Source organism: Agrobacterium sp. 16-172Ci (genome assembly GCF_053522725.1).
This window is the reverse complement of record NZ_JBNWBW010000016.1, coordinates 1-115,343: the sequence shown is the minus strand read 5'-3', so window position 1 is coordinate 115,343 and position 115,343 is coordinate 1. Positions and strand designations below refer to the sequence as shown.

Sequence of the window (115,343 nt, the reverse complement as noted above, 5' to 3'; positions counted from 1 at the left end):
GAGGAGGTTCACCAAGCTAAGCGGAAAAAGGGAAAACGATCTCACGGGCCAGATCAGGAACATGGAAGATCTTTGGCATGTTGTCGCTGGCTCTCTTAAAGCGTATGGCCTGCATCGTCTTGGCATCCGCGAGAAGCAGGGTGTGCTCTTCACCGAAATTGGCGAAGCGCTACGGTTGATCATGACTGGTCGGTTCACACCGGTTCCGGTCGTCAGCGGCTCACTCGGCGCTTCGATTTATACCGACAGAGTCATTTGCGGCAAGCGAGGACTCGAGATCAGAACGCCAAAAGACAGTTACGTTGGATCCATCTATTCGTTTCGCGAATACCCTGCAAAAACACGGCCGGGCATGCTCAACGCGCTGCTATCCCTCGATTTTCCACTTGTTCTCACGCAGAGTTTTTCGTTCCTGACTCGCCCGCAAGCGCACGCGAAACTTAGCCTCAAATCGAGCCAGATGCTGAGTTCCGGCGATAAAGCCGTGACTCAAATCGGCAAATTATCCGAGGCTGAGGACGCACTTGCGAGCAACGAATTCGTTATGGGCTCACATCATTTGAGCCTTTGCGTCTATGCAGACGATCTCAATAGTCTTGGGGACAGGGGCGCGCGGGCTCGGACACGAATGGCGGATGCAGGTGCCGTGGTTGTCCAAGAAGGTATTGGTATGGAAGCGGCCTATTGGTCCCAATTGCCGGGGAATTTTAAGTGGCGCACACGCCCTGGCGCAATCACTTCACGCAATTTCGCAGGGTTTGTCTCTTTCGAAAACTTTCCAGAGGGCGCCAGCTCAGGCCACTGGGGCAACGCGATTGCCCGATTTCGTACCAATGGCGGAACGCCTTTCGACTATATCCCGCATGAGCACGATGTTGGCATGACGGCAATATTCGGGCCTATCGGGAGGGGTAAGACGACGCTCATGATGTTTGTTCTAGCCATGCTCGAACAGAGCATGGTCGACCGTGCAGGTACGGTCGTGTTCTTTGACAAGGACCGGGGTGGCGAATTGCTGGTTCGCGCCACAGGAGGAACATATTTGGCACTTCACAGAGGCACACCCAGCGGGTTGGCGCCGTTGCGTGGCCTAGAAAACACAGCAGCCTCACACGATTTTCTGCGCGAATGGATCGTGGCTCTCATCGAGAGTGATGGTCGGGGTGGGATTTCTCCGGAAGAGAACCGCCGTCTGGTCCGTGGTATCCATCGTCAGCTCTCGTTTGATCCACAAATGCGTTCAATCGCGGGGTTACGTGAATTTTTGTTGCATGGGCCCGCCGAAGGCGCAGGAGCGCGGCTCCAACGCTGGTGCCGGGGCCATGCGCTTGGCTGGGCATTTGACGGCGAAGTTGACGAAGTAAAGTTAGATCCGTCGATTACCGGCTTCGACATGACGCATCTTCTCGAATACGAGGAAGTATGCGCTCCCGCTGCAGCATATCTCCTGCATCGGATTGGAGCCATGATCGACGGCCGCCGTTTTGTGATGAGCTGCGATGAGTTTCGCGCCTATTTGTTAAACCCTAAATTTTCGACTGTCGTCGACAAATTCCTCCTGACCGTTCGAAAAAACAACGGGATGCTAATACTGGCAACGCAGCAACCAGAGCATGTTCTGGAATCGCCGCTAGGAGCCAGCTTGGTTGCGCAATGTATGACGAAGATTTTCTATCCATCACCAACCGCAGATCGATCGGCTTATGTCGATGGACTGAAATGTACCGAAAAGGAATTTCAGGCGATCCGTGAAGACATGACGGTCGGCAGCCGTAAGTTTCTTCTTAAACGAGAAAGTGGAAGCGTCATCTGCGAATTTGATCTGCGGGATATGCGTGAATATGTCGCCGTGCTTTCGGGGCGTGCCAACACGGTGCGCTTTGCAACTCGACTACGCGAGGCACAAGAAGGCAACTCATCTGGCTGGCTCAGCGAATTCATGGCCCGTCACCACGAGGCAGAAGATTGATAAGGTAGGAAACGATGAAGACGACGCAACTTATTGCAACAGTTTTGACCTGCAGCTTTCTATATATTCAGCCCGCGCGGGCGCAGTTTGTTGTTAGCGACCCGGCAACGGAGGCTGAGACGCTCGCGACTGCGCTCGCGACTGCGGAGAATCTCACTCAGACTATAGCGATGGTTACGATGTTGACGTCGGCCTACGGCGTTACTGGACTACTGACTTCGCTCAACCAGAAAAATCAGTATCCTTCGACGAAGGACCTAGACAATGAAATGTTTTCGCCGCGAATGCCAATGTCGACCACGGCACGTGCGATCACCAGCGATACAGATCGTGCAGTCGTGGGTAGTGATGCTGAAGCGGACCTGTTGCGATCGCAGATCACCGGTTCCGCAAACAGCGCTGGCATTGCGGCTGACAATCTGGAAACGATGGACAAACGCTTGACGGCGAATGCTGATACGTCTGCTCAGCTTTCCCGATCTCGCAATATCATGCAGGCAACCGTGACCAATGGTTTGCTTCTCAAGCAGATCCATGACGCAATGATTCAAAATGTACAGGCGACAAGCCTATTAACGATGACTACCGCGCAGGCCGGCCTTCACGAGGCGGAAGAGGCGGCCGCTCAACGCAAGGAGCATCAAAAGACCGCTGTCATCTTTGGTGCCCTCCCCTAAGGCTGGGCGATTTGTTCATCCGCCCGCATCCTCGCCGAATGCGAGCTCATTTTATCCAACATTATGCGACAAACCAGTCAAGTTCAGGTCCAATCGATGAATTTCACGATTCCGGCGCCGTTTACGGCCATTCATACGATCTTCGATGTAGCCTTCACGACAGGCTTGGACTCGATGCTTGAGACTATCCAGGAGGCGGTGAGTGCGCCATTGATCGCCTGTGTCACTCTTTGGATTATTGTTCAGGGTATTTTAGTCATACGCGGCGAAGTCGATACCCGTAGCGGTATCACTCGGGTGATCACGGTCACCATCGTTGTTGCTCTAATTGTTGGGCAGGCTAACTACCAAGACTATGTGGTTTCCATCTTCGAAAAGACGGTCCCAAACTTTGTTCAGCAGTTTAGTGTAACCGGCTTGCCTCTGCAGACTGTTCCGGCACAGTTGGATACAATGTTCGCCGTGACCCAGGCCGTTTTTCAGAAAATCGCATCCGAAATCGGTCCGATGAACGACCAGGACATCCTTGCTTTCCAAGGGGCACAGTGGGTCCTTTACGGCACGCTCTGGTCTGCCTTCGGAGTTTACGACGCCGTTGGAATTCTCACGAAAGTGCTTCTCGCGATCGGGCCTCTGATCCTCGTCGGATATATTTTTGATCGCACGCGGGACATCGCAGCTAAGTGGATCGGGCAACTTATCACCTACGGTCTCTTGCTTCTCCTCTTAAACCTCGTGGCAACGATCGTCATCCTAACCGAAGCGACTGCGCTCACCCTTATGCTTGGTGTAATCACCTTCGCCGGTACGACCGCGGCCAAGATCATTGGTCTTTACGAACTCGATATGTTTTTTCTGACAGGGGATGCGCTCATTGTCGCTTTGCCGGCGATCGCCGGCAACATTGGAGGCAGTTACTGGAGCGGCGCAACCCAATCTGCCAGCAGCTTGTACCGTCGCTTCGCTCAGGTTGAGCGAGGCTAGGTCGCGCAAAAATTCGCCTCAATGGAGAATTCTATGAAGTATTGCCTGCTGTGCCTAGTTGTCGCTTTGAGCGGCTGCCAGACAAACGACACATTAGCGAGCTGCAAAGGCCCGATCTTCCCGCTGAATGTGGGGCGATGGCAGCCTACTCCGTCAGATCTTCAGCTCGGCAATTCGGGTGGACGCTATGACGGGGCCTGAATATGCCATGCTAGTGGCGCGCGAAAGCCTTGCCGAGCACTATAAGGAAGTAGAAGCCTTTCAAACCGCGCGAGCGAAATCGGCGCGACGTCTCTCCAAACTCATTGCAGCTGTCGCAGCTATCGCGATTTTGGGAAATGTTGCTCAAGCGTTCGCTATAGCCACAATGGTGCCGTTGAGCAGGCTTGTGCCCGTATATCTATGGATACGGCCGGACGGCACCGTTGACAGCGAGGTGTCTGTCTCGCGATTGCCTGCAACTCAAGAGGAGGCCGTCGTTAACGCCTCATTGTGGGAGTATGTTCGCCTGCGCGAGAGTTATGATGCCGATACCGCTCAGTACGCCTACGACCTGGTATCGAACTTCAGTGCCCCAACAGTGCGCCAGGATTACCAGCAATTCTTCAACTATCCCAATCCCGGTTCGCCTCAAGTCATTCTTGGCAAACGCGGCAGGGTGGAGGTCGAGCACATCGCTTCAAATGATGTAACTCCAAGCACGCAGCAAATTCGCTATAAAAGGACCCTCGTCGTTGACGGCAAAATGCCGGTGGTGAGTACGTGGACCGCGACAGTTCGCTACGAAAAGGTGACCAGCTTGCCCGGCAGATTGAGACTGACCAACCCGGCAGGTCTGGTTGTCACCTCCTATCAGACATCGGAAGATACCGTTTCAAACGTAGGCCACAGCGAACCATGATCAGAAAAGCACTTTTCATTTTAGCATGTTTATTTGCCGCTGCGACTGGTGCGGAGGCTGAAGACACTCCAATGGCGGGCAAGCTAGATCCGCGCATGCGTTATTTGGCTTACAATCCCGATCAAGTGGTGCGCCTCTCGACGGCGGTTGGAGCTACTTTGGTCGTCACATTCGCCACGAACGAAACGGTGACAGCGGTTGCCGTTTCAAATAGCAAAGATCTAGCAGCCCTACCGCGGGGAAATTATCTATTTTTCAAGGCAAGCCAGGTCCTCACGCCTCAGCCAGTAATCGTGCTAACCGCAAGCGACTCCGGGATGCGCCGTTATGTTTTCAGTATAAGTTCCAAGACTCTGTCCCACCTCGATAAAGAGCAGCCCGATCTCTATTACAGCGTCCAATTCGCCTACCCCGCCGACGATGCGGCGGCTCGGCGAAGGGAGGCACAACAGAAGGCTGTTGTGGACAGACTACACGCGGAAGCACAATATCAACGGAAAGCTGAGAATTTATTGGATCAGCCTGTCACAGCCCTTGGTGCGGCGGACAGTAATTGGCACTACGTCGCCCAAGGCGATCGTTCGCTGTTGCCACTCGAAGTCTTCGACAATGGATTTACGACGGTATTCCACTTTCCGGGCAATGTACGCATACCCTCCATCTACACCATCAATCCTGATGGCAAGGAAGCTGTTGCCAACTATTCAGTTAAAGGGAGCGATGTCGAGATTTCTTCGGTCTCCCGAGGTTGGCGTCTGAGGGATGGCCACACAGTCCTATGTATCTGGAATACCGCTTACGATCCCGTTGGCCAAAGGCCGCAAACGGGCACGGTGAGGCCCGATGTGAAACGCGTCCTGAAGGGGGCGAAGGGATGAATAACGATAGTCAGCAAGCGGCACATGAGGTTGATGCATCTGGATCCCTGGTCTCCGACAAACATGGCCGGCGTCTTTCGGGGTCTCAGAAATTGATCGTCGGAGGTGTCGTTCTCGCGTTATCATTAAGCCTCATTTGGCTAGGTGGGCGCCAAAAGAAGGTGAATGAGAACGCATCGCCGTCAACTTTGATCGCAACAAACACCAAGCCATTTCATCCAGCTCCGATTGAGGTGCCGCCGGATCCTCCAGCGGTTCAAGAGGCTGTTCAGCCTGCTGCTCCTCTACCGCCGAGGGGCGAACCGGAGCGGCATGAGCCACGGCCGGAAGAAACACCGATTTTTGCATATAGCAGCGGCGATCAAGGGGTCAGCAAACGCGCCATTCAGGGCGACACGGGCCGAAGACAAGAAGGCAAGCGTGACGACAACTCCTTGCCGAATGGCGAAGTGTCCGGCGAGAACGATTTGTCGATACGTATGAAACCCACCGAGCTGCAGCCCAGCAGGGCCACGCTCTTGCCGCACCCCGATTTTATGGTAACGCAAGGGACAATAATTCCGTGCATCTTGCAAACCGCAATCGACACAAATTTGGCAGGCTATGTAAAGTGTGTCTTGCCTCAGGATATTCGTGGAACAACGAACAATATCGTGCTTCTTGATCGTGGCACCACCGTTGTTGGCGAAATACAGCGTGGCTTGCAACAGGGAGATGGGCGCGTTTTTGTGTTGTGGGATCGCGCCGAGACACCTGACCATGCGATGATCTCGTTAACATCGCCAAGCGCGGACGAACTCGGTCGCTCAGGATTGCCGGGCTCGGTCGACAGCCACTTCTGGCAGCGTTTTAGCGGAGCTATGCTCTTGAGTGTTGTTCAAGGCGCCTTCCAGGCAGCTAGCACCTACGCCGGCAGCTCGGGTGGCGGGATGAGCTTCAACAGCTTTCAAAATAACGGTGAGCAGACAACTGAGACAGCCCTTAAGGCAACCATCAACATACCGCCAACCCTGAAGAAGAATCAGGGTGACACCGTTTCCATTTTCGTAGCACGGGACCTCGATTTCTTTGGTGTTTACCAGCTCCGCCTGACTGGCGGCGCCACGCGGGGGAGGAACCGCCGCTCTTAATGAATTCAAATTTCCGCTTAGAGACAGGATACATTGTAAATGGAAGTGGATCCGCAACTACGCTTTCTTCTGAAGCCGATTTTGGAATGGCTCGATGACCCGAAGACTGAAGAAATTGCGATCAATCGACCTGGAGAGGCATTTGTGCGCCAAGCCGGCATTTTTACCAAGATGCCTTTGCCCGTCTCTTATGATGATCTTGAAGATATCGCTATTTTAGCGGGCGCGCTGAGAAAGCAGGATGTCGGACCACGTAACCCCCTCTGCGCCACTGAACTTCCTGGTGGTGAACGACTACAAATCTGTCTGCCGCCGACCGTTCCCTCGGGCACCGTCAGCTTGACCATTCGACGGCCAAGCTCGCGTGTTTCTGCTCTTAAAGAAGTCTCCTCCCGTTATGATGCTTCGAGGTGGAACCAGTGGCAGACACGAAGGAAACGCCAAAATCAGGATGATGAAGCTATCCTTCAGCATTTTGACAACGGGGATTTGGAAGCGTTTCTGCACGCATGCGTCGTCAGCCGACTGACGATGTTGCTATGTGGCCCTACCGGAAGCGGCAAGACAACAATGAGCAAGACCTTGATCAGCGCCATCCCCCCCCAGGAAAGGCTAATCACCATAGAAGATACGCTCGAACTCGTCATTCCACACGATAATCATGTTAGACTACTCTACTCCAAGAACGGTGTTGGGCTGGGTGCTGTGAGCGCCGAGCACTTGCTCCAAGCAAGTCTGCGTATGCGGCCGGACCGGATATTGCTTGGCGAGATGCGCGACGATGCAGCATGGGCTTATATGAGTGAAGTCGTCTCGGGACATCCGGGATCGATTTCAACAATACACGGCGCGAATCCAATCCAAGGATTCAAGAAACTGTTTTCCCTTGTCAAAAGTAGCGCCCAAGGTGCTAGCTTGGAAGATCGCACACTGATTGACATGCTCTCTACGGCGATCGATGTCATCATTCCATTCCGTGCCTATGAGGACGTTTATGAAGTAGGCGAGATCTGGCTCGCGGCGGACGCACGACGCCGGGGCGAGACCATAGGCGATCTCCTTAATCAATAGTAGCTGTAACCTCGAAGCGTTTCACTTGTAACAACGGTTGAGAATTTTTGTCATAAAATTGAAATACTTGGTTCGCATTTTCGTCATCCGCGGTCAGCCGCAATTCTGACGAACTGCCCATTTAGCTGGAGATGATTGTACATCCTTCACGTGAAAATTTCTCAAGCGCTGTGAACAAGGGTTCAGATTTTAGATTGAAAGGTGAGCCGTTGAAACACGTTCTTCTTATCGATGACGATGTCGCTATGCGGCATCTTATTATCGAATACCTTACGATCCACGCCTTCAAAGTGACCGCGGTAGCCGACAGCACCCAGTTCACTAGAGTACTCTCTTCCGCGACGGTCGATGTCGTGGTTGTTGATCTAAATTTAGGTCGTGAAGATGGGCTTGAGATCGTTCGAAATCTGGCGGCAAAGTCTGATATTCCAATCATAATTATCAGTGGCGACCGCCTTGAGGAGACGGATAAAGTTGTTGCACTCGAGCTAGGAGCAAGTGATTTTATCGCTAAGCCGTTTAGTACGAGAGAGTTTCTTGCACGCATTCGGGTTGCCTTGCGCGTGCGCCCCAACGTTGTCCGCTCCAAAGACCGACGGTCTTTTTGTTTTACTGACTGGACACTTAATCTCAGGCAACGTCGCTTGATGTCCGAAGCTGGCGGTGAGGTGAAACTTACGGCAGGTGAGTTCAATCTTCTCCTCGCGTTTTTAGAGAAACCCCGCGACGTTCTATCGCGCGAGCAACTTCTCATTGCCAGTCGAGTACGCGACGAGGAGGTTTACGACAGGAGTATAGATGTTCTCATTTTGCGGCTGCGCCGCAAACTTGAGGCGGATCCGTCAAGCCCTCAACTGATAAAAACAGCAAGAGGTGCCGGTTATTTCTTTGACGCGGACGTGCAGGTTTCGCACGGGGGGACGATGGCAGCCTGAGCCAATTGCATTTGGCTCTTAATTATCTGGCTCAAAGGGTGACTGAGGACGCGGCCAGCGGCCTCAAATCTACACTCAATATTTGGTGAGGGGTTCCGATAGGTCCCTCTTCACCAATTGCTCGATGGCTTCTCTCCAGCAAAGAAGGACGCGAGCGCGGCGGTAGCCAGCTTGTGGCCGAAAGCTCGAGCGGTCTCCAACCCCAACGGATCAAAATGACTTCGAGCGACCTCGAGCAACGCAACCGGGAACATGCGTGAGGTCTGAACGAGAACGGATTTTTCTGTAGTTGAAGGGATCGGATAACTTTTCGGGGCCACGCGAAATGATCCATCTGCCAGCATGCTTTCGAAATCGTCCAACGCGCGCCTTAAAATCATTTGTAGCGACTTCGAGGGACTGTATTGCCGAACGAGGTTGTCATATGTTTTCGACACTTGAGGCGCGGGCGGTCGCGCTGAAAGAAAAACCTGGAGCTTTTTCGGGGACGGAGGTGGACTAAGGGCATCCACAGTTAGCTTAAGTTGTCGATCGGGACTGTAAATGTGATCGGCGACGAGAGGCTCACGTTGCTGGTCTTTCTCGTCGGCTTTTTCAGGCAAGTGCTGGAGGTCCAGCTTCTGGGGAACAAGTGTCGGGTTGGGATGGTGGATCTCGGGTCGAGCACCAGCAAGCCGCCGTGCTTCGCCGACCGACAACGCGGGCTTGCGAATTGCCATCTTCAAGCCTCCAAGATTTTGCTGATCAGTTTCGAAATGACCACGACTTCCTCCATCGCAATCCGAAGATTCCTCTCTATGAGGCGCATCGTCGGATCAGTTCCCGTGTTTAGTAATGTAAGATGCAACATGCCGCGTTCTTTCATCGCGGCAAATGCATCTCTTTCATGCATGGGAGACGGTACAACTGGAAGGCTCTCTAGCGTCTCTGACATCCTGCGTTGCGATGTTGTCAATCGGCCGACCGGGACGCGTTGGCGCAAAACAGCTGTAGGAATTGCCAAATTTTCACTCAACAGCAGCTCGATGACGTAGCGGTAGGTAGATAGTGCCTCATCAATGTCGAGCGGCGTTAGCATGGTGGGGATCAGAAGCAGGTTTGAGCTAGCGATGATTGTGTTGTTGAGCTCGCTCGAGCCGCCACGCGTATCGGCCAACGCATAATCAAATCCTTCGAGCTCGGCATTTTCATAGGCTGCTTCAAGAAGGGGCATTTCGTCGGCGGAATAGACTTCACAGCGAGGATCCCAGGTACTGCTTTGTAAGGCGTTTTCTCTCCATCGCGTCAGAGGCCGGTTTTCGTCGGCATCAAAGAGGGCCACTCGTTTACCGTCATTTGCCAAAGCAGCGCAAAGGCCCATGAGTGCGGTGGTTTTGCCAGCACCCCCTTTGAAAGAACAAAACGTCAAAAGTTGCATATTCTGATCCCGCCTATCCTGTGAAACCGGAGTGCATTTGTATTTTTGTTCGTATAAATGTTTTTGTGATTATCGATGAGTAAAAGCGTTGCTACACTATTTTTATTTCACATTCGTTATAAGACAATTGCAAATGTAGCAAGTATATTCAGTATTGCCTGTAAATGTACTGTTGATTTCATATTGAGCAGGGCTAGACTTCCATCCGTCTACCCGGGCACATTTCGTGCTGGAGTATCCAGACCTTCCGCTTTCTTTGGAGGAAGCTATGTCAAAACACACTAGAGCCACGTCGAGTGAGACTACCATCAACCAGCATCGATCCCTGAAAGTTGAAGGGTTCAAGGTCGTGAGTGCCCGTCTGCGATCGGCCGAGTATGAAACCTTTTGCTATCAAGCGCGCCTGCTGGGACTTTCGGATAGTATGGCAATTCGCGTTGCGGTGCGCCGCATCGGGGGCTTTCTCGAAATAGATGCAGACACACGAGAAAAGATGGAAGCCATACTTCAGTCCATCGGAATACTCTCAAGCAATGTATCCATGCTTCTATCTGCCTACGCCGAAGACCCTCGATCGGATCTGGAGGCTGTGCGAGATGAACGTATTGCTTTTGGCGAGGCTTTCGCCGCCCTCGATGGACTACTGCGCTCCATTTTGTCCGTATCCCGGCGACGGATCGACGGTCGCTCGTTACTGAAAGGTGCCTTGTAGCACTTGACCACGCACCTGACGGGAGAAAATTGGATGCCCGATCGCGCTCAAGTAATCATTCGCATTGTGCCAGGAGGTGGAACCAAGAGCCTTCAGCAGATAATCAATCAGCTGGAGTACCTGTCCCGAAAGGGAAAGCTGGAACTGCAGCGTTCAGCCCGGCATCTCGATATTCCCGTTCCGCCGGATCAAATCCGTGAGCTTGCCCAAAGCTGGGTTACGGAGGCCGGGATTTATGACGAAAGTCAGTCAGACGATGACAGGCAACAAGACTTAACAACACACATTATTGTAAGCTTCCCCGCAGGTACCGACCAAACCGCAGCTTATGAAGCAAGCCGGGAATGGGCAGCCGAGATGTTTGGGTCAGGATACGGGGGTGGCCGCTATAACTATCTGACAGCCTACCACGTCGACCGCGATCATCCACATTTACATGTCGTGGTCAATCGTCGGGAACTTCTGGGGCAGGGGTGGCTGAAAATATCCAGGCGCCATCCCCAGCTGAATTATGACGGCTTACGGAAAAAGATGGCAGAGATTTCACTTCGTCACGGCATAGTCCTGGATGCGACTTCGCGAGCAGAAAGGGGAATAGCAGAGCGACCAATCACATATGCTGAGTATCGACGCCTTGAGCGGATGCAGGCTCAAAAGATTCAACTCGAAGATACAGATTTTGATGAGACCTCGCCTGAGGAAGATCGTCGGGACCTCAGTCAATCGTTCGATCCATTTCGATCGGACGCATCTACCGGCGAACCGGACCGTGCAACCCGACATGACAGACAACCGCTTGAACCGCACGCCCGTTTCCAGGAGCCCGCCGGCTCCAGCATCAAAGCCGACGCACGGATCCGCGTACCATTGGAGAGCGAGCGGAGTGCCCAACCATCCGCGTCCAAAATCCCTGTAATTGGGCATTTCGGGATTGAGACTTCGTATGTCGCTGAAGCCAGCGTGCCCAAACGAAGCGGCAATTCCGATACTTCTCGCCCGGTGACTGACGTTGCCATGCACACAGTCGAGCGCCAGCAGCGGTCAAAACGACGTCATGACGAGGAGGCAGGTCCGAGCGGAGTAAACCGTAAAAGATTGAAGGCTGCGCAAGTTGATTCCGAGGCAAATGTCGGTGAGCCCGACGGTCGCGATGACAGCAACAAGGCGGCTGATCCGGTGTCTGCTTCCATCGGTACCGAGCAACCGGAAGCTTCTCCAACGCGTCCGCGTGACCGTCACGATGGAGAATTGGGTGGACGCAAACGTGCAAGAGGTAATCGTCGCGACGATGGGCGCGGGGGGGACCTAGAGACAGGAAGGACGGAATAATGGCAAATGGTCAGTTCACGATACGCTCTGCTCGCCCGGCCTCCGTCGGGCTGACAGGCGAACGGCGTGGAGCCGCATCCGCCTCTTGCTCTGCACTGTCCAATGTTCAAGGAAATGTTAGGGATAGGCCGATTCCAACTAGCTCATCAAGATTACCAAATGCAGCCATATTGCGTGATTCCTCGGGAAGAGCGTCGACTGGTCTGCGGTACATGGCGGCTACTCTTCATTGGTCTGCGATCGCGCCATTATCGCTAATAAACAGCAATGACCTGGCTCCGGCCGCTTATGACTTTGAGACGCGAAATAACGCAAGAAATGTGACTGCCAAAGTCGGCAGGGCAGTCCCTGTTCCCAAGCAAGGCGGGCTCGGCAAAACGCTCGCATCCGTACCCCTTAGTACACGTATATCAAGGGTCAATTCCGACCGAAGACTGCCCGCTGACGCAGAAGACCGCCCTGAAACGCGCGACCCCCAGAAAGGACGTGGCAGTCATGGTGCGACGCCAACCTTACATGAAAAGATTGGAACCGCGTTTGCTCGAAGATTGCGAAAGCATACGTACTATATTGTTTGCAGTTGCTGCCAGACCCGGAGCGCGTTGACGATGGGTGCAAAGATTTCGGTGAAGTCATGAACTCCAGCAAGACTTCGCCCCAGCGTATGACCCTGAGCATCGTATGTTCGCTGGCAGCCGGTTTTTGTGCGGCCAGCTGCTATGTAACGTTCCGCCGGGGCTTCAACGGCAAAGCGATGATGACGTTCGACGTTTTCGCTTTTTGGTATGAGACCCCGCTTTACTTGGGTTATGCCAGCACCGTCTTCTGGCGTGGTTTATCTGTTGTCATCTTTACCTCGCTGATCGTTCTTTCAAGTCAGCTCATCATATCGCTGCGCAATCAGAAGCATCATGGGACAGCTCGTTGGGCAGAAATTGGCGAAATGCGGCATGCTGGTTATCTGCAGCGTTACAGTCGCATCAAGGGGCCGATCTTTGGAAAGACATGTGGTCCCCTTTGGTTCGGCAGTTATTTGACCAATGGCGAACAGCCACACAGTCTTGTCGTCGCGCCAACGCGTGCTGGCAAAGGCGTCGGCATCGTCATTCCAACGCTGTTGACCTTCAAGGGCTCGGTAATCGCCCTTGACGTCAAGGGAGAATTGTTTGAACTGACGTCCAGAGCACGCAAAGCGAGCGGCGACGCAGTTTTCAAGTTCTCCCCCCTAGATCCTGAGCGGAAGACTCATTGTTACAATCCGGTCCTGGATATTGCCGCACTTCCGCCCGAACGCCAGTTCACTGAAACACGCCGTCTAGCTGCGAACCTTATTACGGCTAAGGGAAAGGGAGCAGAAGGCTTTATTGACGGCGCACGTGACCTGTTCGTCGCGGGAATCCTTACCTGCATTGAGCGTGGCACACCAACGATTGGCGCGGTATATGACCTATTTGCGCAGCCTGGCGAAAAGTATAAGCTTTTTGCGCAACTCGCGGAGGAAAGCCTAAACAAAGAGGCTCAGCGTATCTTCGATAATATGGCGGGCAACGACACGAAAATTCTGACATCGTACACCTCTGTGCTGGGCGACGGTGGACTGAACCTGTGGGCTGATCCGCTTATCAAAGCAGCGACAAGCCGGTCAGACTTTTCCGTTTACGATCTCCGGAGGAAGAAGACCTGCATTTATCTTTGTGTCAGTCCCAACGATCTGGAGGTCTTGGCACCACTTATGCGCCTGATGTTTCAGCAGCTCGTGTCAATCTTGCAGAGATCGCTGCCAGGTGAAGACGAGTGCCATGAAGTTTTATTTCTCCTCGACGAATTCAAACACCTGGGCAAGCTTGAGGCCATAGAGACCGCGATCACAACCATCGCCGGTTACAGAGGCCGCTTTATGTTTATTATTCAAAGTCTTTCGGCCTTGTCGGGCACATACGATGACGCAGGAAAACAAAACTTTCTGAGCAATACTGGCGTACAAGTATTTATGGCCACGGCTGATGACGAAACTCCAACCTACATCTCAAAAGCTATCGGCGAATATACGTTTAAAGCGCGTTCGACCTCTTACAGTCAAGCCAGAATGTTCGACCACAACATCCAGATTTCTGATCAAGGTGCAGCCCTTTTGCGCCCCGAACAAGTGCGCCTGCTAGACGATCAGAGTGAAATCGTTCTCATCAAAGGGCGACCTCCACTCAAATTACGAAAGGTGCAGTATTATTCCGATCGTACGCTGAAAGGCCTTTTCGAACGCCAGATGGGCTCTCTGCCTGAGCCCGCACCCTTGATGCTTTCCGACTATAGCAACGATCAAGTTCAATACCACTTGGCTCCGATAGCAAATTTTAATGAGGATGCTGCACCGCAAAACAGAACTGTGGCCGAGGACCATGGAAGTGTTAAAGTCGGTGCTGATATCCCTGAACGCGTGATGGGAATAAATGGTGACGAGGAACAAGCCGATGCGGGCGAGATACCGCCGGAATCGGTTGTGCCTCCAGAATTGACGCTCGCTCTGACCGCTCAACAGCAATTGTTGGACCAGATTATTGCACTTCAGCAAAGATCGAGGTCCGCACCGGCATAGCCTGCGAAATGATCTTAATGGTGCAATTCGTTTCAGGCGGCATGTTGCGGTTCAACAAAGTGTACGCCAGATCCAAATTGGCCCTTTACGAGGTGTCGGTATGACAGGAAAGTCGAAAGTTCACATAAGAGGTTCGGCTGACGCGCTTCCTGACGTTCCTGGCGGAAGTACTACCGCCCCTTTTTTAACCGAACCTTCTCGGGATCAGGTTGATGCCTCGTTTGAGGTCCAAACCGACTACAGCCAGTCTACTTCCGTGTCGTTTACCTATGATGGTGTTGGACTTGGTCCTGCCGAGCGTGCGGCTTACGAGAACTGGTGCGAACCGGGCCGGCCCACTTGGAAAGATCTTATAATCAAGGCACGTGTCGATCCGATTGACGATGTGACCTGGCTCCGAGATTTAGAAGAGGACACCCCCTCAACCTTCAGATACGAAGGGATGCCTCTGGGCATCGGGGAACGACAGGCCTACGAAAATTGGCAAGAGGACGCTCAGCCGACATGGGAAGACCTTGTTGTCAGCGCACGCTTGACGGAACTTGGCCGTCCACACGGGATTACCGGCGAGTATACATCCCTCGCAGGATCGAAGAATACAAGTTCAATTTCATTGAAGCGAAAGCGGAGCAACTTAATTGATGATGAGAATTCATCCGGATCGTTTTCATATGACGGGATGAAGCTCGGGGAAGCCGAGCGTTCTGCATATGGTGACTGGGCCGAGGCGGAGCCACCCACGTGGAAAGATTTGGTATTGAGGGCACGCGTTTCCTCGATCAATGACTCTGCTTGGCTTTTTGATTCACAAACATCTTCATCATCATTTGAATACAACGGTGTTCCCTTGGGCGAGCCGGAACGGCAGTCTCTCAGACAATGGCAAGGAGACGCTCAGCCTACCTGGGAAGATCTCGTTGTTAACGCGCGTATGGCAGAACTTTGCCATGCTGGTTGGATTGAAGGTCAAAAAGGTTGCTTTGAAGAGCGCGGGGAGGCTCTGCCCGCGTCGGAACGCGGTTCGCAACGCCCCATTGGTCAACGGACAGATTCCTCCGATTCTTTTGTGTATGATGGCACAAGGCTCGGAGCACCTGAGCGAACTGCTTATGAACGCTGGAGTAAGAGGGAACGCCCGACTTGGGAAGATCTCATCTTAGATGCACACCAGGCCAGGACTGAAAGTGACGCTGTTACGACCCAAGCGATTGGTCAGTCGTCCTCACCGGTTTTCTTATATGAAGGAAAGTCGCTCGGAGACAGGGAACGAAAGGCTTACGAAAAATGGCGGCAGCCAGCCCAACCGCGATGGCAAAATCTTGTAGTGAACGCTCGTCTGGCAGAAATCGATCCCTCAGCCTGGATTGCCGATGAGCGCGATCCGCTTGATGATAGCGACGCGCTTGGTCGCCCGTCGTACACAAGCTTGACGGATAGATCAGACGTCCCTTTAGACGATCAATCAATCTATCGTCGTTCCGACCTAGTAAGGGAGCAGGTGCCAGAATCGTCTCAAAGGCAATTCGCAGCATGTTCAGAATCTGAAACGAGGCCTGTGCAATGGTTTACTGCTTCTGGGTCAGATGCAAACAATACGGAAAATATCACCGCCAGCGATCCCGTCGATCGCACGGGTGGAGTTAAGCGGCTAGGCTCCAAAAGCGACAGAACCGTTACAGCTTCTATCCATGACGTGAATTCCAGCACAAGGCGACTGTTGCTTAACGAATTTGGATCGGAGGCTCCGCGCCCTTCGCCAGAAAAGACTGTTCGCTTAAGAAGCGACAATATTGGCACCTATGGGAGCCGGAAAAATGAACGAGCGCGGCTCGCGACCGAAACCGGTGCGTATGAGTCGGAGCATATTTTCGGGTTCAAGGCTGTCCACGATACTGCGAGAGCGACGAAAGAGGGCCGGCGTCTCGAAAGGCCCATGCCCGCCTACCTTGAGGATAAGGGGCTTCATCGCCAACATATTGGCACCGGGAGAGGACGGACCAAACTTGTCGGGCGCGGATGGCCGGATGACACAAGCTATCGCTCGGATCAAAGGGCAACTCTGTCGGACCCCGTTGCGCGCTCGGAAGGCGCGACGGCCTCAAATGGGTATCAATTGAACCAATTGGGTTACGCGCACCAACTCGCTAGCGATGGCCTGCAAAGTGAATCGCCCGATGGTGTTGCCTTGCCAATTCAAGTGGCAACAACGAGCTACAACTATACAGTGAGCCGCGATCCTGTCCTTGTTCCGCCGGATAAAAACGAAGCCCCTCAATTGCTGCATCTTGGTCCCCGTGGTCAAACCGAAGCTGTTCTTGCCCGCGAAACAGCATTGACTGGAAAATGGCCGACTCTCGAGCGTGAGCAGCAAGTGTATCGCGAGTTTTTGGCCTTATATGACGTAAAAAAAGATCTTGAGGCCAAATCAGTCGGCGTAAGACGGAAAAAAAAAGAAGTTATTTCTGCGTTAGACCGAACTGCGCGCTTGATAAGCACGTCGCCTTCGAAAGCTCGATCCAAAGCAGAGACTGAAAAAGCCATTGACGAGCTCGATGATCGACGAGTTTATGATCCGCGTGATCGAGCTCAAGACAAAGCGTTTAAACGCTGATAAGTCGCCAATATAGTGATCATTTGCAGTATTCGCATCGATCGCTGGTTGATATTCTGCCGCTGGTCGACCGGCTGCTCGTCGCCAAAAATGCTCACAGGGATACGATGGCCTCGGTCAGGCCGCGTGCGTCCTGTCTTTCCAGTTCCTCCCTTTTAGCTCGATTGTGGCATCATTTATTGCCTGCTCATTGCAGTTGAAACGCGATATCCGTTTCAAGACCCGGGTATGGATGGTACTTTGGAGATATGAGCACTTGCCAGACTTCCCGGTCGGAGACTTAAAAATTCCGATAAGAGGTTACGGACGACGGACCTTATAAGTGGATCGTCTAGTGGTGGCGCCGATCAAAACAGTTCCGCCCCCGGCTTTGCTCAAAGTAGCAAAGCAGCTTTGTCTCGGGTTGCGGAGGATTTTCTAGAAAACCGCAATTTTGCAGGAGAGAACATATGGCCATCATCAAGCCGCATGTGAACAAAAATAGGACAACCTCGCCGATAGAGAGACCGGAGTCTCTCATAGAGGAAATGAGCGGCAGTCATCCGCCGAGTGGTTTTACCAACCTGGATCTCGCTATGATCGAGCTGGAGGACTTTGTCCATCGGTGCCCGCTCCCAGAAGACAATCTTGCTGGTCAGAAGGAGTGAGACGATGGATCCGTCTAGCAATGAGAATGTCTATGTGGGTCGCGGTCACAACATCGAAAATGATGATGACACTGACCCCAGGCGTTGGAAGAAGGCGAATATCAGTTCCAACACCATCTCCGATATTCAGATGACGAATGGCGAAGACGTACAATCAGGGAGCCCTACCCGAACGGAAGTTGTAAGCCCACGTCTGGATTATGGATCGGTCGACTCCTCCTCCAGCCTTTATTCTGGCAGCGAGCACGGAAATCAAGCTGAGATTCAAAAAGAGCTGTCCGTCTTGTTCTCGAACATGTCTTTGCCAGGCAACGATCGGCGCCCGGACGAATACATTCTCGTGCATCAAACGGGACAAGATGCTTTTACTGGTATTGCCAAAGGCAACCTCGACCAAATGCCCACCAAGGCGGAATTTAACGCGTGCTGCCGTCTCTACAGGGACGGAGCCGGTAATTACTACCCGCCACCTCTCGCATTCGACAAGATTAGCGTTCCAGAGCAACTGGAGGAAAAATGGGGGATGATGGAGGCGAAGGAACGTAACAAACTGCGGTTTCAGTACAAGTTGGACGTATGGAATCATGCGCACGCTGATATGGGGATCACGGGCACAGAGATCTTTTATCAAACAGATAAGAACATAAAGCTCGACCGGAATTATAAACTAAGACCTGAAGACCGATACGTACAAACAGAAAAATACGGGCGCCGGGAAATTCAAAAGCGATATCAACACGAACTCCAGGCTGGTTCGCTGCTGCCCGATATTATGATCAAAACTCCCCAAAATGACATCCACTTCGTGTACAGGTTTGCCGGCGACAATTACGCCAACAAACAGTTCAGCGAGTTTGAACACACCGTCAAGCGCAGGTATGGCGACGAGACTGAGATCAAATTGAAGTCAAAGTCAGGCATTATGCATGACTCGAAATATCTGGAATCCTGGGAACGGGGCAGTGCGGATATTCGCTTCGCGGAATTCGTTGGGGAAAATAGAGCTCACAATCGGCAGTTTCCAACTGCGACAGTAAATATGGGACAGCAGCCAGACGGGCAGGGCGGTTTGACCCGCGACCGTCATGTGAGCGTTGACTTCCTAATGCAAAGCGCACCCAATTCGCCTTGGGCGCAAGCTTTGAAAAAGGGAGAACTGTGGGATCGCGTTCAGTTGCTTGCTCGCGACGGCAACCGCTATCTGTCGCCGCCCAGATTGGAATATTCTGACCCTGCACATTTCACCGAGTTGATGAACCGGGTTGGTTTACCCGCATCGATGGGTCGGCAAAGCCATGCGGCTAGTATCAAATTCGAAAAGTTTGACGCGCAGGCAGCGGTTATTGTCTTAAATGGCCCAGAGTTACGTGACATTCATGACTTGTCTCCTGAAAAACTGCAAAATTTGTCCACCAAAGATGTCATCGTCGCCGATCGCAATGAGAATGGTCAGAGAACTGGCACGTACACCAGCGTCGCGGAATATGAGCGCTTGCAGTTAAGGCTGCCACCCGATGCAGCGGGGGTGCTTGGTGAAGCAACTGACAAATATTCACGTGATTTCGTTCGGCCAGAGCCGGCGTCGCGTCCAATCAGTGACAGCCGCAGGATATACGAAAGTCGACCGCGTAGCCAAAGCGTCAACAGCTTTTGACGTTCCTGCTGCCGCGTCAACGAGGAAGCTCGTTTGACCCGGGTTTGCCAATGAAAGGGCTCAATCATGGTGAACACTACAAAGAAAAGTTTTGCGAAGTCGCTTACGGCAGATATGCGCCGTTCTGCTCAGCGCGTTGTCGAGCAAATGCGAAAAGCATTGATTACCGAAGAAGAGGCGCTCAAGCGGCAAGCCAGACTGGAGAGTCCCGATAGGAAGCGAAAGTATGCTGCTGATATGGCGATAGTCGACAAACTCGACGTAGGGTTTCGAGGCGAAATAGGCTATAAAATTCTTGGAAATAACCGGCTTCGAGTAGACAACCATAAAGAATTAACGCGTGAGCACGGTAGACTTCGCAAAACCAAAACGGTTCTGAAGCGTAACCCGGTGACGCAGGAAGTCTATTTGGGTTTATATGAAAGGAAGTCCTGGTTAAGTGTCAGCAGCCATTTGTATGCTGCGGACGGCACACTCCGCATGAAGCACGTGAAATACAAAGACGGACGTTTTGAGGAAAAATGGGAGCGCGACGAAAATGGCGACCTGATCCGCACAAGGTACGCCAACCGTGGCAGGCTCTTTCAACCTGTATCCGAGAAAATGGGCGCGCCGTATCGGAGCGGCCCTGACGACCGGCTCTATCGCGATCTAACCCGTCGAAACGGTTTCAGACGGGAGACATTCGAACGGGACGATCACGGAAACCTCGAGCGTATCGGCAGCAACCATGTCGGCTTTTCCAAGATTTCAGTGAAGGCACCCAATCGTCAAACCTCCCAGACGAAGATTCAAAAACTTGGTGGCGCTTTCAACAAATCTTTTAGGTCCCTTCTGGACAAGGAGGGCAATGAAATGGGCCGCGATATTTTGAGCCATCGACGGCTCTATAACAAGCGGTCTGCTGTCTACGATGAAGCTACCGGACAATTGAAGAGTGCCAAGCATACCTTCGGCAAGATCTACAGGAGCGAAACCGAATATCTCAGCGCGGGCCTCAAGAAGGTTTCAAAAAAGATACTCGGGGTGACGGTCTACCGGAAATTTGCGGCGCTCAGCGAGCGAGAATCCGAGGCTGAGAGACTGCGTAGTTTTGAATCCGGTGCGCATCGCCAGATCTGGCAGGAGCGGGCAGCGATTCCCGGTTCGCCCCTCCCGGAGACTGATGACATTCATTTCGCACAGCAGTCGCACCTAGCCAAAGCCAACCCTGATCACGTCGAAGCTGACGTCACGCGTGTGACAGATCAACATGTTGATGTTGCTGGACAAACATCATCGTCTCCCCAACGGAACTTGGAAGGATGGTTAGATTCTCAATCACGATACAAGCCAGCAAACATGCTGTTGTCAAATCCAGACCTTCAAGCGAACGGACCTCGCCCATACGAAGGGTTAGCTCATCTCACCCTCCGGCGCGATAATGAATCTGACGGGCACAAGGAGAATGATCAGCGGCTGCGACATTTCTCCCAGCCAGAGCCGTTGGTGTTACCGCATCCCGGGTCGCCGGAAATAACTAAGGTGTTTGGCTCGCGGGGAGAGCCGGCACACCCGAGTGGAAATCTGCACACGGCGGTTGGAGAAACGGCTTGCGAAGGACCGGTGATGTCTTCATCCTCGGACAATCATCAGCCAGCTCCAGGACAGCAAGAACTTTTAAGTTTCCTTCCTAATGCGCCAGCCCCAGTTTCTGTGGCAATACATGATGATCAAGAGCGACTTGCGGGGGAGGCGCCCGGCGGCTCTTTCAGAGGTAGCTCAGGGCGAACGAGTTCAATGTCGGAGAGTATCTTCGACGAAGATGTACAAGGGCATTTGGTACGGGATTATTCGATCAATACTACTAACGGGTTTATTGACCCGCAATCGTTGTTCGGTGAACCGGACTTATCGAGAGGTCCAAAATCGGGGCCAGAAATTCCATCGGAAGATTACCATTTGTCAGCTTCGGAACAGGAAAATTTGCTGAATCAATTGCTTAGTGTGCCACTGCCGGTTCCTTCACCGAAGCCCGAATGCGCGAGGTCTATGATTTTCGAAGGTTCACGTTCAAGAGAGCGTTCCACCTCCAGAGGGTTCTAAGGTGGAACGCGTCTAGGCTTGCCTATCATCACCACCTCATGATGGTCGCGGAGACCTTCGAAGAGATATCCGACATCATTGGAGAAGCTGGGCCGGAAACTGGGCTTCTTCTTGACACCGGACACGCCGCGGCAGCCGGATTCGACTACGCGAAGCTCATCGAGCGGTTCGGCGACCGCATCGTTCATATTCATCTGAAGGACGTTCGCAAGGCAAGCCGCGCCGAGGTCCAGTCAAAGGATCTCCCATCGGTTGACGAAAAGACATGATTTTCGTTAAGCGCGTCGCAGGGCAAGGCCGCAATCGCCCGCAGCAAAGGGCCGGCAATTGAGGTTGGCCCCGCTACCCCCTATCAGATTGTCGCCGACATCATCAGACGAGATTGGCAAAAGCTGCAGCTGGTATGCTGCTATGCGGCAAATCAAGACGGTGGTCGATCGTCTCGAGCGGTTGAGTGCGGCGGCCAGAGCGAGCCAGACCAACTTTTTGTCGAACTGTTCGCAGAAGATGGGCCGCCCGCAGGGAACTGCATCGCACCAGAACCGACGCGACCATCAAGTCTGCTCGCGGACCGCTGAGGTGCAGGTCAGCGGGCCGACGCAGATATCGGCTTTGAACGTTGGCTCCCGCAGACGGGGCTCGCCGCGGCGGGCCAATCGTTCGCTGACTCCTCGACGTCTTCAGCCGGATCGGGTCACGGTCGTAAGCCAAGCGATGTTTTGCAATGACGTCTTGGAGCGTTTCGATCACCGTGACCGTTCGATGGCCCTCATTCGCAAACCGGTCGATAATCTCGGCGACAAGATCATCCAGACGCTTGAACAGTAGTTCGGCATTGTCGGGTCCATTTGTCACGATCTTCGCTCCTCAGATATCGATCCGCCGCTGCTGCCAGTCCTTATATGGCACCAATAGCTGTCCGGGAAATCGCTCTTCGATCGTGATCTCAACCATGGCGATCCTGACAAAGACCTCGCTGCTGTCACGGTCTTTGGAGGGGGTATTTTCGCTTTCGTCTTCGAGCTTTTGCATCAGCGCAAACAGTTCTTCGTCGGTCATCGCGGAAAGTTGGTCTGCAAACTCCGCATCATCAAACTCTTGTCCCTCTGCCATTGTCTGTCTGCTCCTCTGTCATCGATGGGTTTGGCGACAACGGACTAATCATCATCCAGTTCAATCCAGACCGGGGCATGGTCGCTGGTGTGCTCCCAGGCACGCACATGTTTGTCGACACCGCAGGTCTGCAGTCGCTCCCGTAGTGACGGACTGAGAAGAAAATGGTCGATGCGCAGACCGGCATCACGCGCGAAGGCTTTCCGGAAATACTTCCAGAACGTATAGATCCGTTGTTCGGGATGCAGCAGCCTGACGGCGTCCGTCCAGCCTATGGCAATAAACTCGGCATAGGCGGCCCGTACTTACGGCCGAAACAGGGCATCGTCTCGCCAGCGCTCGGGTTTGTAGACGTCGAGATCGGTCGGCATCACATTAAAAGCGCCGACAAGGGCGACGGGCACATCAAGCTCCAACAGCCCCGCGGCATAGGAATGTAGCCGCTCGAACCAGCGGAGTTTGTAGTCAAACTTTGGCCCTGGTGCTGGATTGCCGTTCGGAAGATAAAGGCAGCCGACGATCAGGCCATTGATGGCAGCCTCGATTTAACGGCTGTGACTGTCGTCGGGGTCGCCCGGGAGGCCGCGGCTTGTCTCGCGCGGCTCCTATCCCGGACAAGGACCGCAACGCCCTTCCAGCTCTTCTGACCATGCCAGATGGCGCCGTAGCCGGCACGCTCGATTTCCCGGCGGGGAAACTTCTCGTCCGGCGCCTTGAGTTCCTGCAGACAGACGACATCAGGCTGCGCTTCGGCCAGCCACCGCAGCTGCGCTCGCATTCCGGAAGCGGACATTTCCGCCCGAGTTGGTGACGATGGAGCGGACAAGCGAGCTATGGGCGAAAAAGAAAGCTGCGCCCGAGGCGCCGCTGCTGCTTTGATGGCGGCTTCTTCCTGTCGATACCGGAATTCATGCGATGCCAATCACCGAGGCGCGTACGAGACCTTTCGATTAATCACCGAGTAACAGGATAACCAGCACGACGAGGTCGAGATCTACCCCTATGCCACGCAAGGCTCACTCGACGCCACCATGTGGCAGAACAACGAACGCAAGGCGAGGTTCATTGCCGCGGCCCTTTCGGGTGATACCTCGATCCGCCGGCTGGAGGACCTGAACGAGGGGCAGGCCAACCAGTTCGCCATGGCCAAGGCGATTGCAAGTGGTGACGAGCGCCTGATGCAAAAGGCGGGGCTGGAGGCCGACATTGCGCGGCTGGAACGGCTGCGTGCCGCCCATGACGACGATCTCTTTGCCGTGCAACGGCAGGTCCGCGACGCCGAGCGCGAGATCGAAACCGCCGGCCGTCGCCTTGGCGATATCGCAGTTGATATCGAGCGGCTTGTGCCGACCTCAGGTGATGCTTTTGCGATCAACGTCAAGGGCGAGACCTATAGAGAGCGTAAGGAGGCGGGGAGGGCGCTGATGAAGGAAATCCTCACCCTCGTCCAGTTGCGGCATGAAGGGGAGATTCACATTGCTTCCATCGGTGGCTTCGATCTCGTCTACGATGCCGAAACGTTCGGGCGTGGTGACAATTACCACTATCAGACCCTGCTTCAACGCACCGGCGCGGATTATGAAATTGAGTTGCCGGTGACCGTCGCGCCGCTTGGAGCTATCTCTCGTCTCGAACATGCGCTCGACGGGTTCGGGGAGGAGCGGGAGCGCTATCGCCAGCGGCTGGAGGAATACAAACGCCGGCTGATCTCCTACCAGTCACGGCAGGGTGGCGCCTTTGCATTCGCGGATGAACTGGCGGAAAAGCGCCATGCGTTGCGAAAGGTTGAGGAGGCGCTGGGAAAATCGGCGCGCGGTGATGTGGAGACGAACGAACTCGCCGCATGAGATCACCTCCATGAGGCGCGGTCCGCTGCGGCGAACACCACGGTAACGAGGCCTAGCCGAACCGCGCACGGTTTGTCGTTGAGAAGGCCCTACAGGCTTCCCAAATGCCTCGTTTTCGCTAAAAAGTCTGTCATGATTAAATCCGAGCTTGTTGATCTCCTTGCCGCGAGAAATCCATACCTCCATCGTCGCGATGCGGAGAATGCCGTCGATTCCGTTCTCGATGAAATCACCGGCGCCCTCGAACGGGGAGAGCGCGTCGAAATCCGGGGTTTTGGCACCTTTGTCGTAAGGCATCGTCCCGCACGCTCGGGGCGCAATCCCCTCAACGGCAACGCGGTGCTCGTCGAGGAAAAATGGGTGCCGTTCTTCCGCGCCGGCAAGGAGATCAAAGATCGTCTGAATATGGCGGAAGAACCGCGTGGCAAGGAGTAATCGTTGATCGAATATTCGAGACATGGGTTCTGCGAGGCCCTTCCCGAGGACATTCGTGAGACGGTCGAGATGATGGCGCTGGAATTTCTGCCCGAAACCTGGCCCGTCCGGTTTGTCGCGCTTCTCTCGATGCTGGAGGACATCACAAGCAAGGTCGAAGAGGTCCACCGGCCGTATGTGGTCAACAACTGGGTGGTCATCGTCAGCGGCTTGCTCGAACATTTGCCACGTGATCTGGCCTCGCCGGAGTGCCTGGCCCTGATGCGTCACAGTGTACTTGACCGTTTTCGGCAAAGCCATTCAACAATCGCCGGACGTGGAGCAGCAGAACGAGATCTTGCGGCGTGAATATCCGCAATAGTCGATCGCCGAAGATCTGCTCCGCGATTATGAAATGTGGTCCGCCAAACAATCGCAGATAAAGCCCAGCTAGCAGGGAGAAGAATATGCCGACAGGCAAGGTCAAGTGGTTCGATGCCACCAAGCGGTTTGGCTTCATTACGCCGGACGATGGTGGTCCGGATGTTTTTCTGCACCTGAGCAGCATAGCCGACCCGGCCTGTCCCACGCTTCAGCCCGGTCTGCGGCTTCACTATGGTGTCGAGCAAAAGGGCGGCAAGGTCACGGCGAAAGATGTGGGGCCTGTGCCGGTTGAAAAGGCTGTGCAGCACGCTCCTGCCACTCAGCCTCAAGACGAGGAGGCGTTCAGCGACGCGTTTGAGCGGGAATGGGGCCTGCGCCGGGTCTGAAGCGCACTACGCCAATCGCGAGTGACTGGCATACAGTGGGTCCAGTCGGTAATTGGGCATGGAGGTAGAGCGCGTGGGCATCGAAACGGCAATCAGAGACGCGACGCCGGATGACAGGGAGGCAAATAGCGCTCCAAGTCCGCGTCAGCCAACGGGCATATTCGGGCATGCTCGCGGCGGATTATCTGGCGGATACGATGCCTGATGAAAAAGCTCGCCTCTGGGAGAAGCGCCTTTCGCAGAGTTCAGACCCTGAGAGATTGCGTGTGACCCTGGCGCATTTTGACAATGAACTGGCGGGCTTTTCTTTCTTCCTGTTTGATCAGGAAACGCAGTTCGGAACATACCTCCATAATCTGTATGTCGACCCCCGCTTATCAGGGGAAAGGTGTCGCTCGCAGCCTGCTGGCGGCGGGTATTCAGCGGTTTTCACCGCAACAAAGAAACGGGCCTGTACACCTGCTGACTCTGGCCGACAATCATCCGGCGCGCCGGTTCTACGAGAAATTAAATGTCCAGATCATTGAGGAAAATCGAAGCGTGATGGCCAGCTACCCGGACTTGATTTTCGTCCGATACCAGTGGCGGAACGCTCACGAACTGGCCGCCACAAACTTCAATCCGGTGCGGGATTCCTAAAGCCCGGGCGATTCAAAAGTCGATCATAAACTTTGGGCACGTTCGGGAATTTGACAGCAAAGGGCAAAGTCAGGGGTATGCGTCTGTTCTCTCATTATAGCGCCCTCGCTATCTCTCTTTTTCCAGAAGGAGCTAACGCTAATCATCTCGAAAACAGTTCACCGCGCCGACAGCCTGCGGCGGTGTTTTGGTCGAAACCTCCGGGATTGCGCTAACGCAATCGGCCCTGCCATTGTGAACTTAAGCAGAAGAAAAGGGGGTGGAGTCCCATTTAATGACGAGATCGGCAAGGTTGAGAAGGGAAAATGAAGAATTCATAATTTCTAGGTCCTGAAAAAAGGCGGACCAACGTGTCTAGGACTTAGCAGTTCTGAGGACTTGGATATACTCCTGCAAACCCCTTGCGAAAAACTCGGTTCCCGCAAAAAATATACCGTAAGCGGATACCGCCAGCATCAATGTGAACACGATTGTGAAGCTGCGAATAACGTATCTTACGTATTTTATATCCGCGTGCTTTCTGTCCAGTCGGCCAAATTCCATGAGGAAAACTATTATATTTGCGAGTACCAGAAAAAAGAAGATAATGATCAACACGAAAGCCGAAAGGCGCAGCACAAATATCTGATAGGCAGGGTGTCCTTCGCCGACGTTCAGGAAGTGAAGCATGCCGCCAATCCCGGCACCGACCAACGCGCATGTTGCAAGAAGCGTTTGGACGAACGGCTGCCATCGCATGGACTCTCGGTGTTCAGATGTCTGTTGCTTCATGTCCCGGTCGTTATCCATTCTGCGCCCCTAAACGTTATGATGAAGACGGGGGTTTATGGAATCGGACAGAACATAGCAAGAACATATATGAGCAAGATGTGGGAATTCTACAAATCTGGGGCTCTGGACACCGAGCATGTCGTCCCTGGGGCGCACTTTCATTGCCCCGCGTGCCGTCACGCCGTTCACGGCATGGGATTTGACGATTGCCCGCTATGGCATTTTCGGCCTGACCTGTCTGCTGCTGGTGGCTGATCGACGGTTCGGCCCTTGCCGGCATTGCTCGCTCACGGCTCCTGATCGGTTTGCTCCTCGGTGGGGCTGGATATGTCGGATACTTCATCAGTGTGGCCTTTGCCGTTCAACTCGCCGGCGCAGCCGTGCCGCCAGTCATCATCGGTACAATGCCGGTGTTTCTGGCCATCACCGCCAATATCAGGGACCGCTCCGCACCATGGAAGGCGCTCCCGCTTCCCCTAGCACTGATCGCAATCGGCGTGGCGATTGTGAACGCTGCGACGATCAGCACGGCCGACGTTGGGGATAAGTCATCGATCTTACTCGGAGCTCGCCAGTTCGGCGGCGTTGGCGATCTGGATCGCCTATGGTCTGGCGAATGCGGCTGTCATGCGATCGGCAGACGCACCGGACGGACTGCAATGGACAGGGTTGCAGGGAATCGGTGCGGCGATCGGAAGTCTACTCCTGTTGCCGTTGGCTTCGTTCGAACTCGCGGACACGGCATCCGCTTCGGAAACCGCTCGCTTTTTCGTATGGGCGCTGGTGATGGGGCTGGCTGGCTCGTGGTTTGCAACCTGGTGCTGGGTGGTCGCTTCCCGTCGTCTGCCGCTGGCGCTCGCGGCCCAACTCATTGTAGCTGAGACGATCTTCGGCCTCGCCTACGGCTTCATGTTTGAGGGCCGTTTTCCAATCCCTGCTGAAGCAATCGGGGCATCTATGCAGTTTTGCGGTGTTTGTCTGGCCATTTCAGTATTCAGCAAGCGGCGATCGACGACAGCGATGAGAACATCCTGACATTTACGAAAGTGCTTCAAGCGGTTGGTGTCAGATCCTTTTCAAAGCGATAGGTAGACACCATGAATTTCTTATCGACGGTCTTTGGTGTCCAAAGGGCATCTTCAAAAGAGTGCGCGAGAATCCATCCCTCCCGCTCATAAAATCGTTCAGCTCGGACATTGCCCGCCGTACAGAACAGCACTGCCCTCGTTATCCCCGCGCCATGCAGCAGTCTTTCCGCGTGTGAGAGCAAGGCATGGGCTACACCGGTCCCGCGAGCGCGTGTGCTGACATAGAGCTTGACGACCTCAGCTCTCTTCACCGACACAAACCCGAGCACGCGATCGTCTTCGGTCGCGACATAGAACGTGTCTTGAGCCTCCTTTAGCCAGAGACTGAAATGGTCTTTGGTCCGAAACGCCAACACCTCAGAAGGCACGATGTCGGCATGTGCGTCGTGCCGTCCCTGGTGCCAGAACTGGACGATGCTCTCATTATCGATAGTTTTTGCCGGGCGGATTTCGAGCATAGGCTCCCTTTCGCTAGGTTGCTGCAGGAGACGGTCGCGAAACTCCGAGTTCTGCGGGCCGAAATTCCCCTGATGATTCAATGGCGGCTGTTTTAACGCAAACGTCAGGAGCGAACTGAAAGAACAAGGAGAAGCAAGGAGAGAAAACCTTATTCGCACACCGGCCGTCTCGTCGCCGCTGTCGCTCAACCGCTCCCTCCTCAACCCTGTCCGTAGTTCTCGCAAGGCTTCGCCCCGCTCGAACTGACGGGCAGGGCCGCTCGGGCGCAGTTGCGCCGGTCCGTCCGCTCTGCGGTCCGGGAATTGTCTTCGCAAAGAAGTGAAGACAGGAAGTGGTGGCGACCGCCGCCCCGAAACCCCGAAAGAGCAAATCCCATGCAGATCCTCAAAATCGATCCCCGTGCGCTGAAGAACAATCCCGACGACGCGCGCCGGTCGAAATCGTCACCGCAGGCCGATGCGCTGCTGCTGGCGACGGTCAAAGCCGTTGGCATCATCCAGCCACCCATCGTCGCGCCGGAAACCGATGGCGGAAACGGCTACATCATTCAGGCCGGGCATCGGCGCGTCGCCCAGGCGATAGCCGCGGGCCTCGAGGAAATCGACGTGATCGTCCGTGAGGCGGCCAATGACAACGGCGCCATGCGCTCGATGGTCGAGAACATCGCCCGTGAGCCGCTCAATCCTATCGATCAGTGGCGCGGCATCGAACGGCTCGTTGCCCTCGGCTGGACCGAGGAAGCGATTGGCGTGGCGCTCGCCTTGCCCGTCCGCCAGATCCGCAAACTGCGGCTTCTCGCCAATGTTCTGCCGTCCATGCTCGATCATATGGCGCTTGGCGACATGCCGAACGAGCAGCAGCTGCGCACCATCGCCGCCGCATCGATCGAGGAACAGAGGCAAGTCTGGAAGGCCAACAAGCCGAAGAAGGCCGAGCGCGCCGACTGGTACAACATCTCACGGGCGCTTTCGAAGACCCGCATGCTCGCTAAGGATGCGAGCTTTGGCGACGATCTCGCTGCCGCCTACGGTATCGAATGGGTCGAGGACCTGTTCGCGCCGGCCGATCAGGACAGCCGCTACACGACCAATGTCGAGGCCTTCCTCGGCGCCCAGCAGGAATGGATGACCAGCAACCTTCCCAAGAAGGGCGCGATCGTCGAGGTCAATAACTGGGGTCAGCCGGAACTGCCGAAGAAGGCCGAGCGCATTTACGGCAAGCCGTCGAAGTCCGACCATATTGCCATGTATCTTGACCGTGACGGCAAGGTGCAGTCGGTTGCTTTCCGCATGCCCGAAGACAAGAAGAAGAGTAAGGGTGATGCTTCCGCTGGTAACGATGCGGCAGGAGCAGTCGATGATCCGATCATCGACGCACCGAAGCCGCGGCCGGATGTCACCCAGAAGGGTCAGGACATGATCGGCGACTTCCGCACCAATGCCCTGCACGAGGCGCTCGGCCGCGCGCCAATCGAGGACGACATGCTGATGGCGCTGCTTGTTCTTGCCTTCGCCGGTCGGAACGTCCGTGTCGATTCCGGCGTCAGCGACAGCGTGTACGGGCCGAAGCGCTTCGGGCGCCATGCCGCCCGGCTGCTCTCCGAGGACGGCAAGCTCGCTTTCGACATGGAGACGGTGCGTGTCGCTGCCCGCTCGGTGCTGATCGACGTGCTGTCATGCCGGCGCGGCATGTCGAACAGTGGCGTGGTGTCGCGTATCGCCGGCGACGCCATCGGCGCCGACAGCTTCCTGCCCAACATGGGTTCGGAAGATTTTCTGTTGTGCCTGTCGCGGCAGGCGCTGGAGGCGGCGGCGAAGGAGGCAAACGTGCTCCCGCGCGAGAAGGTGCGGGGGACGCGGGCGGCTCTTGTCGATCATTTCGGTCAGGAACGCTTTGTCCACGCTTCCGCGCTCTTTGCACCCGACCGCCAGGACGTCACCGATCTGATCAAACACGGCGAGGCTGTGGGGGATGAGGAGGAGGCCGACATCGAGGGCGGCACTGAGACTGCGGCCCTTGAGGAAGAGAGTGCCGATCCCTTCGAAGGTGAGGACGATCTTCCCGATGCGCTCGACGAGGGATCCGAAGCCGGCGCGCCGGACGAGGAACAGGACGCTTACGGGATCGCCGCGGAATAGCCGCTTCCAATTCCTCTCCGAATGCAGCCCCGCCGCCGATGGTCTCTATCGGCGGCGCTTCTGTTTCCAGCATCCCCTCAAATTCAGGGAGAAGTCGCATGTCTGCACATCTCGCATTTCTGGCACCGATCGGCACCATCCTTCAATGGTCCGACGGCACGCCGCGGCCACCCGAACGGCATCGCAAAAAGCTTTTCGCCTGGAAGACCAACAATAGCTCCGGCCGGTTGATCCGCAAGCAGGACGAGCGCGCCACCGGCAGCATCATCCTGCCGGCAAACGTCACGCTGCACGAAGGCGATTTTGGCGGCGGCGGTGTTATTACCATCCGCATCCACCGTACGTTCTCGCTTGAAACCAAATTGACGTTCCGCGTTGTCGAGCGTCCTGCCACAGGCAGTTGCCGCGTCTTCGACCGTGCCGGCGACACTGCCGAACTCGTGCATCTGGCGGCGAACCGCGCGGCGGCGAAAGACTGGCTGTCGCGGCACGGTTACCCGTCCGCAGTCCTTGAAGACGTGACCGCCGACGAGATCGCCGCCGATGTCGTCGAAGGGAGGGTCGCAGGATGAAGGGTCCCACTCCTGAAACGGCCAGTCCATCCACCCCTGACACATCAGGGATCGAATTTGGAAGAAGTGCAGACGGCCTCACCGTGGCGCGCATCGGAGACCTTGTCTTCGCCATGATGCCAGCGCGGAACGGTCAGTATTTTCTGAGCTCCGCATGGCAGGTTCCACGGCCACTTGCCGATCTCAAACGGGAGGACTTCTATTCTCATCACGGGAGGATCGAGGATGAGCCGGTATTTCGTGCGCGGATGTTCGAACAGGCCGAGCATAGCCGCGAGCTGCTTCTCCTTGCACGCAGACCCGCGCGGATACACTGCAACACGCCCTGGGGTCCGTCGCAAGGCGCGACGATCTATGCCGAGGGTGTGGTTTTCCACACCACGGTGGGACATGGCGGCTTCAAACTCTCGGCTGAGCGCAACGCCCGGGTCCATCCGATGTTGGGTCGCGACAGCGGATTTTATGAAGAGGATGCCGAGTGGGCCATCGTCGCGCTGACGTTTCCGGATCTCTTCACCGTGTTCGAGCGAAAATGCGCAGACAAAATGATCCGCGATTGCTGGCCGGACGCATGTGAGGCAGTCTTCGGCCGGGTTCTCGTTCCCGGTGAATCCATGGAAAAAGATCGGCGGGCCTTCGAGCTGCGACATGCCAACGACTGGGTCGTGATCTCCGCGCTTCGCTCGGACCATCATCCCGGCATGACGGAGGTCATCGCCACGCGTGGTGGCAGGCGCGATCACGGTGTGGAGGAACGCCGCTTTCTGGTGCCGTCCGTAGACTATCAGGCCGGCGGTTTCGGCTTCGTCATAGACGAGACCCGGTATGCGGCATTTGACGGCCCATCGAGCTTCGCATCATGGAACGGGAGGGATGCGGCATGATCTCCTCCATCGACCACCACGTGGAATTGCGGCGCATGGAGGACGCCTGCCGGCAGACGCGGCACCAGATCGGCATGATCGAGCGTCAGATCATCCGCAAGATGACCGCCCTGATACCATCGCTTGGCGCGCGCAAACCCAGGAATCGACGTGGCAGACCGCATGAGCCGGACGCGTTCCTCAACCGCTATCGCACCAATCTCGCCGCCATCACCGCCGAGCGGCAGCCGGAAATCGATGCGCTCTCGAGGAAGCTCGCGCGGCAGGAAGCGGCAATTGCATCCTTGCGTGCCCGTACAGCTCTCCCCGGCAACGCTGGTCAAACTGCGCCGCAAGCCAGCGGTGACGTCCGGCGCCTGTGATGGCTGGCAAGTAAGGCAGGGAGGTAGGAAGGGTGGATTGGCCTGGCCTGGCCTGGCGCAGGTCTTGCATGGTTTCCTCTCCACTTCGGTATCCGAGGTTTGCCTCTGGCCGTTCCGTCCTTCGGTTTCGTGGCGGTCTGAACCGGCGCCCGTTCGGTTCAAGGCCGCTGTCGCGCCGCGGGGCGGCCGGTCATGCCGCTCTCGACAAAGCAGGCACGCGGGCTTCGCAAGGGCTTGGGCAGCCCCGCTTGACCGCATGCCTTCTTCGCTCGATCTGGCCTGCCCGGACCCTGAACCGCCCGGTTTGCGCCGGTTCCTTGTCGCCGCACCGAAGGACGGAACGGCCAGGGGGCCGACGCTTCGGTGAAGCAAGAAGGAAACCAATCATGGCAAAGTCCACCACCCAGTCCCGCCAATCAGCTCGCCCCTCCGCGCGCGTCGTGCCGCTGCGCAAAGGCGCCACCCTCGAAATGGTCCGCCTTGCATGCCCCGACGAAACCCAGGCGCTCCGGATCGCCGAAAGTTTTGGCACCGCCATTCTCGATAGCGACGGCATCCGCGACATGCACGAGCGCCTGATCGTCGAGACCGCAACTGCTCTTTCCGATGGCCTTGGCGAACGGGCGATGCAGATCCATCTGCAGCGCATCGTCGGCGCCTATGTCGGATCGGCCCATGGCGCTGGCCAGTTCTACTCCCGCGCCGTCACTGAGGCGCGGGACGCCACCGCCAAGAGTGCTGCGGATGCCCGCGACGAGGATCTCGACGGTCCGGTCGGTTACGACAGCGCCGCCCAGCGCAAGCGCGAATTCGCAGCTGACATGGGTATCCAGGCGCATGCGCTCAGAATGGCAGCCGTCGGCGCTGTTGCTGCCTATGAGCAAGTGGTCGGCGAAACCTGGAAGCCGTTCGACCGCCCGGTCGAGAACCCCGGCCAGACGCTCGACCGCAAGGCAGCCGCAGCGCAGCTATCCGCCTTCGAGTAACACCCATCGCGGCGGGGCTCCAGCCCCGCCAGACCTTCACATAGACGGTTGTCCTGTTTTCGTCAGAACTGCATGCTTATATGCGAGGAGATCGATTTCGAAAGGATATCCATGGAAACCGTTTCAGCCCCCAGGACCAAACCTTGGCCGAAGTCACAGGGACCCGTGTTGGCCAACGCCTCCGATTTGCGAAAGGCCGCGGCCATCAACGCGCTTCTTTCGACCCCGGCGCCGGTTCTTCCCGTAAAAGACGGTGATCCGATCCTACCGTTTGTGATCGGCATATTCGATACGTTCCGCTCCTCGTTGCAACCCGATGTGCCGGCAGTGCGCCTGCGCAGGGCGATTGCCGCCTATGCGCGCTCGAAGAACTATCTGCTGGCGAGCGCGCAGCCGGACGCCATGCGTCATGATGCAACCGGTACACCTGTCACTCCGGTCGATGAGGCGGATCGCCTGTCAGCGCAGTTGCGCGTCGAGGAAATCCGGCGAGAGAGACAGACGTCGGCAGAGGCTGGGCGGACCGAAGAGGTTGCAACCGGGCCAAGCCCGGACAAGTAGTTTCAAAGCCGGGGAAATCCTCCCTTCGATCATGCGCGTATGAGAATGCGGCCTTGCAACGGATACAATTGTTGCTTCATTCTGCAGCCATCACATGCGGAAGGAGCCGGATAATTGAGTGATACAAGGAAAGCCCCGCACGCGATCGACGTCGAAGTCGGCGCCCGTATTAAGCTGAAGCGGAAGCTTTTAAGGATGTCCCAGCAGTCATTGGCGGGCAAGCTTGGCGTGACCTTCCAGCAGGTCCAGAAATACGAGAAGGGCGCCAACCGCGTGGGCGCCAGCCGCCTCAGCCAGATCGCGACGGCGCTGGATGTTCCGATGTCCTATTTCTTCGACGGAAACCAGGGTGGGCGGCAAGACGACGATAATCCCCATATCACACGCGAGACCGACGAGGTTGCGCTGTTCCTGTCTTCGAGGGAAGGCTTCAATCTCAACCGCGCCTTTATGCAGATCCCTTCGGCTGCCGTGCGGCAGAAAGTTGTCCTGCTGGTGAAGTCGCTCGCTCGCGCCGAGGAAGAGGCGCAATAATCGGTCTCATCGCGACCCGTCCCGCCTCCGGTCCTGCCGGGGCTAGGGTTTCGCGCAAGGGCTTCGCCCTCCTTCACGTTGTTACGGCGCGTTCCGCGTGCGCTCATCCCTGATCTGCCCGGCTTTTGGACCACCGCGACGGGGTCGCGATGGTCGCGACCTCCGAAAACGGAGGTTCAACGAAATGAAGAGAAATAAGCAGGGCGAACGCGTCGATCTCTATGCGCGGATCACCGACAGGATCGTCGCTGACCTGGAAAAAGGCGTGCGTCCATGGATGAAGCCGTGGTCGGCCGTAAACACGACGGGACGGATCAGCCGGCCGCTACGCCACAATGGCGAAGCCTATAGTGGCCTCAACGTGCTGCTGTTGTGGTCGGAGAGCACAGCGAGGGGCTATGTCTCGCCGACATGGATGACGTTCAAACAGGCCTTGCAGCTGGATGGAGCTGTTCGCAAGGGCGAGACCGGAACGACGGTCATCTATGCAAGCCGCTTCACCAAGTCGGAGACCGACAGCAATGGCGGCGAGGTGGAGCGCGATATTCCGTTCCTTAAATCGTACACGGTGTTCAACGTGGCGCAGATCGACGGCCTGCCTGACCACTATCATGGCGTACCCGAACCGCTCCTGAGCCCGATCGAGCGCATCGGTCACGCCGACGAGTTCTTCCGCAATACCGGCGCAGTCATTCGGCACGGCGGCAAACAGGCATACTATTCTCCGGCCATGGACTATATCCAGATGCCACCGTTCGAAGCCTTCCGCGATGCCGCCGGGTATGCGGCAGTCCTCAGCCATGAGGCGACCCACTGGACGGCGGCAGAACATCGCGTGGGACGCGACCTGTCGCGCTATGCCAAGGACCGGACGGAGCGAGCGCGGGAAGAACTCATTGCCGAACTTGGCAGTTGCTTCCTCTGCGCTGACCTCGGTATCGCGCCGGAACTTGAGCCGCGGCCGGATCACGCGTCCTATCTGCAGTCATGGCTCTCGGTGCTGGCCAACGACAAACGGGCAATTTTCCAGGCGGCCGCCCATGCGCAGCGGGCGGTCAATTATCTCCACGGTCTTCAGCCAAGGGCGGATGCCTGCGCGACGAGGGAGGTAGCGTAATCGCGCTCGTCTCTTTTTGGGCGTCCTTTGGTTCGAGCAAAACAATAGCTTTCTGTGGACCTATCCGCCCCATGGGAATGTGACCTACAATCTAGACATTCCGGACAATCTGTACTATCTATCGTGGTAGATGATAGGAGCAGGAACATGGTCACATCCGTCAGAAAATCGTCAGCAACCTCCTTGTCTGGGTTGAACCCGGCGGCCATTGCCGACGTCGTCGAGGTCCTCGCCCGTCATAATCCACGTCTTTCCAAGACGGCGCTTGCCGCGACGGGGCGTGTCGTCGCCGCAGTCACCGCAGCAACCGCACGTCTTGCCGCCGACCAGCAACGCCGGCTCGTTGCCGACGAGCGCGAGCTGGCGCAAGCCGTCGCGGTCGCGGTCGCTGGCCTCATCGCGGAGGCGGACGTCCGCCTCGCGCCGCTTGCGGTTGGCAAGTCCGTCGAGGTCAGTCAGGGCGCCGGTCTTCCCGCGCCCGTCGATCTCGATGAAGGAAGGCGCAGACTTGCAGCTTTTGCAGAGCCGACGCGTCTCGAGGACTGGGCCGGTCCTGTCGCGGGACCGGCCGAGATCGAAAAGACATTTGGCACGAAACGGTCGACGCTGCACGACTGGCAGAGGCGTGGCGCGGTGATTGGCCTGCTGAGGGGCGAACGCAAGCATGTCTTTCCATTGGCGCAGTTCGTCGATGGACGCCCGGTAGAGGGCATGGCTCAGGTGACGCGGATCATCGCCAATCCTCGTGTCGCCTGGCAGTGGTTGATCCGGACAAAGCCCGATATCGGCGGCTCACCGTTGGATCTCATGAAAAATGGTCGTCTGGACGAGGTCCTTGCTGCGGCCGAGCGTGATTTCGGCTGACACTGTGAAGCTCGATCCCAAAACAGTTGCCGATCTCGCACTGGCGTTTCGGCCGAATGCCTGGTTGCGCGTTTTGCCGCGTGCTCACATGGCGACGCCACTCGGCATGGGCTTTGGCAATAGCCGCTTTTCCAGCCCACACAGGCGATTTCGCCTGGCCTACATCGCGCAGGATCTGCCGACGGCGATTGCCGAAACGATCGTGCGTGACCGCTTCGAGGGCAGCGCCGACCGGGTGCTTGATGAAACAGAGTTCGAAGACTGGGCGATTGCCGAGGTTTCCGCTGTCGATCCCTTGACCGTCCTCGATCTGAGAACCACCGGTCTGCTCAAGCTAGGAGTTAGTACCGATGCTGCCCGTGCGAAAACACACAACGATGGGCAGGCGCTGAGCGAGGCCGTCTACGGGTCCTTCGATGCCGACGGATTGTTGTACGCATCGCGGTTGACAGGCGCCCATTGTCTGGCGGTCTACGACCGTGCGGTGACGCGCAAGCTCGCGGCGACGCCGGCAATCGAGCTTCTTCGACACCCGGGCCTAGTTCCTGCACTGAAGGAAATCGGTGTCTCGGTCCGGAGCGCTCGCTCTCCTTGAGAGGTATCCTCACTTTCGTTCATGGCCGCGACATGGATCCGTGGACACACCCACCGTCGACCGAGGGGGCGGCATCAATCAGCTGCGATTGAGTGCAGGACAGAATATGCTGATCGCAAATTCTGGAACGGACAGCGCGGCTTGTCCGGTCCGGTGTCAGCGGACACGATCTTACCTCGTGCGGGCACGAAACGATGTTGTTGTGACTGGCCCCTGCGTCTTGCCAACAACGGATAATTTTTGGCGAACAAGAGCATGCATGGACGACATGTAACCGATCTGAAACCGGAGCCGCCATCGAGACGGAAAGTTCGGCGACGCTCTGCGGACTCGTCGCATTGGCCCGGCAAATTCCCAAACGATCGATGTGGCCATTGCTGCCATCCATTCGGGCATAGGAAGTGGGCGCGGCCAACGCGGCCTCGATTTGACATGTCTGATCGAAGAGCGGCTGCGCCTCGATCGTTCGCCCGCAACGGCATCGCCACCTTTCTTCCCCTGCGACCTGCGTTCGCATTCCTCGCGGTCCAAGAAAGCCGTCTCCCGCCGCCCTCCATTGCATTCCGGTCCCTGGGGATGCGGTCCGATCGTCCCCGATCAAATCGACAGTCATCGAGGACGCGATGGTCGCGGCCCGATCAAACCGAAAGGATCACGACAATGGCAATCATCGGCGAATTCACCACCAACGGCAACACCATCCTCGGCCACGTACGCACTCTGACGGTCTCCATGAAGGCCCGCCTGAACCCGATCGAACGCACATCCCGCGACGCTCCCGACTTCCGGATCATGTCCGGAGCGGCCGAAGTCGGCGCCGCCTGGAGCCAGGTTTCCGGCGACGGAGAGCCCTACATCTCGGTCAAGCTCGACGATCCGAGCTTTCCGGCCCCGATCAATGCGGCACTTTGGCCGACCGAGAGGGAAGGCGACTATACGTTGGTCTGGAACCGCCCGAAGCGCGACGCCTGATCAAAGACGGAAGCCCTGCCGGAAACGGCGGGGCTTTTCCCTTGTTCAAACCAAGAAGGAACCGGGCATCTAGCCCGCTTCTTCTTCCGGTCGCGATACGGAGAGGCGGGGTCTGCTCAGAGTGACCAATCGTGCCGCGAGCAAATGCCGGCCTCAAGGACTTCGCGTGGCCCCCCGATTTTGCTTCCGCTCCGGTTCCCTGCGCTTCAACAAAACCGGCACCCCACTCGCCGCCTCTGGCGGTCGCCGACGCGATCCCTGACCCCGTCATTTCCTCACGCCCCGCGGCGTCATCTTTCTCAAACGTCAAGGAGATGACGATGCTACTGGAACAACATATCGAAGAACTGCGCCCCGAGATGAACCATTGCCACCCTGACGAGCGTCGCCAGATTGCCGCGGAGCTGGAACTGGCTCTGGCCGAACTGGCCGTTATCATGGCCGAGCAGGACGGTTCCGTTGACGCCGTGCCGCCCTTCTGAGGGTGGCATACACCCGCAATGCTGCCACCACCGTCCGATTGCCATCGAGATCGAGATCAGCTTAAGCGTGATGGCAAGCAGCGCCGATGACGCTGCGCCGTCTGCCTTTGGCGGCTCCCCCCTGATGACCCCGCTTACCGCGGTGCGGCTCACTTGTTCAGCACATCTTTCAGTGCTTTGGCAGGCTGAAACGTAAGCTTCTTCGCAGCGGCAACCTTGATGGTGGCGCCGGTTGCCGGATTGCGAGCCTCACGCTCCGGGGTATCCTTGATCTTGAACTTGCCGAATCCCGGGATAGATGTTTCCGCTCCGGACGTGGCTGCCGTCGTGATCGACGCGAAGACGGTTTCGACGATCGATTTCGCCTGGGCTTTGGTCAGGTTCTGTTCGGATGCGATCTTTTCGGCGATTTCATTGGTTGTGGTCATGACGGTTTCCTCGTTAAAGACGGGAAAACCCTTTCAGGCGATCGTTACGTTGTCATGCGGCGTTGTCCTTAGAGTGGCGCTCCTGCAGGGGTTTCCACAGCTTCTTGCCGGTTGATAGCCCCTTTTGCGCTTCTGCAGTAACAATTCGAGAAAGCGCGATATCGCATCATTCTCATTGCCGAACACCTCGGTCATCTCCCCGCCCGCCTTGCCGATCCGTCCCCATGTCCGTACCAACGCGGTTTCTCCGAACAGGGTTGGCCGGATCGCAAGCGCGTAATATCGGGCCATGTTCCTGTTGGCGTCGATCCTCTGGCAATAAAGCTGGTAGTGATGAATACCCATCCCCGCATGATCGTCGATCTTCACGCTACGGTCCAACGACACTTCTGAATCGAATGGCCACTTTCGATTCATTTTCGTGATGAATATCGGTAATCGGCTCCGGTTGGGTGAGACGGCTTCGCCGCACGGTTCTACTCGCTCCGCTCACCGAACCCGCAACGCGGTTTCGGCCGATTCCGGTGACGATCCTCTCGCGGAAACACTACGGCGGATGCAGGCAGGCGACCTTTCAGTGCATATCGCCGCCACACCAATCGATCCGGGGGCTGCCCCAGCGTCGGCCAAGCTTCTCCCGCACCAGCTGCTCGCCGAGCGACTTGCCTGCGCGTGAAACGATACGCAGCTTTCGGCCATAAGGATCTTCGTCCCGTACACCAGCCACCAGCGAAAATTCGGCCGCCGCATTGAGCAGCTGGAGCAATCGCAACTTTGCTGCTTCGCCGGCCAGGCGTTCCTCTTCACAGGCCGGCTGCGAGATTTCCGGCGCGTCGATATCGGCAATGCGGATCTTGACGCCCTCCAGCCAGAAGGTGTCCCCGTCCACAACGCAGGTCGTCCGTCTTCCCGTATCGCACAGCGTGAACGACGCTCGGAGCTGATCGCCCGTTTGTGCCGTCCCGATCATTGCGCAAAACAGCACGAGCAACCACACTGACTTCCGTGACGAACGCCGGATTTTGTGAGCTGGTTGACAGGTTTCGTTCCTTGCCATCGAGGCCATGGACCTCACTTCACCGTTCATCATCAATATCCCAGATATCCAAGAATATCGGCGCCAGAATATTCTCCCGCCTCATCGACATAAGCGATGACATCACCGGTCTGCAGATCGATGATGGCGCTGTCGAGCTGGCGGGCAACGGCGTCGATCTCGTGGATGCGGCATTCTTCGATTGCCTCTTCAGCTGTGACCTGTGCTTCACAGGCTTCCCAATATCTCATGGTTGCTCCCTCGATCTAATTCAAAGCCGGATTGTCCGTGCCGAAAGAGTTTTTCTGAAACCGGTTCTCTGCGACACAGGCCTTCATGTCCTCGCGCCGGAACCACATGGCGCGCCCGCATCGAAGGGGTGCATTGCCCGAGGTGAAGACAATCTGTTCATCGGCGCGCATCCGCAGCACCTCGTGCGGCAGGATCAGTGGTCGGCGGCTCAACTGCTTGGACCGCGACCGCGACGATCCCTTCATTCCGGACGATCTGTTGGTCTGATCGACCTCAACGGTGGTGTCGCCGCAGCGCTTCGAGATATAGTCGGCGGTGTCGGGATCGTTGATTGCAGAAAACGAAATCCAGGATGCGGATTCGAACCATTTGCTCGTCGCATCACGCCCTCCATAAGCCTCGCGCATCTGGCCGAGCGACTGGAAGATCAGCGTTAGCGTGATGCCATATTTGCGACCGGCATCGCGGGCCGTTTCAAGGATGCGCAGGAATCCGAGACGGGCCACTTCATCGAACAGAAATAGCGTGCGCCCCTTCACATCACCATTGCGATTGTAAATGGCGTTGAGCAGCGAGCCGATGACGACACGCGCCAGGCCGGGATGCGCTTCCAGCACCTTCAGATCAAGTGCGATGAAGATGTCCGTTCCGCCCTCGGCGAGATCGTCAGTTGAGAGACTGTCACCAGAAACGAGGGCGGCATAGTTCGTGTACGACAGCCAGTGTGTTTCCTTGACCGCATTGGCGTAGACACCGGAAAACGTCTCCGGCGTCATGTTGACGAAAACCGCGACGTTCTCCTTCACGAAGTCGGATTCCGACTGTTCATAAATCTTCGTCAAACGTGCCCGAAGCTTGGGCTCCGGTTCGGAAAGATTAGCCCGGACACGGCGCAGCGTCTGCTCTTTCTCATCGGTATGGCCGGACAGACAAACGTCGGCGATGAGTGCGGTTAGAAGCTGCATGGCCGAGGCGCGAAAGAAGTCGTCGCGGGCGGACGCTGTGCGTGCATTGTCGGTCATGATCCAGGTGGCGACGGCGACGATGTCTTCTTCCTTCGTATTGCCATGACGGCCAATCCAGTCCAGCGCATTGAAGCCGACACCAGACGCTGTGGGATCGAGCACGATCACCTTCCGGCCGGCCTGGCGCCGGTGCTCGCTGACCATCGGAGCAACCTCGCTTGACGGATCCAGCACAACGAGACCGCCGCCCCATTTGAGCGCGGTCGGTATTGTTACTGAGGTCGTTTTGAATCCACCGGAACCGGCAAAGACGATGCCATGCGACGAGCCGAAGGAACCATCGAAGCAGAGCAGTGGCGCCTTGCCGCCGCCGCCCCAGCTTTGCTTGTCATCGGCCCGGAACGGCATGGCGGCAACACTATCGCGATCAACGCGATACCGCTCGCCGATGACGATGCCGCCGTGCTCAGGAAACAGCGTTCCGGCCTCCTGCATCTTCATCCAGTCGGCCTCGCCATGGACTGCACGCCTGCCACCGATCCGCTTTGGTGCAGCCATTGCGAAGGCTGCATTCCCCTTGATCGCAACCCGCAAGGCAAAGACGCTTCCGATGAAGGCGACGCCAACGCCAATCATCGTTGCCGGATCGGCATATGCGAGAACCGTTTGGCCAGCTGGCACATTGCCGGCAACACCAGCCAGGCGGATCGTTTCGCGTGTCATGGCGATGATGATGACCACAGCACTTCCTGCCAGAACGCTCAAACCGGCCACCTTGATATGCGTCGAACCATTGGCGGCAAAGAGCGCGACGACGCCGATCGCGGCAGCCACCACATGAGGCAGGGCGAGACCAGCCCTTCCCAGCATCAGCTTCGCTTGCGCTGATGTTCCGAGCGCCGACAACCGATATTCCATGCCTGACGTCAGGATCATCGCCGCGAGCATGATCGCCGCGGGCAGGATTGCCAGTAGCAGCCTATTCGCCCTCATTGCCAAAGGCCTCCGCGCCGATTGCCGCCAGCCGGGCCTTCTCCGTCTCGTCGCCCCTGATCCGTCTGTTGGCGTCGATCAGCAGGCCGAGCAGCAGAGAACGCTTCTCGTAGCGCAGTCCGGCTTTGACGATCAGGCCGCCGAGTTCGATTTTTTCGCGCGTGCCCTTCTTGCGCGCATCTGATGTTATCGTCTTTGCCATCCGCTCAAGCCTCACCAATGCCGCCCGCATCCGCGCCAGACGACTGCGCCGTGGAGGCCCCGCTTGCGTTTCGGCCATCTCCGGAATCCTTCTTTCCGGTTGCAATACCTTTGCCTCCGCGAAACCGTTTGGCGATCTCCTCCAAGGCCGCCTGAAGGTCCGCCTCGTCGATCTCGATCTCCCCGAGGCCGGCTTTCAGTGCGATGCGACCAACGCGTTCGGCCTCACGGGTCTCGGCCTGCTTGAGCTGATCCTGGAGTCTTGCGATTTCCTCCCTGATCTTCGATGACGGCTTCTTCATTCCGGTTGCTCCTTTGAACTCTGGGCGTTGCTCTTGCGACGCCCAGAGTCTCCCGGATGCGCTGGAAAAGACATGTGCAGATCTGCACATCGGCAGATCGCTCGCTTTGGTGGATGATCCCGACTGTTCCGAAGGAATGGCTCCAAGGGTCCAAGGGCGCAATTATACGTCGTGGCGCGACGTCTTGCTCAGAGGCCCGGAATCGCCTGGCCGCTCCCGACGAACAAGGTTCGAACCGGGAGCTTTTATCGCCGTGGCCATCGCACACTTCTCAGCCAGCATCATCAGCCGCGGCGACGGCCGCAGCGTGGTGCTGTCCGCGGCCTACCGGCACTGCGCGAAGATGGAATACGAGCGTGAAGCCCGCACCATCGACTACACGCGCAAGCAGGGCTTGCTGCATGAGGAATTCATGCTTCCTGCCGATGCCCCGAAATGGGCGAAAGCGCTCATTGCGGATCGTGCGGTTTCGGGCGCGGTCGAAGCCTTCTGGAACAAGGTCGAGGCTTTCGAAAAACGCTCCGACGCGCAGCTGGCCCGCGACCTGACGATTGCACTGCCGCTGGAGCTCACACCCGAGCAGAACATCGCCCTGGTCCGTGATTTCGTCGAGAAACACATCCGGGCGAAAGGCATGGTCGCCGACTGGGTCTACCACGACAATCCCGGCAACCCGCATATCCACCTGATGACCACATTGCGGCCGCTGACCGAAGATGGTTTCGGATCGAAGAAGGTGGCGGTCACCGCCAAGGACGGCCAGCCTGTCCGCACGAAGTCCGGGAAAATCCTCTATGAGCTCTGGGCCGGATCGACGGATGACTTCAACGTGCTGCGCGACGGTTGGTTCGAACGGCTGAACCATCATTTGGCGCTTGCCGAGATCGATCTTCGCATCGATGGACGCTCCTACGAGAAGCAGGGTATCGAACTTGAGCCCACCATCCATCTCGGCGTTGGCGCCAAGGCGATCGAGCGCAAGGCGCAGGACCAGGGCGTCCGGCCAGAGCTTGAGCGCATCGAATTGAACGAAGAGCGGCGAAGCGAAAACACGCGCCGCATTCTGAACAACCCAGCCATCGTGCTTGACCTGATTACGCGCGAGAAGAGCGTCTTCGATGAGCGCGATATAGCCAAGGTATTGCATCGCTATATCGACGATCCCGCATTCTTCCAACAACTCATGGTCAGGATCATCCTGAACCCGGAAGTGCTGCGGCTGCAGCGCGAAACGATCGATTTTGCGACCGCAAAGAAAGTGCCGGCGCGTTATTCGACGCGAGCGATGATTCGGCTGGAAGCGACGATGGCGTGGCAGGCAACATGGCTGTCGAACCGGGAGGGAAGGGGCGTTTCCCACTCCGCTCTCGAAGCCACGTTCAAGCGGCATGAGCGGCTGTCCGACGAGCAGAAAGCAGCGATCGAGCGCATTGCAGGACCTGCCCGTATCGCCGCCGTCGTCGGACGCGCGGGTGCTGGCAAGACCACGATGATGAAGGCGGCGCGGGAGGCGTGGGAGCTGGCCGGATATCGTGTCGTTGGTGGCGCGCTCGCCGGCAAAGCGGCGGAGGGCCTTTCGAGCGAAGCCGGCATCGAGAGCCGCACGCTCTCATCCTGGGAGCTGCGCTGGAACCGCGGTCGTGACGTGCTCGACAATAAGACCGTCTTCGTCATGGACGAGGCCGGCATGGTAGCCTCGAAACAGATGGCGGGCTTTGTCGATGCCGTCGTCAGGGCAGGGGCAAAGATCGTGCTGGTCGGCGACCCCGAACAGCTGCAGCCCATTGAGGCGGGCGCTGCCTTCCGCGCCATTGTCGATCGGATTGGTTACGCTGAACTCGAAACGATCTATCGCCAGCGCGAGGACTGGATGCGCAAGGCGTCGCTCGATCTGGCGCGCGGCAATGTCGAGAAGGCGTTGGCGCTCTACAATGCCAATGCGGGAATTGTTGGCGAACGTCTGAAGGCGGAAGCGGTTGAGCGCCTGATCGCCCACTGGAACCATGATTACGACCAGACGAAGACGACATTGATCCTCGCCCATCTGCGCCGCGACGTGCGCATGCTCAACGTCATGGCGCGCGAGAAGCTGGTCGAGCGCGGCATCGTCGGCGAGGGCCACGTCTTTAGAACGGCTGACGGCGAACGCCGTTTCGACGCAGGCGATCAGATCGTCTTCCTGAAGAATGAGACCTCACTTGGGGTAAAGAACGGCATGATCGGCCATGTCGTTGAGGCTGCGCCGAACCGCATCGTTGCGGTGGTCGGGGATCGGGATCATCGGCGGCATGTTGTGGTCGAACAACGCTTCTACAGAAATCTCGATCACGGCTATGCGACGACCATCCACAAGTCTCAGGGCGCCACTGTCGACAGGGTCAAGGTGCTGGCCTCTCTGTCGCTCGATCGGCATCTGACCTATGTCGCGATGACCCGCCATCGCGAGGATCTTCAGCTCTATTACGGGCGCCGTTCCTTCGCCTTCAACGGTGGCCTGGCAAAGGTTCTTTCTCGAAAGAACGCCAAGGAGACGACGCTCGATTACGAGCGCGGCAAACTCTACCGCGAGGCCCTCCGCTTTGCCGAAAACCGTGGCCTGCACATCATGCAGGTGGCTCGAACAATGCTGCGCGACCGGCTCGACTGGACGCTGCGCCAAAAAACAAAGGTTTCCGATCTCGTTCATAGGCTTCGTGCGCTCGGTGAGCGCCTCGGCTCCGACCAATCCCCAAAAACCCAAACGATGAAGGAGGCCGCGCCCATGGTCGCAGGCATCAAGACATTCTCCGGCTCTGTTGCCGACACGATCGGTGACAAGCTCGGCGCCGATCCCACGCTGAAGCAGCAATGGGAGGAGGTCTCGGCGCGCTTCCGCTACGTCTTCGCCGATCCCGTAACCGCCTTCCGCGCCATCAACTTCGATACGGTTCTGGCAGATAAGGAGATGGCGAAGCAGGTCCTCCAAAAGCTTGAGGCGGAGCCGGAGACTATCGGTCCATTGAAGGGCAAGACCGGCATTCTGGCAGGCAAGGCAGAGCGCGAGGCACGTCGCATCGCCGAGGTGAATGTGCCTTCTCTCAAGCGCGATCTTGAGCAATATCTTCAGATGCGCGAGACTGCCACGATGCGGCACCAGGCGGACGAGCAGACGCTGCGCCAGCGGGTCTCGATCGACATTCCGGCACTGTCGCCGGCAGCGCGTGTTGTGCTGGAGCGGGTGCGTGACGCCATCGACCGCAACGATCTTCCGGCGGCGATGGCCTACGCGCTCAGCAATCGTGAAACCAAGCTCGAAATCGACGGGTTCAGTCAGTCGGTTACGGAGCGGTTCGGGGAACGAACGCTGCTGAACAACGCCGCGCGCGAGCCTTCCGGAACGCTGTACGAAAAACTCTCTGAGGGCATGACGCCGGAGCAGAAGCAGCAGCTCAAACAAGCCTGGCCGGTGATGCGGACAGCGCAACAGCTCGCGGCCCACGAGCGCACCGCTCAATCGCTAAGGCAAGCCGAGGAACAGCGTCTAACCCAGCGCCAGGCACCGGTGCTGAAGCAATGAGACGGAAGAGGATTCTTCAGTTTCTCGCGGGCGCCGCCGTCGTCATGTCCGTAGTGACGGCGACGGCGTTCACGGGTGGCTATCGCCTGAACCTGACCCCAAGCGAGCCGCTCGGCCTCTGGCGTATCGAAGAGCTTCAGCGTCCGGTCGCGATCGGCGATCTGGTGTTTTTATGCCCACCCATGACAGCTGTCTTCGCAGACGCATGGCGGCGCGGATATCTGCGCCGAGGGCTTTGCGCCGGCGGCTTTGCGCCGCTGATCAAGACGGTCGCAGCACTTCCCGGACAGCGTGTCGACATCACCGATCGCGTGTTCATCGACGGTCGTCTGGTTCCCGCATCGTCTGTGTGGCGCACGGACGGCGAGGGCAGGATGCTCTTGCCTGATCCCGGCGGCGTTGTGCCGCCGTATCATCTCTTCCTTCACTCATCCTTCGCGAGCTCCTATGATAGTCGATACTTTGGCCCGGTTCCGGATTCCGGTCTGGTCGGCCTGGCGCGGCCGGTCCTCACCTTCGATCCGTGATCGCGGTGACGACCAGAGGAACGAGCGCTGGAAACCCATCCTTCTGATCATCGCCTCGATTGCCTGTGGGAGGATCGGCTGGAGCGGCGAGGTGCTTCTTCTCCCGCTCGCCATGTTCTTTCCGTTGCTCTGGGCAATGGCGCCGTCACGTATGATCGCCGCACTTGTTGCGGCGGGCTATTTCCTGGCGGCCTCGCGCGGATTGCCGCAGGGCGTGGCGAACTTCTATGCCGCCGATCTTTGGCCCGGTCTGGCGCTTTGGGTGATGGCTTCCGCATCCTTCGTCATCGTCCATGCAGTGTGCTGGACGAAACCTCGTGGCGGAGACTCTTCGGGGAAGAGGGGGACGGACGCGGCGAGAGCGCTCCGCTATCTGCTCGCCATGGCGCTGACAGGACTGCCGCCATTTGGCATCACGGGCTGGGCGCATCCGCTGACAGCCGCCGGCGTCTTGTTTCCCGGGCGGGGTTGGTCAGGCCTTGGCGCGACCGCGATCCTGTTGGTCCTCATGACCGGTCGAAGATGGCAAATCGCGGTCGCAGTCCTCGGAGGACTTTACGTCTGGTCCGCCACGAACTGGACGCCCCCGAAACTAACACCCGGATGGATGGCCGTCGATCTGAAACGAGGGGGAGACCTTGGGCGCGATGGCTCGCTTAACTATCACCGTGACCTGATCGCGACAGTGCGTCGGACGATTGCTGAGCAGCCGGACGTACATGTTGCGGTGCTGCCCGAAAGTGCGCTCGGCTTCTGGACGCCGACCGTTGCGCGGCTCTGGCGTGAAGGTCTCCGCGGCTCGGACCGCATCGTCATCGCTGGTGCTGCCGTCGTCGATCCCAAAGGCTACGACAATGTGATGGTGGCGATATCGGCCGATAAATCGAACATCCTCTATCGCGAGCGCATGCCGGTTCCCGGATCGATGTGGCAACCATGGTTGCCATGGACCGGGCAAGGAGGTGGCGCGCGGGCCGACTTCTTCGGCAATCCGGTGGTTGAGGTTGACGGAGCAAGGGTCGCGCCGCTGATTTGCTACGAGCAGCTCATTCTCTGGCCGATCCTTCAATCGATGCTGCACTCGCCCGAGGTGATCGTTGCCGTCGGCAATGGCTGGTGGACGGAAAACACATCGATCGTCGCAATCCAAAAAGCGAGCGTCTCAGCCTGGGCAAGGCTCTTTGACCTGCCCGTCGTTATGACCTTCAACACATAGGGAGTACCCGGGATGCTCGATGCCGTCCTTGTCCAGCAATGCGCCGACCCCTCCCTGAAGCCAGCAATCGTCGAGAAATTCATCGCGAAGGCAGGATCGCAGGATCCGCTGGCTGTCACCGTGCGCTCAGGCAACAGCATGGTTCTGGTGCCAAAGCCGACAACGCCGGAAGAGGCTTTGGCTCTCATCCGCGACAATCTCGGACGCAACACCGTTCGCGTTGGCATCACCCAGTATCCGGCAGGGGTCGGAATCGTCGAGGCCGGTCAATTGAAGCCGGAAATGGTCGAGCCTTGTGAGAATATCCGCATGGGGACAGCACTGTTTGCCAAGGTCTTTCGCATCGTCATTAAATGGTACGGCAATCCCACAGCAAAAGACGTCCTGCCACAGGTTATGGATGATGCGGTCATCGCTTGGCAGACGGGATATTTTGAGGGGCTGGCGGTGTTTCGGGCCGAAGATCCTGGTCAGGGAAAACTTGCTCAACCCGCTTCAACCCAAAGTGACGAAGCCGAAACAAAAAACGACTCTCGCGAAAATCCAAGAGATGAAGATGCTTCATCCGAAGCTGTCTCGTCTGATCCAAACAAGGCCGGCATCAGGATCGACCTGTCGGGGATCGGCGCTCAAGAGCGTTAAGCCTGCCGCCAGAGTGCGATGAAATTGGAATCGCGCCACCCGGACTCCCTGCAGGCTTGCCGCTGCCTGCAGCATATTCAGCTCGGACGGATCATTGAAGACGCTCCAGATCAACACAATATCTTTCGCACGGTGTATGCGGAGGCGATCATGTGGTTAGAGATGCCAATAGGTAAGTATAAGGGTAAAACGCTACCGCAGTTGTTGCTGACGGACCCGGACTATTTTTTCTGGGCGATGGAGCAGGATGACTTTTTCAGGGGCGGTCTTGCAAAGCAGGCAGCCGACATCCTCCGTAAAGCCCGCCGCATCAAGATCCCCAAACCGGATCCCGCTAACTGGCGCGTCGAGTATTTTCTGACACCCGACGGTAAGTTCGCGCATTTCGACATTGTCGAGGCTGATCGCGCACCGCATGTCGGCTCAAGCAGGACTTCCCGCTCGCCGACGCTCGATTTCGCATATGTCCGCCAGACGCGGGACTACGACAAACTTGGATACAAGCACTTCATCAAGAGCTTCAAATACTTCTATTTTGGGAGCTTTGATGTGCGGCTTAACAAGGCGAAATGCGAAGCGTTCTTCGACAATCCAGCGAATTTCAGTTAGTTCTAACGCGTCTAAGGCAGGATGAATTAACGGCAGCAACTCGAAGCCTCTCAGCCCATGGAAAGCCTCCCGCGGTCCGATCAAGGTCGACCGGTACTCGTTTGGACCGGCCAAGGCGGTAAACGCCTTGTTAACTGGGCCAATTGCAGTTCTTCCTTCGGCTGAAGGGGAGATAGTCCTGCCGTTCAGGATCGGGATCAATGATGACATCGAGAGATTGTTGAGACCGGGTGCGGCACTGTCGGATCTGCACAAAGCGCTGCGCCGGTACACGCACAGTGCGGCGTATCTTTATGCGACCGCGCGGCCGGATGCCTTGCGCCATGATATGTTGGTGAACCCTTCGGCGCCGTCAGAGATGAGGATCGGCTGAACGCCCGTCAGACTTTCCTGATCGTTCAGGAACGACGCAAGCAGCGCCGCGAGCAACGTGAAAGCGAAAAATTAGCTCAAAACTAATCCGACAGGCGCGTGAAATCATCTCTGACGGCGGTTTCGTGAAAAATTGCACCTACGCGATCCTCATCACGACTGGCTTCTCCATGGAATGACTCTTATAAGGGTGGTTGACGCAGTACGCGCTGCGTTGCGGCTTAGAATCCGCAGATGAACGGTTGGCGCTGACCGGAATGGCGCCAGGAACCCTCTGACTTTGTGTCCGGGGGCCTGCGGCGTATGTCCAGGCTCCGGCTAAAGGTCGCAGGGCCGATTCATCTCGGATTCTAACCCCCGGCAAGGGTTCACAGGGTTCAACGTCAGCGGGGGCGTACCGCGGCCAACCAGGGTTAGGTGAGGAATGGAACTGGAAGATGCAATCGTAACGAATAAGGTCGAGCTCCGCCCATTGATCGGGCTGACGCGAGGATTACCTCCGGCGGATCTGGAAACCATCACGGTTGACGCTATCAGGACGCACCGGCGATTGGTGGCAAAAGCCGATGAACTCTTCCAGGCTCTCCCGGAGACCTACAAAACCGGAAAAGAAGCCGGCGGCCCACAGCATGTTCGATACATTGAAGCGATCATCGAAATGCATGCGCAGATGAGCGCCGTGAAAACCTTGATCAGTATTCTTGGCTTCATTCCCAAGGTCGTCGTCAACTGACAGCTGGCAAAGTCAAGTGCGGACAATCATCGTGTGAGGGCGGATATGGCTGTATCGCTTGGTTTACGTGCTTAAGCTGCGCGTCTAGTGGTGGCGTCGCCCATCGTGTTCCTCAGCGGGTGCCGGCTTGATCTGTGTCGTCAATCGTTTCGATTATTTCGTAGGTTTTGATGAGCCTCTAGATGCCTTCATTCAGTGACACACGCGCCACATCCGGCGAAATTGCGCGGATCTGAATTTTCACGAGATAAGCCGATTTCCAAATTCAGGATACTCGGCCGCCTCGCGCTTGAACTGGTGAACTGCCTCACCGGCGGCATCCGAACTCTCGTAAAAGTAAAGGACCATGACCCCGGCTCGGACAAAACAGAATTGACTAAGTCACAATCACAGGCCCGATTGACAGTGACCCTTCCTGCGCCCATCGTCGTCTCCGACTCCGCATAATTATTGGCGGCGCTAAATTGCGCATCTCGGTTACGCCGCAGGCAAGAGTGACCCGGGAATTTGCACCCTTCACTATCATGCCCCTTCAACGAGCGGATCAGCGCCTTCAGCACGTCAGGTGCGGTATCAGCCTCGACCTTCAAAACACAAACGCCCTTGCAACCGATCTCAATGCGCGATGGTTTTACCGAGCGCTTCGCAGTCGTAGGTTTGGCCGTCGCATTCGGCCGCTCCGCTTCACTGATCGGCTCCGACGCAATCAGCGCAACAGCAGGAACGAAACCACTGGGTTGGTCGCCGCGAACTTCCCTGCGCCGGGTGTAAATCTGCTGGGGACGGATATCGTGCCGATGGGCGACATCCACGATCCTTGCGCCTGAAGCGGCAGCCTCTTCCAATATCTGTAGCTTATCGTCATCAGACCAGTCACGCCGACGCTCGACCCCTGTCAAAATCTTCATAAGGTCCATAGTTTATCCGCGATGACGTCGCTGACGACAAAGTTATGGACGTAACTTCCGATGTTCGATGAAAATTTCTACTACAGGCTCACCGGACGCTTACGATCCACCGCTATATTCGATAGGTTTGATGGCTCGGACTCCAGCGTCGAGGCCCCCTTCGATTTTCCAGTTCAACAGCCTAATCCGCTCGAAAATCACTCAGACAGCGCGGCATGACGGCAAACAGAAATTTCAGTTGAAACGTTATTCTTATAACCGGCGCGGTCTTATTTGATATTGTGGTCGGATCGCAAGATTTCCGCGGAGTGAGATATATGCAGAATATTGTATCCAATTCACAGACACAGCGGCAACCCATAGAAAAAGAGGTGTCACCCTTCCATCGCGTAATGAGCGACGATCTGATCTCCCGGATCGTGGATGGCATGGTCACTAACGATCCTGTTGAGACTGCAAGGAATATCTCAAACCTTAAGCTCTCTAATAAATCTGTAAAGGAAAGTGTTGAGCGTAGTGCTGGAGGAAGATTTCACGGACAAATCAATAGACTTGGCGCAGCAAGCAAGGCCTTATATGACCACGCGGTTCCCACAGAAGGATTCTCTGAGCATCCTGAGTTTCGTCCAGCCTTGCCAAGGGACTACGCCCTGGCCGGGGAGAGAATTGATGCAATCGGGGGAACTTTAAAGCTGCAAACACCGCAACGAAAATCAGCGCTCGTAGATCATATATTGAATATCGCAGAACCGTACGATCAAGGTCACGCGCTTGAGTATGTTGCGCCCCATGTCGGTGAATTTAGCTCGGAAGATCGTCGACGTCTTGTCGAGAAAATGCTTGAGCACTTTTCCACCCCCTTTACCGATGAGTTGCCAAGCGATGAAAACTTCAGTGGAACTTACGCCTTGTTCAAGGCATTGCCCCACATGGAAGATAGCCTGAAGGCGAGGATGCTTGATACCGTGGTCAATAATCCTGATATGGCAGCACTCATTCAATCGCAGAAGGAACGCTATGATTGGTTGAGGGCGCAAGATGAGTACGAGAAGGCCACTTGGCGCTCCACGCAAAAGCCAACTGTCGATGAGCGGCTGGCAGACATAGAAAGTTCAGTTAGAAGCAATCTCAGCCTCGGTCAAGGCAGTGACCTTGAGAAGATGCGCTCTGCAAGGCCCCTGCAACAGACTATAAGTGACACCCTCAATCTCGCGCGTGAAGAACTCAAAAGCCGCGCCCCCGACGTCCGAGGGAGGTAACCTCAATTATTTCGTAGAATTGTTGCGAACTACGAGACGACGACGAGAACCATGTGTCGCGCGATCCGGCGTTATCGACAGTGTTGGCGAAAAGATCAAGGCGCTCTCGTGGGGTACGTGAGACGTTTTGGCTCACCGAGCCGCAATATCATTTGTCCACTCAGGTTTGCTTTGTTTCACAGAAATTCGCCTCGATCAACCGAAGGTCCCCCAAGAAGGAAACTTCTCCTAGCACATCAAATCCAGCGTCTGCCAAGGTAAGGATACCGTCGATTTCAACGCCTCCGGCGATCTAAACTTCGGGAATTTGTGTCGGTGCACATGTTGCTCGCACTTACGGTAGGCCGCGCCAGACGCTTTGCACATCCCATCCCGCTTGGGCGGAGCCTCGAACATTCGAGCATATTCGCGGCTAAATTGCTGGACACTTTCGTCGCCAACCCTTGCAGCGGCGCTGTCGGCATTCAGGTGTTTTGTCACCATCAGATTTCCTTGCGGCGCAGACTCGAAGGGTCTTCTGGTATTGAACATGACTGGTTCCAGTTGGGTGGCGAAAGTTGTGATGGAACGTGGATGGCGGACTTGATGATGGGCATACTTGCCTTCCGCCGCGGTCGGCCATAGTACCCAGCGCAAGAATTGAGACGGCTAAGACTTCGCTCTATATGTTGATCGATCTCCTTACGGAACGCGATCTGTCGGTGCACCTAATCAAACGTCTTGGACGTCAAATCCGTTGTCATAAAAGTCACGAACAATAACGAGAAGGTCAGCAAATTCGACCTCAATGCAAAGCTCGCGATACCCGCGGACAAAAACAGAATGTCTATCAAAACGATGGTGGCTAAATTTTTCGACTATCAAATAGTCGACTTTTCGATCAATGCATAATTGCACGCAATCTCTTACCTGCAACTCTGCCTCACAGATATACACAATCGTGCACGAAGAAGAGTTTGATGACCTTTCCCGTTTGACGGACACCCGCCATGGTCTCATCAACAGGCTTTTTGCTGCTTCAAGAAATTTGCACATCAATGCTTGGCCCTCTTTCTGGGTCGGCATATTGGTGCATTGAGCAGTCCTAGCAATGCATGTTGGAAAAAACCGCGTTTCAACTGAAACACTGAATTTATTTTGGCAGGTTCCGAGCAGAAACAAAAAGCAAGGCTACATACTTCGCCGGCGTTCCAAACGTTCGTTAAGTTGGTCGGTCTCCTTTGTTCCACCGAGTTCGCATGAGGGGTCGAAAGATGGCGTGCTCGATTTGATGGTCGAACTGCTGCAAATTCCGTCTTTGGCCTAGCGCGCCGTCACAAAGGTGGTGCGCGTTGACTCACCAGATACTTCTTAGCCGTGTGATTTAATTCGTTAGCGTTGAGTAACGAGGGATGTCGCTCCCAGCATACCCCGGCAGCAAACCGATCGCGAATGTTACCGTTGAAACACAGTTTCTGTTTAACCAGCATTCAGGGAGTGATAGACCTGAAGCGAGATCGCCGCCAACAGGAACAACCCTAGTATTCCTGATATATTTTTGATGGAAATATGGCGTGCATACGAAATATGGAAAGTATGAATGGCTAAAAATGATGCTTATAAGCTAATTATATTTGATTTTGATGGTACATTGGCCGACAGCGGCGCCTGGATGATACGCGCTCTGAGGGAAATGTCCGAACGTCACCGATTCGTATCGCCCAGCGACACTCAGATTGAATATCTGCGGGGCCTTTCAGTTTGCCAGGTTCTGAAGTGGATGAGAGTACCGGTGTGGCGCATTCCTCTGATCGTGAGAGACTTGCGTAATCTGGCTCGCGAAGCCACGTTCGATATGTTCCCTAGGACAGAAAAGGTCTTGTTTCTCCTCCAAGATCAAGGGGTCGAGCTTGCAATCTTAAGTTCGAACAGCGTTGAAAATATTCAGCGCGTGCTCGGGCCATTGGAGAGATACTTTGCTTATATAGAGGGCAGCTCGCCAATATTTGGGAAGGGCAAAAGGATCAATAAGATACTTCGTCGGTTTGAAAGGTCCCGGAATGAAGTGCTTCTTGTCGGAGATGAGGTACGTGATATTGAGGCAGCGATGAGTCAAAACGTTGCCTCCGCGGGAGTTACGTGGGGTTATGCTAAGAGAGAGGCTTTGGCGTGCAGCAATCCCACGCACATTCTAGAAGATATTGAGGATCTAATAGACTTGAAACCTCTCTAAAGAAGGAGAGCTACGCTCGTAGCTCTACTACATCATATTCACATTGAAATTGCCGCACATATGTCGGGAAGGGCTGAAAGCGGATGCCATCAGTCGTTCAACGTGCCCTAGCCTTGCTTCAGAAGCATAACATGCACGATCAAGAGCCTGGACTGCGGCATTCAACGGATGCCTACGTCGAAGCGGGCACTTAAGCATTTCGACGCCATGTGTAGCGCGCGATTAAATGTCGACTGAATTAGGCGGCGTCTTCAACATAGACTGGGCCAGATGCATGTCCACGAGAACCAATTGATGAGCAGTCTGATGATTGTTCTCTTGTCCGGCGCCGCGATACTGATCCACTGGGAAACGGCCTACGTAGCACGTTAACACTGCTGTGTTTAATCCAAGTTTATTAACGAAACGAATCTCTTGCTATCGATAATTACTCCATCGCGTCTTGCAGCCGAATGAGGCAAACATGAAAACGTCGACCAAAAAAATGCTTGTCTACGCCGCGATAATTTTCACTCCAGGATTTATATATTTTCCACTATATAAAATTTTGCTCACTCTTTATAGTGAAGATTCAGGAGATACATATTTTTGTCAGTTCTATACGGAGTTCTCATTTTTTTGGATAATGGGATTACTGGTTTTTGCCTTGTCAACGATGCTTAAAAAGAAGCCTTAGTTTTCCTTACGCCGCGCGGAAATTCTAACAAGCTTCAACGGGCGTGGGGTCAACCTGGTGGTCTCCAGCGTTAAATGACGACACCTTGTCGGCGTTACCGCGCATATTCTAAGCCAACGAAGTGATCAGCTTTGAACGGCTGTCACGGCACCCTTTCGTTTGCGCGAGGCGGGATTATCTGGGGTCATCGTTGCCGAGCGGTGCGGGTTGAGTACCGCAATGCCGCACAGCCTGCCTCGGCAGAAGCATGTTACAACTGAAATCAAATGCGGCGAACCTGAAATAACCCGTTAACTCACCTCTTACAAGATTCTGCGAGCGAAGCGATATCAGAGGTGGCTCGGTTCGTCTGAACAGTTTCGGGCGTTTCGTTAAGTGGATTTCCGCCTCGATTATGCCGCCACCATCATTGGTGCCAGCGCGTTGAAGTAAGCCTGATCCGGCGTCTGCCGGTCAAGGGATGAATGTGGGCGTCGACTATTGTAGAAGGTCAGATATCGGCCAATGCCGACGCGGGCTTCGGACACGGTTTTGTAGGCGTGGAGGTAGACCTCCTCGTATTTGATCGAACGCCAAAGGCGTTCCACGAAGACATTGTCCCGCCAAGCGCCCTTGCCATCCATCGAGATGGCGATTTCGGCTTTCTTCAACACTGCCGTGAAGTCCATCGAGGTGAACTGCGATCCTTGGTCAGTATTGAATATGTCGGGTTTGCCATAACGGGCCAGCGCTTCCTCGACTGCTTCGATGCAGAAGGCTGCTTCCATCGTGATCGACAGCCGCCACGACAGAACCCGCCGACTGAACCAGTCCACGACGGCGCAGAGATAGACAAAGCCGCGAGCCATCGGAATATATGTCAGGTCCATCGCCCAAACCTGGTTGGAACGGGTCACCGCCAGCTTGCGCAGGAGGTAGGGATAGATTTTGTGACCGGGTGCTGGTTTGGATGTGTTCGGGCGACGGTATATGGCCTCGATGCCCATCTTCTTCATCAGCGTGGCGACATGCAGCCGCCCAGCTTCCAGCCCTTCTCCTCTCAAGAGCCCTTGCAACATCCGACTTCCGGCAAAGGGGTAGTCGAGATGCAACTCGTCAATCCGGCGCATCAGGGCAAGATCACCGTCAGGCACTGGACGAGGCAGATAGTAGACTGTGCCACGGCTGAAGCCGAGAAGCTTCGCCTGGCGCACGACGGATAGCTTGTGCTCGCGGTCGATCATTTCTTTCCGCCCAGCAATCCCGCCTTGCCGAGCGCACCGGACAAAAAATCATTTTCCAGCGTCAGTTCGCCGATCTTGGCGTGCAGCGTTTTGACGTCAACGGTCGGGCCTGCCGGTTCCGTCTTCCCTTCGTCGCCGAAAACGCCTGTCGCCCCTTCAAGGAGTTGGTCCTTCCACTGCTTGATCTGGTTGGCATGCACGTCGAACTGCTGGGATAGTTCCACCAGCGTCTGCTCACCTCGGATGGCGGCAAGTGCCACCTTCGCCTTGAAAGCCGGGCTGTGGTTCCGGCGCGGTCGTCTCGTCATGGTATCTCCTGTTCCCGGCATCTAAGCCGAAGTCAGGCAGAAATTCCACTTATCCCCGCTGTGCAGATTTCCCGAGCCAGCTCTATCTGTTGGCTCACTAGACTTGGCAGGAGCTGTCATGCACTCAACCAGATTGCGAACAAACGAAGTCGCGGTCACGCTACCCGAAGAAGGCGACGCATCGCTTTTCTTTGTTGGAAAGATCCGGACCCCTTGGAAAAGTCGAGCTGACACTCCTCGGCAGGGCAGTGAATCCGGGCCACTATGCACACTTGAAATTTCAGAACCGTGGGCCGTGGCGCTAAAGGGGGTCGAGGCGTATTCGCAACTTGAGGTTCTATATTGGTTGCACGAGTCACCACGCGATATCGTCCTACTAAGTCCCGCTGACGATGGAGAGATTCACGGTGCTTTCTCCCTACGAGCACCTGTGAGGCCCAATCCGATCGGAACATCGATTGTGAAAGTGGAGAGGGTATCTGGGAACTCGATTGTTGTACGTGGTCTTGATTGCCTGGATGGAACACCGCTGTTGGATATAAAACCGGACCGCTCGCTATCAAAGCCGCTAGCCCCGGTGAGGAAAAGGTTCTCGATTCCTGCCGTCTGACTGGCACGATGTACCACTCTTCCTTCCACAGAAAAATCAGCCGGTCGCGAAAGGCATTTCCGATGGTTTAGGCTCTGATGACAAAGTGGTCACCAGAAGCGGGATTCATGACTGCCTTTGAGGAGGCAGTTTCGGCTCGCGGGGACCTCACGGATATGGAATGATGGATCATCGAGGCGCTACTGCCCAACGAACGCGGTAGAAAGTCTCGACCGTCGCACGATAATCGGCAGTATCTGAACGGCATGCTGCATGTTCTCCGGCCCGGTTGTCCCTGACGCGACATGCATGAGCGCCACGGAAAATGGTATTCCGTTTATGTACGCTTCTGCCATTGGGCCGAACGGGGTATTTGGGACGCTCTCCTTGAGACCTTGTTCGAACTTGGGCTGACGGATGACTGGCACACATGATCGATAGCACGACAGTTCGTGGCCGTCCTCGTCGTCACTCCACGCGCCCGCTGCGGCTCCGCCCAACTGTCAAAGCGTATTGAGGACATAACCGAGAGTTGGAAGTGATCCTGCGTCAGTGGGCAGGCATCCAGACGGTATGGGAGAAGTTGACCTGCCACAAATGCCAAAGGATTACGCGGCCACAGCCCTCCTTCCGTGTGACGCAACCCGGCTCATCGCCGACTCTTTTTCGAGACATAACTGGACAACCTAAGCGTATTGCGATCACCGTGTCACGTCGCGATTGTTGCGTTGACTTTCAAATGAGTTTTCGTCGGATTGCCAGCGCTATCAGATGCGCCTTGGAGTGGACGTCGAAGCGTTTCATGGCTTCGCGAAGTTTGACACGGACGCTGTTGTACTTGACCCCTTCGACGTCAGCGATCTCCTCCATCGTCATGCCAACGGCGATCCATCGGAGATAAGACGCCTCCTTCGGATCGAGCCATGCGGCATCTTCTGCCGTAGGCGTGGTGCGAAGGTATGAGATGCGGGCATGGATCTGCCCGATGGTTGATGCCGATGCAACTGCATCGATTTCCCGATCCAGATCAATCACCGGCTTATCCGATGCCAGCGTGAACATCGACATCGAGCCGTTGGCAGTCCTGATGGGTATGGTGATGCCGGAGCGGATGCCGAAATCGGCTGCGCGAGCATAGAAAGAACGCTCGTCTCTCGACAGCGACGGTCGTTCCTGCTCGCCCGACCAGGTAAAGATGTGCTTCCTGGACCTTGCGCGTTTGACGACCGGATCGAGAGCCACTAACTTCTTGTCGAAATAGGTTGATTGCCACTCGCGATGATAGTTGGTCACGGCAGTGATATGCCTGTGCTGGATATGGAGATAGGCATAACCTGTGAAGCCGAAATGCTCTGCGATATCCGCCAGCCCCGTCTTCAGGATGCATTCATCGCCTTCGATCGCGGCAAGATCCGTCAGCTTGTCCAGCCAGTGTTGCATTCTTCATCTCCGTCTAATCGTTGCCATTATCCTTGTCGTCATTGTTTGTCCGACAGCTGCCGATCGGGAGCGATGTGGAGTGTTCCAAATCAGGTCGGCCAAAGCGTCGCACGTCCCGCCATCTTCCCAGTCGGGGATCGACCGTCGTATGATCTATGGGATGAAAACCGGCGTTGGAAAAATCTATCGTGGCAAAAGCGGGGAGGGCATAAAGACCACCAAACAAGCCAGCAAACTTGCTCTCTATCAAGGTCTTGAGGTTCGGAAAGCCTCCACCACTTAACCGGTCGACATAGGCGAATAGCTGTACTTTGTTCTTCATTTTGAACTTCCGATGGTTTGCGTGGGTACGAGGCGTATTGATCCAGTGTAGGTCAGGTTATCGAGTCGCGAGCAATGATACGGCTTTCACCGAGCAGTACTTGTTCGTCCATGATCGGATGGGCGACGGATACGAGGTGGGCGTTGATCCGTTTGAGATCGCGCAGGATGTCGAGATGAAGCGAACTGGTTTGCAGGCTGTCGGCGCGTCCGTGACGCAACCGCTCAAGGTGACGCTCGGAAGATCGTTTCTCCATCTGGCGCACCTCGATCTTGCGTTCCATGAGTTGGCGGGCAAGGTTGACATGCGGGTGACGAAGATCGTCTGTGCGATCCTGAGATTGTCTATGGTCAGCTGGAAAAACTGCTGAAGCTCGACAAAGCCGTCATCGGAGAACTTGAGGCCGTGCCCGATCTTCTTGGTTACCGCCTGCAAGAGACCTTTCTCTATGATGTCGCCGATGTGTTCGAGGTTTGTGGCGTAGTCGATGATGACGATCGAACGGCGCCCTTCGTCTTCTGACAATCCGGACCGACCAAGTTTGGAAAGGTAGACCTTGACCTCCTGTTGCAACCGGTCGACCTGATGTTCGATCTGAGAAATATCCTTTAGCCTCGATGCGTTATTCTGCTCAAAAGCATCAGAGACTTTCAAAAGCATTCTTTCGATCAGATCTCCGACACCAAGCACCTCGCGTGTAGCACTGGTGAGGGCCACGATCGGTGTCGACAGTTCGTCGGCGTCGAGAAATTTTGGACCGTTTTCCGTCTGGGCCTTATCAGGGATTAGAATGGTCATCCACCGTGCGATGAGCCGCGAAAAGGGCCATCTGAGCAACGCGAGGGCGATGTTGAAGGCCAGGTACGCATCGACGGGAAGCTCGGAGTAGGGCAGGGGTAACATGGACAGCCAGTCGGCGAGAATTCCCGCTCCGGGAAGGGTAACGACGCAGCCAATGGCCCGTACGAGCAAGTTACCGAGCGTCACACGCCGGGCGGCTACCGATCCCGACAATGCGGCAATCACCGGCGGAACAGCGCCACCCAAACTGGCCCCTAGAACCAATGCAACGACAAGGCCGCCGGATAGAATGCCGGTAGACGCCATCGACAGGATAAGAACGACCGCAGCGAGGCTTGAGGACGATGCAAGGGCAATCGCCGCCGAGAGGATAATGGCGACCGGCCATGCGTTGTCGAGGAGCCCGATGAAGGCCGCAAGCGCTGCTGAATGGCGCAGCGGCTCGGTCGCTGGACTGAGAAGATGAAGAGAAAGCAACATCAGCGCAATACCGATAAGGGCGGTTCCAGCGCCCTGACGCGACGTTGTTCCGCCTCGATAAAGAATGATTCCCACAGCAAGCAAGACAGGCGAAACCCATTCGATTCCGGTAGCAACGATCCATGCTGTTACTGCGGTGCCGACATTGGCTGCCAGCAGCACGACCTGCGCCATGCGCGGCTTGATCAGTTCTCGCTCAACAAATGAAGAGACCATCAGCGCTGTGGCCGTAGAACTCTGCAGTGCTACGGTCGCGACAAAGCCTGCAAGAAATGATCGTGTGCTGCTCCTTGTTCCGGTTGCGAGACCGGTGCGAAGCTTGGAACCAAGCGTCCGGGACGCTCCTTCCTTGACCTGCGAAAGGCCGAACAGCAGCAGAGCAACTGCCCCGAACAGGTTGATCATGACGATTGTCGACTCCAACGCCGCCGTCCTCAGTCTAAGCCGGTTTGGTAGGGACTATTGTCGAAGAGAACCCGGGGCGTGGAGACATTGAACCGGTGGGCGAGCTGGGAGGAAAGCTGCCCACCGGCCTCCCGCCTGCGCCGCCTCGCATACAGGAAGAATTTGCTGGAGGTCCAGAAGTTCGAGGCCGTTCAGCTTCAATCAATCGTGCACGTGGCATAGGCACTCTCCCAAAGTTCATCTCAGGCAAAACAGGCGCAGGGCCCCATTTGGCCTAAGTAACGAATGAGCGGTTTCGCTCACTCGACCAATCGCTTACAGGGCGGACGCGGCTGTGTTAAAGCTCAGCGGGGAAATCTTATACGCTGTAGTACTCTGTTGCAACGCAACAAAACCGTCATCAAACTTTCATTTGACGAAGAACGATAACGCTCATAATGTGAGCGATATAGATCATTCTTGGGTGAAAGGGAAGTGTTGTGTTCAACTCGACGCAGGACCGCCAGGCTAAAATCGTCGAGCTGTTGCGAGGCGAACAGTTTCTGTCCATCGGCAAGCTAACCGACCACTTCGAGATATCAGTGGCGACCGCCCGGAGGGATCTGAGTGAACTCCATGAGGCCGGTCTTTTGCGCCGGACACACGGCGGAGCAGTCAGCGTTTCCCAAGTCGCTCAAGACAAGCCGAACGCGGCTCGCGCCGTTTCGCATCAGGCCGAAAAAGCGGTGATCGCTGCGGCGGCCGCGGCGATGATAAAGGACGGCGACGCTGTTCTGCTTGATGCCGGTACCACTGCCTTGGAGGTCGCAAAGCATATTTCCGGGCGCGCTGGCCTGACGCTGATCTCGAACGGCGCAGACATCGTTGCCGAACTGATCCGAGGCGAAACGAAAAACGTCTATTCAGTCGGCGGGGAATATACCGAAACCAACCGGTCCTTCAGAGGTCCGCTCGCCGAGCAGTTCATCCGACAATTCAATGTCGACAAGCTGATCCTCAATGCCAGCTCGATCGATCTGGATCGGGGATTGATCTGTACGGCGTCGCCACTGAACGCGAGCGTCCAGAAGGCGATGATTGAGGTCGCAAGCCGCGTCATTGTCGTTGCGGATCATTCAAAGTTCACGAAATCAAGCCTCTCGGTGACCGCCAGGATAGAGGACGTCGGGGTCATCGTCACCGATGCCGGCGCCAGAAGCATCATTGAGACAGTACCGGAAAAGCTGCGGAAGAAGCTCGTCATCGCGAACTAGGTTCGAAGTCCGCGCAATCGCACAAACACTCTTTAGAAAGAGCAGGGAGAGGACAACCAGATGCGTAAGACCAGTCGCAGAAGTTTTATGATGGGCGCCGGGGCGATAGCTCTCGCGTCAACCGCAGGCGGAAATTTTGCATCTGCCGCGGATCGTCGCGCGTTGCGCATCGGTGTAAATGGGCTACCTCCGTCGCTGGAGCCGATCAACGGCATTAGCAACACCGGCCCGCGTATCATCAACCAGATTTTTGATGCCTTGATCCGGCGCGACTATTTTGCGGATGGTGCCAAAGGCAACAATATCAAGCTTGTGCCGGCACTCGCTGAAAGCTTCGAACGGATTGACGACAAGTCCATCCGGTTCAAGCTTCGGCAAGGCGTCAAATTTCACAACGGCGCCGAGATGACGGCGGAAGATGTTGCGTTCACCTTCTCTTCTGAGCGGCTGTGGGGTGACGAAGCGATCAAGACGGTTCCGAATGGCCGAAATTTTTCTCCCAACTGGGACGAGCCGGTCGTGGAAGACAAGTACACCGTCGTTTTGCGTACCAAGACGCCGTCCTATCTCATCGAGAAATATCTCGGCTCCTGGCTCGGCCCGATCGTCCCGAAGGAGTATTACAAGAGCCTCGGTGCAGTTGCCTTCGGTAACAAGCCGATCGGCACAGGGCCATACAAGTTCAGGGAGCTTGTCGCTAACGATCATGTGACGTTGGAAGCGAATGACGGTTACTGGGGCGATAAGCCTACGGCCTCGACAATCACTTACCAGGTCGTAGCGGAGCCAGCCACGCGCGTGGCCGGTCTGATCAGTGGTGAGTATGACATCATCACGACGTTGACGCCGGACGACATGGCGTTGGTTGACGGCTACTCTGACCTCGAAACGCGTGGCACGCTGATCGAGAACCTCCATATGTTCACGTTCAACATGAACCAGCCAATCTTCCAGAACAAGACTTTGCGTCGTGCTCTGGCGCTTGCTGTCAATCGGCCGCTTATCGTCGAGGCTTTGTGGAAGAATAAGGCTTCCATACCGAACGGCTTTAATTTCCCGCATTACGGCGCGACTTACGACCCGAAGCGGAAGCCTATGGAATTCAACCTCAAAGAGGCCAAGCGTCTTGTCAAGGAAAGCGGTTACGACGGCACCCCGATCACCTATCATACGATGGGCAACTATTACGCCAACGCTGTCCCCGCGTTGATGATGATGATTGAGATGTGGAAAGCCGCCGGCATCACCGTCGTGCCGAAGATTTTTGCGCCGGGGACGACACCCAAGGACTCCGACATTCTAATCCGCAACTGGTCGAACGGCCAGTGGCTGACGGACGGCCTCACAACGATGGTATCGGAATTTGGTCCTGGCCGCGGTGTCCAGAAGCGCTGGGGTTGGAAGGCACCTGCAGAGTTCAACAACCTCTGCGACCAGGTGGCCCAGCTGAAGGATGGCGAAGAGCGTTCCGCAGCCTTCAACCGCCTTCGTGATATCTTCGAGGACGAAGCTCCTGCTGTCCTGATGTATCAGCCTTACGATGTCTACGCTGCACGCAAAGACGTCCAGTGGAGTCCTGTTTCATTCGAGACCATGGAATTCCGCGGAAACCTCAATTTCAAATAACAACAATCCAACGAGATGGCGGTGCGCATCCGTGCGCACCGCTCAGGGAGGATGAAATGTCTACTTTGTTGAATGTTCGTGATCTCGTGGTCGAGGTGCCGGCCCGCAATATCCGGATTATCGACGGTGTCAGTTTCTCTTTGGAAGCCGGCCAGACGCTGGGGCTCGTTGGCGAGTCTGGTTGTGGAAAAAGCATGACGTGCTACGCGGTGGGCAACATGCTTCCGCGGGGAATTGCGAAAACCGGCGGATCAATCGAATTCGGAGCGAACCGGACGGCGTCCGCCAAATCCGGCAAGCCGACGATCGCGATGATCTTTCAGGACCCGACAAGCAGCCTGAACCCGGTCCACACGATCGGCTACTACCTGGAGTCCGCCCTTTACCGCCACCAGGGTCTGAAAGGCATTGATGCTCGGCTGGAAGCGATGCGGCTTCTTGAGCGTGTCGGTATCGATCGGGCCAAAAGCCGGCTGCGATCCTACCCGCATCAATTCTCCGGCGGCATGAACCAGCGCGTTATGATCGCCCATGCTCTGGCAGCAAAGCCCCAACTTTTGATCGCCGACGAGCCGACGACGGCGCTCGATGTGACGATGCAGGCACAGATCCTTCATCTGCTCGAAGAACTGAAAGCCGAGACCGGCATGGCGCTGATTATTGTATCCCACGATCTAGGTGTTATCGCGCGTCTCGCCGATAGGGCGGCAGTGATGTACTGCGGAAAAATCGTCGAGACGGCGCCCGTTGCGGAATTGTTTGAAAGACCGGCCCATCCGTATGCTCGCGCTCTGATCGAATGCATGCCGAGTATCGAGGCGGACGATCTCGAACCGCCGGTCCCGATCCCCGGATCTGTACCGCTACTCGATAACCTTCCCCAGGGCTGTTATTTCCATCCGCGCTGTTTGCGAGCGACGGCAGAATGTTCGACGCGGTTTCCGGCGCCTGCGAATGTCGGCTTCGCGCATGAAGCGGCCTGTTATCATCCGGTGGCTGCATGAGCGCGCCCCTCCTCAAGACACGCGACTTGTCGAAGGCCTTCGGTCAGAAGACCGGCTTTTTCTCGAAGTCGACCAGCCTGTTTGCTTCCAGGAAGATCAATCTGGAACTGGCGCCCCGCGAGAGGCTCGGAATTGTCGGGGAATCCGGAAGTGGCAAATCGACACTCGGCAGACTTCTCCTCGGCCTGACACCGCCAACGAGCGGTGACATCTGGTTCGAAGGCGTGAACCACAAGGAACGGACTGCTCAGGACTGGAAGAACTTCCGCATACACACATCGCTCGTTCAACAGAACCCCTTGTCGGCTTTGAATCCGCAGATGACCATCGGCGAGCAGATTGCCGAGGGCCTTATTGTCCATCACGTGACGGACCGAGCGGTTGCCTATGAGCGGGCTGCGGCCATGCTTGAGCGGGTTGGCCTGTCGAGCGTAATGATGGACCGCTATCCGCACCAGATGTCTGGCGGCCAAAGACAGCGCGTCGTTATCGCTCGGGCTCTCATCCTTGATCCGAAGCTGGTCGTCTTCGATGAAGCCGTATCCGCTCTAGATGTCTCCGTTCAGGCGCAGGTTGTGGCGCTGCTGCGGGAACTCTGGCGTGACTTAGATCTTGCCTACGTCTTTATTACCCACGACCTACGCATTGTTCGTCATCTCGTTGACCGGATTGCGGTGATGTATCTGGGGTGCGTCGTCGAGACGGGTGATATCAGGTCGGTCTACCAATGGCCGCGTCATCCTTACACACGTGCGCTACTTGCATCTGTCCCTACCATGGACCCGACTGTGCGCAACGTCGAACCGCCGATCAAGGGTGAGTTGGACATAACGAAAGCCGGTCAGGGCTGTGCTTTCCGTTCGCGCTGTCCGTTTGCTATCGACAGATGCACGAATGAGACGCCAGCACTTCGATCGGTCGGGGACCAGCAGGTGGCATGCCATAGGGCTGAAGAGTTCCCTCGATCAATCGCTTCCTTGCCGGCAGACTCGCAGCAGAAGGAGATTGCCTAATGGTGGCATTCATTTTTGCCCGCCTGGTCCGGGCTGTCATTGTGCTTGTATTCACCGTAACGCTTGTTTTTGTTGTTCTGCGCTTAAGCGGAGATGCCGCGCAACAGATGTTGCCTGACACTGCGAGCCCCGAGGCGTTGGCCGCCTTCCGGACCAAGTGGGGGCTCGATCGGTCTATTGTCGAGCAATACCTGATTTACGTCGTTAACGCATTGAGAGGCGATTTCGGGACTTCATACGCCGATGGCCGAGACGTCTTCGATGTCGTCAGTGAGCGAATCCCGAAAACGCTGCTTCTTACGGTCTCGGCCTTTGTTCTTAGCATGTTGATCGGAATTCCAGCCGGCATCCTTGCTGCGGTTCGGCGGGAGTCCGCTGTTGACAAGGGCGTCATGGCAGGCGCTGTACTCGGCTACAGCATTCCCAACTTTCTGCTGGGTCTTGTGTTTGTCTTTGTATTCGCTGTCTGGCTGCGGGTGCTCCCGAGCTCGGGAAGTTCGTCATGGAACCACGTGATCCTGCCGGTCGCGACATTTGCTTTGTTCAATGCCGCCGCCATTGCGCGGTTCATGCGCTCGACCCTGATCGATGTTCTTGGCCAACCTTACATCGCTGCGGCTCGCGCTGACGGCATCCCAAACTGGGAAATCATACTCCGCCATGCTTTGCCAAACGCGGCGATACCTATGGTGACCACGCTCGGCTTCACCGCTGGTGGACTGCTGGGCGGCGCCGTTCTGATCGAACCAGTGTTTGCGTGGCCGGGGCTCGGCAGCGGTTTCGTCGCGGCAACCAGCAGCGGCGACCTGTCGGTCGTTCAGGCAATGATCCTGCTCTTCACGGCATTTATGGTGACGATCAACCTGACCGTCGATGTCCTCTACGCGGTTCTCAACCCCAAAATCAGGAAGCACTGACATGACGACAGCGACAGCTTCACGCTCGTTGAAGAGCACCGTGTGGGCTCCCTTTCATCGTATGCCGGTCATCATTGGACTGTGCTGTGCCTGGATTGCCATCGTCGTAATCATCGGCATCACGGCGCGGTGGGCAGCACCCTATGATTACCTCCATCAGGACCCGCTGGCCCGGTTTGCCAAGCCGTTTGTGTCGGTAGCTCATATGCTCGGGACCGACTACCTTGGCCGAGACGTTGTCAGCAATCTCTTGGTTGCAACCCAGACGACCCTGATGATCGCGGTCGTCGGATCGCTTATTTGCGCCCTGATCGGCACATGCCTGGGGCTGATCGCCGCCCATTTCGGCGGGTGGATCGATAATGCGATCATGGGTTTTTCCGACGCCATGGCATCTGTTCCATTCATCATCGTCGCATTAGGTATTCTCGCAATCTTCGGGTCGAGCCCACTGTTGTTTGTTTTTCTGGTCGGGTTCGCGAACTGGGAACGCTATGCGCGCTTGACCCGGGGGCTCGTGCTGAGCGCGAAAGAGGAAGGGTATGCGGAGGCGGCACGGATCGTTGGCGTGCCGCCGATGCGAATCTACTTGCGTCACATGCTGCCGAACATTGCGGGGCCGCTCATCGTACAATTCACTGTCAATTTCCCGGAAATCATTCTTCTCGAAAGCGGTTTGAGCTTTCTCGGTCTCGGCATCCAGCCCCCGGCCACGAGTCTCGGATTGATGGTCGCTGACGGCCGTAACTATCTCGCTATCGCCTGGTGGCTGGCTGCGTTTCCGGGCGCGGTAATCGTGTTGACAACCCTGTCGATCAGCCTGCTCGGCGACTATCTGCGTGACCGCTTCGATGCGCGGCTCCGTTAAACGAAAGGAAACAAAATGAACCCGCTGAGAATGACGCCAAAGACAATGCGCGTCGCTGGCCATCGCGGCCATAGCGAAGGCGCGCCGGAAAATACGTATGCTGCGTTTCGCGCGGCCCGCGAGTTTGCCGGACCCGGCGTGACCTGCGAAACTGACCTGCGCATTACCAGTGACGGTGAACTGGTCCTGATACACGATGAAACCGTCGATCGGACCACCGACGGCAATGGCCTGATCTGCAACATGGCCTATTCCGAGATTGCCGCCTTGAGTGCCGGCCGATGGTTCGGCGAGGAGTTTAGAGACGAGCGAATTCCACGCCTCAGGGACGCGCTGCACTTCGCCCGCGAGCACAACATCATCTATCAGCTTGAGCTGAAGACCTATGGTCATGACGACGTGTTCTTCCCGAAGCTCCGGGCGATCATCGATGAACTCGATTGCGCTGACCTGCTGCAGTTCTCGTCCTTCGACTTTGTCCAGCTCCGGGCTCTGAAGAAATCTATTCCAGAGGTGCCGACTGTCGGCTTGTCGCATTCGCGCCTTCTCGATCCGGCCGCCATCGCACGCGAAGCCAACGTTGATGCCATCAACCTTGAGATCCACCATTTTCCAAGCGGAGAAGCAATCCAGCTCCATGACGGCGGGATTGCGACTTTCCTCCACGTTCCACCCCCGAGCAAACTGAAGAGTCTCAAGACGTACGGCGTCGATATCGAAGCCGACGTCGTTCGCTGGATTCGCGAAGGTCAGCTTGATCAGCTCATCAGCAACGATGTGTCGCAGGCCGCGCGGCTCAAGGACGAAGCCAATGGCTGATTTGCATACGGGGCACACGGTAGAGGCCATCGTAGAAGAGATTGCGAGAAAAGCGGGCGCACTCGCCCTTCAGTATTTCCGCAAGCTCGCTGATTTGCCTGTCGAGAAAAAGGGCCATCTTGATCTCGTGACGGAAGCTGACAGGCAGGTCGAAGAATTCCTAATCGCCAATCTCAAGAGATCTTTTCCGGAAGACGGCGTCTATGGCGAGGAAGGTGGCGAGATCAATGGAACGTCCGGACGGACCTGGGTCATCGATCCTATAGATGGGACGTTCAATTTTGTTCGTGGCGGCCAGAACTGGGCGATTTCCATCGGACTTTATGAACACCGTCGGCCGGTCTTTGGTGTGATCTACGCCCCCGTGCGAGATTTGATGCTGACTGGCGGCAGGGACGTCGAGACGCAATTGAACGACAAGCCCTTGCAACCAATTCCTCCGCTCGATCTTTCCCGGGCTTCAATGGGAGTTGGTCTTCATCCGTCGGTGGCGACCGAAGACCGGCTCGAAGTTGTTCGCTTCATCTCCGATGATCTTCGTATCAGCTTCCGCTGCTGCGGTTCGGCAACGTTGTCTCTCATCGAGGTGGCGATGGGTGAAACCGATGGCTATGTGTCGTTGGGCGATTCGACCTGGGATGTGATGGCGGCGTTGCCGATACTCGGCAATCTTGGCGTCTCGCATACGATTGACTGGGACAGAACCGAACTACCGCAGAAGCTCCGTTTTGCTTGTGGAAGCGACACTTTTCTGGAGAAAGTAAGACCACTGCTCCAGAAAGTGGCGGTTGCTGCCTAATGCGGCGTGATGCCACCAGAATATGTCAAACACCACTCGGCGCGAAGGTCGACCAATACGCGGCACTTTGTACGCGATCGGCCGACCTCGCTCCCGGTGACGTTGAGGTTCTCCTCATCACGAGCCGAGATACCGGCCGTTGGGTAATACCCAAAGGTTGGCCGATGAGTAAGAAGAAGCCGCATCAGGTTGCTAAACAGGAAGCGTGGGAAGAGGCAGGGGTCAGAGGGCGTGTCAGCAAGTTGCCTCTTGGCCACTACACCTACGATAAGAAGATCTCTCTGGATGAGGTTCTTCCCTGTCTCGTTCAGGTTTATCTGCTGATGGTTTCGGAGGTCGAAGACGAGTTCCCTGAGAAGGGCCAACGCCGCAAAAGGTGGTGTTCACCAGCGGATGCCGCTCTGGCAGTAAATGAACCCGGACTCCAGCAGCTTCTCTTCAATTTGGGCGGCCAGAACGCCGACGTTTAGCGTCGCCGGCCAGTCGGAACTTCTGACAATCTCAGCGAGCGACGCGATCGAGGATACTATGGATATCAATCTGTTGAGAAAGACCCCGGATTTGAGAGGGGTTGCGGACATTCGACTGGTGACGCTCGAGGATGGTCCCGCGCGAGGTCAAAGACTACTCATTGCCCGGAACGCGAAGGGGATTTCATTCGAGATTGCCGTCGACAGAGGATTTGATGTCTCCAGTCTTTCTTTCAAGGGCGTGAACATCGGCTGGAATTCGCCGGCACAAATGCGGTTTCCTCCGTCTGATCCCGGCTCGGAGGACGGGTGGGGGTTCCTGCGCAACTTCGATGGCTTCATGGTGACCTGCGGACTTGACCACGTCAGCCGCCCGCGCGAAACGGATATTTCGCACTACGGACACCCCCATCTTAAAACGAGAAAAATGCCGCAGCACGGTAGGATCTCCACCGAGAAAGCGCGGTTGGTGGGATATGGGGTCGACCAGGGCAGCGAGGAAATCTTTTGTGAGGGCATCGTCAGGCAGGCAAGTGTATTTGGTGAGACACTCGAATTGCGGCGGCGCGTAACACTTGGGATATTTGCCTCTGAAATAGTGATCGATGATGTGGTTACCAATCGAGGCTTCGTCCCGTCCCATCACGCGATGATCTACCACCTGAATTTGGGGTATCCGTTTCTTGATGAGAACCTGGAGTTCACAGGTCTACCTGAACTTCTCGCGGCAAAAATGCTGGTTGAGCAACCTCTGCCAAATGACAAATACGGTGAGCGCGTGGATTCTGTAGATAGTCGCGATATTCCCTGGTCCGATCCCATCATGCTCTCAAACCCGGCGCTCGATGTATCTGTGGGCTTATCGTTCAGCCGAACGCACCTGAACAGGCTGGCGATCTGGCGAGCGTATCAATCAGGTATGTACGCCCTTGGCGTCGAGCCTCGTACCGACATCGCAGAAGACCGTCCACTCCTGCAGCCGGGGGAGAGCTGCAACTATACGATCGGATTGGTGTTTGGCTCCTATGAGGGCGCTTGAAGCTTGGCGACAGTGACGACCTTTTCCTCGAGCTGAAACCATCCGCGTGAAAAAGAGGAGGGGCGCTTCAAAGTCATGCCCGGTCTGATCAACCATGTCGTCTCGTGGGCATAGTCCCCGGCATCGGTTCTTCCAAAAATTTTACGGAAGCGGTCGCACAAAATTCCGGACATCGCAGCGGGTCGAAAAGATAGTCTTTATCACCGCGCTTTGCCATGCTGCATCTCAGTTGAAGGGAATTTGCTAGGACGCGGACTCATTAGCTGAGGCAATCCATATCCTCGTCGCTGCAAGCTTGAGGGCGGCGAGATAGTTGTCGGCACGCCGGTCGTATCGCGTCGCAAGGCCGCGCATCTGCTTGATACGGTTGAAGAACCGTTCGACGAGATTGCGCTGACGGTAGACCCAGCGGCTGAAGCTGAATGTCTGCTTTCGATTAGCCTTTGCAGGGATATTCGCCCAGCATTTGCGTTGCTTGGCAAAGTTACGAATTGCGTCAGTGTCATATGCCTTGTCGGCGAGGATCATCGCGCCGGGCTGCAGGTCACTCAACAGCTTTTCAGCCATCGGTGCATCGGCGGCTTGGCCAGCGGTGAGTTCAAGCCGAACCGGTCTGCCATCTGCATCGACGAGAGCGTGTATCTTTGTCGTCAGGCCGCCGCGCGAACGTCCCATGCAAGGATCGGCAGATCCCCCTTTTTAGCGTTGGCACCATGCTGGTGAACGCGAACACAAGAACTGTCGATCATCACAATGTCTCCATCATAACGCTTTGAAACGGCGTCCAGAAGACGATCCCAGACGCCCGCCTTGCGCCATCGGGAGAACCGATTGTAAAGCGTGGTGCGCGGGCCATAACGCTCCGGCACATCGCGCCAGGACGAACCGGTCCTGAAACGCCACAGGATGCCGTTGATCACCCGGCGGTCATCGACACGTTCAATTCCACGGCTATTGTTCGGCAAAAGAGGTGCAATGATAGCCCATTCTTCGTCGCTCAATTCGTGACGGCGCATACCAATCTCCTTCTAAAGAGATTGATGGTGTGGAACGGCCCTTCGAACCGGCATCAAGGATGCCTATTGTGGGGACGCCAATCACCACACTTTTGAAGGAACCGTTCCATGGAGAAGATTACCACAATCGGTTTTGATTTAGCCAAGTCGATCTTTCAGGTCCATGCCGTAACCGGAGATGGAAAAGTCGCAGTTCGCCGTTCCTTGAGGCGTTCGCAGGTGCTCGAGTTTTTCCGCTCAATCCAGCCTTGCCTTATCGGTATCGAAGCTTGCGGCACCGCGCACTATTGGGCGAACGCGATCGCAGCTTTCGGTCATACGGTTCGTCTGATGCCACCTGCTTATGTGAAAGCTTACGTGAAGAGAAATAAAACGGACGCCGCGGATGCCGAGGCCATATGTGAGGCGGTGACGCGTCCGACAATGCGCTTCGTACCCGTTAAATCCGGAGAAGAACAAGCCGCCGGTATGGTTTTAAAGACGCGAGAGTTGCTCGTCCGGCAGCGCAGCCAGATGTCAAATGCCATGCGCTCCCACATGGCCGAACTTGGCATCATTGCTGCAACCGGGATGCCCAGTATCGCCAAGCTTGTCGTCATAGTACGCGACGAAGAAGATCATCGGCTTCCCCCTTCAGCTCGGGCGGCGCTGTTGGAAATGGCCGATCAAATTGAAATCCTGACGGGAAGGATTGAAAAGCTCGATAGCAAGATTGTCGCCGCAGTGAAGGCTGATGATGCCGCTCGCCGTCTGACAACGATCCCCGGCGTCGGACCCATCATAGCAGCGACTGTCCGGGCATCAGTTCCAGACCCTGCGGGCTTTCGGACCGGGCGCGATTTGGCGGCCTGGATCGGCATTACACCGTGGGCGAACTCCAGTGGAGGAAAAGAGCGGCTTGGTAAGATATCAAAACGTGGCAACAAGCAGTTGAGGACTTTGTTAGTCGTTGGCGCGACTTCAATCCTGAAGCAGGCCCGACGAGGCGCGAAACTACCAGCTTGGATCGCCTCTGTGCTAGCGCGGAGACCCTATAAGGTCGCTGCGGTAGCGCTGGCCAACAAAATAGCGCGTACAATATGGGCGCTCCTTGTCAAAGGAGGGACGTATCAGACCCCGGCAGTCATGATCAAGGCATAGACAGAATTCCCGGCGTTATGTGCCGGGATAGCGGCAAGGTACAACAGCGTGATGAACCAATGGAACGCAACCTCAATATCGATCAGACCGTGTGATTCAGGGCGCCGTAGAGCGCGTGAGATTGATTAGGCGATCGACATTGCGGACTTCATCGTGGCCAGCGGGCTATACCGCATCAATAGGCCGAACATATGAATGCACCGTCCGATGGTGAACTACGAGGAAAATACCTTGCTAACCGGGCCGTTCCACATATGAATCACACACCGCCAATAAAATCACACACCGCCAATAAGATGAACCCTGTTTATGGGGACACTGCCTAGACACGAGGACGGAACCAGACGAACGTGAAGAATAACACAGCGAATGGCTTGGTTCCATCCTCGACGGGCAGATTGAGGTCCACGGTGACAAGCGCCTGACAAATAAACTGGCAATCGCCAAATTGTTTCCCAGCGTTCACTGAAATCGACTTACCGCACCTCTGCAGCAGCGGCAGGATATATGGCAGTGTAAACTCCATTTTCGAACGCGGTTCAGGGCACCTACGATTATCGAAAAAGGATAACGGCTGCAGGAATATATATGACTATGAAAAGTGCGGGCGTTGTGGCCTTACTGGGTGTGAAATCGCCGTCAGTTTTTGAACTTACTGAACACGTGTTTATGGCATTTAGTATAGCCGTATGCGGGATTTCCGCCTTCCGTTTTGTCAGCGGGAAGCCGCGAGACAGTGGAATGACCCGTACTGCAATCTGAGCCTATGAAAGAAACACAAAATCAATCAGCGAGAGAGAAACTTTTGTTTCTCTGAATCAAAAGCGGACCGAGGCAATCATGCCATTTTATCGACTTTGAGCCTGAATTGAAGTTTATTCGCATCAACGAGTAAATACTTTAATGGTGATTGTAAGACGAAATAGGTTAGGCCCGTCATGAATACCTAACAGGTCCCACTAGAAGGCATCTTGATTTAATAAAATTGCTCATAATTCAGTTAAGAGCGCGACGATGTATTATGTACCGATAAGACCGTAAATTATTCTGGGCAATTGTCGAATGAAATTATTTCGAATTTTATTTGCTGAAATAATTTCGCAATACATTATAATATAAGATAAATGCCTGAAAACAATACATAGTCCCATGTCAAATTACAAAGCAAGTGAACGGTGCATACGGCCGAATATGTCCGATCTTATTTGATATTTGAATTTAAAGTACTCAGTATTCAGAAATACTTCAATAACTGTGCGCATTCGTCAACAAAAAATTACGAAGCCTACTCCTCTTCAGAATCGTAGATGTCAAGGTGAGGTGCCTGCACGTCGACCCTACGTTTGACGCCAGCGCTCTTCCAAGCAAGTAAAGCCATGTCGTCCTCTGAGCGGTCGGAAATTACCAAATCTGGAAGATCATGCAGCAGGGGTATACCAGGCGTTCCTTGGCGACAGCGGATGTAATGGCGAAGGTCGGTGTCCCATGCTTCCTCTCTACCGGTGAAAAACTCGTTATGGAATTGCAACCTTTTTCCTTGTGTCACAGCACTAAAATCGTAACTTCGGGTACCGGTCGAGAGTTTTAGGTTTGGTCTCGCTTCCTTTATATCGCGATCAAACTTTACATAGTAAGCCAAACGCGTGCTCGCTTCGCTAGCCCTGTACGCGAGTCTTTCGTCTTCAGTTGCCGCGTCTTCTAAAGTGTCTTCAGAAACGTAGGACAGCATAGTTTGAACAGCAAAAATGCAAATGTCTTGGGCGAGGACGGAATCAATCCAATATTTTGCAGCCCCATATATTTCATCAACAGTCGGATGAGAATGCCCCAGATCCCTTGCGATCCGAACCATTTCCATTGGAAAAAGCATAGGCATGAGGGGCACAGTCTGCCTCCATCGAGGTTCCGGATCTGCACTCTCTACCAGTTGCACAAAGTGATCCCCATCAATGTACTTGAAGGTGTAGAATAGAAGAGCAACCTTGCCAAAATACGCCGACCTATAGCTTAACCAGGCCACGATGAGATGAGCTTCGTCATCGCGGCCGTCGAGAATGAAGGTTGCGTCCGGATTCACCTGAATCGCGCTGTCGAGGATATCTTCAAGAGTGCTTATAGTCTGGTCAGTAACCCTGTAGTTTGTCTCAGAGATCTTACCGTTCTCGATCTCGCGTATGATGACTGGTCGTCCAACGATCTGATGGGACAAAAATTTGCGAACCGGCTTATCCTCATCTAAAGCAGCAACACGAAATACATTGAATTCGTGAGCGACGATTGGAACGCCGTCCGCCGTGAGCGCAATGTCAATTTCACAAAGGTTTCTATGCCCCTCTCCAATCGCGGACAAAATAGCTGTTTTCGTACATTCTTGAATTCCCTTTCCCAAGTTAAACATGCCTCTGTGCTCAACAACCTGAACATCGAGTTTCTCGTCAAGCTTTTGGAGCAGATTTGGCGTCGAGTAACGTGCCAGCACTTCAGAGACACTTGTTCCAGCGGGGAGATCCCACTCTAGTTCCCACATCGGCCAGTTGGTATCACTCCGTCGTCTCGGCTTCCTCTGAGAAAGCACCTGCAGGTAAGTTAATGTTGAGGACTCACAGAAAAATAATAAAAAAAGAAAAATGCCTGCTCTACCTCCATTGTTTATGCCGCTATTTTCTTAAATTGACTAGATAATATTAATAGTCTGCATACCGAATATATTTATAGATAGCTTTACCTGTCTTATTGACGTAAGCGCTTACGTTATTAACTCTGGGTTCTAACCAATCGACAGGTGGGCCAGTAGCATTACGGCGGCGGCAGGATATATTCAAATGTAAATGGCGTGATGTTCGGGAATTTTACATGGCACATCAATGAGCATGGTGGTTGATACAGAGCAAAAACTAACTATGCAATAGGCGTAGTAAATTGCAAATTCTTTACAGAAATATGCATCACATGAATCGAAATATTATAACTCATTGCATTGATAAAGCGATAAAATGAAATACTTCCTCCGATGATTGTGATTTGAAATGCCTAAATTAGCATCGAGATGGGGAGTAGGTGAGAATTACGCGAACGTTAAAATTGTTTGGCCGAACATCACGCCTTTGTCGGCGATTTCAATAAGATGCGTGTCCCACTTGTAGAAAGTCTTAATAACAATCAATATTTTAATAGGGTAAAAAGACGAAATACTTCGGTGCTCATTTTAAAATTAGTTAATTTAAATCAATCCCGTGATTGATGATTTTGAGTACCAATAATACGGCCACCGAAGCCCATTTAATTATGAGATATAACTGAATTTATATTCAAAAATCAGTCACTAATTCGAGATGTATGACAGTCAGCCGATATTCAACATTATCGACAGCTCGAATCTACAAGACCGGCGTGAACTTAAACTCGTTCTAATTCACACCGCGAATGCTCGCCGCAGTTTTGCACAAAAAAGTCTCATAGCTGCTCAACGCTCGTGGATAAATTTAATCACTAATACTGATGTTCCCATTGATCCACCTAAAGACAAAGTGGTCAAGCGCTTTTGCGAAGTTGCGGGCTGCCCAGGTCCAACAGATATACCCAATGTATCTTTGATGTACGTTTATTGCTCGTTTCAAGAAATGCGAGAGTATGCACAGAAGCGATTTTATGACGGCGCTTCCGACGGAGACGCAGTTATCTCCACCGTCCCACCCTATGCCGAAGGGATAACAAAACAAACTATGAGGTTGTGGCAGAAAAATGTTTATCAAAATACAAGCAACGAGACACATGATTTGGATGCTTACATTGCTTTTCTTCCGAGTACGTCGCTTCAAAATCCGATTTTCTCGCATATGAAGATCGGCGGCAATAGCTTCTTAGCGCCATCCCGGATTGGTCCCTTCTGTGTTGAAATAATCGCGGTCGGCAAGACTCTCTTTCAGGATAACGGGCTGAAAAAGGAGCCCAAGATGTGGTGTGATATGGCTTTCACTTCCTTGTGGAAGCGTTTGGTCTAACGTGCAGAGGTGTGTTGGCGGGGATGAAGCAAGGGTGTCCGTTTGTAACAAAATGTAACGATCCCACCTAAGTATAAAATTATGTATTCAGCATTAATATAATCATTTTGTTTCCAATATGTAATACGATTTCCGATGTTGTTATTGCTGCCGTTATGTAAGCGTTGTCACAACATGATACCGTATGACTTTCTCTTCATCATGGACGAAGTAATATGTTTATCATAATTCGTTTTATATCGTCCGTTATTGAAATGTAAGTTCTGAAGCTCGGTTAATTCAATTCAAATCTAGATTGACGACACGAATGATTTAAAAATGATTACAGGTAGTGGATATTAATAAGACATAATAATCGCCATTATAAAATGGCGATATCATTTTATAATGGAATAACACATTTATTAGTACAAGGATAATACGTAGAAATACGTTAAAAATATGAGGTTACATAGGTAGATATATTGTCGTGTATGAAACACGAAGTGAGATATTGTATGTGATACATAAATGGTGATATAGATAGTTAACTCGTCGGTCCATATGCTACCACGGGATAGTAGGTTGCTGAGTCATGGCATCTTAGATAACTCTTCCCTAATTCTTTTCCGACGTACAGGAATAAGCTGCTTGGAAAAACGGCGATATAGAAAGTTGCGTCAATTAACTTCTCCTTCATTTCAGCTGGCGGCATGCGAACGAAGCATAGTTCCTCCTTCGCATGAATCAGGAATTGGGTATTATCAATTCGGGTTTTGAGTACGTCTGAGGGGTAAATATTCCGCAGTTCGCGTCTGAGTACCTCTGCGCCGTAGATGTACAGCAGTCCTTTCTCGGTATTGATTACCTCTCCGGATTCCAGAACTGAAGATTTACCATAAGTGTTGATAAAGTTTTCGGATGCCCATTGTAGATCGTGAGAAGCCAACGGAATATCTGAGAAGTTCATGATGTGAGGTTTCTTTGTGTGAGACAAGCTAATATTGGTGCCCTTTATATAAGCTGGCCTTGCGTGATCCGTGCCTACGGTTTCGGGGAGCATCGATTTTAAAGCTTGAACTATTTTCATCCAAAAAAGGCGATCAACCGCTAGTCACGCTTGGCGGATTTTGCGCTGGCTGAAATTGCTGACTTTTCGTAAGGCCGCGCATATCTGTGTGCCAAGTGGGCCGTCGATAGCGTAAAATAATGACTAATAATGATGTGGTTGTGACAGGTGCATCCACATTCAAAGGTGGGTCATGTTCCGTCACATCTATCCTCACGCGGCGCTTCATTTCAAAAAAGCCGCGAATTTCATAATGCAGATTTGAGAAATTTGTAACGGATCGCGGAACGCGGATCATAGATATACAGATTGATTTTAATACATTAGGCCGATGTTATATTATGTACTCCGATCAGTTATCCTTTTAACTGAATAAAATTTCATTTTTTAGGAATTTGTTTCATTTAAATCCGAATACGCATTATCATTCTACGAATCTACATATTGCTAAAAAGGCTATATTTCATTTTCAATGATGAGGTTGTTTATCTATCATGGATTTACAGAGAGTTTTATTGTTACATCAAGCCGATGTGTTTAAGAAATATTCATTTCAGATTATTTATTTTTCCAGAACATAATTTCTCCTTGTCTATGGACGCAACACATGATTGTATATCAACAATCTAAAGAATTGTAAAAACGGACAAGATAGAAGGTTTAATTAGGTAAACCGGGACGATATCGGAATCCAATGGCTTCTTCCAATGCCCCCCCTATTGCTAACAGACGTTGGTCTGAACCCGCTAGTCCATCGATCTCCATTCCAACGGGCAAGCGATCAGGTGTAAGGCAAACAGGAATGCTTAAGCCAGGTAGACCTGCGTTGCTGCTTGGGTCCACATTTCGCACGTAGATCTTGAATGTGTCCATCATCGAGCCATTGTGTATAACTGAGGAATCCTGGCCTATGGGTCTGGCCACCAAGGGTGCAGTTGGGAAGAGAATTGCATCTAATCTATTAAGTCGGAAGTAGTTGCGATAGGTGGCTTGAAGCCTTGGTCTGAAGGAATGACGGGCCAGTTCATATTCAGCTCTGGAAACTTGATGTCCATCAATTTGCGCATTGACAATGTTGGCTACATCAGGGCTGCGAATTCCTTTGATCACGTCAGAAAAAGAAATGGTTTTTACAAAGTCATCGAGATACTGTCTTAGAGCGTGTGGAAATTCATAGAGTGCAATTGGTAAACTGGCCCCACTGTTTAGTTCTTCTAGGTGAGGAATGTTGGCTTCAACAAAAGTTACGCCTTTGTTTGCTAGCTGGCGAATTGTAGTTTCAGCTGCTAGGCCCACATCAGCATCAAGGTCATCATAAAAGTAGGTTATAGGAAGGCCGATCCTTAGCCCCCTCAGCGGTATCGGTGGCATTCTCGCCGGTGTGCCGGAAATTATCTCGTCGAGGATTACAACGTCGGCTACGCACTGCGCTATGATTCCGGGAGTGTCTCGGGTAGGGCTAACCGGTATTATCCGATCTCCCGGATATCGACCAAGCGTCGGTCGAAATCCTACTACCCCACATAGGGCTGAGGGAAGGCGAACAGATGCCCCGGTATCGGTGCCTATGCCGCCCAACATTAATCGGCTTGCCACCGCAGCCGCCACACCACCGCTTGACCCTCCTGGTATCAGACTTGGATTCCACGGGTTCCGAACCGCCCCGGTGGCATAGTTGTTACTCGTAATTCCAAACGATAACTCATGCATGTTTCCCGAGGCACCCGGCAGTGCTCCAGCTGAAAAAAGTCTTTCTGCGACGCGGGATGGTATCTTTGGCAAGTGGTTTATCAGCGCCGGCGTAGCAGCGCTTGCAGGAAATATGCCGGTCGCGATGTTCGCCTTAAAACAGAGTGGAATGCCGCAAAGACCTACTCCGGCGTTTCCATGGCGATCAATTTGTTTTGCGCTTCGCCGCAAGCCATCCCAGTCTGTAGCCAGAAGGGCGTTTAATGATTTTGCAGCTTCACAACGCGCTATCAGAGTCTCCACTAGTTCTAGGCAGGAGTATTCCTTCCGTCTGATGCGTTCTAGGGTTTGTGCTAACGAGGTAATGGCCACCATCTTTCTGAGTTGGGGATTTCAAACCCATTTCAGACAAAATAAATATACCAAGCTTGGGCCCAAATTGCGCGATTATTGGTGGGAATTCAGCAATTACGGCGTGTGATACGAATGATTGTAGGCACTAAGGTCGCTTTTTCAAACGCAAACAGTATTGTATCAATTGTCAATCAATATTCAACTTGATTGAGCAGCGAGGTGGACCAGAGTGAATATCATATTAAAAAAAAGCCCAAATTGTCGCTTTCCATTGGCATGTCAACGAACAGTATGTTCCCCGATTTTCAACTTAAATAGAAACAGTTGATGTCGTTGGTTATCTACACAGAGACGAATCTTTTCTAGCAATGTCAGCTTCAGCTCTCTTTGATAACCAGTGCGATCATTTCTCTACCAAAATGGTGGATCTGATAATGGTCGATAAAGCTGATGAAATGGACCGGAGGGTTTCCGATGCCTTCTTAGAACGAGAAGTTTCCAGGGGAAGGAGGATTACTCAAATCTCCACCGAGTGCAGCGCTGGGTTAGCTTGCAAAAGGCTGGCCGACGGTCGCTTTCCCGAGATCTCAGATGGGCGAAAGATAGCAGTTCTCTCCGCTTACATCTATGTTGGCAAGGAAATTCTGGCGCGGATACTTGAATCGGAACCTTGGGCGCGAGCAACAGTCAGTGGCCTCATTGCCATCGACCTTGCACCATTTTGCATGGATTTCTCCGAAGCACAACTTCTCCAAACCCTGTTTTTGCTGAGCGGTAAAAGATGTGCACCCAGCGATCTTAGTCATTTCGTGGCCATTTCAATCTCTAAGACTGCCCGCGTTCGAACCCTGCAAATGCCGCTGTATGAGAAAGGCACGATGAAACGCGTTACCGGGTTTACCATGACCCTTGAAGAGGCCGTGCCATTTGACATGGTCGCTTATGGTCGAAACCTGATGCTGAAGGCTTCGTCAGGTTCCTTTCCAACAATCGACTTGCTCTATGACTACAGACCGTTTTTTGACCAATGTTTCGATAGTGGACGGATCGGCTTCTTTCCGGAAGATGTTCCTAAGCCTAAAGTGGCGGTCATTGGCGCTGGCATTTCCGGACTCGTGGTGGCAAGCGAACTGCTTCATGCTGGGGTAGACGATGTTACAATATATGAAGCAAGTGATCGGGTCGGAGGCAAGCTTTGGTCACATGTTTTCAAGGACGCTCCCAGCGTCGTGGCCGAAATGGGGGCGATGCGATTTCCTCCTGCTGCATCCTGCTTGTTTTTCTTCCTCGAGCGGTACGGCCTGTCTTCGATGAGGCCGTTCCCAAATCCCGGCACAGTCGACACTAACTTGGTCTACCAAGGCGTCCGATACATGTGGAACGCCGGGCAGCAGCCACCGGAGCTGTTCCATCGCGTTTACAACGGTTGGCGTGCGTTCTTGAAGGACGGTTTCCATGAGGGAGATATTGTGTTGGCTTCGCCTGTCGCAATTACTCAGGCCTTGAAATCAGGAGACATTAGGCGGGCTCGTGACTCCTGGCAAATTTGGTTGAACCGTTTCGGGAGGGAGTCCTTCTCTTCCGCGATAGAGAGGATCTTTCTGGGCACGCATCCTCCTGGTGGTGAAACATGGAGTTTCCCTCATGATTGGGACCTATTCAAGCTAATGGGAATAGGATCTGGCGGGTTTGGTCCTGTTTTTGAAAGCGGGTTTATTGAGATCCTTCGCTTGGTCGTAAACGAATATGAAGAAAATCAGTGGATGTGCTCTGAGGGAATCTCAGAACTTCCTCGTCGAATAGCCTCTCAAGTGGTTAACGGTGTGTCTGTAAGTCAGCGTATACGCCATGTTCAAGTCAGGGCGATTGAGAAGGAAGAGACAAAAATAAAGATAACGCTTAAGAGCAGGATATCTGAACTTTATGATAAGGTGGTGGTGACATCTGGACTCGCAAATATCCAACTAAGGCATTGTCTGACATACGATACCACCATTTTTCGTGCACCAGTGAACCAAGCGGTTGATAACAGCCACATGACTGGCTCGTCAAAACTCTTCTTGCTGACTGAACGAAAATTTTGGTTAGACCATATCCTCCCGTCCTGTGTCCTCATGGACGGCATCGCAAAAGCAGTGTACTGCCTGGACTATGAGCCGCAGGATCCGAATGGTAAAGGTCTGGTGCTCATCAGTTATACATGGGAGGACGACTCCCACAAGCTATTGGCGGTCCCCGACAAAGAAGAGCGATTATGTCTGCTGCGGCACGCGATTTCGAGATCTTTCCCGGCGTTTGCCGAGCATCTAGTTCCCGCCTGCGCTGATTACGACCAAAATGTTATTCAACATGATTGGCTTACAGACGAGAATGCCGGGGGAGCTTTCAAACTCAACCGGCGTGGCGAGGATTTTTATTCTGAAGAACTTTTCTTTCAGGCGCTGGACACGACTAATGATACCGGAGTTTACTTGGCGGGTTGCAGTTGTTCCTTCACGGGTGGATGGGTGGAGGGCGCTATTCAGACCGCGTGTAACGCCGTCTGTGCAATTATCCACAATTGTGGAGGCGTTTTAGCAAAGGGCAATCCTCTCGAACACTCTTGGAAGAGATATAACTACCGCATTAGAAATTAATCTATGGATCCTGTTACATGTATTGAACGTTTTATAAATTGCATATTAATGCAATCTGGATGTTTAACGAAGAATGTAATGGCGTAAAAAGATTTATTTTATTGTATTTATCTTTCATTATGTTGAAGTTCGCAATAATATGCTGCTGTAAAATTAAAAATTATATACTGCCGTATTTATTGAAATGGCGCTGTTATTTCAAAAATATAGTTGATTTTGTTGCAATGAAAACGACTGCACGAAGTAAATAATGGACGCCGTTGTTAAGAAATTGCTATCATATGTGCCTAACTATAGCGACATTTAAGTCAATTGTGAAATAGTCGCCCTTATTTTGACGTCTCACCTAATCAACTATTACAAACGATTTCACTCTCTCGCCAGCAATGATGATAATCAGCGCAGACAAGTGGCAGTAAAGCGCGGAAAAACGTCCTCAAGTGGCATGAATAGCTGCCTCTATAGTGCTGATTTAGTCAGCCTTATTTTGACTTAAAGGCGCCTTCGTTGGTGACAAATTGCTTTCAAGGAAACAGCCGTGCCCCACACTTTGTTGAAAAACAAGTTGCCCTTTGGAGAGACGCTAAAGCCATTTGCTCTTCAATAAGGAATCTCGAGGAAGACAATATAACAGCCTGTGATGATACACTTCTCGAACCCAAAAAATATCAATTTGTATTCAAGATATCGCAAAACACTTATGGATCTCCGTCTAATTTTCGGTCCAACTTGTACAGGAAAGACATCGACCGCGATAGCTCTTGCCCAGCAAACCGGGCAGCCAGTCCTTTCTCTCGACCGGGTCCAATGCTGTCCTCAACTGTCAACCGGAAGCGGACGACCAACAGTGGAAGAACTGAAGGGCACGACCCGTCTATACCTTGATGAACAGCCTCTTGTGAAGGGTATCATCTCAGCCAAGCAAGCTCACGAGAGGCTGATCGCGGAGGTTTATAATAATGAGGCTCACGGTGGGCTTATTCTTGAGGGAGGATCTATCTCGTTGCTCAAGTGCATGGTGCAGAGCAGTTATTGGAGCAACGATTTTCGTTGGCGTATTATTCGCCACAAGTTAGCAGACGAGGAGACCTTCATGAAAGCGGCCAAGGCCAGAGTTAAGCAGATGTTGCACCCCGCTGCAGGCCTTTCTATCATCGAAGAGTTGGTTCATCTTTGGAATCAGCCTCAGCTGAGGCCCATACTGGAAGGGATTGATGGGTATCGATACGCCATGTTGTTTGCTAGCCAAAACCAGATCACACCCGATATGCTATTGCAGCTTGGCGCAGACATGGAGGATAAGTTGGTTCATGGGATCGCTCAGGAGTATCTCATCCATGCGCGCCGACAGGAACAGGAATTCCCTTCAATTAACGCAGTCGCTTTCGAAGGATTCGAGGGTCATCCGTTCGGAATGTAATAGGATCTCCTGGCGCCCTGGGGATTCGCTATGTTTGCGATTGGCAACGACGAACAGCCCTATCCGATGAAGACAAAAATCGCAGGACGAGTTGGTGGAAGGTATAGCCCAGGAGTATCTCAGCTATGCTCGCCTGCAGCATCGCCGCTACGCAATGCCAAAGATAGATCTATCTTTGCATAATAAAATACGATTAAGTATATTATGGAATGTTCGATTGGTATTTGTAGATGTTTTATTTTTCATGGGCGTGTTTCATTTTGTATTGTATTTTCATAGTTTTGAAGCGAGACGTTTCATAAATAAAATTACGCACGACTAATAATAGTAATAATAATATGTGTTTGGGCCACAATTGCTGTATTTAGACCATATTAATTGCATTGCGAGAGACGAAAATGACGAATTTTATTTCGGTACTGGATGATATTAGAAACATGAAAAACAAAAAGATTCAAAGTACGCGTTGATAGATTAAGTTTTCTGGTAACCGCGACACCTAACGTGTGAGATGGCACGATCCCAATGCGACAATGGGATAGTGAATGAGATCGGATAATTGGAACTCTCTCGTTTCCTCTTCCTCTTCCTCTTCCTCGTTTTCGATGCCTTCGTTATCCTCTCCTTCCTCAACATAATTACCTTGCCTGGCGTACCAACCATAACCTTGACCGCGGATTACATCAGTCCTGATCCGTATGAACAACTGGCTCATCAGGATCGCTAAAAAAAAGCCGTTTGTACTCGGACCGTGGTGGTAATTAACGAAGCCTCCTTGACCGCAACTCTGTTGCAAGATTGCGTTCATTTCTTGTGGATCCAATAGCCATGGGGGCATTGCGGTAGCTACTGTCCCGAAGGCCGGAGAGTTGGACGGTAATAGGCGATTGAGACCACACAATTGCGCTGTTACTTCATCGACGTAAACATAGGTGAGCCTCTGGTCTGAAAGGAGATACTCGTCATCGTACGCATTTGGGTTAACAACGGAGCGGTTAAAGTATACGAGTTGTGACAGGGTGGATCTGAAATCGGTACGACCCTGGCGCAAGTGTTGCCTCAACTCACTAACTCGTAGGATGCGTCTAAGATCGCGAACCTGCCAAGTAGGAACCGTCATTTCGTATATTGCCGATTTGCCGAGGGGCTGTGACAGAAATGGAGTGATGGTTCGTGTTCTTATAGTGAATGGGCAAGCGATTGTGGCCGACTCGATAGCATTTTCATGAGTGCACTTGGTAGCCTCGTCAGGCAATCAACGCGCAACAGTCGCCGCATGTGGAAATATTTCTCCAATCAGGCGCATTTTTCGCTAAATGTGTCATATTTTTTGTCTTTTTTGTCCCAAAGTCGTGGATTTGCAGAATGTGGCAAATTCTACGCCGAACTGCTTTTTGACATTTACGCCCCAACTTTTTCTTCGCTGGGCCACCGTCGGCACGAATTTCTTGTCTTTTTTAAAGAGCGCTTGGTGCAAATTTCAGATTTCAGAGAAGATATCTATTCCGTCTGAGGCAAGTTTCTACTTCTCAATTACAAGTTGGAAATGGAATACAATCGTCCAATGTTCCGACCGAGATACGTCAAATTTGTATCTGATTCATCGTTGGGAGATTTCCGTCTTAGGGAATCTAGGGACGCATATGTAGGGTTTATCAATAGTACATTAGCTAGTGCTCAGAAAGTGTTGGAGGAATCAATTCTAAAAACTAAGGTTTGCGCAGCCGACGGGAGGTTAGCGCATTTTTCTGAAGCGCCGTGTCTGCGGGGTCCTTCTTTTGACACCTTGTATTCAGTGCTTCCCGGCACTGATTTGTGGTACGTCTACGGTAGTTCCGACGAAATTCATCGGTTTGTGGAGTGCGGAAAATTTTTGTGCACTACGGCTTCCAGATTTGTCGCCTGTACTGAATCGCCTTACACCGACGGAGTGACATCCCAGACGATATGGAAATGGCACAACCAGATCTCACCTGGCTCTCGGCTTTCCCTGAAGGATGTGGAGGCGTTTTTCGCTTTCCTGCCGAATGTATCGTTTTTCAAGACGAACTATTCACTTCTCGAAATCCATGGCATGCATCAGCGCAAGTTTCTTGCCCCAATCCCAGGTTCACGGTTTAGATGCGAAGTTGTCGCGTTTGGTGAGGCCTTTCCGCCGTCGCCTAAGCTCGTACCAGATGCGAAGATTGTCAGCGTTGAGAGGCTTTCTAAGTGGTCCTACGGTAGTTGTTTCCGGTGTTAGATTAGCGCAGAGTGTTGATTGTGAATGTGTATTGCTTTTCAAATATTAATGTTAACTGAATCTTGAGTGTGTTTTTAACGTTATATTATATCATGGGGTTTTTGTATTGTAATATAAAGTAATTCCGGATTGTGATAATTAGTAGTTAAGAATGTCTGTGTGAGGGGATTTCCTCTAGGAAAAATTTGATTTTATACGAAATTAACATCCTTTATTTTGTTGCTAGATTAATATAGAAAACATAAAAATAACAAAGTCGAAAGCACAAAAAACACACTTGATAAGAAAAATACGCGTTACATTTTACATAAATATGATAATTCAACAGAAATAATATTAGATGCATCGCAATACGGTGATAGGCGTGCGGACTTATGAACTTTATTACAAGAGGTTGGAACGAACTGCGTGGCGCACGTCTTCTTTACTTCATCATCTCATCCTTAACAAGTATGGTGGCACCAAAGCGGATCAAGTCTCCTGACCTGAAGTTACCAATCACGCTGGATGTTTTGTCAGTTGGCGGAAAGTTTGCCTTTCCCGCATGAATAATATTGATGAACGCGCGGGTGAGGGGCATCTCGATTTTGGTAATAGTTGCAATTGCCGCGATATCCTCCAATGAGCATAATTCCTCAGAAAAATAACGATGTTCCATGTTGTCAGGGCATGCATAATGCACGTTATGAGGTGATGGTGCGAGGCAATATTCCCTTAGGGTCGCATAATTAGTGCCATATTCATCATTGCATTCCTGCAAGAGAGAATTGAGATGCAACCCACACGCTTTGGCAACCTTCCGGCGCTCTTGGTCTACCTGCTCTTGAACATTGCAAACGTAAGTGTTGGATCCTTCACCATAAAAGAAAAAGTCCGTCTCGGCTCGTGGGGTTCGCTCGTCTAGTTCAAGAAGCCACTGCTCAGCTCTTTTGGTAAGGGAATTGACAGGGTCGCGCAATCTTCCGATGTTCATAACAGCGGCAATCGCATGAGTGATATAGTTGGAAAAGAACAGCACCTGCAATGGTGGGATGGGGATGATCCTAGCCGTAAATAGCTGGGCGAAGATGATCTTGATATCTTCGGGTAAATCGATGACGCCAACATCATTTCGATGAATTGGGAAACACGACAGTCCGAAAGAAGCTTTCATTTCCTTGATGTTGACCTTACATTTTTTTTTATCCGATAGCTTAGACGTTGTGGGCGAATTATCCGTCTCGAGTATTCGCTTGCATTGCAGCTGCCTCTCGTACTTCATGGAAAACCCATGGCCGCAGACGACGAGAATATCCTTTTCTGCGAGTTCACCGTTGAAGTTGGCTAGTTCACTGACGAAGCTGTCGTGAACGTCCGCACGGGTGACAATAATCAGTAGATGGCTGGAGCGAATAACTGCGAGCAGATCATCAGAGGCTGAGACCGTAAATGAACCGTTGATCACTCCCTCGGTGGTGACGACTCCTTCGTTGGCTTTGATTGCTGAGATCGATCCTGGATGATCCGCTGGTGCCCACAGAGCCGTGGAAACGTGCCGAGAGGCGAACCAAGCCGCTAATGCAGTCCCAGCGTGACCAGAACCGAGGACACCTACAGTCAAGGGAAGCGGATGATGACCTGCGGCTGGGACAGGTAGAGAAGTTGAGGATGAAGCGAGAGCCATTATCGAATATTTTGGTTGAGAGAGAATATGAGATATCTGATTGAGTTCCGAAAGGAATTTATGTCAAACGTCAGTTGCGTTGTGGCAAGAAACTCTTGCTGGCTGACAGTGACCTGAGGCGACTTTTGTACGCCCAACAGTGGTTTCTGACGTACGTGCTTAGCTCATTAAAACTCTAGCAGCCGGCGGCTGAGTGGCTCCTTCAACTTTAAAGTTCAATCCATCCCAAAATTAAAACGGCTTGTCCAACGTCATCGCCCCGGTCAATAGCGTGGCTGCCTTAAATTTTGCGCTCCTGATCGGTTTGTCCTTTTCCGTAATCAATTGTAAATATCCAGTGTTTGACAGGATATATTGGCGGGTAAACCTAAGAGAAAAGAGCATTTATTAGAATATTTGTATGTTTGTAAGAGCGTGAAAGACTCATTCGATCGTTCGTTTGTATGTGCAAGCCCCATAGAGCCCGTTCTAGATGCTCGACGGTCCACGCGCTATTGGCATCTCTTCAACTTCCCAAAGTTCGGAAAGCCTGACGACGCAGCAACATTCCAAAGAGATCTCGAGGCTCGTCCGGATCGGCTATTAGGTCGAGTGGGCTGCTGTGGCTTGATCCCTCAACGCGGTCGCGGACGTAGCGCAGCGCCGAAAAATCCTCGATCGCAAATCCGACGCTGTCGAAAAGCGTGATTTGCTTGTCGCTCTTTCGGCCGACGTCCTGGCCAGTCATTACGCGCCAAAGTTCCGTCACAGGATGATCTGGCGCGAGTTGCTGGATCTCGCCTTCAATCCGGGTCTGTGGCGGAAACTCCACGAAAATATCCGAACGCAGCAAGATATCGCGGTGCATCTCGGTCTTGCCTGGGCAGTCGCCGCCGACGCCGTTGATGTGGACGCCGGGCCCGATCATATTGTCGCTCAGGATCGTGGCGTTGTGCTTGTCGGCCGTCGCTGTCGTAATGATATCGGCACCTTCGACCGCCTGTTCCGCAGAGGTGCACGCCTCGATCTGAAACCCGAACCGCTGGAGATTGCGGCTGCAGCGAGCGGTTGCCTCCGGGTCGATATCGTAAAGCCGTATCCGATCGATATGGAGCAGCGCCTTGAAGGCGAGCGCCTGGAACTCGCTCTGGGCACCGTTGCCGATCAGCGCCATCGTGCGCGCATCTTTACGCGCCAGATATTTTGCCGCGATCGCGGAGGTTGCGGCCGTTCGCAAGGCCGTCAGGATTGTCATTTCCGACAGCAGCAGCGGATAGCCGCTATCGACATCGGAGAGCACGCCGAACGCGGTCACCGTCTGGCGTCCCGACTTCGTGTTTTTCGGGTGGCCGTTGACGTATTTAAAGCCGTAGAGGGTGCCGTCGCTCGTCGGCATGAGTTCAATCACGCCGTCCCGCGAATGCGAGGCGATGCGTGGAATCTTGTCGAAGCTTTCCCAGCGCCGGAAATCTTCTTCAATGTAGCCGGCCAGTTGAACAAGGAAGTTCTCGACCCCGGTGCTGACCACCAGGTCCATCATGTTCTCAACACTGATGAACGGAACGATGTTGAGGTTGGCAATTGCGGGCATCTTTTGGCCCCCTTCATTGGTTTGATAGACTGTCGGACGAGCCCGGATCACACGGGTTCGTCCGTGATCGCGTACCCGGCGATTACCCGTTTCCTGAGCGTGGGCAGATCGAGCGGGCCGAGGTCTGGAAGCAGGTCGTTTTCTTCGGAGAAGTCGCGTCCGTAGCAGGCGCTTAAGATCTGCACGCCGCTTTCATGCAAGGGTGCAGACAGGCCGGCTGCTTTTGCCAGATGCAGGGTCGGGATCAGACCGAAGGGAACGTCCTCGAGCACGTAGCGAGTATCAACGCTCTTTGGGCCTGCCGGGTCGCTTCCGCGCTCGACCAGGATCGACGATATTTCCGAAACGGATTGGCCGGATATGTCGAACGACAATCGGAAGTGATCGAAGGTGGATCGGACCGTCTTGCCGAAGGCGGAAGCGATTGCCAGCCTCTCCAGATCGAGCGCCTCAAGGAAGCGGCCGACGGCAGGCGTGACGTTGGTGTTCTGACCCCATTCCTCAGCTCGCTCGATACGTGACAGATTGCACAGCGCGATGCCCATATGGTCCTGGGGATTGAGATTGCTCAATGCGATCGTGAGGATATCGTCCTTCACGTCGAAGCGATCACCGAACAGAGCGACACAGGTTTCGTGCGCCCGTCCTGCGAAACGTTCCGGCACGGTCGCCATATCGACCTTTGCCCGGATGGCGCCGATGTTGAACGTATCCGCCTCCCGCAGCTTGCATGTCAGCACAGTTGTGCTCCATGCCGTGATTGGGATCTCGATTCCACGCTCGGCCAACCCTTTGGCGAGGTAGAGCGCCGCAAAGGAAAGATGGGCGCTGATGATCACCGAATGACGTGCGCTGAGGTGCGGCAGAAGAGCGTCGAGAACAAAGCGGTGACCATAGGCGGGCAGCGCCAGCACGATCACATCGGCTTCGGCCAATTCCTGGGCGTTCGTGCAGATATGCGGGTGGAACTCCGTGATGATCGCACCCGTGATCTTCACCGGTGCGCCGGCAGAGAAAGCAGCAGTTCTTTCGCGTGAACGCGACCAGATCAATGGCTCATGTCCATTCTGCAAGAGGAACGCCGCATACCCAATGCCGATCGATCCTGCTCCGGCGATTCCAACCTTCATCTTCTTCCTCCTGGTTTCGAAGGGTTGTCTCAATGCGAGAGGCAAACCTCGATCGCACCGGGCCACACCCGGTGGTCAAAATGCTGTTGTCACCCGGTCGAACACGCGCCGGCCGAACAGGCTCGCGGCAAGATCGGTCATCAGTCGGGCCGTGCGCCCTCGCTCGTCCAGAAACGGATTGAGCTCCGCAAGGTCGAGCGAGGTGACGAGACCGCTGTCATGGAGCATCTCCATGATGAGGTGTGCCTCTCGGAAAGTCGCCCCGCCCGGAACCGTGGTGCCCACCGCCGGCGCAATCCCGGGATCGAGGAAGTCGACGTCGAGGCTGACGTGCAATCTGCCCTTGGCCCTGCTCACGCGGTCAAGAAAGACGCCCAGCGGGCGTATGACCCCTTGCTCGTCCAGAACCCGCGTGTCGGAGACTTCGATACCGATCTCGGCAACCCGGCGCCTTTCTTCCGGGTCGACCGAGCGAATTCCCATCATGGATACGTTGCGGGGATCCACACGCGCGGCCAGCGGCGGTAGTCCTTCGAAGCCAGGCTGGCCCGTATAGTAGGCGACCGGCGTGCCATGAAGATTGCCGCTTGCAGTCGTGTGTAGGGTATGCAGGTCTGGGTGCGCGTCCAGCCAGAGGACGAATTGCTCCCTGCCGAGTTCGGCCGCTCGTTCGGCCTCCCCGGAAACGGTACCGGCAGACATTGAGTGATCGCCGCCGAGAAAAACCGGAAGATCGCAGCTGCGGGCCATCTCCAGCGCCTTTTTGGAGAGACTGCGCGTCCATCCCACCAGAGCATCGAGGTTCTTCACCGCGGAATTGGTGTGACTGATTTCGGGCTCCGCCGTCGGCGTCGCATCTCCGAGATCAGTGACGGCCCAGCCCAGTTCCGTCAAAGCTCGCGACAAGCCGGCAGTCCGAAACGCATCAGGCCCCATCAGGCATCCGGGTTGGGATGCGCCGCTTTGAACGGGGGCTCCCGGGATTTGGCACGTCTTCAACTCATTCTCCTTGCGACGCCGCGAGGCGTTCATTTCTTGACTGCAACTTTAGACACCACGCTGTGGCGATGGCCGAACGATCACTCATGTGTCGACGCTGAAATGACTTCCTCGGCCTGCTGAGCTGCCAGCATCGACACCGTTAATGGAACGAAGGGAGGCCGCGGATTGAACAGGCCGACCTCGCCGGCGGTCAGCCCGGCGACTGACTTCACCAGTTCGTGCACCGGGTAGCCGCACTGCCTTCCCTGACAGGGACCCATGCCCGCGCGGGTAAAACTCTTCAGCTGGTTGGGGCCTCGGCAAGCGGCACGGACAGCAGCTTCCCTCAACATGCCCGCGCTCAACTCCTCGCACCGGCAGACGATCGTTTCGTCGTCCGGCGGGGTCCGCGCAATATTCGGCGGGTAGGCCCCATCCAGAAATCGCCGGAACGACTTTTGCCGGCCATGCTGTGCTCTCAGCGGTTTTGCCTCGGTATCCGCCTGAGCGGCCGTCAGGGCGCCGTCACGAAGAAGGACGCCGATCGCGGCGATCTCTCCTTCGATCTCGGCATTGACGGCGCCTCCGATCCGCGCACCGTCCCCGGCTATGTACAGTCCGTCCGGACCTGCGTTCATCCACTCGTCGCGCTCAAGCCGGAACGCTGACTGGCCGACATCCCACATCAGTTGCGCGCCGACCGACACAGCCAACTGATGGCTTGGCACCAGCCCCTCGTGAACAAGAAGGGATTTGACCTCCAATCTGTCGGACCTTCCGTTTGAAGTTTCGAACCGTACAGTTTCCAGTCGTCCGCTTCCTTTGGCGCTGATTTTGACCACGTTGCGTACGTGCCGAACGCCACTGAACTGCGGTAACCAGGCAATCCCTTTCAGGATTTGGCCAGGCTCCTGCAGTGCTCCGCGAAAACCGCGCAGCGAACGGCTGATGAGACCCCGAGGGGTCGTATCGAGATAAGCGACCGGCTTTGAGCCCGCGAGCCGCATCTGCTGCATATATAGCAGCGGGAGAGGCCCGCTGCCGATGACGGCAACGGGGCCTCTCGGCAACTGACCTGCCGTTTTCAACAGGATCTGTGCGGCGCCGACCGTCATGACGCCGGGTAGCGTCCAGCCGGTGAACGGAACCGGGCGTTCCTGTGCGCCCGTAGCGAGCAAGAGATGCCGTCCCCTGACGGAGCGAATTTCTCCACCCCAGACGTATTCCACCGTCCAACCCTGGCTGAGCCTGTTTACCTGAGCATCCGGGATGTAGTCGGCGCCACAGGCCAGAAATGCTTCGACTTGCCGGACGCCGCGTCGATATTCCGCCCCCAGAACGTTTATGATTGGGCTCGTCGCGTTGCGGCCGGCATTGCGCCAGATCTGACCTCCAGGCTGTGATTGCGAATCCAGCAGGATGACGGACAGACCGCCGCGCACAGCGCGCCTCGCTGCGGCCATGCCAGCGGGGCCGGCTCCGACGATCAACAGGTCGGCGCTCGAATGATGGTTCATTTCAGCCTCTTCGGATGGTCATGGCGTTCGACCCTCATGCCGGCGTGAACCGTTTGCTGACAGCTTCGGATCGTGCCGATGTCTTCGACGTGCACGACACATTCGAAACAGACGCCCATCATGCAGTAGGGCGCCCTGGGCTGGGCGGAAGGAAAGGAGGTCCGCGTATGGATGTCGTCCAGACGCAGAAAGACGGCGGCCAGAGGCTCTCCATCGCGAGCGGTCACAAGACGACCGTCGACGGTGATTTCCACGGCTTGGCCGCAGGGAAAGAGAATTTCACTCGTCACGCCGCGATCCCCATCTTGAATCTGCTGCCGCGGAAAGCGTCGTAGGATGGCTCAATTCCACCGGCTGCCAACCATTCGGCAAAAGGACCTGCATGCAGAGCGGCAAGGGTTACGCCGGAATGGCATGCCACGACGTGGATACCTGGGTATCGCCGCGACCGATCGTAGACAGGCACCCCGTCCGGGGTCAGCACGCGTAGTCCCGCCCACTGCCGTATGACACGCAACGCGCCGACGTCAGGCATCACATTGATCGCGCGATTGGCGATATGACGTGCGCCGGCAGCTGTCACGTCGGTAGACCGGCCCACACGTTCATTCGTAACGCCGAGTTGAAACGTGCCCGTCATGGTCTGACGGATACCGCTGGCGGCGTAAGGGAAAACCGGGGCGACCCGTTCCGTGATGAGAAGCTGCCCCTTTTCCGGAACGAGCAGAAGCGGAAGGTCCAGGCTCTTGGCAAAAGCCATGGAGTCATTTCCCGCTGCAATAATCACCCGCTCCGCCTCTATCGTGAGGCCATCCGTCGCCAGTCGGAAGCCGCCAAGCGTGGGCGCGATGCTGTCGACGTGTTCGCCCGTCATCAAGGTTCCACCGAGGCGCACAAATCCGTCCAGCAGAGCGCGAAGGACCAGCAGAGGATTGACGTCACCGTCCATATGACTGAACGACGCTGAACACACCTTCGGCCCGAGACGGATGTCGGGAAGCATGCGCTCAACGCGCGAGCGCTCCAGCATCTCGAAGCGATAGTCAGGATGAATGGCAGCCATCTTCTCGCCGATCGCTTTTTCTTCTTCCGCCTGAGCTTCCGACACACAAAAGAGCAAACCACCGTTGCGGCGGTACTCCACGTCGACACCTGTCAGTTCTTTCAACTCGGATGCAAAACCTGGCCACAGCTCAGCGCTTTGCCGCGTGATGCGATGGTATTCAGGATATTCGTCGCCCTTGCCCTGAACCCAGATCAGGCCGAAATTCGTTCGGGACGCACGCAGCGCATCGTCCGAGCCATCGATGATGATCACCCGGCGTCCCAACTTGGCTAACCCGTATCCAATTGCGGCGCCCACTACGCCGCCGCCAACAATGGCTGTCTCGAACTCGTGATCCATTTAACCTTCTCACAATACGAAGGCTTCTGTGCCCGGGCGAAACGTTCGATCCGTGGCCATTAGCCCCCAGTGAGCCAGACGCATCCTTCAATCCTCGTGCGGTCGGCTATACAGTGTGTCCAGCTGTCGCCGTTTGACGGCCAAGTTTTGAGGACCTTCTTTGCTTCGGTTTCATCAGTCTTGAACAGATGATCACCATGTGAAGCGGGTCGATTGCAGATCTGGCTATCTTGGAATTCTTGCCTTCCAGCTTAGGGATAAGGCGTTGCCGTCCATGCTACAAGGGCAGTAATAGGTATGCGGCGATGTTCAAATGTTATGAAGGCGGCACGGTCCTAGGGCCGTCGCGAGCCACAGGACGCGACCGGTTAATCTCAGTCACCTTCATCGCCCTCAGTTTCTATAAGCAGGCGAGTCTCATCCGTTCCGATTGATTGCCGTTGCCAATCAATCGGTGGGATATGCAAATTCTCCAAACGGAGTGAGCAGCGTATTCATCGCTGAAATATCGCGATGATCACTCCAGGACGGAGACAGGTTTCATGCAGATCAGAACAGATCGAAATACCCCGCAGGCCGACCAACTGAAGAAGCGAGGGTGAGCGGCAGATGCTTAGAATCGGCGTTGATATCGGTGGGACGTTCACAGATTTTTGCGGGTGGCGTGAAGGAGAGGACAGGATCGTCACTCTGAAGGTCCCTTCGACTCCTCCCGCTTTCGAAAACGGTTTCCGTGAGGGATTTGAAAAACTACTGGAACGGCTCGCGCCCGAGCCGGGCGAGGCAGCCCTCGTCATGCACGGCACCACGGTCAGCACGAATGCCGTAATCGAGCGAAAAGGGCCGAAGATCGCGTTCTTCGTAACGAAGGGATACAGGGATCTGCTCGAACTGCAGCGGATCGGCGTCCGCAACCCTCTGAACATGTTCGAGACCCGAACCAGGCCGCTGATCGATCGCGAAATGGTTTTCGAGGTCGAGGAACGATTGCTGCGCGGTGGCTTGGTTCGAACCTCGATCGACGAGGCCGCAGTCGAGGCACTTGCCCGTCGGGCAGCCGACGCAGGTGCTGCCGGCTATGCGGTCGCGCTGCTTCACAGCTACGCCAACCCGCAGCATGAAAAAGCGGTCGCGCGGGTTATCCGTAAAGCGGTCGGCGAGGATGCCGAAGTCAGTCTGTCCAGCGAGATCTGGCCGCGGATCGGAGAATACGAAAGAGCGATCGTCAGTGTGCTCAACGCTTTCGTGAAACGCCGGATGAACGAGTATATCGGTGCGGTCGAAACCTATGTGGCTGAACGGCTGCCGGGGTCGCAACTTTTCGTCACACGCTCGAACGGTGGTGCGATGGCCGCCAGTGAGGCGCGCAACTTCCCTGTGCATACGCTTCTGTCGGGTCCGGCGTCTGGCGTGACGGCTGTGCAATATCTCGGCCGCGCCTTGGGCGAACATAACATCCTCACCATGGACATGGGTGGCACCAGCACTGACATCTCGCTCGTGCGCGATGGCGAAGCTCTGACCTCGACTTCGGCCGAGGTGGGTGAGTTTCCGGTTGTCATGCCAGTTACCAGCATCGAGGCGATCGGCGCAGGCGGCGGTTCGGTCGTCACGATTGATGGCGGGGTGTTGCGTATCGGCCCGCGCAGTGCTGGGTCCTATCCTGGCCCTGCCTGCTTCAGCCGAGGCGGCACGGAACCCACGCTGACCGATGCCTTTTTACTTGCGGGCTATTTGCCTGAAGCCCTTCTTGGCGGCGATATGCAGCTCGATCGTCATGCCGCCGAACGCGCTATGGCGCCGATTGCGGAGACTCTCAAGACGGACGTGCTCAGCGCCGCGGAAATGTGCGTCACCGTCGCAAGCTCGAACATGGTGGCCGGTGTCTTGCCTTATCTCGCACGCCAGGGCGTCGATCCCGAAGATCTGACGGTGCTCGTTTACGGCGGAGCTGGCGCGATCCAGGGGCCGCTCCTTGCGGCCGAGATCGGCGTGAACCGCGTTCTTGTGCCGGCGACACCTTCCGTATTCTGTGCCCTCGGGGGCCTTGTCTCTGATTTGAGCAATGACGCGCTCGAAACCGTCCACGGCCTTGATATCGATGGTTCTCTCATCGCGAAGAAGTTTCAGGTCCTTCGCGAGCAGGGAGCCGAATGGTTATCGCGGCAGGCACCGCCGGAGCGTCTCGTGTCGAAAACGTTCGAGTGCTGGGCTGAGATGCGCTACGTCGGGCAGTCCTTCCAGGTTGACGTGCGGCTGCCGGATACGGCGATCGAAGCGCACGACATTGCCGCAATGCATGCCGCCTTCCACCAAGAGCACGAACGCATCTACAGCCATGCCGACAAAGCGGCGCCAGTCGAATTCGTCGACCTGCGCATGCGCGTGCGTGGATCGATGTCGATACCTCAGCCCACAACACCTGAAACGTCCGGGGCTGGCGGTGCGCTCAAAACGGTTCGTTCGATGCGCTTCCACAACAAACTCATTCCCGAGGTACGCGTCTTCGATCGCGCATCTCTCACCCCCAACGATGCGATCCAGGGGCCGGCTGTCATCGAGCAGCGTGATGCGACGATCGTCGTTCCGCCAGAGTTCGTTGCCCGCGTCGGAGCCTTTGGCGCAATCCTCATGACCCGGAGCTGATCAATGGATGCCGTTCGTACTGCCGTCATGAACAATCGCTTCAACGCGATTGTCGAAGAAGCCTCTGCCGCGATCTACCGCACCGCCCACACGACTTTTGTTAAGATCGTCCAGGATTACCAGTGTGCGATTGCGACCGCCGAAGGCGAAATGTTCGCTTATCCGATGTTGTCTGGCGTCAATGTCTTCGTCGGCTCCCCGTTGAAGCCGACGCTGGATGCCATCAGCCGGGAGAACCTGAAGCCAGGCGATATCATCATCACCAACGATCCCTTTGCCACGGACGGTCTGGTGACGCACCTGATGGACGTTACGCTGCTTTATCCGATCTTCTTCGACGAGAAGCTGATCGCGATCGGCTGGGCATTTGTCCATGCGTCCGATATCGGCGGCGCCGTTCCAGGAAGTATCTCGCCAGCCTTCACGGAAGTATTCCAGGAGGGCCTCCGTGTCAGGCCAATGAAGCTCTACGAAGGAGGGGTGTTGAACGAAGCGATCAAGTCGATTTTCCAGGACAACAGCCGAAGTCCGACCGAGTTGTGGGGGGACATTCAGGCCATGATCTCGGGCCTGAAGAGCATGGACCGGCGCGTCAGCGAGCTTTGCGAGCGATATGATCGTGAGAGTGTCGAGGAGGGGATGCAGGACGTCATCAACTACGCGGAGACCAAGGCCCGCGCGGTGATCAGGACGATTCGGGACGGTGTATATACCTTCTCGGACTATCTTGAAGGGATCCATGATGGTCAGCTGGCCTATTTCAGCGTGACCATGACGGTGAAGGACAGCGAGATCGAGGTTGATTTTACCGGCACGGATCCGCAATTGGCGGCCGCCTACAACCTGGTAACGGGGGCAACCACCCACCCCTACATTATCCAGTGCCTTTACGCCTACATCCTGACCGTTGATCCGCTGACGCCGCGCAACTCCGGTATCTTGCGGGCGATCCACGGCCATGCTCCGCGCGGCACGGTTCTCAACGCGGTCTATCCCGCATCCGGCGGGTCTCGTGCTGCATCAGCGACACGCGCCTACGACGTTATCCTGGGGTGCCTCAATCAGGCACTACCGGAGGGCCTTGCCGCAGCCGGTGGCGGTATGAGCGGGGTTATCGTCGTTTCGGCTCCCGATCCTCGTACAGGCCGTGACCGTGTCAACGTGGTGGGTACGATCGACGGCGGCGGCGGTGCCCGCCGTGGCGTTGACGGCCTGGACGGATCGGAAGTACGTTACTCACAGCGCAGCGTGCCAGTCGAAGTCATCGAGATCGAAACGGTGCTGGTCATGCGGGCGCTCCGCCTCGTGCCGGACAGTCGCCGCGCGGGAAGATTCGCCAGCGGCGCAGCGCTCGAAATCGAAATGGAAAACACGTCAAATCGCGCGGTCATAACGGTCAGAAACCTGAACCGGTTTGTGTTCGCGCCGTGGGGCTTCAAGGGGGGAGAGATCGGTCTTCTGGGTAAGGCAGTCGTCAATCCTGGCCGACCCGATGAGCGATCGGTCGGCAAGATCTCGGTTCTGGAGCTCGGACAGGGCGATATTCTCAGGATCACCAGTTCCACAGGCGGGGCGTTCGGCGAACCTCTTGAGCGGGATGTGGCGGCGATCGCGCGCGAGATCGAAAACGGCATGCTTTCCCCGGAGCGGGCCGCCGACGTCTATGCTGTCGTCTTCGACCGGGACGGTAAGATCGACGAGGCGGCGACCGCGGAACATCGCCGCGAACGCGGGAACCGAAAGTCAGACGACTTCAATTTCTGCATCGAACGCCAGCGTCAGGACCAGGTGTGGTCGCAGCAGACACGCAGGGAACTGGCATCGCGGGCATTGACCTATGAACAGCGCATCCGCAGCCAGCTCGTCGATCGCGTTCATCACCGCCTGTTGGCGAAAGGTGAGCGGGTTGATGCCGGGAAACTGGATCAAGTCATCGCCGAAGAAGCCGGCCGGTTGTAGCGGCGAGGGTCCTGTGATCGTAATCAGTTAGTGTGAACGGTCGTCTGAAAGTGCGGCTATTGGAAGGGATGCCTCCTCCAGGGGCATCCTTTGTTCATTCAGGATTTCACAAGCGCCGCTATTTTCGTGCTGAAATCAGGTTTTGCGCAGCCAACGTCGCAAACTCGACAAAAGGCAGTATCCCCGGAACCGGGCAATCCGGATTCCAGCCCACGGCCATTGAAATTTCGACGGACATATCATCGACAGCCCGCGTGACGACACCGTCGTTTGCCATCGCAGCAACCCACTCCGGCAAGAATGTAATGCCGACGCCCGCAGTCACCAAGGCAAGAGCCGTGGTGGTATCGGAGACAACAATGTCGTTTTCGATCAGTAGCCCGGCATTGGAAAGCTGCTTGTAGACTACCTCGAAGCTCGATAGCTCGAAACGCTTCAACGCGAAAACACCGTGCCCGGCGAAATCTGACAATCTCAACGCCGGTTTCCGCGCAAGTGCTGATTGGCAGGGCATGACGGCAACAAATCGTTCCAACAACAGGTGCTGAAACCGTACCAGATTGCTGTTGGATGGCGGTCGCATCAACCCGACATGGAAGTCACCGCGCTCGATCCCTCGCAGAAGCTCGATGGAATCGACCTCTTTGATGACAAGCCTAGTCCTGGGAAACCTTTGCCGGAAACGGCTCAAGATCAAGGGGAGCAATTGACTGGTGGCCGGGCTGATCGCTCCGATGATCAGCTCTTCTCCGCCGGGACTGAGACCGCCGGCTTCCAGCTTGGCATTGAGGATCGCCTCGTCGATTTTCAAAAGGATCTCGCGCGCGTGATCAAGGAATGATGCTCCCGCACGCGTCAGCTCCACGCGCCGCGTAGAGCGGATGAACAGTTGCACCCCCATAAGCTCTTCAAGCCGCTTGATCTGCTGGCTGAGCGTTGGCTGCGACATGTTCAGTCGGATCGCGGCTCTGCGGAAATGTAGTTCTTCAGCGGCAACGACAAAGCAGCGGATGCTTCCGATCTCTATTTGATACGACATCTCCGGTCACCAATACAAAGCAACGTAACAGTCAAACCCGAATATTTGAATGTTACGTCGAGATTCGCCTGAGCGCACTCTTTCGATCGGTAATCCAACGGGGATTTCCAAGTTCTAATGCGTCTCCGCCGCCTTCGGAGCCGTTCCGCCCACCCGGGCGCGCATGTGCGGATTGAGCCACCACTCCGCCAGCATGACCAGACGGCTAACAACGAACGTGATGGACAGGTAGATCGCACCGGCGACGATGAACACTTCGACCGGGCTGTAGGTGGCCGAGATGATCTGCTTCGCCAGACCGGTCACTTCGACGATAGTGATTGTCGAAGCGAGCGACGTTGATTTGATGATGAGCATCACTTCGTTGCCATAGGCCGGCAACGCTTGCCGGATGGCGATCGGGAACACGATTCTCCTAAACTGGAGAATTGTGGACATGCCAACAGCGCGCGCGGCTTCGATCTGCCCGAGAGGAACCGCCTGTATGCCGCCCCGGATGATTTCGCTGGTATAGGCCGCGGTATTGAGGGCCAGAGCGAGGATCGCGCAGAACCACGGTTCGCGGAACGACGACCACAGACCAACTTCCGTGAGGAACCCTCTGAACTGAGCCGACCCGTAGTAAATCAGGAACATCTGCACCAGAAGCGGGGTCGATCTGATCAGGTAGACGTAGCTGTATGCTACCGAAGAAACGATGCGGTTTTTCGAAAGCCGCATCAGCGCGACAGGCACCGAAACAACAAATCCGATGAGAAGCGATATGAACGCGAGCGCCAGCGTCGTGGGGACGGCAGCAATGAGTTTGGGGAACGACTCGATGATGAGTTGAATATCCATATTATTGGCTCCTCACACCGCGGTTCGCCCACTTTTCAGCTTTGAGAAAGCCCCGGTTCGAGACGGAGGAAAGAAGAAGGAAGATCACGAAGGCGGTGATGTAGAAGGTAAAGGGCTGCTTCGTCGAACCTGCGCCCATCGCCGCTGTCCGCATTATTTCGACCAGGCCGACAACGGAGATTAGCGACGTGTCTTTGAGCGTGAATTGCCAGACATTTCCAAGGCCTGGGAGGGCGAACCTAGCCGCTTGTGGGATCAGCACCCGGCGCAGCCGCAGCCATGGACCCATTCCAATGGATTTCGCCGCTTCGATCTGACCTGGGGGAACAGCGAGAACGGCAGCGCGAATGACCTCGGTGGCATATGCTCCGGCACTCACGCTGATGCAGAGGACGCCGATCACGAAGATTGGGGGCTCGATGTACCCCTCGTATCCGAACAGTCCATTGGCGATGGTGCGCAGGAGTGTGCCGCCACCGAAGAATACCAAAAAGATGATTAGCAGTTCAGGGACGCCGCGAACGACCGTCGTATAGACGTCACCGAGCAGGCGTAGTGACCAGAAACGGGATAGCTTTGCCGCAGCGAAAATCGAACCAAAGATGATTCCGAAAAGGTACGAAAAGGCTGCGACGACAACAGTCATCATCGCCCCGCGCACCAATTCATCGCCCCAGCCGGCGTCTCCCCATTGCAATAGTGTTAAATCCATCGACCACGCCTCAAGCTTGCGAAACGGATAGAGCGCCGGCCGCATGAGTGCCGACGCTCCAACTGAAAGAGATTACTGCTTGGGAGACGCGTCGTAACCGAACCACTGTTGGGACAGCTTCTGGACGGTACCGTCTGCGATGGCGGCATCAATTGCTTTGTCGAACAGAGCTTTGAGATCGGTATCCTCTTTGCGGATGCCAACGCCGACACCCTTTCCGAACAATCCCCCCGTCATCCTCGGGCCAAACATCTTCAGGTCCTTGTTGTCGGGCTTGTCCGTCAGAGGCTTCAGGAAGCTGACCGACGCCAGGCTCGCGTCGATCCGGCCTGCCTTCAGATCCATCACAACGTTGTCGATGGTGTCGTAGGTCGAAATCTGAACGCTGGGCATCATCTGTTTCATGAACGCTTCATGAGATGTACCGGCCTGAACGCCGAACTTCACGCCCTCAAAAACCTTGGTGAACTTATCCAACTCGGCTTTCTGATCGGGGGTGATATTGTCGAGCGGAAGGTTCTCGATTGCCGCCTGGGTTTTCAGAAGCGGGCTGTCCGCTGTCGTCAGGAACGTCATCGGCGTGAGGAGATACGGGCGGGAGAACGAAATGACCTCTTCGCGCGCCGGCTGAATTCCCATCGCCGCCATAATGGCATCGTAACGACCCGCCGTGAGAGAAGGAATGATCCCGTCCCAAGCCTGCTCGACGAATTTACATTCAATGTTCATGCGCTTGCAAAGGTCGTTTCCGAGATCGATGTCGAAGCCGATCAGCTTTCCGCCCGCATCCTTGAAGTTGTAGGGCGCGTAGGATCCTTCGGTCGCAATTGTAATGCTCTTGTAGTCCTTGGCCACTGACGGGCCCGCCACGACAAGGACGCCAGTCACAATTGCCGCAAGCGCATTCAAGTTGAAGAATTTCATAACGTTCACCTCTGTTGCTGTTATTGTTTATTTTCGAATGTTGACTCTTCTGCGCGCCTGCGCGCTCACAGAACGCTGGAGAGGAAGGCCCGACACCTTGGTGACGTCGGATTCTGGAATACTTCTTGCGGGGTTCCCTGCTCTTCAATCTGCCCCTTTTCGAGGAAGAGAACCTTGCTCGATACGTCGCGAGCAAAACCCATTTCGTGCGTCACCACGACCATTGTCCGCCCCTCTTCGGCGAGCTTCCTGATCACCTTCAGGACTTCGCCCACCAATTCCGGATCGAGGGCAGAGGTTGGTTCGTCGAAGAGAAGCGCGCTCGGCTGCATAGCCAGTGCGCGTGCGATGCTGACGCGCTGTTGTTGTCCACCTGACAATTGAGACGGGTAGGCGTCGTGCTTGTCGGCAATACCAACCTTGTCCAGGAAATCCATTGCACGGTCGTGCACGTCGCCCTTGGGCTGTTTGAGAACGTGTACGGGGCCTTCCATGACGTTCTGCAGGACAGTCATATGCCCCCATAGATTGAAGCTCTGGAACACCATGCCGAGTTGCATCCGCATGCGTTCGATCTTTTTGCGATCGACGCCGATCAATCGGCCAGCCGCATCCGTTTTGACGACGACCTCTTCCTGCCCAACTGCGATACGGCCCTTGTTCGGGGTTTCGAGGAAGTTCATACAGCGCAGGAAAGTACTCTTACCGGAGCCGGAGCTGCCGATAATCGAAACCACATCGCCTTTATTGGCTGTGAGTGAAATGCCCTTCAGAACTTCCAGCGTTCCAAAGTTCTTATGGATATCTTCTGCCACCAGGGTGGGCTGCGTTCCGTCCATTCGCGTTCCCTTGTTCTATCATTCCCGATCTCTTGCGATGCAGCGAAAAACCGTGCCGTTAGCACGGCCGAGAATGGCGCAGCCGGCACCTGTCCGGCTTTCATTCTCAAAGGTGAAACACGTATTGACGTGTTCACCGCGTACATTCTTCGAGAGTAGGACCCAGTTTTCTATTGTTACTAAAAGCTTGCCTTCCATATCGCAAGGGCAGTAATAGGCATGCGCCCATGTGCATATGTTATGGAGAAAGCAATGATTCAATCGCGTCAGTTAGAAGCGTTCCGGGCAGTCATGCTGACAGGAGGTATGACGTCAGCAGCGAATCTCGTCAGGATCACGCAGCCCGCGATCAGCCGGCTGATCAGGGATCTCGAAGAGGAAATTGGGATCAGCCTCTTCGAAAGAACGGGCAACCGGTTACGTCCTACGCGGGAGGCCGGTATTCTGTTCAAGGAAGTGTCGCGACATTTCAACGGGATTCAGCACATCGACAAAGTCGCGGCGGAACTGAAGAAATCTCATATGGGGTCCCTAAGGGTCGCCTGTTATACAGCGCCGGCTCTGAGTTTTATGTCCGGCGTCATTGAGACGTTCATCGCCGATCGGCCCGACGTGTCGGTTTACCTCGACACGGTTCCCTCCCAGACGGTCCTCGAATTGGTCTCGCTCCAGCACTACGATCTCGGAATATCGATATTGGCTGGCGACTATCCTGGTCTCACCGTCGAACCTGTCCCTTCCTTTCGTGCCGTCTGCCTGGTGCCGCCGGGGCATCGTCTCGAAGACAAGGAAACTGTTCATGCGACGGACCTTGAAGGAGAGTCATTGATTTGCCTCTCTCCAGTGAGCCTTCTACGGATGCAAACGGACGCCGCACTGGACAGCTGCGGCGTCCACTGTAATCGCAGGATAGAAAGTAGTCTGGCGCTGAATCTCTGCGATCTGGTAAGCAGGGGAATGGGGGTTGGTATCGTCGACCCCTTCACTGCCGACTACTACAGTGCAAATCCGGTTATTCAGCGCTCCTTTGATCCGGTTGTCCCCTACCATTTTGCTATCGTTCTTCCGACCGACAGCCCACCGCCGCGCTTGGTTAGCGAGTTCCGGGCAGCCTTGCTTGATGCTTTGAAAGCCTTGCCCTATGAAACCATTTGATCGTCAGGATCGCAGCAAGTTGTCAAAGATATCGGGTCCAGCCCGGTGTCGTGGTCGAAAGGCTGGCGAACCCGGCTTATCCCGTTCTAGAGGCCACCAGTCGGCGAGATTTACCCGCACGAAAACATTGTTGCTGGTATCTCCGTCGGCTCGGTATTCGCTTGGGATGCGATAGGCAGTGGGACCGGCGCGCAGCTCGTCGAAATCACGGCTAGACGGAGATTCTGTGGCGACTGCAGATAGAAAGATGCCTCCGAACACTGTGATTCCCGGAACGCTGTAATTCGAGCGGTTGCGTACTTTCGACACGGTGATGTTTTGCCCGAACATAACAGACTTGTTGGGTCTGGGCACGTGTCTCATCGATATGCTCCTGGGAAAACAATGTCCTGATCGACCAGCACATTGAATTTGTAACCAGGCCGGATCTCGAGCGTAGGCTGCACGTCCATGTTTCTCTGGATGGTCCGGTCAGCGGCACGACCGAAGGTCTCGGCGAAATTCCGCCGGGCCGCATCCGATGCGGTGTCCTGTGTTGCCAGCGTCGAGCTTTCCGGAACGGCCATGTCGATCCCCGTGCCGATCACCGCAATGAGGATGGCCGAACCAAACGTCTGGAGCCACTTCCGATCCACCTTATCGCGGAAACCGCTGTAGCCCTGCGCGTCCGTCCCGGACATGCCGCCGATCTGGAGCGCCGAGCCATTCGGGAAGATGATGTCGGTCCAGACGACGAGCACCCGGCTCTGGCCGAACGACACCTTGCTGTCATAGCGGCCGAACAGCTTCGTTCCTTGCGGAATCAACAGTCGATGTCCCGTCGCCGAGTCATAGACGTTCTGGCTTACCTGGGCAGTGATACGCCCGGGTAGGTCGGAATTGATCCCGGTGATCAATGTCGCGGGAATGACTGAGCCGCGCTTGAGTTCGTAGAGCGACTGTTGGGGGACGACACGGTTCGGCAGGTAGCCAAGTTCCTTGAGGTCGGCATTGAAGAAATCCTCCTTCGTCTTCTGGCCGTTCGGATCAACATTTTGTCCGCCGAGACCGGCGCGAAGAGCGGCGGCGTAGAGATCGGATGCTCCGGGAGTCGTTGCCGTGGAAACCCCGTTCGTCGTCCCGGCGGTGTCGTTTGTATTAGCTCCCTGCCTGTCAAACTTGCCGCGGTCGATAGCGATCGGTGAGTCATAGGCGGCGTCATTGGCCTGCAGCCGGGCCATTCTCTGGCGCTGCCGCTCACGAAGATATTGCTCGTCCTGCTCGCGCTGCAAGCGGGCGCGCCAGACCTGTTCAGATTCCAGTTGCGGTTCCGTCCGCGCATCTTCCCTTTGACCGGGCTGAGGTGTGAATGGATTGACGGAGCGCTTCTCCTCTTCCCTCTCGACCGGCGTCGGCTGCAGCGTCGTCACCTGCTGCGGCTCGCCGATGATGCCGTCCGAAACGCCGCGCTTGATCTGATCGGCGAAGGTTGACGCCGGATTGCCGGAGCTTGTGTCCGGGCCGGTGTCGCGGAAATACAGTCCGCGTGAGGTCAGGCCGTAGAAGATGACACCGAGGAAGGCGACGACCAGCACGACCACAACGATGATCGGCAGACGGTTAATCCGGCGCATGCCGGAGCCCGTTTCCTCGTGTGGAGTGCCGCCGAGCTTGAGCGATTGAACCATGACCGCCCTCCCCTAACCGCGTTTCATGACCGAGAGCGCGCTCGCCGGCTCCGCACCCGTCGTTGTGACGGTGTAGGCGCGGCCGAGTTCGACGCTGTCGGTCGACAGGCGCGCGAGCATCTGGCCCTCGAAGGGTATGACGATATAGGCGAGCGGCACGGTGCGCGCAGCACCATCCGTCTTCTGGTCGGTCACCACCGCATAACCCCATCCCTTGAGGGCCGCTTCCAGCGCCTGCCCGAAAGGCGAGCTGTCCTGCTTCGGCGAGACAGTCGCGGTCCCGGGGCCGATCTGCTCTGCGAGCCTGCTCACCATGTCGCCGGCAATAGCGTTCGCCGCCGGTTGGCCATCAAGCGAGGTCGACGCTCTGATCCCGCGAAACTTCAAGAAGTAACTGCCCCACGTCACCGCGCTTGCCATGAGGGTCTGTCCGCTCAAGAACAGCATCGCGCGCCGGCCTCACTTTGCCGCTCACAACCGATCTTCGCGTTCCGGACAATCGAAACCACCGGAAAGGGCCCGTCCGTGGCAGGATATATTAAAATGTAATTTTGAATAGGAACTGAGAAGTTTTCAGATCGATGGAGACCACCACGCAGTGCCAAGATAGATACATTTGCATAGTAAGGTACTATTGATGATATCATAATGTAATAAGTAGTAATAGGTTGTTTATTATTGGCGGAGTTTTCGATGTGTAGTGCAATTGTCAGCCTTTTGACTGTTACCTTTTGACTTATGCCACGCCACCGACGGATTCTGTACCGACAATTTTGAAAAATGTGACCAGAGCCAATAATTTCTTCTTGATCTGACCCCTAGCGGGGCCGAGCAGGAGACGTGGTTGGGTTAAATCGTTCGTGTCTCCATTGCTATCTACTTAAAAGGCCCCCCTCTTTTGCTCCCGAAGCCTTATTGACGAGAGCTTTATTGTTGGCTTCGTAATAGTCCTGTTCATAAGTCGGGCCGCTGTGAAGATGGCAATGATTGATATCTTACTTTCTTCTGGAAGCCGACCTCGGTTCATTCCATCGTTCTTGGATCGCAGGAAAGGTAGAGACGATTTTCGAGCATTTCTTCGCCAGGAACGAAAACGGTTCGACAAATTCATACGTGACGAGTTGATCCCGTTTCAGAAAAAATGGGGGGAGGGGCTAACAGCCTTGCTCCCCGAAGATGAAGTCGAAAAGATCGAGAAACTAAAGGAGATAGAAACTGTGCCCAGGGTTTGTCACCTGACCATAGAGGAACCGGAGGCTTACATCGTGGGGGAAAGAAGGACGGAATCCTTATCTGTCTATCTCTATTGCTCAAGGTCAAACATGCTGGAGCTTTTTTGCGCCAGACGTTTAGCTAAATTCGGTAGAAATGTTTTTGTTACCACCATTCGCCCATATCGTGACGATCTGGAACGTCGCCAAATGGTGGAGTTTTATCGGGCTGTCTTCAACGACATAGAGGTAAGTGAAGAAGATTTTCAAAGTTTTGTTGCTCTGCCGCTTTCATCCGGCTTTGTGGAGATCCCCAGCAAGAGGTTTGGGTATCGGTTCTGGCGTCGTACAGACGGCGGTGAAAAAGACTACGACATCCTTACAGTCGGCGACACCCATTTCTCGCAGTCTATTCCAGTTGTGAGAAAGAGAGCACGAAATGATTCCGATAGCGACAAAGAGTTTGAAGAAAAGAAAATAATTTACTGTCCCTAATGTGGGTTAGGTTTCCAGAATAATAGGAATACTTGTGCAGTGCAAATGATAATTTGTGTTTGTTATATGTTTATTAACGCCGTCGATCATATTTGTAATATATTATTCATTTAGAAATGTAGATTAGAATATGGAATATCGATGTCTGCTGTGAAGTGAATGTAGCGATAATATAGGCTGTTTTTATCTCAGAAGTATTTATTTTTATTATATACTTGAAATAATTATGCAATGTAGAGTGTTGATGGCAATGACAAGTTAGATGGGCAGCGATAATTAAGCTCTGCACAACCGCTCAGTAAACTCTCAAAAGACGTCGTTCATCACTTTCACAACATAGGCGATGGTGTAACATAAAAGATTTCGGCCCGCTAATCTCGGATTGAGAAATCAACGCCACACTCCTTTTGACTTTTTTAATCTGGTTTCTAAATTGAATTACTAATCTTTGAAAATGGATATTTATGCTTTATGACTTTATCGCCGCGAATAATTAAAGGAGATTTAGGCGCAATTTCAGGCGCTCATTTCGCGATGGGCCCACGGTTGATGTAAAACACTACCTAACAAATTTGGAAAAGACGCCAACCACCGGCATAGTCGGTCCAAAGTCGCATCCACTGAAATATTCAATGGTTTTTTGACGGATGAAAATATGATTGATGTACACTAGTTCCATTGTTGAGTAGTTAACGCCTCAATATATGGAAAATGCCTCCTGATTTCCCAATTCATCCTTTTGGCATTTTGAGCGGCCGCCTATAAGTATTAGAACCTCTGCTCTCACACTCACCATCTAAACATCGAGCAATGAGTTATTCTTGGACAGACTTAAGGGGCATGCCGGCCGGAAGCGTAATAAATTTGGTAAATCACCAGCAAATTTTGCTTAAGGCAACTTGGGGTAGCCAATTTCAAATTCCGGATACCAGCGAAGTTGTTGAGACAAGCGAGTTATACTTTCTATACGGAGCGAAAGAATTGCTCACAAATTTCAATGAGCAGACTGGTTCTCTCATGATGGATGAAAATGCGAAGTGGGGGGTGTCTGACTTAGCCCCCTGGCAGTTGCCGCGAGGCTTCGTGACTGCAAACCGCTTCACAACCTACATTGCGCTGTTCAAGAGCAACCTGTTCAACGCTGAGAACCACGACTTTGTCAAATGGTCGCGCTGCGCGGTTAAGGTCAACTATCCTGTCGTCGCCGTCGGGTCGCTCGCGTAACACGCGATGACAAAATCAGAGCTAGGTTGCAGTACTATCAAACGAGACGCCTTAACAATAAATCTTTTGTTATATAACTCAGTTGTATCATTTCGTTTTGTAACGTTCCTACTTAAGTGCCGTCATATTTACTATTTCATAATGATCGAATGAATAATATATGAGTACGTCGTTCTAAATATTTACCGACGAAGTCCATTGAAATTCTGGCAGGAAAGTATTCATAAGAATGTTTCATCGCTATTAAATTAACGTAAGGTGTATGATTGGTAAAAAAGTATTTTATAATATGTGATGACATATTATAAATTGTTAAATTGTAAGAAGTTGGAAAGAGGAGCATTCCCACACATTGAAAACTGGAGTGGCGAGATCCACTCACGACAACAGGAAAATTAGTGCGACCGCGGGATTGAAACGCGCTCTGATCGTCTCTCTTGTCCTCGTCATCTTACCTATTACTTTCGCTATCATCGTGCTCTTTAGTTTAATTGGCCAGCGCGGTGTAACATTCGTACCCCCGATTGCCGATTAATTGAGACTTTTTCACATCGAATTTATGTCAATATTCGGAGGCCCACTTCCCCACAAGCGTGAAGGCTTTCGGCTCGCTTTTGACTTTTGCGCCAGACTTTTCTTTAGTGGGTCATACTCCCACGTAGAACTTTAATCATTCACCCGAATGATTAAAGCGGCACCGGACCCGAACTTGTCCAATCGTTTGGGAACGATCCCTGTTGCATATTCAAGTGACAGCATTTTGATCGACAAAAACTCGCAACAATCCCAGGCCATGCCAAATTTGGCACCAACTGTGGCCCACCTTTACACTATAAGTATGCTTCATGCTCAGGAGCTTAAGAGAATAAATTCTCTACCTTATAGAAAAAATACTACAAGTATGGGCTATACACGTCCTGTTTTCCCAATGATCGATTTGTTTGATGTAAGCGATCATGCCCTCGCAAAGGTCGCTCTAATCGGAGCGAAGGCAGAATATCGTGAATTCGTGGAGAAAACCCTAGCCAGCGCCCAAAAATCTTGGGTTGCCTCGCTGAGGTACCATGACGATCCGGACGGTGCTGTTGGCGAAATCCTGGCGCGATTTGCAAAAAGTCCCTGTCTCCACGGGCCGAGACTGGAGCCGTTTGACACAATTTTTACCGATCGTCCCCTCCTTTATGTCTATGGCCCTCGCGAGAAGATCATACAATATGCGAGAAATGCGATCGTGTCCGTTCATGCAACGATTGGCCTTGTGGCATGTTCCGTAGCGCCTTATGACGAGGGTGTTACGTACCAGAGTCTTCGCTACAGGCATAATCAGATTTCCCCAGGTTCCTGCCTTTTTGAGGATGCTTTAGAAGCTTATATTGCTTTTTTTCCAAGCAGGTCATTTCTGAAGTTGCCCTATTCTCTTTTAGAGGTTCACAGAGGGTATGTTCATAAGTACTTCGCCCTGCAACCCGGACACCGCTTTTGGTGTGAAGTCATAGCGGTTGGTTTGACTTTTCCTCCAACGGGTACGGAAAGACCAGGTGACAAGCCTACCCTCGCGAATAAACGCCCTCGGGGGAGGCTGAGTTGGTGCATCAGTTAAGAAGAGATATCTGCAGCCCTATATGGGGAGCAATGCGGCGTTCATCGGAATAAAGCCGGAAGGTCGACTCAAAATCAGTATCCCGATCGCAAGCATCTTATCAGAGTATATGGGGTTTGCGCTATAATATTCTTAATGCATGCCTATGTAATATCATAGACTTGTTTATTTTCTGTCTTTCTGCTGTGAACGTTGTTTTTATGTTTGAATAAATAGTCTGTAAAATATTGAATTAGTTTTAATGATGAGTATTGTTCTGATTCGGCTTAATCGTATTACTGTCTCAAGACACATAATCCAATATTTCGTAACAGGCTACAAGAATACTACACGCATGCACCAGATGTTGCAAAAAAGTCAAATAAGCCACTGTATTGTGCTCATAAAATCAAACCATTTACGTGCAAATGTCTATAAATGTAATAAGCCGATAGAAAAAAATGTGATTAGCGCAAAGTAAATCGTGTATTTCTCGACATAATGGTTCCTTCAAGGCCGAACTTTGAGCCTTTTAATCTCCTATCCATTGGCGATTGTCGAGAAATGTGCTTCATAATCGGGTGTATTTGCTCGCTATATCGTATTTATATTCGAGATAATCTCCTCCTTTATCAGGAGATCTGGGTAAAATATTGGGTGAGCAAATTTAAAGAGGGCGAACTGAAGAGCGAGATCGCCGCGATGTATCTCCGTTTTCCATTTCCGCATCCGCTGGAGATTCAGTCCCCCGTTTATCCGGAGGTGATCTGTAGCAACGCGAAGCCGATTTACATCTATTCCTCAAGGGACGCCGTACTGAGCTATGTGCAATCTGGGGATGTCTGCCGATTTGGTAAGACAAATGTGCTTGCATGTACATTGGCTCCATACCAGTCAGAAGTCTCAATCAAAACAGTACGACATTTGTTCAAGTGTTTACGCCGTGAAAATTGTTTTGGGGACGACTCCGGTGAGGGCGATTTGAGTCATTTTGTGGCCATCCTTCCCACTACCTCTTTCCGGGATGGGCCGCGGTTTCACCTCGGAGGCCAAACTGTTCAATTTTTTTGGAGAGAGGGAGGTGTGGAGTTCCGCCACGACATTCTTGCGTTTGGCAAAGCGTTATTCATTGGAAAGCTGGCCGACGGATTGTCATGCGACTGGAATTGCGCGGGGGAGGATTCCTGTTTGGAACGTGGTGAGACTGCTTCATGGAGAGGCAAAATTCCAATGACCGTTCGAGAATCGAGAACACCTGATGCACTGCTTTCCGGAAATTTGGAGCCGAGTGTTCGTCATAAAGCTTGGAAGCGCTTCATGAAAAAGATTCAGGAAAAACGCAGATCCTTTTCAAAATTGTTTTCTCTTTGATCAGAGCAGTAGGGAATGTATTTTGTTTGAGAATGACGCTGGTTACGCTTTCGATTTTGTCAGTTTCAATAATAAGTTTGTGATATCTAAAATGTAATCAGAAGTATTAAATGAACCAGAACTTAATATTTTGAACTTTAAGTTTACTAAATTATGAAAATCACGGCATATAAAATATATGTCCCAATTAGTTTAGGATTTTTATCAACGACGCTTAAATTATTTATCGGGTCACTACGCATATTGTGATTAGAAATATCAACGATACGAAGTATTCGTAGAGCCACCGATAATTTATTTAACAGTACATAAGAAAAACAAACGTTACATGAATTTCTGAAACAACACAAACACAGATAAAGCCACACACATTTATGACATAGGCAGAGATTATTCAATATTGCGTAAGATCACGCGATTTCTGGCAGGAGCATGTCTTCAACTCAGCCCAAATGGCAGTTGAAATACTGGAACCGCCCCATATGCAGGAGCGGATCATTCATTGTTTGTTTGGTTGCCTTTGCCAACATGGGAGTCCAAGGTTTCAGGCAAGCTTCGGCAATGAGAGGGCCAACGATCTTCAGGATTTCTGGGTCTATGCCCGAAGCGTCGAAGTCCTTGGTATCAAGCACGTGAAAGCTTACCGGATAGTTTTTGGCTGCTTCCTCAAAAAAAGTCTTGACATCGAGCATGCTACCCCGGCTCCCTCCTCCTGGGACGGTGAGAATATACCGCGCCTTCGTACCAGGACGCACTGTCTCCACGACACTGTGGAAAAAGTCAGTGGCCCCAACAACATGCACGTCGAACCCGAACCTCTCCTGCAGAACGCAAAGCCCGTAAGCGTGCGGGACGAGTAGGTCAGATCCTGAGGCTATGAAATAAAGGGGGGTATCACTCTTGAAGTCTTCAGCAAATGCCTCTCCAGCCAACACACACTTCCTTGCAGCATGGAACAATGCCACCGGTAGCGCTTTCAGGGATGATGCCAGGGCTGGCATAAAGCTCCAACTTTCCTTGATTTCCAAAATACCGCCAGTAAATGACGCCATTAGCATGTGGGTAGCATGGAAAGCCTGGGTTGTTTCCCCGGTGAAAAATGCACTGTGACCATGTGAGGCGAGCGGGGTATCTTGAGACTTCGTGAAGACCACTGTTTTACAAGGCTTGTCCTTCAGGCGCTTCGCCGCTTCTACAGTTTCTGGAGTTTTCCCGGACTTTGATGACAGGATAATTAAAGTGTCTGCGGCATCAGCGATTGATGTGTTGGCTTTCAGTAGGTCCACGAATCTCGAAGCGGCGTGGCTAATGAAGCAGAGGTTTTGCGCAACCTCGTCAGTATACGCATTCAAGCTTTTTCCGATTGCCAACCCAGCACCAGCAGATACGAAGAACACCTGCCTCAGTCCATTGGCGGCGAGGCGCCGCCCGGCTTCTGCGACATTTCCAAGCTGTTTGATCGTAGGGTCAAGTTCCTCAGCGATCTTGGCTGGTTCGATCGACAGGGGTGTGTAGAGCATGTCCATCGAGATGAATTATGCAAAACAAATGCTCGTGTAATATGTTGTTGATTTGTGGGAGTATAATAGACAGCGAGGCTATTTATCCTTTTTAGAAACGCGAAAGACGTCACATTGAGCGTCACACGCATTTTTTTCTTGCTGTAACACGTTGGTTTAGTTCACTTTTGACTAGCGAGGCTTGGCGTGTCAGAGCATCTATTCAAAAGTCACTAATGGGCGCGGATCAAGGAAAAGTAAGATGGAAGGAGAATACGAGCAACATGTAGGCCCGGATAGTATGTCCCACACGCCGAAATCAACGACAAAAATGGTAGAAAAATATCAGTTAACTGAGATACTTACGTCATGGCTCACGTGCTGATTGAAAAATAATTAGTATAAACAAGGACGGCAACAACAAAAACCAAAACAACTATATTCATCAATCTTATCTAGTTCTCAAAAAAATCATATCTTCACACGTGAAAATGCCAATTTCTCAGGCCTACCTTGGCTCTGCAGAGCCCCCAAGTGGAATCAAAAGTTTTTACTTCATCCGACATGGCACGACCGACCTCAACGAGAAGGAGATGGTCGTTAACGGCGAGAAGCACTGGGGCGTGCAAGGTTCGGGAACGAACATTGGTCTTAATGAAAAAGGGGTACGCCAGGCTCTGTTGGCCGGCAATGTTCTTCGGACCCTTCCAATAAGCAAGGTTGTCTGTTCACCACTTTTACGTGCACTTCAGACTGCCTTCATCGCTAATCCGGGCTGTCCCACCTTTCAGATTGAAGATGATCTTCAAGAGCGGGATTTTGGTGAACACGAAGGCGGCTTTGGTCCGCTTCAGATGTTTGAGGACAACTATCCCGATTGTGAACCTACTGAAATCTTCTCAATCCATGTCGCCAAGGCTCTCAAGCATGCACGTAAAGAAAACGTGCTTCTCGTCGCCCATGGAGGTGTGCTGAGGGTTGTCGCGGCACTGCTCGGGGTTGCTATAACTGATGAGCATACCGACAATGGGCGTGTTCTACATTTCAGTCTGGATGCCGGAAACTGGTCTGTGCGTGTAATCCAAAGTCGTGTAGTTATGGTCACTGGCGCAACTCGCGGCATCGGCAAGGCCATCGCGCAAGAACTTATTAGGCACGGCTATCGAGTGAGTTTGGGTGCCCGCAACGTACAAGATCTGGAAGCAGTTTTTGGCGACCAGAACGAAGCTCTTCACTATGCATGTTTTGAGTAACCATCCGGACTAGGCCGCAGACCTTATGAATTTGGCTCATCAGCGATGATGCGTTCGATCTTTTCCGGATCACATTGCTCGTCGATAAGGAACT

General features: G+C 54.3%; 106 protein-coding genes and 4 pseudogenes (1 of these 110 running past the window's edge). 72 read left to right on the top strand and 38 right to left on the bottom strand.

All coding sequences use genetic code 11. The features are described from left to right. From virB4 to virG, 9 genes are all read left to right on the top strand, one after another. Window positions 1-1,969, top strand: the 3' portion of a protein-coding gene (virB4, locus tag ACQZ40_RS15595; protein ID WP_012478074.1) for a type IV secretion/conjugal transfer ATPase VirB4. 401 nt of this gene lie to the left of the window's left edge; the window shows 1,969 of its 2,370 coding nt (coding positions 402-2,370); its start codon lies beyond the left edge, outside the window; the stop codon is at window positions 1,967-1,969. 14 nt (window positions 1,970-1,983) lie between these two features. Then, window positions 1,984-2,646, top strand: a complete 663-nt coding sequence (gene virB5, locus ACQZ40_RS15590) for a pilin minor subunit VirB5 (RefSeq protein ID WP_012478075.1) — start codon at window positions 1,984-1,986, stop codon at window positions 2,644-2,646. Window positions 2,647-2,742: 96 nt separating this feature from the next. Beyond that, entirely contained in the window at window positions 2,743-3,630 is an 888-nt protein-coding gene (locus ACQZ40_RS15585) for a type IV secretion system protein (RefSeq protein WP_012478076.1), read from the top strand. A 21-nt stretch (window positions 3,631-3,651) separates the two neighbouring features. Then, entirely contained in the window at window positions 3,652-3,831 is a 180-nt protein-coding gene (locus ACQZ40_RS15580) for a type IV secretion system lipoprotein VirB7 (protein WP_371507047.1), read from the top strand. Continuing rightward, the gene (locus tag ACQZ40_RS15575) at window positions 3,818-4,531 is read left to right on the top strand and encodes a type IV secretion system protein VirB8 (RefSeq protein WP_065657630.1); all 714 of its coding nucleotides are present in this window, start codon (window positions 3,818-3,820) and stop codon (window positions 4,529-4,531) included. The genes ACQZ40_RS15580 and ACQZ40_RS15575 overlap by 14 nt, the downstream gene beginning before the upstream one ends. Beyond that, window positions 4,528-5,409: a P-type conjugative transfer protein VirB9 gene (gene virB9, locus ACQZ40_RS15570; RefSeq protein WP_012478079.1), complete on the top strand. Its 882-nt coding sequence runs from the start codon at window positions 4,528-4,530 to the stop codon at window positions 5,407-5,409. The genes ACQZ40_RS15575 and virB9 overlap by 4 nt, the downstream gene beginning before the upstream one ends. Continuing rightward, window positions 5,406-6,539, top strand: a complete 1,134-nt coding sequence (gene virB10, locus ACQZ40_RS15565; protein ID WP_065657577.1) for a type IV secretion system protein VirB10 — start codon at window positions 5,406-5,408, stop codon at window positions 6,537-6,539. The genes virB9 and virB10 overlap by 4 nt, the downstream gene beginning before the upstream one ends. A 39-nt stretch (window positions 6,540-6,578) precedes the next feature. Beyond that, window positions 6,579-7,610: a P-type DNA transfer ATPase VirB11 gene (gene virB11 / locus ACQZ40_RS15560; RefSeq protein ID WP_172691046.1), complete on the top strand. Its 1,032-nt coding sequence runs from the start codon at window positions 6,579-6,581 to the stop codon at window positions 7,608-7,610. Between the two features lie 131 nt (window positions 7,611-7,741). Then, the gene (gene virG / locus ACQZ40_RS15555) at window positions 7,742-8,545 is read left to right on the top strand and encodes a two-component system response regulator VirG (RefSeq protein WP_012478082.1); all 804 of its coding nucleotides are present in this window, start codon (window positions 7,742-7,744) and stop codon (window positions 8,543-8,545) included. Between the two features lie 110 nt (window positions 8,546-8,655). Here the strand turns inward: virG and ACQZ40_RS15550 are convergent, their stop codons facing one another. Both ACQZ40_RS15550 and ACQZ40_RS15545 read right to left on the bottom strand, forming a co-directional pair. Beyond that, window positions 8,656-9,264, bottom strand: a complete 609-nt coding sequence (locus ACQZ40_RS15550; RefSeq protein ID WP_012478083.1) for a conjugal transfer protein VirC2 — start codon at window positions 9,262-9,264, stop codon at window positions 8,656-8,658. A 2-nt stretch (window positions 9,265-9,266) separates the two neighbouring features. Then, window positions 9,267-9,962, bottom strand: a complete 696-nt coding sequence (locus ACQZ40_RS15545) for a conjugal transfer ATPase VirC1 (RefSeq protein WP_012478084.1) — start codon at window positions 9,960-9,962, stop codon at window positions 9,267-9,269. 268 nt (window positions 9,963-10,230) lie between these two features. Between ACQZ40_RS15545 and virD1 the strand changes: the two genes are divergently transcribed. The 9 genes from virD1 (at window position 10,231) to ACQZ40_RS15500 (ending at window position 22,421) form a co-directional block, all read left to right on the top strand. Continuing rightward, window positions 10,231-10,674 carry a T-DNA border endonuclease subunit VirD1 gene (gene virD1 / locus ACQZ40_RS15540; RefSeq protein WP_065657579.1) on the top strand — a complete coding sequence of 148 codons (444 nt, stop codon included), beginning with the start codon at window positions 10,231-10,233 and terminating at the stop codon, window positions 10,672-10,674. A gap of 33 nt (window positions 10,675-10,707) precedes the next feature. After that, the gene (locus tag ACQZ40_RS15535) at window positions 10,708-12,003 is read left to right on the top strand and encodes a T-DNA border endonuclease VirD2 (protein ID WP_065657580.1); all 1,296 of its coding nucleotides are present in this window, start codon (window positions 10,708-10,710) and stop codon (window positions 12,001-12,003) included. Window positions 12,004-12,637: 634 nt separating this feature from the next. Continuing rightward, window positions 12,638-14,596, top strand: a complete 1,959-nt coding sequence (gene virD4, locus ACQZ40_RS15530) for a type IV secretion system ATPase VirD4 (protein WP_172691062.1) — start codon at window positions 12,638-12,640, stop codon at window positions 14,594-14,596. Between the two features lie 100 nt (window positions 14,597-14,696). Next, entirely contained in the window at window positions 14,697-17,207 is a 2,511-nt protein-coding gene (locus tag ACQZ40_RS15525) for a virA/G regulated protein (protein WP_172691047.1), read from the top strand. Window positions 17,208-17,656: 449 nt separating this feature from the next. Beyond that, window positions 17,657-17,854 (top strand): type IV secretion system effector chaperone VirE1, encoded by a 198-nt coding sequence (gene virE1 / locus ACQZ40_RS15520; protein ID WP_012478090.1) that lies wholly within the window; start codon window positions 17,657-17,659, stop codon window positions 17,852-17,854. Window positions 17,855-17,858: 4 nt separating this feature from the next. Further along, window positions 17,859-19,508 (top strand): type IV secretion system single-stranded DNA binding effector VirE2, encoded by a 1,650-nt coding sequence (locus ACQZ40_RS15515; RefSeq protein WP_012478091.1) that lies wholly within the window; start codon window positions 17,859-17,861, stop codon window positions 19,506-19,508. Window positions 19,509-19,574: 66 nt separating this feature from the next. Beyond that, complete coding sequence (locus tag ACQZ40_RS15510; protein ID WP_172691048.1) at window positions 19,575-21,593, top strand: virA/G regulated protein; 2,019 nt, start codon at window positions 19,575-19,577, stop codon at window positions 21,591-21,593. After that, window positions 21,527-21,862 carry a TIM barrel protein gene (locus ACQZ40_RS15505; protein WP_234900486.1) on the top strand — a complete coding sequence of 112 codons (336 nt, stop codon included), beginning with the start codon at window positions 21,527-21,529 and terminating at the stop codon, window positions 21,860-21,862. Before ACQZ40_RS15510 ends, ACQZ40_RS15505 begins: the two co-directional genes overlap by 67 nt. A gap of 142 nt (window positions 21,863-22,004) precedes the next feature. Continuing rightward, window positions 22,005-22,421 (top strand): hypothetical protein, encoded by a 417-nt coding sequence (locus ACQZ40_RS15500; RefSeq protein ID WP_065657583.1) that lies wholly within the window; start codon window positions 22,005-22,007, stop codon window positions 22,419-22,421. Between the two features lie 39 nt (window positions 22,422-22,460). On the opposite strand, the gene ACQZ40_RS15495 is transcribed toward ACQZ40_RS15500, so the two are convergent. Then, complete coding sequence (locus tag ACQZ40_RS15495; protein WP_012478103.1) at window positions 22,461-22,706, bottom strand: hypothetical protein; 246 nt, start codon at window positions 22,704-22,706, stop codon at window positions 22,461-22,463. 44 nt (window positions 22,707-22,750) lie between these two features. Beyond that, a pseudogene (gene xth / locus ACQZ40_RS15490) lies at window positions 22,751-23,499 on the bottom strand (exodeoxyribonuclease III). Between the two features lie 172 nt (window positions 23,500-23,671). Here xth and ACQZ40_RS15485 point away from each other — a divergent pair. From ACQZ40_RS15485 to ACQZ40_RS15455, 7 genes and pseudogenes are all read left to right on the top strand, one after another. Then, window positions 23,672-24,553: pseudogene (locus ACQZ40_RS15485) on the top strand (lactate dehydrogenase); the annotation flags it as partial. Between the two features lie 132 nt (window positions 24,554-24,685). Then, a complete protein-coding gene (locus ACQZ40_RS15480; protein WP_012478105.1) occupies window positions 24,686-24,988 on the top strand; it encodes an integration host factor subunit beta in 303 nt (100 codons plus the stop codon). A gap of 3 nt (window positions 24,989-24,991) precedes the next feature. Next, complete coding sequence (locus tag ACQZ40_RS15475) at window positions 24,992-25,336, top strand: hypothetical protein (RefSeq protein WP_012478106.1); 345 nt, start codon at window positions 24,992-24,994, stop codon at window positions 25,334-25,336. Window positions 25,337-25,434: 98 nt separating this feature from the next. Then, window positions 25,435-25,737, top strand: coding sequence for a cold shock domain-containing protein (locus ACQZ40_RS15470; RefSeq protein ID WP_065657585.1), 303 nt, complete (start codon window positions 25,435-25,437; stop codon window positions 25,735-25,737). Window positions 25,738-26,097: 360 nt separating this feature from the next. After that, window positions 26,098-26,376, top strand: coding sequence for a GNAT family N-acetyltransferase (locus ACQZ40_RS15465; RefSeq protein ID WP_233278991.1), 279 nt, complete (start codon window positions 26,098-26,100; stop codon window positions 26,374-26,376). Window positions 26,377-26,754: 378 nt separating this feature from the next. After that, the gene (locus ACQZ40_RS15460) at window positions 26,755-27,402 is read left to right on the top strand and encodes a hypothetical protein (RefSeq protein WP_012478110.1); all 648 of its coding nucleotides are present in this window, start codon (window positions 26,755-26,757) and stop codon (window positions 27,400-27,402) included. Window positions 27,403-27,732: 330 nt separating this feature from the next. Further along, entirely contained in the window at window positions 27,733-28,182 is a 450-nt protein-coding gene (locus tag ACQZ40_RS15455; RefSeq protein ID WP_233278993.1) for a hypothetical protein, read from the top strand. 16 nt (window positions 28,183-28,198) lie between these two features. Here the strand turns inward: ACQZ40_RS15455 and ACQZ40_RS15450 are convergent, their stop codons facing one another. After that, entirely contained in the window at window positions 28,199-28,882 is a 684-nt protein-coding gene (locus ACQZ40_RS15450; protein ID WP_234902685.1) for a GNAT family N-acetyltransferase, read from the bottom strand. Window positions 28,883-29,068: 186 nt separating this feature from the next. On the opposite strand from ACQZ40_RS15450, the gene ACQZ40_RS15445 reads away from it, so the two are divergent. The 12 genes from ACQZ40_RS15445 (at window position 29,069) to ACQZ40_RS15390 (ending at window position 38,761) form a co-directional block, all read left to right on the top strand. After that, window positions 29,069-30,832: a ParB/RepB/Spo0J family partition protein gene (locus ACQZ40_RS15445; RefSeq protein ID WP_065657586.1), complete on the top strand. Its 1,764-nt coding sequence runs from the start codon at window positions 29,069-29,071 to the stop codon at window positions 30,830-30,832. Between the two features lie 98 nt (window positions 30,833-30,930). Continuing rightward, the gene (locus tag ACQZ40_RS15440; protein ID WP_065657587.1) at window positions 30,931-31,404 is read left to right on the top strand and encodes a hypothetical protein; all 474 of its coding nucleotides are present in this window, start codon (window positions 30,931-30,933) and stop codon (window positions 31,402-31,404) included. Continuing rightward, window positions 31,401-32,288 (top strand): DUF7007 domain-containing protein, encoded by an 888-nt coding sequence (locus ACQZ40_RS15435; protein ID WP_065657588.1) that lies wholly within the window; start codon window positions 31,401-31,403, stop codon window positions 32,286-32,288. Before ACQZ40_RS15440 ends, ACQZ40_RS15435 begins: the two co-directional genes overlap by 4 nt. Next, complete coding sequence (locus tag ACQZ40_RS15430) at window positions 32,285-32,650, top strand: dsRNA-binding motif domain-containing protein (RefSeq protein ID WP_065657589.1); 366 nt, start codon at window positions 32,285-32,287, stop codon at window positions 32,648-32,650. Before ACQZ40_RS15435 ends, ACQZ40_RS15430 begins: the two co-directional genes overlap by 4 nt. 386 nt (window positions 32,651-33,036) lie before the next feature. After that, window positions 33,037-33,636, top strand: a complete 600-nt coding sequence (locus ACQZ40_RS15425; RefSeq protein ID WP_065657590.1) for a hypothetical protein — start codon at window positions 33,037-33,039, stop codon at window positions 33,634-33,636. A gap of 165 nt (window positions 33,637-33,801) precedes the next feature. Further along, window positions 33,802-34,197, top strand: a complete 396-nt coding sequence (locus tag ACQZ40_RS15420) for a ProQ/FINO family protein (RefSeq protein WP_233284305.1) — start codon at window positions 33,802-33,804, stop codon at window positions 34,195-34,197. Between the two features lie 114 nt (window positions 34,198-34,311). Continuing rightward, window positions 34,312-34,731 (top strand): helix-turn-helix domain-containing protein, encoded by a 420-nt coding sequence (locus tag ACQZ40_RS15415; RefSeq protein WP_065657591.1) that lies wholly within the window; start codon window positions 34,312-34,314, stop codon window positions 34,729-34,731. Between the two features lie 184 nt (window positions 34,732-34,915). Continuing rightward, window positions 34,916-35,848, top strand: a complete 933-nt coding sequence (locus tag ACQZ40_RS15410; protein ID WP_065657592.1) for an ArdC family protein — start codon at window positions 34,916-34,918, stop codon at window positions 35,846-35,848. Window positions 35,849-35,995: 147 nt separating this feature from the next. Beyond that, a complete protein-coding gene (locus ACQZ40_RS15405) occupies window positions 35,996-36,712 on the top strand; it encodes an antitoxin Xre/MbcA/ParS-like domain-containing protein (protein ID WP_065657593.1) in 717 nt (238 codons plus the stop codon). A gap of 4 nt (window positions 36,713-36,716) precedes the next feature. Continuing rightward, entirely contained in the window at window positions 36,717-37,307 is a 591-nt protein-coding gene (locus ACQZ40_RS15400) for an RES family NAD+ phosphorylase (RefSeq protein ID WP_035258913.1), read from the top strand. Window positions 37,308-37,967: 660 nt separating this feature from the next. Next, window positions 37,968-38,279, top strand: coding sequence for a DUF736 domain-containing protein (locus ACQZ40_RS15395; RefSeq protein ID WP_003517402.1), 312 nt, complete (start codon window positions 37,968-37,970; stop codon window positions 38,277-38,279). Between the two features lie 320 nt (window positions 38,280-38,599). Continuing rightward, window positions 38,600-38,761 (top strand): hypothetical protein, encoded by a 162-nt coding sequence (locus tag ACQZ40_RS15390; protein WP_174000891.1) that lies wholly within the window; start codon window positions 38,600-38,602, stop codon window positions 38,759-38,761. A gap of 149 nt (window positions 38,762-38,910) precedes the next feature. On the opposite strand, the gene ACQZ40_RS15385 is transcribed toward ACQZ40_RS15390, so the two are convergent. The 7 genes from ACQZ40_RS15385 to traC form a co-directional block, all read right to left on the bottom strand. Continuing rightward, window positions 38,911-39,189, bottom strand: a complete 279-nt coding sequence (locus tag ACQZ40_RS15385; RefSeq protein ID WP_003517400.1) for an HU family DNA-binding protein — start codon at window positions 39,187-39,189, stop codon at window positions 38,911-38,913. A 33-nt stretch (window positions 39,190-39,222) separates the two neighbouring features. After that, window positions 39,223-39,534, bottom strand: coding sequence for a WGR domain-containing protein (locus ACQZ40_RS15380; RefSeq protein ID WP_172691063.1), 312 nt, complete (start codon window positions 39,532-39,534; stop codon window positions 39,223-39,225). A gap of 229 nt (window positions 39,535-39,763) precedes the next feature. Then, complete coding sequence (locus tag ACQZ40_RS15375) at window positions 39,764-40,276, bottom strand: thermonuclease family protein (protein ID WP_234902686.1); 513 nt, start codon at window positions 40,274-40,276, stop codon at window positions 39,764-39,766. Between the two features lie 2 nt (window positions 40,277-40,278). Next, complete coding sequence (locus tag ACQZ40_RS15370) at window positions 40,279-40,476, bottom strand: hypothetical protein (protein ID WP_012478133.1); 198 nt, start codon at window positions 40,474-40,476, stop codon at window positions 40,279-40,281. Between the two features lie 15 nt (window positions 40,477-40,491). After that, on the bottom strand, window positions 40,492-42,435 hold the full coding sequence (gene traG, locus ACQZ40_RS15365) for a Ti-type conjugative transfer system protein TraG (RefSeq protein ID WP_065657594.1): 1,944 nt from the start codon (window positions 42,433-42,435) through the stop codon (window positions 40,492-40,494). After that, a complete protein-coding gene (gene traD / locus ACQZ40_RS15360) occupies window positions 42,422-42,637 on the bottom strand; it encodes a type IV conjugative transfer system coupling protein TraD (protein ID WP_065657595.1) in 216 nt (71 codons plus the stop codon). Before traD ends, traG begins: the two co-directional genes overlap by 14 nt. 4 nt (window positions 42,638-42,641) lie before the next feature. Further along, complete coding sequence (gene traC / locus ACQZ40_RS15355; protein ID WP_065657596.1) at window positions 42,642-42,938, bottom strand: conjugal transfer protein TraC; 297 nt, start codon at window positions 42,936-42,938, stop codon at window positions 42,642-42,644. 253 nt (window positions 42,939-43,191) lie between these two features. On the opposite strand from traC, the gene traA reads away from it, so the two are divergent. The 7 genes from traA to ACQZ40_RS15320 all read left to right on the top strand — a co-directional run bounded on the left by traA (window position 43,192) and on the right by ACQZ40_RS15320 (window position 50,593). After that, window positions 43,192-46,494: a Ti-type conjugative transfer relaxase TraA gene (gene traA / locus ACQZ40_RS15350; protein WP_172691051.1), complete on the top strand. Its 3,303-nt coding sequence runs from the start codon at window positions 43,192-43,194 to the stop codon at window positions 46,492-46,494. A 44-nt stretch (window positions 46,495-46,538) separates the two neighbouring features. Further along, window positions 46,539-47,021, top strand: a complete 483-nt coding sequence (traF, locus tag ACQZ40_RS15345; protein ID WP_410171771.1) for a conjugative transfer signal peptidase TraF — start codon at window positions 46,539-46,541, stop codon at window positions 47,019-47,021. After that, the gene (locus ACQZ40_RS15340) at window positions 46,942-48,237 is read left to right on the top strand and encodes a conjugal transfer protein TraB (RefSeq protein WP_081307303.1); all 1,296 of its coding nucleotides are present in this window, start codon (window positions 46,942-46,944) and stop codon (window positions 48,235-48,237) included. Before traF ends, ACQZ40_RS15340 begins: the two co-directional genes overlap by 80 nt. Before the next feature lie 12 nt (window positions 48,238-48,249). Continuing rightward, window positions 48,250-48,879, top strand: coding sequence for a TraH family protein (locus ACQZ40_RS15335; RefSeq protein WP_065657599.1), 630 nt, complete (start codon window positions 48,250-48,252; stop codon window positions 48,877-48,879). Between the two features lie 18 nt (window positions 48,880-48,897). Further along, window positions 48,898-49,488 (top strand): hypothetical protein, encoded by a 591-nt coding sequence (locus tag ACQZ40_RS15330; protein WP_065657600.1) that lies wholly within the window; start codon window positions 48,898-48,900, stop codon window positions 49,486-49,488. A 127-nt stretch (window positions 49,489-49,615) separates the two neighbouring features. Then, the gene (locus ACQZ40_RS15325) at window positions 49,616-49,861 is read left to right on the top strand and encodes a ProQ/FINO family protein (RefSeq protein WP_158006765.1); all 246 of its coding nucleotides are present in this window, start codon (window positions 49,616-49,618) and stop codon (window positions 49,859-49,861) included. 423 nt (window positions 49,862-50,284) lie between these two features. Continuing rightward, entirely contained in the window at window positions 50,285-50,593 is a 309-nt protein-coding gene (locus ACQZ40_RS15320; protein ID WP_035258696.1) for a transcriptional repressor TraM, read from the top strand. A gap of 188 nt (window positions 50,594-50,781) precedes the next feature. Here the strand turns inward: ACQZ40_RS15320 and ACQZ40_RS15315 are convergent, their stop codons facing one another. Further along, window positions 50,782-51,510: a transposase gene (locus ACQZ40_RS15315; RefSeq protein WP_012478143.1), complete on the bottom strand. Its 729-nt coding sequence runs from the start codon at window positions 51,508-51,510 to the stop codon at window positions 50,782-50,784. A 308-nt stretch (window positions 51,511-51,818) separates the two neighbouring features. Between ACQZ40_RS15315 and ACQZ40_RS15310 the strand changes: the two genes are divergently transcribed. After that, window positions 51,819-52,760: a hypothetical protein gene (locus ACQZ40_RS15310; protein WP_012478144.1), complete on the top strand. Its 942-nt coding sequence runs from the start codon at window positions 51,819-51,821 to the stop codon at window positions 52,758-52,760. 228 nt (window positions 52,761-52,988) lie between these two features. On the opposite strand, the gene ACQZ40_RS15305 is transcribed toward ACQZ40_RS15310, so the two are convergent. Then, window positions 52,989-53,291: a hypothetical protein gene (locus ACQZ40_RS15305; RefSeq protein ID WP_139103031.1), complete on the bottom strand. Its 303-nt coding sequence runs from the start codon at window positions 53,289-53,291 to the stop codon at window positions 52,989-52,991. A gap of 1,048 nt (window positions 53,292-54,339) precedes the next feature. Between ACQZ40_RS15305 and ACQZ40_RS15300 the strand changes: the two genes are divergently transcribed. Further along, window positions 54,340-54,972, top strand: a complete 633-nt coding sequence (locus ACQZ40_RS15300; RefSeq protein ID WP_172691054.1) for an HAD-IA family hydrolase — start codon at window positions 54,340-54,342, stop codon at window positions 54,970-54,972. A gap of 1,068 nt (window positions 54,973-56,040) precedes the next feature. Here the strand turns inward: ACQZ40_RS15300 and ACQZ40_RS15295 are convergent. Beyond that, window positions 56,041-57,179 (bottom strand): IS3 family transposase gene (locus ACQZ40_RS15295; protein WP_172691065.1). Its coding sequence is split into 2 segments (ribosomal slippage): window positions 56,041-56,921 and window positions 56,921-57,179, totalling 1,140 coding nucleotides; the frame shifts between segments, so codons are not numbered across the junction. 118 nt (window positions 57,180-57,297) lie between these two features. Between ACQZ40_RS15295 and tsaA the strand changes: the two genes are divergently transcribed. Beyond that, window positions 57,298-57,789 carry a tRNA (N6-threonylcarbamoyladenosine(37)-N6)-methyltransferase TrmO gene (tsaA, locus tag ACQZ40_RS15290; protein ID WP_172690302.1) on the top strand — a complete coding sequence of 164 codons (492 nt, stop codon included), beginning with the start codon at window positions 57,298-57,300 and terminating at the stop codon, window positions 57,787-57,789. A 167-nt stretch (window positions 57,790-57,956) separates the two neighbouring features. Then, window positions 57,957-58,225, top strand: a pseudogene (locus tag ACQZ40_RS15285) (transposase); the annotation flags it as partial. A 278-nt stretch (window positions 58,226-58,503) separates the two neighbouring features. Here ACQZ40_RS15285 and traR read toward each other — a convergent pair. The 3 genes and pseudogenes from traR to ACQZ40_RS15270 form a co-directional block, all read right to left on the bottom strand. Next, complete coding sequence (traR, locus tag ACQZ40_RS15280) at window positions 58,504-59,208, bottom strand: autoinducer-binding transcriptional regulator TraR (RefSeq protein ID WP_065657608.1); 705 nt, start codon at window positions 59,206-59,208, stop codon at window positions 58,504-58,506. 13 nt (window positions 59,209-59,221) lie between these two features. Then, a complete protein-coding gene (locus ACQZ40_RS15275; RefSeq protein ID WP_065657609.1) occupies window positions 59,222-59,530 on the bottom strand; it encodes a hypothetical protein in 309 nt (102 codons plus the stop codon). 52 nt (window positions 59,531-59,582) lie between these two features. Then, window positions 59,583-61,234 (bottom strand): annotated as a pseudogene (locus ACQZ40_RS15270) (Na/Pi cotransporter family protein). Window positions 61,235-61,695: 461 nt separating this feature from the next. On the opposite strand from ACQZ40_RS15270, the gene ACQZ40_RS15265 reads away from it, so the two are divergent. The 10 genes from ACQZ40_RS15265 to ACQZ40_RS15220 are packed head-to-tail and all read left to right on the top strand — an operon-like array spanning window position 61,696 to window position 71,024. After that, window positions 61,696-62,469, top strand: coding sequence for a DeoR/GlpR family DNA-binding transcription regulator (locus ACQZ40_RS15265; protein ID WP_012478150.1), 774 nt, complete (start codon window positions 61,696-61,698; stop codon window positions 62,467-62,469). Window positions 62,470-62,529: 60 nt separating this feature from the next. Further along, the gene (locus tag ACQZ40_RS15260) at window positions 62,530-64,095 is read left to right on the top strand and encodes an ABC transporter substrate-binding protein (RefSeq protein ID WP_012478151.1); all 1,566 of its coding nucleotides are present in this window, start codon (window positions 62,530-62,532) and stop codon (window positions 64,093-64,095) included. Window positions 64,096-64,151: 56 nt separating this feature from the next. Continuing rightward, the gene (locus ACQZ40_RS15255) at window positions 64,152-65,099 is read left to right on the top strand and encodes an ABC transporter ATP-binding protein (protein WP_012478152.1); all 948 of its coding nucleotides are present in this window, start codon (window positions 64,152-64,154) and stop codon (window positions 65,097-65,099) included. Next, on the top strand, window positions 65,096-66,112 hold the full coding sequence (locus ACQZ40_RS15250; protein WP_065657611.1) for an oligopeptide/dipeptide ABC transporter ATP-binding protein: 1,017 nt from the start codon (window positions 65,096-65,098) through the stop codon (window positions 66,110-66,112). The genes ACQZ40_RS15255 and ACQZ40_RS15250 overlap by 4 nt, the downstream gene beginning before the upstream one ends. Continuing rightward, window positions 66,112-67,029, top strand: coding sequence for an ABC transporter permease (locus ACQZ40_RS15245; RefSeq protein ID WP_012478154.1), 918 nt, complete (start codon window positions 66,112-66,114; stop codon window positions 67,027-67,029). The genes ACQZ40_RS15250 and ACQZ40_RS15245 overlap by 1 nt, the downstream gene beginning before the upstream one ends. Before the next feature lies 1 nt (window position 67,030). Continuing rightward, window positions 67,031-67,897, top strand: coding sequence for an ABC transporter permease (locus tag ACQZ40_RS15240; RefSeq protein WP_065657612.1), 867 nt, complete (start codon window positions 67,031-67,033; stop codon window positions 67,895-67,897). Window positions 67,898-67,912: 15 nt separating this feature from the next. After that, window positions 67,913-68,716: a glycerophosphodiester phosphodiesterase gene (locus ACQZ40_RS15235; protein WP_012478156.1), complete on the top strand. Its 804-nt coding sequence runs from the start codon at window positions 67,913-67,915 to the stop codon at window positions 68,714-68,716. Next, the gene (locus ACQZ40_RS15230) at window positions 68,709-69,515 is read left to right on the top strand and encodes an inositol monophosphatase family protein (RefSeq protein WP_065657613.1); all 807 of its coding nucleotides are present in this window, start codon (window positions 68,709-68,711) and stop codon (window positions 69,513-69,515) included. Before ACQZ40_RS15235 ends, ACQZ40_RS15230 begins: the two co-directional genes overlap by 8 nt. Continuing rightward, window positions 69,515-69,985: an NUDIX hydrolase gene (locus tag ACQZ40_RS15225; protein ID WP_065657614.1), complete on the top strand. Its 471-nt coding sequence runs from the start codon at window positions 69,515-69,517 to the stop codon at window positions 69,983-69,985. Before ACQZ40_RS15230 ends, ACQZ40_RS15225 begins: the two co-directional genes overlap by 1 nt. A gap of 58 nt (window positions 69,986-70,043) precedes the next feature. Further along, window positions 70,044-71,024 (top strand): aldose 1-epimerase family protein, encoded by a 981-nt coding sequence (locus ACQZ40_RS15220; RefSeq protein WP_065657615.1) that lies wholly within the window; start codon window positions 70,044-70,046, stop codon window positions 71,022-71,024. A gap of 243 nt (window positions 71,025-71,267) precedes the next feature. On the opposite strand, the gene ACQZ40_RS15215 is transcribed toward ACQZ40_RS15220, so the two are convergent. Then, window positions 71,268-72,040, bottom strand: a protein-coding gene (locus ACQZ40_RS15215; protein ID WP_410171767.1) for an IS5 family transposase whose coding sequence is annotated in 2 segments (ribosomal slippage) — window positions 71,268-71,711 and window positions 71,714-72,040 — 771 coding nt in all. Because the reading frame shifts where the segments join, the coding sequence is not laid out codon by codon here. Between the two features lie 108 nt (window positions 72,041-72,148). Here ACQZ40_RS15215 and ACQZ40_RS15210 point away from each other — a divergent pair. Further along, complete coding sequence (locus ACQZ40_RS15210) at window positions 72,149-73,180, top strand: IS110 family RNA-guided transposase (RefSeq protein ID WP_174000893.1); 1,032 nt, start codon at window positions 72,149-72,151, stop codon at window positions 73,178-73,180. Between the two features lie 1,285 nt (window positions 73,181-74,465). On the opposite strand, the gene ACQZ40_RS15205 is transcribed toward ACQZ40_RS15210, so the two are convergent. Then, on the bottom strand, window positions 74,466-75,659 hold the full coding sequence (locus ACQZ40_RS15205) for a glycerophosphodiester phosphodiesterase family protein (protein ID WP_174000894.1): 1,194 nt from the start codon (window positions 75,657-75,659) through the stop codon (window positions 74,466-74,468). An 853-nt stretch (window positions 75,660-76,512) separates the two neighbouring features. Between ACQZ40_RS15205 and ACQZ40_RS15200 the strand changes: the two genes are divergently transcribed. Continuing rightward, window positions 76,513-77,181, top strand: coding sequence for a RolB family protein (locus ACQZ40_RS15200; RefSeq protein ID WP_065659466.1), 669 nt, complete (start codon window positions 76,513-76,515; stop codon window positions 77,179-77,181). Window positions 77,182-77,707: 526 nt separating this feature from the next. On the opposite strand, the gene ACQZ40_RS15195 is transcribed toward ACQZ40_RS15200, so the two are convergent. Together ACQZ40_RS15195 and iaaH are read right to left on the bottom strand one after the other, a co-directional pair. Further along, window positions 77,708-78,130 (bottom strand): hypothetical protein, encoded by a 423-nt coding sequence (locus tag ACQZ40_RS15195; protein ID WP_173994926.1) that lies wholly within the window; start codon window positions 78,128-78,130, stop codon window positions 77,708-77,710. 759 nt (window positions 78,131-78,889) lie between these two features. Beyond that, window positions 78,890-80,293, bottom strand: coding sequence for an indoleacetamide hydrolase (iaaH, locus tag ACQZ40_RS15190; protein ID WP_065658786.1), 1,404 nt, complete (start codon window positions 80,291-80,293; stop codon window positions 78,890-78,892). A gap of 347 nt (window positions 80,294-80,640) precedes the next feature. Here iaaH and ACQZ40_RS15185 point away from each other — a divergent pair, with 347 nt between their 5' ends. Both ACQZ40_RS15185 and ipt read left to right on the top strand, forming a co-directional pair. Next, window positions 80,641-82,908, top strand: coding sequence for an FAD-dependent oxidoreductase (locus tag ACQZ40_RS15185; protein ID WP_081307295.1), 2,268 nt, complete (start codon window positions 80,641-80,643; stop codon window positions 82,906-82,908). 700 nt (window positions 82,909-83,608) lie between these two features. Next, on the top strand, window positions 83,609-84,328 hold the full coding sequence (ipt, locus tag ACQZ40_RS15180; protein ID WP_065657522.1) for an adenylate dimethylallyltransferase Ipt: 720 nt from the start codon (window positions 83,609-83,611) through the stop codon (window positions 84,326-84,328). A gap of 499 nt (window positions 84,329-84,827) precedes the next feature. Here the strand turns inward: ipt and ACQZ40_RS15175 are convergent, their stop codons facing one another. After that, a complete protein-coding gene (locus ACQZ40_RS15175) occupies window positions 84,828-85,448 on the bottom strand; it encodes a RolB family protein (protein WP_174000895.1) in 621 nt (206 codons plus the stop codon). Window positions 85,449-85,553: 105 nt separating this feature from the next. On the opposite strand from ACQZ40_RS15175, the gene ACQZ40_RS15170 reads away from it, so the two are divergent. Together ACQZ40_RS15170 and ACQZ40_RS15165 are read left to right on the top strand one after the other, a co-directional pair. Then, window positions 85,554-85,841 carry a hypothetical protein gene (locus ACQZ40_RS15170; protein ID WP_139103023.1) on the top strand — a complete coding sequence of 96 codons (288 nt, stop codon included), beginning with the start codon at window positions 85,554-85,556 and terminating at the stop codon, window positions 85,839-85,841. Window positions 85,842-85,874: 33 nt separating this feature from the next. Next, window positions 85,875-86,570, top strand: coding sequence for a RolB family protein (locus ACQZ40_RS15165; protein WP_081307296.1), 696 nt, complete (start codon window positions 85,875-85,877; stop codon window positions 86,568-86,570). 424 nt (window positions 86,571-86,994) lie between these two features. On the opposite strand, the gene nos is transcribed toward ACQZ40_RS15165, so the two are convergent. From nos to ACQZ40_RS15130, 7 genes are all read right to left on the bottom strand, one after another. Then, the gene (gene nos, locus ACQZ40_RS15160) at window positions 86,995-88,233 is read right to left on the bottom strand and encodes a D-nopaline dehydrogenase (protein WP_045231695.1); all 1,239 of its coding nucleotides are present in this window, start codon (window positions 88,231-88,233) and stop codon (window positions 86,995-86,997) included. 505 nt (window positions 88,234-88,738) lie between these two features. Next, on the bottom strand, window positions 88,739-89,803 hold the full coding sequence (locus tag ACQZ40_RS15155) for an ornithine cyclodeaminase (protein ID WP_045231694.1): 1,065 nt from the start codon (window positions 89,801-89,803) through the stop codon (window positions 88,739-88,741). A gap of 47 nt (window positions 89,804-89,850) precedes the next feature. After that, on the bottom strand, window positions 89,851-90,933 hold the full coding sequence (locus ACQZ40_RS15150; RefSeq protein ID WP_065657525.1) for an NAD/NADP octopine/nopaline dehydrogenase family protein: 1,083 nt from the start codon (window positions 90,931-90,933) through the stop codon (window positions 89,851-89,853). A 75-nt stretch (window positions 90,934-91,008) separates the two neighbouring features. Continuing rightward, on the bottom strand, window positions 91,009-91,965 hold the full coding sequence (rocF, locus tag ACQZ40_RS15145) for an arginase (protein WP_081307297.1): 957 nt from the start codon (window positions 91,963-91,965) through the stop codon (window positions 91,009-91,011). Window positions 91,966-92,012: 47 nt separating this feature from the next. Further along, entirely contained in the window at window positions 92,013-93,431 is a 1,419-nt protein-coding gene (locus ACQZ40_RS15140) for an FAD/NAD(P)-dependent oxidoreductase (protein WP_065657526.1), read from the bottom strand. Continuing rightward, window positions 93,428-93,721, bottom strand: coding sequence for a (2Fe-2S)-binding protein (locus ACQZ40_RS15135; protein ID WP_065657527.1), 294 nt, complete (start codon window positions 93,719-93,721; stop codon window positions 93,428-93,430). The genes ACQZ40_RS15140 and ACQZ40_RS15135 overlap by 4 nt, the downstream gene beginning before the upstream one ends. Then, window positions 93,718-94,836, bottom strand: a complete 1,119-nt coding sequence (locus ACQZ40_RS15130; protein WP_065657528.1) for an NAD(P)/FAD-dependent oxidoreductase — start codon at window positions 94,834-94,836, stop codon at window positions 93,718-93,720. The genes ACQZ40_RS15135 and ACQZ40_RS15130 overlap by 4 nt, the downstream gene beginning before the upstream one ends. A 609-nt stretch (window positions 94,837-95,445) precedes the next feature. Between ACQZ40_RS15130 and ACQZ40_RS15125 the strand changes: the two genes are divergently transcribed. Both ACQZ40_RS15125 and ACQZ40_RS15120 read left to right on the top strand, forming a co-directional pair. Beyond that, window positions 95,446-97,482 (top strand): hydantoinase/oxoprolinase family protein, encoded by a 2,037-nt coding sequence (locus tag ACQZ40_RS15125; RefSeq protein ID WP_065657529.1) that lies wholly within the window; start codon window positions 95,446-95,448, stop codon window positions 97,480-97,482. 3 nt (window positions 97,483-97,485) lie between these two features. Continuing rightward, a complete protein-coding gene (locus tag ACQZ40_RS15120) occupies window positions 97,486-99,441 on the top strand; it encodes a hydantoinase B/oxoprolinase family protein (protein ID WP_065657530.1) in 1,956 nt (651 codons plus the stop codon). A 118-nt stretch (window positions 99,442-99,559) separates the two neighbouring features. Here ACQZ40_RS15120 and ACQZ40_RS15115 read toward each other — a convergent pair whose 3' ends face one another. The 5 genes from ACQZ40_RS15115 to nocP form a co-directional block, all read right to left on the bottom strand. Next, on the bottom strand, window positions 99,560-100,480 hold the full coding sequence (locus ACQZ40_RS15115) for a LysR family transcriptional regulator (RefSeq protein ID WP_065657531.1): 921 nt from the start codon (window positions 100,478-100,480) through the stop codon (window positions 99,560-99,562). 114 nt (window positions 100,481-100,594) lie between these two features. Continuing rightward, a complete protein-coding gene (nocM, locus tag ACQZ40_RS15110) occupies window positions 100,595-101,320 on the bottom strand; it encodes a nopaline ABC transporter permease NocM (protein WP_065657532.1) in 726 nt (241 codons plus the stop codon). A 1-nt stretch (window position 101,321) separates the two neighbouring features. Continuing rightward, window positions 101,322-102,032 carry a nopaline ABC transporter permease NocQ gene (nocQ, locus tag ACQZ40_RS15105; RefSeq protein WP_065657618.1) on the bottom strand — a complete coding sequence of 237 codons (711 nt, stop codon included), beginning with the start codon at window positions 102,030-102,032 and terminating at the stop codon, window positions 101,322-101,324. A gap of 72 nt (window positions 102,033-102,104) precedes the next feature. After that, window positions 102,105-102,956, bottom strand: coding sequence for a nopaline ABC transporter substrate-binding protein NocT (nocT, locus tag ACQZ40_RS15100; protein WP_065657533.1), 852 nt, complete (start codon window positions 102,954-102,956; stop codon window positions 102,105-102,107). Between the two features lie 65 nt (window positions 102,957-103,021). Then, a complete protein-coding gene (nocP, locus tag ACQZ40_RS15095; protein WP_065657534.1) occupies window positions 103,022-103,795 on the bottom strand; it encodes a nopaline ABC transporter ATP-binding protein NocP in 774 nt (257 codons plus the stop codon). A gap of 252 nt (window positions 103,796-104,047) precedes the next feature. Between nocP and ACQZ40_RS15090 the strand changes: the two genes are divergently transcribed. Continuing rightward, the gene (locus tag ACQZ40_RS15090) at window positions 104,048-104,950 is read left to right on the top strand and encodes a LysR family transcriptional regulator (protein ID WP_065657535.1); all 903 of its coding nucleotides are present in this window, start codon (window positions 104,048-104,050) and stop codon (window positions 104,948-104,950) included. Between the two features lie 359 nt (window positions 104,951-105,309). Here the strand turns inward: ACQZ40_RS15090 and trbI are convergent, their stop codons facing one another. Then, window positions 105,310-106,617, bottom strand: a complete 1,308-nt coding sequence (gene trbI / locus ACQZ40_RS15085; RefSeq protein WP_065657536.1) for an IncP-type conjugal transfer protein TrbI — start codon at window positions 106,615-106,617, stop codon at window positions 105,310-105,312. Between the two features lie 12 nt (window positions 106,618-106,629). Beyond that, window positions 106,630-107,064 carry a conjugal transfer protein TrbH gene (trbH, locus tag ACQZ40_RS15080; protein WP_410171769.1) on the bottom strand — a complete coding sequence of 145 codons (435 nt, stop codon included), beginning with the start codon at window positions 107,062-107,064 and terminating at the stop codon, window positions 106,630-106,632. Window positions 107,065-107,600: 536 nt separating this feature from the next. Here trbH and ACQZ40_RS15075 point away from each other — a divergent pair. The 4 genes from ACQZ40_RS15075 (at window position 107,601) to ACQZ40_RS15060 (ending at window position 112,497) form a co-directional block, all read left to right on the top strand. Further along, complete coding sequence (locus ACQZ40_RS15075) at window positions 107,601-108,323, top strand: RolB family protein (protein ID WP_065657537.1); 723 nt, start codon at window positions 107,601-107,603, stop codon at window positions 108,321-108,323. 1,017 nt (window positions 108,324-109,340) lie between these two features. Then, on the top strand, window positions 109,341-109,547 hold the full coding sequence (locus ACQZ40_RS15070; protein ID WP_139103024.1) for a hypothetical protein: 207 nt from the start codon (window positions 109,341-109,343) through the stop codon (window positions 109,545-109,547). Window positions 109,548-110,256: 709 nt separating this feature from the next. Beyond that, the gene (locus ACQZ40_RS15065) at window positions 110,257-111,147 is read left to right on the top strand and encodes a RolB family protein (protein WP_234902689.1); all 891 of its coding nucleotides are present in this window, start codon (window positions 110,257-110,259) and stop codon (window positions 111,145-111,147) included. Window positions 111,148-111,627: 480 nt separating this feature from the next. Further along, window positions 111,628-112,497, top strand: a complete 870-nt coding sequence (locus ACQZ40_RS15060; RefSeq protein ID WP_180216475.1) for a RolB family protein — start codon at window positions 111,628-111,630, stop codon at window positions 112,495-112,497. A 443-nt stretch (window positions 112,498-112,940) separates the two neighbouring features. On the opposite strand, the gene ACQZ40_RS15055 is transcribed toward ACQZ40_RS15060, so the two are convergent. Next, complete coding sequence (locus ACQZ40_RS15055) at window positions 112,941-114,023, bottom strand: SIS domain-containing protein (protein ID WP_065657540.1); 1,083 nt, start codon at window positions 114,021-114,023, stop codon at window positions 112,941-112,943. Window positions 114,024-114,487: 464 nt separating this feature from the next. Here ACQZ40_RS15055 and ACQZ40_RS15050 point away from each other — a divergent pair, with 464 nt between their 5' ends. After that, window positions 114,488-115,249 carry an SDR family NAD(P)-dependent oxidoreductase gene (locus ACQZ40_RS15050; protein WP_448748255.1) on the top strand — a complete coding sequence of 254 codons (762 nt, stop codon included), beginning with the start codon at window positions 114,488-114,490 and terminating at the stop codon, window positions 115,247-115,249. The last annotated feature ends 94 nt before the right edge of the window (window positions 115,250-115,343 follow it).

What these genes read in the sequence shown, in the direction of transcription:
- virB5 (WP_012478075.1), top strand. Translation starts at nt 1,984, where the DNA reads ATGAAGACGACGCAACTTATTGCAACAGTTTTGACCTGCAGCTTTCTA.
- ACQZ40_RS15585 (WP_012478076.1), top strand. Translation starts at nt 2,743, where the DNA reads ATGAATTTCACGATTCCGGCGCCGTTTACGGCCATTCATACGATCTTC.
- ACQZ40_RS15580 (WP_371507047.1), top strand. Translation starts at nt 3,652, where the DNA reads ATGGAGAATTCTATGAAGTATTGCCTGCTGTGCCTAGTTGTCGCTTTG.
- ACQZ40_RS15575 (WP_065657630.1), top strand. Translation starts at nt 3,818, where the DNA reads ATGACGGGGCCTGAATATGCCATGCTAGTGGCGCGCGAAAGCCTTGCC.
- virB9 (WP_012478079.1), top strand. Translation starts at nt 4,528, where the DNA reads ATGATCAGAAAAGCACTTTTCATTTTAGCATGTTTATTTGCCGCTGCG.
- virB10 (WP_065657577.1), top strand. Translation starts at nt 5,406, where the DNA reads ATGAATAACGATAGTCAGCAAGCGGCACATGAGGTTGATGCATCTGGA.
- virB11 (WP_172691046.1), top strand. Translation starts at nt 6,579, where the DNA reads ATGGAAGTGGATCCGCAACTACGCTTTCTTCTGAAGCCGATTTTGGAA.
- virG (WP_012478082.1), top strand. Translation starts at nt 7,742, where the DNA reads ATGATTGTACATCCTTCACGTGAAAATTTCTCAAGCGCTGTGAACAAG.
- ACQZ40_RS15550 (WP_012478083.1), bottom strand. Translation starts at nt 9,264, where the DNA reads ATGGCAATTCGCAAGCCCGCGTTGTCGGTCGGCGAAGCACGGCGGCTT.
- ACQZ40_RS15545 (WP_012478084.1), bottom strand. Translation starts at nt 9,962, where the DNA reads ATGCAACTTTTGACGTTTTGTTCTTTCAAAGGGGGTGCTGGCAAAACC.
- virD1 (WP_065657579.1), top strand. Translation starts at nt 10,231, where the DNA reads ATGTCAAAACACACTAGAGCCACGTCGAGTGAGACTACCATCAACCAG.
- ACQZ40_RS15535 (WP_065657580.1), top strand. Translation starts at nt 10,708, where the DNA reads ATGCCCGATCGCGCTCAAGTAATCATTCGCATTGTGCCAGGAGGTGGA.
- virD4 (WP_172691062.1), top strand. Translation starts at nt 12,638, where the DNA reads ATGAACTCCAGCAAGACTTCGCCCCAGCGTATGACCCTGAGCATCGTA.
- ACQZ40_RS15525 (WP_172691047.1), top strand. Translation starts at nt 14,697, where the DNA reads ATGACAGGAAAGTCGAAAGTTCACATAAGAGGTTCGGCTGACGCGCTT.
- virE1 (WP_012478090.1), top strand. Translation starts at nt 17,657, where the DNA reads ATGGCCATCATCAAGCCGCATGTGAACAAAAATAGGACAACCTCGCCG.
- ACQZ40_RS15515 (WP_012478091.1), top strand. Translation starts at nt 17,859, where the DNA reads ATGGATCCGTCTAGCAATGAGAATGTCTATGTGGGTCGCGGTCACAAC.
- ACQZ40_RS15510 (WP_172691048.1), top strand. Translation starts at nt 19,575, where the DNA reads ATGGTGAACACTACAAAGAAAAGTTTTGCGAAGTCGCTTACGGCAGAT.
- ACQZ40_RS15505 (WP_234900486.1), top strand. Translation starts at nt 21,527, where the DNA reads ATGCGCGAGGTCTATGATTTTCGAAGGTTCACGTTCAAGAGAGCGTTC.
- ACQZ40_RS15500 (WP_065657583.1), top strand. Translation starts at nt 22,005, where the DNA reads ATGCGGCAAATCAAGACGGTGGTCGATCGTCTCGAGCGGTTGAGTGCG.
- ACQZ40_RS15495 (WP_012478103.1), bottom strand. Translation starts at nt 22,706, where the DNA reads ATGGCAGAGGGACAAGAGTTTGATGATGCGGAGTTTGCAGACCAACTT.
- ACQZ40_RS15480 (WP_012478105.1), top strand. Translation starts at nt 24,686, where the DNA reads ATGATTAAATCCGAGCTTGTTGATCTCCTTGCCGCGAGAAATCCATAC.
- ACQZ40_RS15470 (WP_065657585.1), top strand. Translation starts at nt 25,435, where the DNA reads ATGCCGACAGGCAAGGTCAAGTGGTTCGATGCCACCAAGCGGTTTGGC.
- ACQZ40_RS15465 (WP_233278991.1), top strand. Translation starts at nt 26,098, where the DNA reads ATGTCGACCCCCGCTTATCAGGGGAAAGGTGTCGCTCGCAGCCTGCTG.
- ACQZ40_RS15445 (WP_065657586.1), top strand. Translation starts at nt 29,069, where the DNA reads ATGCAGATCCTCAAAATCGATCCCCGTGCGCTGAAGAACAATCCCGAC.
- ACQZ40_RS15440 (WP_065657587.1), top strand. Translation starts at nt 30,931, where the DNA reads ATGTCTGCACATCTCGCATTTCTGGCACCGATCGGCACCATCCTTCAA.
- ACQZ40_RS15435 (WP_065657588.1), top strand. Translation starts at nt 31,401, where the DNA reads ATGAAGGGTCCCACTCCTGAAACGGCCAGTCCATCCACCCCTGACACA.
- ACQZ40_RS15430 (WP_065657589.1), top strand. Translation starts at nt 32,285, where the DNA reads ATGATCTCCTCCATCGACCACCACGTGGAATTGCGGCGCATGGAGGAC.
- ACQZ40_RS15425 (WP_065657590.1), top strand. Translation starts at nt 33,037, where the DNA reads ATGGCAAAGTCCACCACCCAGTCCCGCCAATCAGCTCGCCCCTCCGCG.
- ACQZ40_RS15410 (WP_065657592.1), top strand. Translation starts at nt 34,916, where the DNA reads ATGAAGAGAAATAAGCAGGGCGAACGCGTCGATCTCTATGCGCGGATC.
- ACQZ40_RS15405 (WP_065657593.1), top strand. Translation starts at nt 35,996, where the DNA reads ATGGTCACATCCGTCAGAAAATCGTCAGCAACCTCCTTGTCTGGGTTG.
- ACQZ40_RS15395 (WP_003517402.1), top strand. Translation starts at nt 37,968, where the DNA reads ATGGCAATCATCGGCGAATTCACCACCAACGGCAACACCATCCTCGGC.
- ACQZ40_RS15390 (WP_174000891.1), top strand. Translation starts at nt 38,600, where the DNA reads ATGCTACTGGAACAACATATCGAAGAACTGCGCCCCGAGATGAACCAT.
- ACQZ40_RS15385 (WP_003517400.1), bottom strand. Translation starts at nt 39,189, where the DNA reads ATGACCACAACCAATGAAATCGCCGAAAAGATCGCATCCGAACAGAAC.
- ACQZ40_RS15380 (WP_172691063.1), bottom strand. Translation starts at nt 39,534, where the DNA reads ATGGGTATTCATCACTACCAGCTTTATTGCCAGAGGATCGACGCCAAC.
- ACQZ40_RS15375 (WP_234902686.1), bottom strand. Translation starts at nt 40,276, where the DNA reads ATGAACGGTGAAGTGAGGTCCATGGCCTCGATGGCAAGGAACGAAACC.
- ACQZ40_RS15370 (WP_012478133.1), bottom strand. Translation starts at nt 40,476, where the DNA reads ATGAGATATTGGGAAGCCTGTGAAGCACAGGTCACAGCTGAAGAGGCA.
- traG (WP_065657594.1), bottom strand. Translation starts at nt 42,435, where the DNA reads ATGAGGGCGAATAGGCTGCTACTGGCAATCCTGCCCGCGGCGATCATG.
- traD (WP_065657595.1), bottom strand. Translation starts at nt 42,637, where the DNA reads ATGGCAAAGACGATAACATCAGATGCGCGCAAGAAGGGCACGCGCGAA.
- traC (WP_065657596.1), bottom strand. Translation starts at nt 42,938, where the DNA reads ATGAAGAAGCCGTCATCGAAGATCAGGGAGGAAATCGCAAGACTCCAG.
- traF (WP_410171771.1), top strand. Translation starts at nt 46,539, where the DNA reads ATGTCCGTAGTGACGGCGACGGCGTTCACGGGTGGCTATCGCCTGAAC.
- ACQZ40_RS15340 (WP_081307303.1), top strand. Translation starts at nt 46,942, where the DNA reads ATGATAGTCGATACTTTGGCCCGGTTCCGGATTCCGGTCTGGTCGGCC.
- ACQZ40_RS15335 (WP_065657599.1), top strand. Translation starts at nt 48,250, where the DNA reads ATGCTCGATGCCGTCCTTGTCCAGCAATGCGCCGACCCCTCCCTGAAG.
- ACQZ40_RS15330 (WP_065657600.1), top strand. Translation starts at nt 48,898, where the DNA reads ATGAAATTGGAATCGCGCCACCCGGACTCCCTGCAGGCTTGCCGCTGC.
- ACQZ40_RS15320 (WP_035258696.1), top strand. Translation starts at nt 50,285, where the DNA reads ATGGAACTGGAAGATGCAATCGTAACGAATAAGGTCGAGCTCCGCCCA.
- ACQZ40_RS15315 (WP_012478143.1), bottom strand. Translation starts at nt 51,510, where the DNA reads ATGGACCTTATGAAGATTTTGACAGGGGTCGAGCGTCGGCGTGACTGG.
- ACQZ40_RS15310 (WP_012478144.1), top strand. Translation starts at nt 51,819, where the DNA reads ATGCAGAATATTGTATCCAATTCACAGACACAGCGGCAACCCATAGAA.
- ACQZ40_RS15305 (WP_139103031.1), bottom strand. Translation starts at nt 53,291, where the DNA reads ATGTTCAATACCAGAAGACCCTTCGAGTCTGCGCCGCAAGGAAATCTG.
- ACQZ40_RS15300 (WP_172691054.1), top strand. Translation starts at nt 54,340, where the DNA reads ATGGCTAAAAATGATGCTTATAAGCTAATTATATTTGATTTTGATGGT.
- tsaA (WP_172690302.1), top strand. Translation starts at nt 57,298, where the DNA reads ATGCACTCAACCAGATTGCGAACAAACGAAGTCGCGGTCACGCTACCC.
- traR (WP_065657608.1), bottom strand. Translation starts at nt 59,208, where the DNA reads ATGCAACACTGGCTGGACAAGCTGACGGATCTTGCCGCGATCGAAGGC.
- ACQZ40_RS15275 (WP_065657609.1), bottom strand. Translation starts at nt 59,530, where the DNA reads ATGAAGAACAAAGTACAGCTATTCGCCTATGTCGACCGGTTAAGTGGT.
- ACQZ40_RS15260 (WP_012478151.1), top strand. Translation starts at nt 62,530, where the DNA reads ATGCGTAAGACCAGTCGCAGAAGTTTTATGATGGGCGCCGGGGCGATA.
- ACQZ40_RS15255 (WP_012478152.1), top strand. Translation starts at nt 64,152, where the DNA reads ATGTCTACTTTGTTGAATGTTCGTGATCTCGTGGTCGAGGTGCCGGCC.
- ACQZ40_RS15250 (WP_065657611.1), top strand. Translation starts at nt 65,096, where the DNA reads ATGAGCGCGCCCCTCCTCAAGACACGCGACTTGTCGAAGGCCTTCGGT.
- ACQZ40_RS15245 (WP_012478154.1), top strand. Translation starts at nt 66,112, where the DNA reads ATGGTGGCATTCATTTTTGCCCGCCTGGTCCGGGCTGTCATTGTGCTT.
- ACQZ40_RS15240 (WP_065657612.1), top strand. Translation starts at nt 67,031, where the DNA reads ATGACGACAGCGACAGCTTCACGCTCGTTGAAGAGCACCGTGTGGGCT.
- ACQZ40_RS15235 (WP_012478156.1), top strand. Translation starts at nt 67,913, where the DNA reads ATGAACCCGCTGAGAATGACGCCAAAGACAATGCGCGTCGCTGGCCAT.
- ACQZ40_RS15230 (WP_065657613.1), top strand. Translation starts at nt 68,709, where the DNA reads ATGGCTGATTTGCATACGGGGCACACGGTAGAGGCCATCGTAGAAGAG.
- ACQZ40_RS15225 (WP_065657614.1), top strand. Translation starts at nt 69,515, where the DNA reads ATGCGGCGTGATGCCACCAGAATATGTCAAACACCACTCGGCGCGAAG.
- ACQZ40_RS15220 (WP_065657615.1), top strand. Translation starts at nt 70,044, where the DNA reads ATGGATATCAATCTGTTGAGAAAGACCCCGGATTTGAGAGGGGTTGCG.
- ACQZ40_RS15210 (WP_174000893.1), top strand. Translation starts at nt 72,149, where the DNA reads ATGGAGAAGATTACCACAATCGGTTTTGATTTAGCCAAGTCGATCTTT.
- ACQZ40_RS15200 (WP_065659466.1), top strand. Translation starts at nt 76,513, where the DNA reads ATGTATGACAGTCAGCCGATATTCAACATTATCGACAGCTCGAATCTA.
- ACQZ40_RS15195 (WP_173994926.1), bottom strand. Translation starts at nt 78,130, where the DNA reads ATGAACTTCTCAGATATTCCGTTGGCTTCTCACGATCTACAATGGGCA.
- iaaH (WP_065658786.1), bottom strand. Translation starts at nt 80,293, where the DNA reads ATGGTGGCCATTACCTCGTTAGCACAAACCCTAGAACGCATCAGACGG.
- ACQZ40_RS15185 (WP_081307295.1), top strand. Translation starts at nt 80,641, where the DNA reads ATGTCAGCTTCAGCTCTCTTTGATAACCAGTGCGATCATTTCTCTACC.
- ipt (WP_065657522.1), top strand. Translation starts at nt 83,609, where the DNA reads ATGGATCTCCGTCTAATTTTCGGTCCAACTTGTACAGGAAAGACATCG.
- ACQZ40_RS15175 (WP_174000895.1), bottom strand. Translation starts at nt 85,448, where the DNA reads ATGACGGTTCCTACTTGGCAGGTTCGCGATCTTAGACGCATCCTACGA.
- ACQZ40_RS15170 (WP_139103023.1), top strand. Translation starts at nt 85,554, where the DNA reads ATGAGTGCACTTGGTAGCCTCGTCAGGCAATCAACGCGCAACAGTCGC.
- ACQZ40_RS15165 (WP_081307296.1), top strand. Translation starts at nt 85,875, where the DNA reads ATGGAATACAATCGTCCAATGTTCCGACCGAGATACGTCAAATTTGTA.
- nos (WP_045231695.1), bottom strand. Translation starts at nt 88,233, where the DNA reads ATGGCTCTCGCTTCATCCTCAACTTCTCTACCTGTCCCAGCCGCAGGT.
- ACQZ40_RS15155 (WP_045231694.1), bottom strand. Translation starts at nt 89,803, where the DNA reads ATGCCCGCAATTGCCAACCTCAACATCGTTCCGTTCATCAGTGTTGAG.
- ACQZ40_RS15150 (WP_065657525.1), bottom strand. Translation starts at nt 90,933, where the DNA reads ATGAAGGTTGGAATCGCCGGAGCAGGATCGATCGGCATTGGGTATGCG.
- rocF (WP_081307297.1), bottom strand. Translation starts at nt 91,965, where the DNA reads ATGAACGCCTCGCGGCGTCGCAAGGAGAATGAGTTGAAGACGTGCCAA.
- ACQZ40_RS15140 (WP_065657526.1), bottom strand. Translation starts at nt 93,431, where the DNA reads ATGAACCATCATTCGAGCGCCGACCTGTTGATCGTCGGAGCCGGCCCC.
- ACQZ40_RS15130 (WP_065657528.1), bottom strand. Translation starts at nt 94,836, where the DNA reads ATGGATCACGAGTTCGAGACAGCCATTGTTGGCGGCGGCGTAGTGGGC.
- ACQZ40_RS15125 (WP_065657529.1), top strand. Translation starts at nt 95,446, where the DNA reads ATGCTTAGAATCGGCGTTGATATCGGTGGGACGTTCACAGATTTTTGC.
- ACQZ40_RS15120 (WP_065657530.1), top strand. Translation starts at nt 97,486, where the DNA reads ATGGATGCCGTTCGTACTGCCGTCATGAACAATCGCTTCAACGCGATT.
- ACQZ40_RS15115 (WP_065657531.1), bottom strand. Translation starts at nt 100,480, where the DNA reads ATGTCGTATCAAATAGAGATCGGAAGCATCCGCTGCTTTGTCGTTGCC.
- nocM (WP_065657532.1), bottom strand. Translation starts at nt 101,320, where the DNA reads ATGGATATTCAACTCATCATCGAGTCGTTCCCCAAACTCATTGCTGCC.
- nocQ (WP_065657618.1), bottom strand. Translation starts at nt 102,032, where the DNA reads ATGGATTTAACACTATTGCAATGGGGAGACGCCGGCTGGGGCGATGAA.
- nocT (WP_065657533.1), bottom strand. Translation starts at nt 102,956, where the DNA reads ATGAAATTCTTCAACTTGAATGCGCTTGCGGCAATTGTGACTGGCGTC.
- nocP (WP_065657534.1), bottom strand. Translation starts at nt 103,795, where the DNA reads ATGGACGGAACGCAGCCCACCCTGGTGGCAGAAGATATCCATAAGAAC.
- ACQZ40_RS15090 (WP_065657535.1), top strand. Translation starts at nt 104,048, where the DNA reads ATGATTCAATCGCGTCAGTTAGAAGCGTTCCGGGCAGTCATGCTGACA.
- trbI (WP_065657536.1), bottom strand. Translation starts at nt 106,617, where the DNA reads ATGGTTCAATCGCTCAAGCTCGGCGGCACTCCACACGAGGAAACGGGC.
- trbH (WP_410171769.1), bottom strand. Translation starts at nt 107,064, where the DNA reads ATGCTGTTCTTGAGCGGACAGACCCTCATGGCAAGCGCGGTGACGTGG.
- ACQZ40_RS15075 (WP_065657537.1), top strand. Translation starts at nt 107,601, where the DNA reads ATGATTGATATCTTACTTTCTTCTGGAAGCCGACCTCGGTTCATTCCA.
- ACQZ40_RS15070 (WP_139103024.1), top strand. Translation starts at nt 109,341, where the DNA reads ATGATGGATGAAAATGCGAAGTGGGGGGTGTCTGACTTAGCCCCCTGG.
- ACQZ40_RS15060 (WP_180216475.1), top strand. Translation starts at nt 111,628, where the DNA reads ATGGTTCCTTCAAGGCCGAACTTTGAGCCTTTTAATCTCCTATCCATT.
- ACQZ40_RS15055 (WP_065657540.1), bottom strand. Translation starts at nt 114,023, where the DNA reads ATGGACATGCTCTACACACCCCTGTCGATCGAACCAGCCAAGATCGCT.
- ACQZ40_RS15050 (WP_448748255.1), top strand. Translation starts at nt 114,488, where the DNA reads ATGCCAATTTCTCAGGCCTACCTTGGCTCTGCAGAGCCCCCAAGTGGA.